Here is a 95,398-nt window from a genome sequence, read left to right as displayed (position 1 = left end):
CACCCCGCCCCACCCCACCCCACCCCGTCGATCATGGAGTTGTGGTGGGCAACTGCTGCGCCTATGCCCCTTTTGCGAGGCACCACAACTCCTTGATCGACGCGGGCGGGAGGGCGGGAGGGCGGGAGGGTGGGCGGCGGGGGCCGGGGCGGGAGGGCGGGCTGTTAGGGGGTGGGGGTTCGGGACTGGGCCAGGGCGGCGAAGGCGGTCAGGGACTCGGGGTTGGCCAGGGCGCCCTTGGCCGCTGCCTCGTCGACCGGGGTGCCCGTCAGGATCTTCTTGACCGGGACCTCCAGCTTCTTCGCCGACAGGGTGCGGGGCACCGCGCGTACCTGGTGGATCTCGTCGGGCACGTGCCGGGGAGACAGGGCGGTGCGCAGTTCACGGCTAATCTTCGCGCGCATCGGGTCGTCCAGCTCCAGGCCGTCGGCCAGCACCACAAAGAGCAGTAGCTCACCGGCGCCGCCCTCGTCGTCCTCCAGGTGGACGACGACCGAGTCGACCACCTCGTCCAGCCCCTCGACCACGGAGTAGAACTCGGCGGTGCCCAGCCGCACCCCACCTCGGTTGAGGGTGGCGTCGGAGCGGCCGGTGATCACGCAGCCGCCCCGCTCGTTGATGGTGATCCAGTCGCCGTGCCGCCAGACGCCCGGGTAGACGTCGAAGTACGCCTCGAAGTAGCGGGTGCCGTCCGGGTCGTTCCAGAAACCCACGGGCATGCTCGGCATCGGCTCGGTGATGACCAGCTCGCCCAGCTCGCCGATGACCGGTGTGCCGTCGGCGGAGCGGGCCTCCACCTTGGCGCCCAGCGCCCGGCAGGCGATCTCACCGGCGTACACCGGCAGCAGCGGCACCCCGCCGACGAACCCGGTGCACACGTCGGTGCCGCCGGACAGCGACTGGAGCTGCACCTGCCCGCCGACGGTGTCGTACACCCATCCGAAGCCCTCGGCGGGCAGCGGCGCACCGGTGGAACCCACCCCGCGCAGCGCGGACAGGTCGGCGATCTCGCGGGGCACCAGGCCGGCCTTGCGGCAGGCCAGCAGGAACGGCGCGGAGGTGCCGAAATAGGTGGTGCCGGTCTCGGCCGCCAGCCGCCACAACCCACCCAGGTCCGGTTCAGCCGGCCGGCCAGGTTCCGCCCGGACCGCCGGGTTGCCGTCGAAGAGCACGATTGTCGCGCCCACGGCCGGGCCGGAGACCAGGAAGTTCCACATCATCCAGCCGGTGGTGGTGAACCAGAAGAACCGGTCGGCCGGGCCCAGGTCGTGGTGCAGGGCGAGCATCTTCAGGTGCTCCAGCAGGATGCCCCCGTGGCCGTGCACGATCGGCTTGGGCAGCCCGGTGGTGCCGGAGGAGTAGAGCACGTACAGCGGGTGGTCGAACGGCACCGGCGTGAACGTCGACGGCTCGTCGGTGGGCGCGGCCAGCTCGGCCCAGCTCAGCGCGCCCTCGGGCACGGGGCCGGCCGGATCGAGGTAGCCGATGCTGACGGTGTGCCGCAGCGACGGCAGGGCGGCCCGGATCGCGGCGACCTCGGCGCGCCGGTCCACCGGCTTGTCGCCGTACCGGTAGCCGTCCACGGCGACCAGGACTGTCGGCTCGATCTGCTGCCAGCGGTCGGTAACGCTGCGGGTGCCGAACTCCGGCGCGCAGGACGAGAAGATCGCCCCCAGACTGGCGGTGGCCAGCAGGAGGACGTACGTCTCGGCGATGTTCGGGGCGTACGCCGCCACCCGGTCACCGGCGGTGACACCGAGCCGGCGCAGCCCGGCCGACACCCGGCGGACCTGCTCGCGCAACTCCCCGGCGGTCAGCGTGACCGGCGCGCGGGTCTGCCCGTGCGCGATCACCACCGGGTCGTCGTCGGCGCGCCCCGGCATCCGCAGCACGTTCTGCGCGTAGTTGAGCGTGGCACCGGGGAACCAGCGCGCCCCGGGCATCCCCCGCTCGGCGAGGGTGGCGGTCGGCGGGGTGTGCGCGATCACCTCGAAGTGGTCCCAGATCGAGCGCCAGAACCCGTCCAGGTCGGTGACCGACCAGCGCCACAGCGCGTCGTAGTCGGCGAAGTCCAGCCCGCGGTGCTCCCGCAGCCAGCGCAGGTAGTCGCCGATGCGGGACCGCTCGCGTACGTCCGCCGGCGGCGCCCACAGCATGTCACCCACTGCTCCACCCTCCCCCGGCCCGGCACGACACTGTGCGTGGCCGTGGCGCCATCTTGCCCTACCTCGAAGCGCCATTCTGCGCACCGGGGTACGGCAACCGATGCGTGCCCGCCCCACACTCCAGCCCGGTACCTCGTGTGGGTCAGCCGGCGCGGTGGGCCTGGATGGCGCGGCGGCGGGCGAGGCGGTGCGCGCGACGGATCTCGGCCTCCTTGTACCGGCGCTCGTCCTCCGCCGTCTCCGGCAGCACCGGGCGGACCACCCGCGGGGCCCCGCCGACGTCCACACCGACGAAGACCAGGTACGCGGTGGCCACCCGGACCGGCGCGTCCTCGGCCGAGTCCCAGCGCTCGGCGACCACCCGCACGCCCACCTCCATCGAGGTCTGGCCGGTCCAGTTCACCTGCGCGTGCGCGTGCACCAGGTCGCCGACCCGGACCGCCTCGGAGAAGACGATCTCGTCGATCGCCGCGGTCACGGCCGTCCCGCCGCTGTGCCGGGCAGCCGCGGCCCCTGCCACGTCGTCGACGAACTTCATCAGAACCCCGCCGTGCACGGTGCCGTAGAGGTTCACGTCCACGGCAGTCATGATCTTGCTCAGCGTGACGCGCGAGTACGACGTCGGCTTGCCGATCGGTGGGGCGGAGAGGTGCTCAGTCATGTCGAAAACGGTACGGTGCGCGGATGCGACATCTCTGGAGCTTCCTCGCCGGGCTGGTGGTGGCGCCCATCACCTGGGTGCTCGTCACACTGGGGCAGGACGGGTCGAGCCGGACGGTCGACCGCTGGGTGGAGACCGGCACGTTCAACACCGCCAACCTGATCGAGCCAGCCGTGTACCTCGGTGTCGGCGGCGTCCTGCTGGGCCTGCTCGGCACGCTGCGCTTCTCGCCGCTCGGCCCACTGGTGGCCGGGTTGCTGCTGGTCAGCCCGTACGTCGGGATGTTCGTGGCGCCCTTCACGGTCCGGGACGCGATCCCGCACGGGTGGAAGGTGGCCGGCGATCCGTTGCCGTTGCGGCTGCCCGTGGAGAACGGCACGCTCTTCCTGATCGGCCTGCTGCTGCTGATGGCGACCTTCAGCGTGCAGCGGTGGCGGCAGTGGCCGCGCCCGGCCACCGAGTCGGCCGTGCCGCCGGCCCCGGCACCGGAGACCACCCCCCGCAACGACGACTTCACGTTGACCGACTGGCCGTCCCCCGCGCCCGCGGAACGCGACACCGCGCCGCTCACTCTGGGTTACCCGGCCGACTCGACACCGACCGAGCCGTTGCCGCGCCGGGTGGGTGGCGAGTCACCCTGGTCCGCCCCACCGCGCGGCCAACCGCGCCCGGAGGACAACACCACGGAGATCCGCTGATCGTCGGGCGGGCCGGGCAACCGGCCCGCCCGCCTGGTTAGTGCAGGGCGACCGCCAGGTCGGGGTCGACCGTGCCGAGGCCGGCGCGGGGCACGACCAGGAGCATGACCGTCAGCGCGGCGGCCATGCCACCGGCGATGACGACAGCCATCGGTACGCTCCCGGCGCCGAACAGGCCCGCCAGGGGTGCCGAGAGTGCGCCGACACCGAACTGCACCGCGCCGAGCAGCGCCGCGGCGGTGCCCGCGGCCTCGCTGTGTCGGCTCATGGCCAGCGCCGGCGCGTTGGGCAGGGCCAGGCCGGCCGCGGCCAGGACCAGCCACAGTGCCGCGAGCAGGGTGCCTAGGCCACCGAAGCCGGTCGCCGCGAACAGGACGAGCAACAGCCCCGCCGCCGTGCCGGCGAGCAGGGCGCTGACCAGGATCTGCTGCGGGCTGTAGCGGCGCAGCAACCGGACGTTGAACTGGGTGGCCCCGATCAGCCCGACGGCGCCCGCGCCGAAGGCCAGGCCGAACTGCTGCTCGTCGAGGCCGTACTCCCGCTGGAGCACGAACGACGACCCGGAGACGTACGCGAACAGGGCCGCCATCGCCAGCCCGGCGACAAGCACCAGACCGACGAACGCCCGGTCGTTGAGCAGCCCCCGGTAGTCGCGCAGGGTGGCACCGACTCCCCCGTGCCGCCGACGCGTCACCGGGAGGGTCTCCGGGAGCCGGAGCGCGGCCACGACGATCAGCAACGCGCCAAGCACCGCCAGCGCCGCGAAGACACCCCGCCAGTCGGTCCAGCCCAGCAGGCCGCTGCCCAGGGTCGGCGCGAGGATGGGCGCCAGGCCCATGACGAGCATCAGCCGGGAGAAGATCCGGGCGAAGGAGGCACCGCTGAACAGGTCGCGGACGACGGCGGTCGCGACCACGGTGGCGGCCGCCACGCCCAGCCCCTGCAGGACGCGCAGCGCACCGAGCACGGCGATGCTGGGCGCGAAGACGCACAGCACGGAAGCCACGATGTGCGCGGCCAGCCCGGCGAGCAGCGGCAGACGCCGCCCGACCACGTCGGAGAGCGGCCCGATCAGCAACTGACCGAGCGCGAGGCCGGCAAGCGTGCCGGTCAGCGTCAACTGCACCGCGGTCTCGGTGGTCTGCAGCCCTGCCGTGATGGCGGGCAGCGCGGGCAGGTACATGTCGATGGTCAACGGCCCGATGGCGATCAACGCACCCAGCACGAGGACGAGTTGCGCCCGCTGCCGGTTGGTCATCAGGTCACCGGGCAGCATGTCCTCGGTCGTGCCCGGGTTGTCCGCGCGGGTGCCGGCTCCGGTCTTGTCCACCAACTGCCTCATCATCTCGATCTCTCTGCGGAAGCTTGTGCGTCGTCACGGGGCGGCGAGACTGTGACGAGGCAGGGGTCGTGGTGGGGGTGGCCGGACGAGTCGATCACCCGGTGGTGATCCTGTCGCTCGCCAACGTCCAGAAGCCGTACGACGTTCCCGCTGTGGGGGGAGTCACGCCCCGCTGGTCCGCCCCGGACCCGGACCAAGCTGTGACCGGGGTCACAGTCGCACCAGAACCGGGAGGGAGGTCCGCGTCGTCTTGCCTGTCGTGAGACGAAGTCTGGACGGCCTCGACGAGGCCGAGTTGCTCCGCCGCGTCGGCCGTGGCGACCGGCGTGCCTTCGACGCCCTGTACCGGCGTACCGCCCCGTGGTTGACCGCGCGGCTGCGTCGGCGTTGCGCCGACGAGGACGTGGTGGCCGAGGTGTTGCAGGAGACGTACCTGGCGGTGTGGCGGTCGGCCGGCAGCCAGGCGCGGTCCGCGACCTCCGGCAGCGCGGTGGGCTGGTTGTGGACGATCGCCGCCCACCGGCTGATCGACGCGTTCCGCCACCGGGCCCGCAGGGAACGGATCCCGTCGGTGCAGACCTACGACACCGTGGCTCCGGCGGCCGAGGAAGAGGCGCTGGCCGGCGGGTTGGACGCCAACCTGGAGCGGGCCCTACAGGCCCTGCCTGCGGAGTTGCGTCAGGTGCTGCGCGCGATGGTCCTCGACGGACTGACCGTGCGGGAGACCTCGCTGCTGCTCGGCATGCCGGAAGGAACCGTGAAGACCCGCGCGCGGCGGGCCCGAATCGCGCTGCGGGAGGCGCTGTCATGACCACTCATCCCAACCCCACACTGATCTCCGCGTACGCCTCGGGCGGTCGCGGCGTCGACGACACGACCATCTGGGCGGTCGAGGCGCACCTGGAGTCCTGCGCCGCCTGCCGGGCGGTCCTCGCCGACGCGACCGACCCCGCCACCCGCGACCTGCTGGACCGGGTGGCCGACGGCATCGCCACCGGCATCGCCACCGGCCCCGCTCCGGTGCGCCGCCGGCGACTGCGGCGGGCCGGGGTCGCCGCCCGGATCCTGCCGTGGCTGGCCACCGCCGCCGGCCTGATGCTGGTCGCGGTGCTCTTCGAGACGACCTTCGACAACCTGCCGTCGCTGGTGCTGCTCGTCGCGCCGATGACACCGCTGCTGCCGGTGGCCGCGCTCTGGAGCCGGCGACTCGACCCCGCCTGGGAACTGACGGCCACCATGCCCCGGACCGGGTTGGCGCTGCTGCTGCGCCGCACCTTGGCGGTCCTCGTGGCAGTCATCCCGGTGCTGGCCGTGGCGGGCTGGGGCACCGGGCACTCCCCGAGTCTCTGGCTGCTGCCGGCCCTGGGTTTCACCGCCGGGGCCCTGGCGCTGGGCGGGCTGGTGGGGGTCGACCGCGCGGCCGCCGTACTGGCTCTCACCTGGTCCGCGGGTGTCGTGGCACCGAGTCTGGCCGGCGGGCGACTCCCGGCCGTCCTCGCGGACAGCAGCTCGCCCTGGTGGGCCGCGAGCACCGTGGCACTGGTGGCCGTGGTGCTCGTCCGGGCCCGACGACGTCCGTTCGGAGGGCTTTCCCGCACGTCGTGACAGCTGACGACACGAACCACGAACCGAATGGAGAAGTAATGATGCGTATGGTCAGCGTGGCGGAGACCACGCCGTCCACCTATCCGTGGGCGGTACAGACCGAGGGGTTGCAGGTCCGCGCCGGCCGGCACCTGGCGGTCAACGGGCTGGACCTGGCGTTGGGCACCGGCGTACACGGGTTGCTCGGCCCCAACGGCGCCGGCAAGACGACGTTGATGCGCGCACTCGCCACGGTGGTGAAGCCCGCCGGTGGCCGGCTGAGCCTGCTCGGCGAGGACATCACCGCCAAGGCCGACCTCCGTCGGGTACGCCGTGGCCTGGGCTACCTGCCGCAGCACTTCGGCTGCTACCCGCGCTTCACCGTCCGGGAGTTCGTCGAGTACATGGCCTGGCTCAAGGAGATGCCGAAGACGGTCATCCCGGGCGCGGTGCAACGGGCCGTCGAACGGGTCGGCCTCGCCGACCGCGCCGACGCCCGGATGAAGACGCTCTCCGGCGGGATGCTGCGCCGGGCGGGCATCGCCCAGGCGATCGTCAACGACCCGGAGGTGCTGCTGCTCGACGAGCCGACGGTCGGCCTGGACCCGGAGCAGCGCCTCGACTTCCGCGAGCTGTTGCGCGAGATCGGTCTGGACAGCTGCGTGCTCGTCTCCACCCACCTGGTCGAGGACGTCGCGGTGGCCTGCACCGACGTGGTGCTGGTCCACGAGGGTCGCCTGGTGTGGCAGGGCACCACCGGGCAGCTGGCCCAGCAGGGCGGCACCGGCGACGCGGGCGACAGCGCCACCGAACGCGGCTACTCGGCGCTGCTGCGCTCCCACCGAGAGCAGGTGCCGGCATGACCGGACGAATCCTGCGCATCGAGCTACGCCGGTCGGCGGCCCTGGGCGTCGCGCTGCTGTTGCTGGTGAGCGGCGTGTCGCTGCTGCTCACGTCCACCCAGTTCTTCGCCGGCCGGTGGATGCAACTGGCGGTCATCGCCCGGTCGATACTCGTGGCGCTGCTGCCGCTGGCGCTCGCCGGTGGGGCGTGGCTGGGTCGACGCGACGCCCGTCACCGGGTCGGCGAGTTGTTCACCAGCACCGCCCGACCCCGCTGGCACCGCACCACGGTGACCGCCAGCGCGCTCGCGATCACGGTGGTGGCCGCGTACACCCTTGTGTGTCTCGTCGCGGCCGGCTGGGTGGTGCCGACGGCGCACTACTTCCCGAGCGCCGCCATCGTCGTCGCCGCCGTCGGTGTTCCGGCACTGATCGCCGCCGGCTGGCTGGGCATGGCCGCCGGCCGGGCCGTACCCCGGGTGATCACCGCACCCGTCGTCGCGGTGGCCGGGTTCGCCCTGCTCGGGCTCCTCCCCGAGCTCATGTCGCAGCCCGCTCCCGACGCGCCGGTCTTCCTACCCGAACCCTCGGCGCTACTGCTCGTCCCGGTCATCAGCGGACTCGACGACTTCCAGACGATCGTGCCGCGGGTGAGCGCGCTCCAGACGCTGTGGCTGGTGGCGCTCGCCGCCACCGGGCTGCTGCTGTTGGGCACGGTCCGCCGCCGCGCCACGGCGCTGGCCGTACTCCCGGCGGTGCTCGGCGCCGCGGTGGCCGTGCCGCTCCTGCCCGTCGGCGGTACCCGCGGGGCGGCGGTCGTCGACCCGGTCGCCATCGAGCTGGTCTGTGACAACGCCGGCCCGCAGGTCTGCGTGACGCGGGTGCACGCCGAGTTGCTGCCCGCCGTCGTCGGCCCGGCCCGGCAGGCTCTCGCCATGATGGCGGCCAAGCTGCCCAACGCGCCCGTGCGGGCGGTGCAGACCCAGCGGGTCACCTACTGGGCTCGGCTGGATCCGAGCACGGCACCGGCACCGCACTCCGCCGACACGGTCGTCTTCGACACCCCCACGATCGACCGCCTCGGGCACGCCGACTTGTCCGGCGACTACTTCCTGCCGGCCCTGCTCGAGGCCGCCTGGCAGCAGGAGTGCGCCGACCAGTCGGTTCAGGGCGACGAGTACCGGGCCCGGATCGTCGCCGCCGCCTGGCTGACCGGTCGACCACCGGCCCCACAGCCCGGCTGGGACCCCATCGAGATGGAGGGGCTGGTGAACGCGTACCAGGCGCTGGTGAGTCTCCCGGAGGCCGAGCAACGGCGTCGGATGGCAGCGGCACGCGAGGCGGCGCTGGCCTGCCAGGGCGACGGCCTCGCGGCGGTCCTGCCCGAGGACCAGCCGTGAGGTGGCTTCAGCTCTACCTCCGCTCCCGCCGGGTCCCCGTCGCGCTGACCACCGCGACCGCGCTCGCCGCGTTGGCGTGGGCCCTGTCGCTGGCCTACACCGACGCGACGACCATCAACGCCCGCACGGCCAGCCTCGTCATCATGCTGGCGGTGGTCGCGGCCGGCAGCACCCTCAGCGGTACCGACGACGCCCTCGACCGCACGGCGGCGGTCAACTGGCCGCTCCGACGTGCCGGGCACCTGCTGCTCGCCGCCGCCACGATCACCGCCCTGCTCACCCTCAGCACGGTCACCGACGCGCGCTACGAACCGTTCGCCCTGGTGTTGCGCAACATCACGGGGCTCCTCGGGCTCACCGCCCTCGGTGCCGCCCTGTTCGGTGCCGCCCTGTCGTGGATCTCCCCGCTGACCTGGACCCTCGTCGCGGTCCTGCCCCTCATGGACCCCAGCACGGACCTGCGGATGCAGGTCGCCGGCTGGCTGATCCAACCCGCCGGCACCACCGCCGCCACGGTCTGCGCCGCCACCCTGGCGGTGACCGGTCTGCTCGCGTACAGCCTGCGGGGTTGCCCTCTGCGACCTGCCAGTGAAACCGGACCCGACCGGTAGCCGACCCCGGTGATGCCGTCGACGTGCTCGCGCTGGTCGTCGAGGGGCGTACGAACTCCGCGGTCGCTGCCGCGCCTCACCTTGCCGAGAGGACCGTCGACAAGAACATCAGCAGCATCTTCACCAGCTCGGCCGCCCCCGTCCGATGACCCATCACCGGCGTGTCCTCGCCGTCCTGGCGCATCTCCACAACCCGCGTTTCGCACGCCCCCGTCGTTCAGCAACCGGTCGGCTGGTCGGCCTCGTCCTTCGCTGCGCTGCCGGCCGACCAACCGCCCCCGTATCGGTTGGTAGAAGAATCACGGACCGCCCATGCCGAATCCTTCCCGTATTCTTCCCAGCACCGAAACACGTCAGATCGACAGCCATGGGCATCGGGAAGGTCGTGGTGGAGCTTCGGGTCCTGGGCCCGGTCGAGGTGTGGAACCACGGCGTTTCGCTCCAGTTCGCTCGGCGTCAGCAACGGGTGCTCCTGGGGATCCTCGCGCTGGAGGCGAACCAACTGGTCACCGGCGACCGGCTGGTCGATCTACTGTGGGGTGAGCGACCGCCGAGGCGAGCACGGGCGGTGCTCCAGACCCGGTTGTCCGAGGTCCGCGCGATCCTCGACCTGGCCGAGCAACCCGACCCGGCCGTGCTGCTGGAAACCACAGGCGGTGGTTACCTCCTGCGGGTTCCACCCGAGCAGGTCGACGCCCAGCTGTTCAAGAACCTGGTCAGCGATCAGCGGACGCGGGGCTCCGACGACGAGGCACGGTCGATCCTCCGGTCGGCGTTGGCCCTCTGGCGCGGACCGATCCTCGGCGGGTGGCTGCCAGACGAGGGGCAGGCGGACCTGACCCGGGGCCTGGAGGCATTGCGCCTGACCGCGACCGAGGACCTCTTCGACGTCGAGCTACGGCTCGGCAACCACCGGGACATCGTCGACGAGGTCGTCGAGTTGGCCGGCCGGCATCCGACCCGGGAGCGGCTGGCCGGTCAGATGATGCGCGCCCTGACCCGGTCGGGGCGGGGCCCCGAGGCGCTGACGTCGTTCGACCGCTGGCGGCGGTGGTTGCGGGACGAACTGGGCACCGACCCGTCCGCCGAGCTACAGGCGATCCACCTCGCCGTGCTGCGGGGCACCGACGACCAGCCGGGCACCGACGGCAGCGGCACGGCGGTGGCCTCCACCCCGCCGCCGCACCCACCGGACGGGCAGCGCAGCGGCTCGCCAGCCGGGTTCCAACTCAGCACGCCGCGGCACCTGCCCGCCGACATCGCCGACTTCTCCGGACGGCAGCCGGAGCTGACCAGGATCGAGAAGATCCTGCTCCGTCCGGGCGCCGGCGCCCGGATCGCGGTGGTCTCCGGGCCGGCCGGCGTCGGCAAGACCGCGTTCTCCATCCACGTCGCGCACCGGCTGGCCAGCTCCTTTCCGGACGGACAGCTCTACGTCAACCTGCGCGGTGCGGACAGCGACCGGGGCCTGACCCCGTACGAGGTGCTGGGTCGGTTCCTTCGCGCCCTCGGCGTCGACGGGCTGCACCTACCCGCGACCCTGGACGAGCGGATGGACCTCTACCGGGACCTGCTCGCCGACCGGCGGCTGTTGGTCCTGTTGGACAACGCCGCCGCCGACGACCAACTGTCGGCCCTCATCCCCGGCGGCACGTCGTGCGGCGTCCTGGTCACCAGCCGCGCCCGGCTGGGTGCCATCCTCGGCGCCCAGACCGTGGCGCTCACCGTGATGGATGCGACGGATGCGGCGCTCCTGCTGTCCCGGATCGCCGGGCCCGACGCGGTGCTCGACGAGGCGTCCGCCACCGCCCTGCTCAGCCGCTGCGCGTACCTGCCGCTGGCGATCCGGATCGTCGGCGCGAAACTGGCCGCGAAACCACACTGGACCGTCGACCGGCTCGTGCAGATGCTCGACGACGAGCGCAGCCGACTGGACCGGCTCTCGCACGGTCACCTCGACGTCCGTGCCAGCCTCGCACTCAGCTACCAGGTGCTCAGCCCGGCGGCGCGGACGCTGCTGCGCCGACTCGGTGACATCGAGATCGCCGAGGTCAGCGACTGGCTCGCCGCGGCGCTGCTCGACACGACCGCCGATCGGGCCCAGGAGTTGCTGGAGCAGCTCATCGACGCCCAGCTGCTGGACTTCTCCGGCCACTATCCGGCCGGTCAGCCCCGCTACCGCCTGCACGACCTCGTACGCCTCTTCGGCAGGGAGCGGGCGTTGTCGGAAGCCAGTCCCGGTGAGCTGGGCGCGGCACGTGGTCGGGCCTTCGGTGCCGCGCTGAGCATCATCGAGCGGCTCCTCCACACCCTGTACGGCGGCCGCACCCTCACCATGCGGGGCGGGACCCCACGATGGGAGGTCGACGAGCTTCTCGTCGGATCGTCGGCGACCGACCTGCTCGGATGGTTCGACGTGGAACGCCCCACCATCGTGTCGCTCATCAAACGTGCGGCTCGGGACGGGCTTGGCGAGACGGCCTGGGATCTCGCCTGCACCGCGTCCCCGCTGTTCCCGATGCGCCGGCAGTACGACGACTGGCAGCACGTCCTCGATGTCGCCTGGGAGAGCGCACTGGCGGCGGACGACATCCGGGGACAGGCGGCGATCTCCTACCGACTGGGGATGTTGACAGTCGACCGCCAGGAATTCGACAGCGCCGACGACCACTTCCAGCGAGCCAGGCGAATCTTCGACAAGGTGGGTGACCTGCACGGGGTGGCGGTCGTGGATGCGTACCTCGCCATGGTGTCGCGTTTCCGGGGCCAGCCGGGCGCGGCGCTGGAACGGTACTCGTCGGCGCTGACCGGCCTGCGGGACACCGACGTCGGCGGTGCCGCCTTCGTCCTGCGCGGCATGGGGCAGGCCTACCTGGATCTCGGCGACCAGGAGGGCGCCAAGACGCACCTCGATGAATCAATCGCGTTGTACGACACGATCGGCGCCCCGCCGATGGGACGCGGGCAAGCGCTGTTCTGGCAGGGTATGCGCCTCTTGGCGGCGGGCCGGCACGAGCAGGCGGCGCCGCTGTTCGACCACGTCCTGACGATCACCGCCGTGCTGGGAGACCGGCACGGGCAGGCCCAGGCGCTGCGCGGACTCGGCATCTGCCAGCACCGGGCGGGCCGGATCCCGCAGGCGCGGGCGACGCTCGACGAGGCACTGCGGCTGGTCCGGCAGCCAACGCCCTCGATCGTGGAATCGTTCGTGCGGCGAACCGTTCGCGATCTCTTCGGCGGCGGTGATTGACCTGGCCGGCAGCAATGGACACCACGAATGCGGCATAGACGTTACGATCCTGCTGTCCATCGACACATCGGCATAGGAGACCAGTTTTGAGGAAGCGTATCGCTGCCGTGGTAGCTGCTTTCGCCATGGCTCTGACCGTCTCCGCTCCGCAGGCGGCCCCGACCTCGCCGGCATCACCGTCCGCCGCCAGCCTGGCGACGGGCTGCGACTGGTGCGCGCCGGAGAACTGAGCCGGCTCACGCACGACGACGGCCCTCGATGCGTCCGCGGGCTATTCCGAGTGCGTGCGGGTCACACCGGATGACCCGGTCGGCCGACGGTCGCCCCTCCGGTGCGAGGGGCGACCGTCGGCCGACCATTCCAGCGTCAGTTACCGAGATGCTTGACCAGAAACTCGCCCGCGTCCGCGAAGGCCTTGGCCTGATTCTCGCGGCGGAGCAAGCCGTGCCCCTCGTCCTCGAAGATCTCGTACCGCACATCCACGCCACGCGACCGCAGCCGCTCCACGATCTGATCGCTCTCCCGCTGGGGCACCCGGGGATCGTTGGCCCCCTGGATGACAAGCAACGGGGCCCGGATCTGGTCCGCGTGGGTCACCGGTGAGCGGGCCATCAGCCGGTCCGCATCCGCCTCCGGGTCGCCGATCACCGCCGCCACGAGTGACCGCCACGTCGGCGGCGACGCCTTCGCCAGAGTGACGAGGTTGCTCGGTCCGTACAGGTCCACGCCGGCCGCCCAGTTCACCTCGGGCAGCCGGCTCAGGCAGGACAGCACGGCGAACCCGCCGTACGAGGCGCCCATGACCCCGATCCGGGCGGGATCGACCCACTCCTGGGTGCGCAGGAAGGCGACCGCGTCGGCGAGGTCCGTCAGATCTCCGCCGCCCCAGTCCCGGTTCACCAGGTCGGAGTAGGCGCGGCCGTATCCGAGGGAGCCGCGGATGTTCGGGGCGAAGACGCCGATCCGGTGCGCGAGGAGGTACTGGTAGAAGCCGTCGTACATGTAGACCGGCAACTCCTGCCAGGCCGGACCACCGTGGACCGAGATCAGGACTCCGGCTGGCTCACGGTGCTCGGGACGGTAGAGGTAGCCGGGAATCCGGCGGCCGTCGCCTGCCGGATAGCGGACCAACGTCGGCTCGACGAAGGTGGCAGGGTCGGCCGCGACCGGCCGGGCGTCGCTGAGCCACCGGAGTTCTCCGGTCTTGAGGTCGATCAGGAGGATGTTCCACGGCTGGGTCGCGGTAGAGAACCGCAGCACGACGAAGCGCCCGTCCGCGGAGACGGTGAGGCCGGTCGCCGCCCCGGCGGGCAGGTCCGGCATCCGGAGGTCGGCACCGGTGCCGAGGTCACGGCCGCGCAGCTGGCAGAAGCCGTCGACGTTGACGTTCCACACCAGCACCCGCCCGTCACCGGAGAGGGCAACCTCCTGCACATCCCAGTCCGGGGTGTCCAGCCAGGTGAGGGCACCGGTGTCCGCGTCCATCACCGCCAGACCGGTGAACTCCCGGTCGGCGTTCGACAGGACCAGGAAACCGCTGCCGTCCGGCAGCCACGGGCCCAACCAGTACGTCGCCACACCGTCCGGCGACGTCAGCGAACGCGGCTCGGCGCCATCCAGGGACGCGACGTACACCAGGTGGTCGCTGTTGGTGGTCCTCCACTCGGCGACGGTGAGCCTGGTCCCGTCGGGAGACCAGTAGCCGGGGTACGTCCGCCCACCGCCGTCGTACACCCGGCGTACCTCGCCGGACGCCAGATCGAGGACCAGCACGTCCTGGTCGGCCGGCGTCCGATCGTTGCCGCAGTAGGCGACGAACCTGCCGTCCGGAGAGAACGGATCACCCTCGGCCGCGGCGAACTGCACGTCCGGTGTGTCGGTCAGCCGCACCGGGTCCCCACCCTCGGCGGCAATCCGGTGCAACTGCGTGTTCTCGTTCCCGTGGTCATCGGCCAGGAACAACAGCCACTCGCCGCTGGGGTGCCAGGCAACCCGACGGACTGTCGAGTCGGTGCTGGCGGTCAACCGACGCGTCCCGCCATCCGACAACGATTGCGTGACCAGGTTGAACTGGCCGTTCCGGTCGTCAACGTACGCGATCTGGGTGCCGTCGGGGGCGATGACCAGCGTCGGCAGGAATCTCAGGCCTGACTGAAAGTCGCGATATCCGGGCATGCAGAAGATCCTAGGCACTCGATGTCCCGCAGTGCTCGACCGATAGCCGGCGGCCGATCCCGGCCCTGAACGCGACGCGGATAGGATGCCGTCGATGAAGGTCCTCACCTGGATCCCGGCGACACCAGAGGATGCCGTGCCGCTGGCAGCTCTCTTCCGGCACGCCGAGGCGATCGCACCGGTCGGCCTGGACCAACACGCCGAGAACGTCCGCACGCGCCTGGCGGGACTCGGCCCGGACCTCGCTCGGCACACCCGTGTCGGCCTGGACGGCCAGGGGGCCGTCGCCGCGTACGCGGAAGTCGCGGACATGGGGGTGGCGGACGGCGTACTCCGGATCCGGCTGACGGGTGTGGCACACCCCGAGCTGGCGGGCGACGGCCGCGCGGAGCTACATCGGTGGCTCGTCGACCAGGCCGAGCAGTTGCGGCGGGCCGGAGGGCCGACCCAGGCGGCCGTTCTCGGCACCCGGTGCGCCGAGAACGACAGCACCGGCTTCCGGCTGCTGACCGAGAACGGCTTCACGCTGGTCCGGCACGAACGAGACCTCGTCCTGACGGTGCCGGAGCTGCCACCCACCGTGGGGCTGCCGCCCGGCCTGGCGCTGGAGCCCGTCGACGAGCGCTACCAGGAACTCGCGCGGCTGGCCCACAACGAGGCCTACGCCCAGAGCCCGGCGGCCGTCCGGCCGGACCAACGCACGTGGCCACAACACGCCATCGCACACCCGCAGTTCCTGCCCGACCTCTCCTGCCTGCTGCTCGCCGAGGAGGACCAGGACGAGAACCCGGTCGCGGCCTTCCTGTTCGCGTTGACCGACGACGACGCGGACGAACCGACAGCGATATTGCACTGCCTCGGCACCCGACCTTCCTGGCGCCGCCAGGGCCTGGCTACCGCGATGATATTGCGCGCCGTGCACCGGGCACGATCATCGGGCTTCCGCCGACTGCGACTCCAGGTGAGCGACACCAACCAACCGGCGCTGGCGCTGTACCGAAGGATCGGCTTCACCGAATCGGGACGCGGGTACGCGGTGCTGATGCGCCAGCTCGCCGGGCCGACAGCCGAGTGACGGCGTGGCGCCACTGCTCTTTGGGCGGTGTCGGCGTACGGGTTCCAGTACAGCGGCGGATACGCCCAAATGTGCGGAGGTCCGGGCACCCGATTGGAACTCGCCGGGCCTTCGGACCGCCGCCCCACTTGTGTCACCGAGCCTTCCGTGCGGAAGAATGCCCTCATGACCGAGGACCGGGAGTTCCCGTCGGGCTCCAAACTGGACACCACGGTTCCGCACTCGGCGCGGATCTGGAACTACTGGCTCGGCGGCAAGGACCACTTCGCGGTCGACCGGGCCGCCGGCGACGAGGTGATCGCACACATCCCGGATATCCCCATCGGGGCCAAGTCCGAGCGCGCGTTCCTCAAGCGCGTGGTCCGGTTCCTCGTCGAGGATGCCGGCATCCGTCAGTTCCTCGACGTCGGCACCGGCCTCCCCTCGGCGGACAACACCCACGAGGTCGCGCAGGCCCTCGACCCGCACTGCCGGGTGGTCTACATCGACAACGACCCCCTCGTCATGGCGCATGCGCGTGCGCTCCTGACCAGCGCGCCCGAAGGCAGCTGCGACTACGTCGAAGCCGATCTGCGGCAGCCGGACACGATACTCGCGTCCGCGCGACAGACGCTCGACTTCTCGCAGCCAATCGGGCTCATGCTCCTCGGCGTCGTCAACCACCTCATGGACGACGACGTGGCGTACGGCTCCGTCGCGCAGCTGGTGCGGGCACTGCCCACCGGCAGCCACCTGGTGCTCACCCACTCCACCGCGGAGATCCACGGCGAGCCGATGCTGCGCGTGATGCGGGAAACCACCGAGCGCGGCGGCACGCCGATCCGCGCCAGGACGAAGACGGAGCTCGAACGCTTCTTCGACGGATTGGATCTGCTGGAGCCCGGCGTCGTCACGTGCTCGCGCTGGCGTCCCCACCCCGAGTCCGACGAGCCGGAGGTCTACCTGTTCGGCGGCGTCGGCCGCATCGGCTGAGCTGAGCCTCCGCACGTCGCGATCCTCGCCCGGTCCGAGAACCGGACGCAGAGCAGGGAGGGCTACCCGTCCCAGCGCGTGCACTGCGCGGGCCGCCAATTCCCACCGGGTCGGATCAGTCCGGGTCGGGCATCAGACCCTGCTCACGGAGATCGTGGACCTGCCGGGCGGGCGGTGGATACGAATCGAGGTCCGAGGGGCGCGGCCCTTCCGGCCCGTCCGGTCCAACCCGGACGAAGGTCTCGACCCGGGTCACCCGGCACGGCACGCCCTGCACCTCGAAGTCGTCTGTGGACGGCGGCCGGTGCGCGGCCCGCGCACGCTCGTACGCCGCCATGACCTCCTCGATCGGGGCATTCTCGCCCGGGGCGAAGGAACCCACGGAGAAGGAACCCGCGTCCCGTGCCGCCTGCGGCGTCGGATAGGTAGCCGCCGTTCGGGGTCGCCAACCGCCGTCGACATACGCCCCGATGGTGTACTCGACCGGGAGGAGAACCACGTTGGGATGGGTGCTCACCGCGAGGCGGGAGTCGGCGCGGACATCCTCGCCGACGACGTCGGTCTGCAGGTAGCCCGAAATCATCTCCATCCGGACCAGCCCGTCGGTGAGCCCGGTACCCGCGGCCGGGTCGATGACGAACCCCTCCATCGGCGAGTTGCCCCGCTCCGCCTGGCCCGGCGGGTAGGGGTCCGGGTCGGTGGGCCGAGGCGGCTCCGGCCCGTCCGGGCCCATCCGGATGAACGGCTGGGCGCGGATGATCCGGTAGCGGCGGCCGTTGACGGTGAGCTCGTCGAGCGGCTCCCAGTCGAGCAGCTCGTACACCGCCTCGTACGCCGCTCTCTCGGTCGCGTGCTCGGCGGTCTCCGGCAGCGCGCTGTGCAGCTTCCGGAAGTGCGACGCAAGGCCGTCGCGGGCATGCTGGGGCTCATCGTCACCGAGCTGGAGCAGCCGCCACCGACCGTCGACCTGCTCGACGAAACCGAAGACCGGCAGACCCCACATCAGCGTCGGATAGGCAAATGATCGCTCCCGGGCGTCGTCCTCGGAGAGCTCCGACACCGGGTCGTCCCGCTGCTCGATCCTGACCAGCAGATGATCAGGCACCCGCTCATCGTGATACGTCATGTACGCATTGTGTCGCCCTGACCACAGAGGCGCAGACTCGCACCGCCGTAGAAGCCGACAGACACTGTTGCGATCCGCGCCCGGTCCGGCGACCGGGCGCAGCGGTTCCAGAACAGCTTGGATTTTCGTCTGGCCGATCTCGATCAGCCCTTTAGCAGCTCCCGCGCCATGACGATCCGCTGGACCTGGTTCGTACCCTCGTAGATCTGGGTGATCTTGGCGTCGCGCATCATCCGCTCGACGGGGTAGTCCCGCGTGTAGCCGTAGCCGCCCAGCAACTGCACCGCGTCCGTGGTGATCTCCATGGCGGCGTCGGAGGCGAAGCACTTGGCCGCCGCGCCGAAGTAGGTCAGGTCGGCGTCGCCGCGCTCGGACTTGCCGGCCGCCGCGTAGGTGAGTTGTCGGGCGGCCTCCAGCTTCATGCCCATGTCGGCGAGCATGAACTGGACGCCCTGGAACTCGGCGACCGCCTTGCCGAACTGTCGACGCTCGGCCACGTACCCCTTGGCGTAGTCGAGCGCGCCCTGCGCGATCCCGACGGCCTGCGCGGCGATGGTGACCCGGGTGTGGTCCAGGGTCTTCATGGCGGTGGCGAAGCCGGTGCCCTCCGCGCCGATCATCCGGTCGGCGGGGATCCGCACGTTGTCGAGGTAGACCTCGCGGGTGGGCGAGCCCTTGATGCCGAGCTTCTTCTCGGGTGCGCCGAAGCTCACACCGGGATCGGACTTCTCGACCACGAAGGCCGAGATACCCCGGGAGCGGGCGGTCGGGTCGGTGACGGCGAAGACGGTGTAGAACTCGGACACGCCCGCATTGGTGATCCACCGCTTCACGCCGTTGAGCACCCAGTGATCCCCGTCACGAACCGCGCGGGTCGTCATCGACGCGGCGTCGCTGCCCGCCTCGGGCTCGGAGAGGCAGTACGAGAACATCGCCGCACCGGAGGCGACAGGCGTCAGGTAGCGGCGCTTGATCTCCTCGGAACCGGACAACAACAGCGGCATCGTGCCGAGTTTGTTCACCGCGGGGATCAGCGAGGAGGACGCGCAGGCGCGGGCCACCTCCTCGATCACGATGGCGGTGGCCAGCGCGTCGGCGCCGGCACCGCCGTACTCCTCGGGGATGTGCGGGGCGTGGAAGTCGGCGGCCCGCAGCGCCTCGTAGGACGCCTTGGGGAACTCCCCGGTCTCGTCTGCCTCGGTGGCGTGCGGGGCGACCTTCGCCGTGCAGACGGCACGTGCGGCCTCCCGGATCGCCTGGTGCTCCTCGGGCAACTGGTAGACGTCGAACGACTCGCCTGCGGCCATGTTGGCCCCTCCCCTTCACCGCTATCATGCGCAGTCTCTGACGACTCCGGACCGCCGACCGCGCAGACTGAAGACTAGCGACTGCAGTTCAAGTGATGTTACCGGCGCGTAGGTATGGGCATGAGGGTGCACCCAGGCCGCTGGGCAATGATGGAGGACAACAGTGAGCCACCCCTCCGGTGCCCCGCCAGGCGCCGCAGCAGAATGCGACGCGACGACGCGCCGCCAGTGCGAGCGGAGAAGACAGGCGTGACGATCCCCTACCCCACCATCCAGCCGACCCCCGCCATCGCCGCGGTGACACCGCCCTCGGGCGCGCCTCGGCCGCGGGTGACGTTCCTGGGGACTGGTTACCTCGGTGCGACGTACGCCATCTGCTACGCCGAACTGGGCTACGACGTGCTCGGGTTCGACGTCGACGCCGACAAGATCGCGATGCTGAACGCCGGGCAGGTGCCGATCCACGAGCCCGGCCTGGACGAGCTGCTGCGGCGCAACCTCGCCGCCGGCCGCCTCCGCTTCAGCACCGACATCGCCGAGACCGCCGACTTCGGTGACGTGCACTTCATCTGCGTCGGCACCCCGCAGCGGGCCGACGGGATGGGCGCCGACCTGTCGTACGTCGAGGCGTCGGTCACCAGCCTCGCGCAGCACCTGACCCGCAAGGCGCTGATCGTCGGCAAGTCCACGGTGCCGGTCGGCACCGCCGAGTGGGTGGAGCAGCTGGTCGGCAAGCACACCCGCCTCGACCTGGGCGTCGAGGTGGCGTGGAGCCCCGAGTTCCTCCAGGAGGGCTTCGCCGTCGACGACGTCCTGCGCCCCAACCGGATCGTGGTCGGCGTCAAGAGCGAGTGGGCCAACGGCATGCTCTACGCCGCGCACAAGGGCGTGTTCGACCTGGCCGCCACCGAGGACCGCGAGGTGCCGCTGGTGGTCACCGACTTCGCCACCGCCGAGCTGGTCAAGGTCGCCGCGAACGCCTTCCTGGCCACCAAGATCTCGTTCATCAACGCGATGGCCGAGGTCTGCGAGGCCTCCGGCGGCGACGTCACCCAACTGGCCCGCGCGATCGGTTACGACCCACGGATCGGCAACCGGTTCCTCCAGTCCGGCCTCGGCTTCGGTGGCGCCTGTCTGCCCAAGGACATCCGGGCCTTCCAGGCCCGCGCCCAGGAGTTGGGTGCCGGCGAGGCGCTGCGCTTCCTGCACGAGGTCGACCTGATCAACCTGCGCCGTCGTACCCGGGTGTTGCAGCTCGCCGCGGATCTGCTCGGCCGCCGCTCCGGTCCGGCCGGTCCGGACTTCTCCGGCACCCGGATCGCCGTGCTCGGTGCGACCTTCAAGCCCAACACCGACGACGTCCGCGACGCTCCGGCGCTCGCCGTCGCCGCACTGCTGCACAAGGCCGGCGCCGAGGTGCACGTGTACGACCCGCAGGGCACCGAGAACGCCCGCCGTGCGGTGCCGGAGTTGACCTACGAGACCGGCATCAACGAGGCGGTCACCGGCGCCGACCTGGTGTGCGTCCTCACCGAGTGGGCCGACTTCCGCAACGCCGACCCGGTCGCGCTCGGTGAGTTGGTCAACGGCCGCAAGGTGGTCGACGGTCGAAACTGCCTCGACTCGGCGCTCTGGACCCAGGCCGGATGGGAGTACCGGGGCATGGGCCGCCCCTGATCGACAGGCGTTCGCCGGCCGGCCATCGAGCATCTCGGTGGCCGGCCGGTGTCGTTGTTTGCCCCGGACCCGCCGACAAGAGTCGAAATCCGCGCCAGCTTTGGGCATGCTGCGACAGTGGGAGTCCACAGTGCGGGTGGAGGGGTGTCGTGGCGACCTTTCAGTGCTCCTCGTGCGGTCGGGAGATCAAGCCGGCCGTCCAGTGCCCGCATTGCGGGGCTGACCAGCCGCAGTGGGTCGAGCACCTCGCGGATATCGAGCGTTCGATCGCGGAGATGAAGGCGCGCGACGCCGCCATCGCCCGCGAGCAGCGGCAGATCGCCGCGAAGATGCAGGCCGCGCTCTTCCAGCGGGACATCCTCGCGCACGCCGGGGAGGAACGACTCAAGCAGGCCACCCGGCCGCGCCGGGTGCTCCGCCGCCGCCCCGGCCGTCGGCCGCCGACGGCCACCACCGGGGCGCCGCCCCGGGTGCCCCGCCAGGGCACTCCGCCCGCGCCGGAGGACCCGCCGCCTCCGCCGCCGCGGGCGAGTTGGCTGGACGCGGACGATCCGGAGCATCCTCCGGAGGCCTCGTCACGCGAGGTACAGAACATCCCCCTCGGGTTGGGCGCGTTGCTGCTCGCGGTCTCCGCGGTGGTCTTCGCCGTGGTCGCCACCAGCTCGATGGACGCACTGGCCCGGCTCGGCATCCTGCTCCTGGCCACCGTGCTGATGCTGCTCGCCCCGCCGGCGCTGGCCCGCCGGGGGCTCACCTCCACCGCCGAGACCATCGCCGCGGTCGGCCTGCTGCTGGTGCCGCTTGCCGGCAACGCCCTCTGGGCCGTGGACCGGATCGGCGCCGGCGGCGCGTCCGGCACGGTCTTCGCCGGGGTGATCTTCGCGGTCACCGCCGCCGTCGCGTTCGGGTACGCCGGCTGGACGGGTCTGCGCGCGCCCCGCTTCGCCACCGTGCTCGCCGCGCAGCCGGTGCTGCCGCTGCTGGCGTACGACCGGATCACCGGCCCGGGCGGCTGGGCGCTGGTGCTGGCCCTGGTCGCCCTCGTCGACCTCTGGCTGGCCCGCTCCGGCGTTGCCCTGGAACGCCCCGTCCCGCAGGACCTGCCGCCCTCGGACACCACCACGTCGACACCCCGGCAGCGCGGCGCCGAGACCCGGCCGGAGGGCGACCCGGAGGAAGTCGCCGAGCTGATCGACGCCAGCGCGGGTTCCGCCGACACACGACCGTCCCGTCCGGTTCCCGGCCTGCGCGAGCTGACCTGGCTGCTGCACGCGGTGGCGGTCGCGGTCGCCCTGGCGTACGCGACCACCGCCCTCCTCCGGGCGCAGACCGTGCCGACCGCGACCGGCGCCGGGGTGGTGCTGCTGCTGGCCGCCATGGTCGGGCTGGCCGGCGCGCTGGTGCTGCGCCGACCGCCGCTGCCCGACGTCGCGGCGGGCATCGTCACCCTCGCCGTGATCGGCGCGCTCAGTCGGATCGCCTCGGTGGCCTACCCGGGTCGTGCGCTGCTGTTGATCGCGGCGGTCATCACGGTGACCGGGCTGGCCGTGCGTGCGGTGCCCGAGGCGGCCCGCCGCGGCCCGCAGATCGCCTCGGCGGTGGCGCTGACCGTCAGCGGGCTGGTGGTCGCCGGAGGCGCGCTACGCGCCGGGTTGGCACCGGTCCGGGCGGCACTGCCCGCCTGGGATGCCGACCTCGGCCGGTATCCGGCCGAGTTGGCGGCGGCCGTCGGGCCGACCTCCTGGCAGTTGGCCGGCGCGGCGTTCCTGCTCACCATCGCGGCGGTGCTGGCCCTGCCCACGGAGATCCGCAGCGAGTTCGCGGTCGCCGGCGCGGCGCTGACCGCGTTGGCCGTGCCGGCGTCGCTCGGCCTCGGCTGGGCGATGGCGCCCTGGCCGATGGTGGTCACCGCGATCGGCATCGGGGTCATCGGCCTCTCCGCCCGCACCGACCGGGCCGCGGCGGCGCACGCCATCGGGGCGGCCGTGGTGGGCCTGCTCGGCGCCGGCGCCAGCCTGTCCCGCCCCGCCCTCACCGCCGCGGTCCTGCTCACCCTGTTCGCGGCCGGCACGCTTGCCGCGCTGGCACCCCGGATCCGGATCGCCTCGGCCGCCTCCGACACGGTCACCGCCTGGGCCGCCGGAGGCGCGGCGTTCGCGCTGCCCGGTGCGGTGGCCGCGTTCGTGGCCGCCAGCATGCCGATCGACCCGACCCCCACCCCGGCCAGCCTCCGGGAGGTGACAGTCCCGGTCCTGGCGGCCAGTTTCCTGGCGGTCTGCGTGACCCTCGGCTACGCGGCCATCGTGCAGGTCTCCCAGCGCCGCATCCCCGCACCGCTGTCGGTCGGCACCGGGTTGGGCGCGTTGCTGGTCACCGCCGCCGCGTTCGGGGCGCCCGGTGCGACAGTCGCCGACGCCTGGGTGGGCGCGTTACTGCTGGTCGCGGCGGTGCTGCTCTTCCTGGCCCCGTCCATCGACGCCGGCCGTCGCGCCGACCTCACCCTCGACGGCTCGGACCTGGCCGCCGCGGCGGTCACCACCGCCCTGATCGCCACGCTGGTGCGGATCGGGGCGGTGTTCGCCCCGGGCGGGCAGTTGGCGGTGGCCGCCGCCCTGCTCCTGGTGGTCGCCGTGGGGGCACGCACCATGCCGGAGGAGTGGCGACGCGGGCCGATCCTCGGCCTCGCCGTCGGCGGTCTCCTCATCGGCGTCCTCGCCGGTTGGTCGGCGGCGCGCGGTGGGGTCGGCGTGCTGGCCACGCCCGGTCCGATCTGGCAGGGCGACCTGAGCGGCTGGCCGGCCTCGCCCGTGGGCGGCGCCACCTGGCAGGCACCCGTCGCGCTGGCGCTGTTGGCTCTCGCCGCCGGCATCCTGCTCCCCCCGCCCTGGCGGTGGGACGTGTCCGGCGGGGCCGTGGTGCTGGCCACGATCGGCGCGCCGGCCGCGTTCGATCTGGCCTGGTGGTCGCCGGTGCTGGTGGGCGGAATGGTCGCCACCGTCTACGGGATGGCCGCGGTGGCCACGGAGGAGGCGCGGGCCGGGCTGTCCCGGGCGACCGTGGCCGGGGTGGTCGCGCTGCACGCCGCCGGAGCCGGCCTGGTCCGGCCCTGGACCACGGCACTGGCCCTGGGCAGCATCGCGCTGATCGGCGTGGTGGTGGCGATGCTGGCACGTGTCCTGGCCGGCCCACAGGTGACCGACATCGACACCGAGGGGATGCCACCGCACCTGGTGCTGATCGGTGGCGCGGCGATCGGTGGCGCGTTGCTCGCCCTTCCCGGTGCGGTGGCGGCACTGGCCGCCGAATTCGACAACTCGACGCAGGTGGTGCTGACCGCCGCGCTGGCCGCGTCCAGCCTCGGCCTGGCCGCCGTGGCCGCGGTCCGCCGGCAGGTGCCGCAATATCTGCCCTGGGTCAGCGTCGCGGTGGTCGGCGGGGCCAGCATCAGCGCCCTCGCCGCCATCCCCACCGGCCTCCCCGCGGGTGTCTACGCGGCCGCCGCCGCCCTGCTGGGCGTGCTGGCCGAGCTGATCCGCGCGGCCACCGTGCCGCCCGCCGGCTCCGCCCAGCCGGTCCGGCGCTGGGCGGTACGCCTCGACGGCGCGCTACGGCGACTGCCGGACGACCCGGAGCGACGCCGTTGGCGGGTCAACCCGGCGGCGGGTGCGCTGGCCGCGGCGGCCCTGCCGACCGCCCTGGCCCTCGTCTCGATCGCACCCGCGCTGTTCACCGCGCTTGTCGAGCCGCACCGCACCCTGACCCGGATCTGGCAGGGCCCACCGCCGGAGCTGCTCACCCCACCACCGGACGTGGTCAATCCGACCCACGTGCTGACGGCGCTGCTGCTCACCGCGACCGCGGCACTCGCCGCCACCGGCTTCAGCGGTGGTCGACGTTCCCGTGCCGTCCCGGTGGTGCTGCCCGGAGCCGCCGTCACGCTGCTGATCGCACCCATCGCGCTGGGCTGGGCCTGGCCCGCCAGCACCGTTGCCGCGCTCTCCGTCTTCACCATCGCGATGCTCGGCCTCGCGCTGACCCCACCGCCGCCGCTCGTCGAGCGGGCCCGCTCGCTGCGGCTGGCCCGGGTGCTGGTGTTCGTCATGGGTCTGGCCGGTGGCAGCGCCGGGCTCGCCGGCAGCCTGGCCGACCGGCACATGACCCTGTTCACCCTCGGCAGCGGTGTCGGCGTCGGCATGGTGGCGGCTCTGTTCGGCACCACCCAACGGGCGCGCATCCTCGGCTGGCTCTTCGCCTCACTCATGGCGCAGCTCTTCGTCCTCACCGTCGGCCTGGTCGCCGGGCTGGCCGCGGTCTGGTCCGCGTTCGGAGTGCTCGCCGTGGGGGCGGTCCTCCAGGTGCTCGCCGCGACCCTGCCTCGGCTGCGCCGCCCCGAGGCGCAGCGGGAAGCCTCCACCGTGGAATGGACCGGGTACGCTGCGGCGCTCATCGCGTTGGCGCTCGCCTTCGACTCGCCCCGACACATCGCCGCCCTGCTGGCCGCCTGGGGTGCGGTCCTCGGCGTGGCGGCGACCCGGCCCGGTCGCCGGCCGGTGGAACGCCGGATCCTGTTCTGGGCGGTGGTGGTCTGCGAGATCACCGCGTGGTGGATCCTGATGCGGGTCGCCGAGGTGGCGCTGCCCGAGGCGTATACGCTGCCGTTCGCCGCGCTGGCCCTCCTCGTTGGCGTCCTGGAGCTGCGGCACCGACCGGACCTGAGCAGTTGGGTGGCGTACGGGCCGGCACTGGTAGCCACCTTCGTGCCGACGTTGGCCATCGTGCTGGCCACCGAGTCCAGCACGCTGCGGCAGATGCTCCTGCTGCTCGGCGCGGTCGCAGTGTTGATCTTCGGCTCGTCCAGCCGTCAGCAGGCACCGGTGATCGTGGGTGCGTCGGTCACCGCGATCACCGCGATCCACGCCCTGTTCAGCCTCGGCCCGTGGCTGGTGCTCATTCCGGTGGGCATCCTGCTCCTCGTGCTCGGCGCGAGCAACGAACGCCGCCGCCGCGCCCAGGAACGCCTACAAACCGCCCTACGCGGCATGAGATAAACCGGAGGGTCACGGCAGTCTGCGTGAGTGGGCGCGGCGAGTGGTCCGGGTTCCGGGACCAACCGCCCTCGTGTGTCGATCATGGAGTTGTGGTGGGTGACAAAAGCCCCGTAGCGCCTTCTTGCCGGCACCACAACTCCATGATCGACGCGGCTGCGGCCTGACCGGGAGGGGTTAGGGGAGTGTTGCTTGGAGGGCGGCTTCCTTTTTTGCTACCAGCTTTTCCAGGTCCTGTTGGTAGGTGGCCATCCGGGCGCGCAGGGTTTCGTCGTTCGCGCCGAGGATGCGTACGGCCAGCAGACCCGCGTTGCGGGCGTTGCCGATCGACACGGTGGCGACCGGGATCCCGGCCGGCATCTGCACGATGGACAGCAGCGAGTCCATGCCGTCCAGGTGCTTCAGCGGCACCGGCACACCGATCACCGGCAGCGGCGTCACCGAGGCGACCATGCCCGGCAGGGCGGCGGCACCGCCAGCCCCGGCGATGATCACCTTCAGGCCCCGGTCGGCGGCGTCCCGGCCGTACTCGATCATCGCGACCGGGGTCCGATGCGCCGAGATCACCCGCACCTCGTACGCCACGCCGAAGTCGTCCAGCACCTCGGCGGCGGCCCGCATGGTCGGCCAGTCCGAGTCGCTGCCCATGATCAGCCCGACCGTGGTCACCGGGGTCTCCTTCTCGCCCGAGGACGTCACTCGTGCCCCTCGCGCAGCCAGCGGGCGGCCCGTGCGGCCCGTGCCCGTACGTCGTCCAGGTCGTCGCCGAGCACCGTGACGTGCCCGATCTTGCGGCCGGGTCGCACCTGCTTGCCGTACAGGTGCACCTTGGCACCCGGTTCGGCGGCGAAGAGGTGGTGCAACCGCTCGTCGATCGACATCCCACCCGGCTCGCCGCCCAGCACGTTCGCCATCACCACCACCGGCGCGGTCAACGCGGTGTCGCCCATCGGGTAGTCCAACACCGCCCGCAGATGCTGCTCGAACTGCGAGGTCCGGGCACCCTCGATGGTCCAGTGCCCGGAGTTGTGCGGGCGCATCGCCAGCTCGTTGACCACGATCGCGGGCCGACCGGCCTCGTCACGCACCTCGAAGAGCTCCACGGCCAGCAGACCGATCACACCGAGCGCGGTGGCCAGGTCGATGGCGAGTTGCTGGGCGGCGACCGCCAGCTCCTCGTCCAGGTCGGGTGCCGGGGCCAGCACCTCCACGTTGATGCCGTCCCGCTGCACCGTCTCGACCACCGGGTACGCGGCCACCTGGCCGAACGGCGAGCGGGCCACCTGCACGGCCAACTCCCGCCGCAGCGGCACCCGCTCCTCGACGATCAGCCGGGTGCCGCCGGCGAGCAGCGTGGCTGCCAGCTCGGCGGCCTGGTCGGCGTCGTCGACCATCCAGACGCCCCGACCGTCGTAGCCACCCCGAGCGGCCTTGAGCACCACCGGCCAGCCGACCCGCGCACCGAAGCCGACCAGGTCGGCGGGCTCGCCGACCGGGCGCCACGCCGGGTTGGGCGCACCCAACTCGGTCAGGCGTTCCCGCATGACCTGCTTGTCCTGGGCGTGCAGGAGCGCGTCCGCCGGCGGATAGAGGGTCACCCCTTCCGCCGCCAGCGTGCGGATGTGCTCGGAGGGCACGTGCTCGTGGTCGAAGGTGACCACATCGCAGCCCTTGGCGAAGGTGCGTAGGGCGGCCAGGTCGGTGTGGTCGCCGTACTGGACGTCGGCGGCGACCAGCGCCGCGCCGTCTTCGGGGGCGGTCGCGAGCACACGCAGTGACTGGCCGAGGGCGATCGCGGCCTGGTGGGTCATCCGGGCCAACTGGCCACCACCCACCATGCCGACAACAGGCAGACCGGTACGGGAATCCATAGCGCGGCCAGCCTATCCGGGCCCTCGGCACGTCCACCCGGTGGGCCGGCGACCCGCCCCGGAAGCGCCGCGGCGGCCACCCGGCGTGCGACGTGGGCAACTACTGTGCGCTCAGCCCAGCTCGGCGACCAGCTCCTCCACCGAGGTGACCGGCCGCTGGCAGACGAAACCCCGGCAGACGTACGCGGCGGACCGCCCGTCGACAAGCGGCCGGTCGGCGAGCAGCGGCACACCGGGCTGGTCCGGACGCCCGGCGACGACCACCGCCCCGGGCGGGGCGTGCCGGTGAGCGGCGGCCACCAGGGGGTCGCCGGCCGGGTCGTCGGTCGCCACGGCGATCTCGTACGGCCCGGAGAGCAGCGCCTCGCCGACCATGGCCGCGTACCCGGCGAACCGGGGGTGCTGCCCGACGATTGGCGCGACCGTGGCGAGCGCCGCCTCGGCGGCCTCCCGGTAACGCGTCTCCCCGGTCAGCGCCGCGTACGCCACCAGCCCGGCGATCAGGGCCGACCGGCCGGACGGGGTGGCATTGTCGGTCGGGTCGGCCGGGCGGGCGACCAGCCGCTCCGCGTCGTCGGCGGTGTCGTAGAAGGCACCACCGGGCGCGGCGAAGTGTGCCAGGGCGGCGTCCAGCAGCTCACCGGCCAGCGTGAGCCAACGGCCCTCGCCGGTGAGCTGGTGCAGCGCGCAGAAGGCCTCGGCCACACAGCCGTAGTCCTCCAGAACACCGGCCGGATCGCCGACCTTGCCGTTGCGGGAGACCCGGCGCAGCCGGCCGTCCACCAGGTGTACGGCGGCCAGGTGCTCGGCGGCGTCACGCAGCGCGCCGTCGGCGACGATGGTGACGCCCTCCATCAGGTTGGCGTCCTCGTCCTGCGGGGAGGCGGACAACGCGGCGACCTGGAGGAACTCGACGATCGCGGTGATCGCCAACCCGTTCCAGGCGGCCACCACCTTGTCGTCGCGCGCCGGCTGCGGGCGGGTGTCCCGGGCACTGAGTAGCCGCCCGACCACCTGCTGCCAGCGGGCCCGGGTCTCGGGCGCGGCGTCGTCGACGTCCCGGGCGAGCCTGAGCACGCTCATGCCGTGTTCAAAGGTGCCCTCCTCGGTGACGGCGAAGAGGTCGGTGGCCCAGCGGCCGTCGTCCTCGCCCAACGCCTCGACGAGCTGCGCGGGAGTCCACGCGTAGGTAAGCCCCTCGACGCCCTCGGTGTCGGCGTCCAGCGCGGACGCGAAACCCTCCCCCGGCCGGTGCAGCTCGTCGGCGAGGAAGCGGGCGGTGTCGCGGGCCACCCGACGGGCCAACGGGTCACCGGTGAGCCGCCACACCTGGGTGTAGACCCGCAGCAGCAGCGCGTTGTCGTAGAGCATCTTCTCGAAGTGCGGAACCGTCCAGTGCGCGTCCACCGAGTAGCGGGCGAACCCACCGGCGAGCTGGTCGTAGATGCCGCCTCGGGCCATCGCCTCGGCGGTGTGTCGGGTGATCTCCAGGCTGCGCGGGTCACCGGTGCGCTGGTGGCGACGCAGCAGGAAGAGCATGTTCATGTGCGGTGGAAACTTCGGGGCGCCACCGAAGCCGCCGTTCGTCGCGTCGTACTCACCGGCCAGCCTGCCCGCCGCGGCGTCGAGCAGCGGCGCGTCCAGCGGGGCGGTGGGGCCACCCACGGCCTGCGCGCCACCGATCGCCTCGACCACCGCGGCCCCCTGGCCCAGCACCGCCTCGCGCTGCTCCCGCCAGGCGGTGGTGACCGACTGGAGCAACTGGACGAAGTTGGGCCGCGGGAAATAGGTGCCGCAGAAGAACGGTGTGCCGTCCGGGGTGGCGAAGACGGTCATCGGCCAGCCACCCTGGCCGGTCATCGCCTGGGTCGCAGTCATGTAGACGGCGTCCACGTCCGGGCGTTCCTCCCGGTCCACCTTGATCGACACGAAGTTGTCGTTCATCAGGGCGCCGACCTGCTCGTTCTCGAACGACTCGTGCGCCATGACGTGACACCAGTGGCAGGCGGCATAACCCACCGAGATGAGCACCGGCACGTCGCGCCGTTTCGCCTCGGCGAACGCCTCGTCCGACCAGGGCCACCAGTCGACCGGGTTGTCGGCGTGCTGGAGGAGGTAGGGGGAAGTGCTGCCAGAGAGCCGGTTCACGACTCCCAGCCTCTCACGCCAAGGCTTCACACCGCCGGCTGGCTTCCTCCTCGGTCCCGGTAGCCGGTCGGCGCGGCGAGGGCAGTCTAATCTCTAAATCGTCGTGTACGCTAGCGGAGTTGTGACGATCGGAAGACTTGAGGACCGTTATGGCCATACGCACCATCGAAGTCGATGACGAAGTGTTCGCCTTCCTGCAGCAGCACTGCGAGCCACTGGTCGACACGCCGAACGACGTGCTGCGCCGGCTGCTTCTCAGCGGAGGCTCGGAGGAGCCACAGGAGAAAACCGTACCGACCAGAAAGCGTTTGCTGCGTCGACCTGGAGCCCTGTTGCCGTTGATCAACGCCGGCCTTCTCGCTCCAGGAGACGTTCTACGGCACAAGCAGCCGAGACGGGGCATGGTTCACGAGGTAACCGTCACGCCGCGAGGCTGGCTCAAGCTTGCAGACGGAAGGTCGTTCTCAACTCCGTCACGAGCGCTTGCGGAGCAGACCGGCACAACGATCAACGGCTGGACCTACGTCCACGTGCCGAGCGGCAAGCAGCTTTATGTACTTCGACACCAAGTTGAGCGCAGCTGACCTTGCGCTCCCAATCGTCAGTCTCTACGATTGGGAGCGTTAGCCCGGCAGTCTCCCACAGAGAACGGCCGTGGGGCCCATCTGATCGGACTCAGCGCATTACAAAACCCCGGCGGCATGCCCTCACGGGCAGAGGCGGACCGGGGTCTTCGGACTGAATCGTAGCGCACGTTGACGAGGAGCGGGAGACGGGCATGCAGGTGGCAGAGCTGATGGTGCTCGAACAGCGCCTCTCACCTGAGCGCCTTGATCCGTACAAGGTGGCATGCGGCGGCGATCTGCGGGCAGCACTCGCGCTATATCAGTGGAACGTGGAGGTCACCACAGCGCTCTCGGCAACCTTGGGCCACGTCGAGGTGCTGTTGCGAAACGCCCTACACCGCGAACTCGAAGCATGGTCTGCCCGAACCTTCGGCGAGCCCCGCTGGTACCTCAACCCCCGATCTTCGGCGCTACCGAACGGTTTCCTGTTCACCGAGGCCCTCCATGACATCGCCAAGGCGAGGCTTCGTGCCGTACGTGACAGGCGGCCCGAAACGTCTGGACGCGTCGTCGCAGAACTCAACCTTGGTTTTTGGCGGTTCCTTCTCGCTCGTCGGTACGACCGTGGGCTGTGGCATCCCTGCCTTCACAAGGCTTTTTCTCGTCAGCGGCGTGTAGTCGTCTTCGAAGCGGTCGGCTCGCTACACGAGGCACGAAACCGGATGGCCCACCACGAACCGATGTTCAATCGGCCGCTCGTCAGTCTGTATCAAACTTCGTTGCGGGTCGCAGACTGGATTTGTCCCACGAGTCGACGCTGGGTCGAGCAGGGTAGCCGGGTCACCACCGTTCTCACGGCCCGGCCCGCCGTTGGCGGTAACCCATGACGACCGACGCGGCGTCACGGACCCGACGACCATAACCACCCCCGGCGGACCGCTCCGGGCGGTCGCCCGGTCCGGCCGGACCCGTCAGGAGGCGCCGTCGGCGCGCAGCCGGAACACGTTCGACTCCGCCGAGTCCCGTAGCGACCCCAGCACCGCACTGATCTTGTCCGCCGGCATCGGCTTGAAGAAGTGGTAGCCCTGCGCGGAGGTGCAACCCAGCTCGGCCAGGGCCATCCGCTGCTCGGCGGTCTCCACCCCTTCGGCGACCACCCGCAGCCCCAACTCGTGGGCGAGGCCCACTGTCGTCCGGACGATCGCGGCGGCCTCCGGTGAGTCGGCCATCCGGATCACGAAGGAGCGGTCCACCTTCAGCTCGTCGACCGCGATGCGGGTGAGGAAGGTCAGCGACGAGAATCCGGTGCCGAAGTCGTCGACCGCGAGCTGCACGCCCATCGACCGGAGCGTGGCCAGCACCTCGTCGATGACCTCCAGCTCGCTCATCACCACCGTCTCGGTGATCTCCAGGACGAGCCGGTGCGGTGGCACCTGATGGCGGCGCAGCGCCTCGGCGATCTCCGCCGGCAGGCGGGGGTCGAGCAGGCTGCGCGCCGACAGGTTGACCGAGATCGGGACGTCGAGGCCCTCCCGGGCCCAGCCGGCGGCCACACCGAGGGCCTTGTCCAGCACGTAGCGGGTGAAGGTGCCGAGCTGCTCGCTGTTTTCCACCGGCCGGATGAAGTCGGCCGGGCTCAGCCACCCGCGCCGGGGATGCTGCCAGCGGATCAGCGCCTCCACCCCGGTGGGCGCGCCGGTGGCCAGGTCGACAGCCGGTTGCAACGCCAACACCAGTTGGTCGTCGACCTTCAGCGCCTCGCGTAGTTCCGCCAGCAGGGCAAGCTGATCCGTGCTGGCGGCGTCGCGGGTGCCGTCGTACGCGGCGACGTTGCCGCCGCCCTCCTTGGCCTGGTACATCGCGATGTCGGCCCGGCGCAGCAGCTCGGTCAGGTCGGCGGTGCCGGCATCGGCCACCACCACCCCCACGGAGACCTCGATCGACATTCGGACGCCGGCCACCTCGGTCGGCGCGGCCAGTCGCTCGGCGATCTCGCGGGCCTGACGCAGTGCGTACGCCATCGGGGCGGCCCGGTCGCCGAGCACCGGCACCGCGGTGAGCAGCAGCGCGAACTCGTCGCCGCCAAGGCGGCCGAGCAGATCGCCGGGGCGGGCCAGCACGTTGAGCCGGTTCGCGGTCAGCCGCAGCAGTTGGTCACCCGCGGCGTGACCGAGGGTGTCGTTGACCTCTTTGAACTGGTTGATGTCCAACAGCAGCAGTGCCACCGGATGATCGTGCGCGAGCTGCCGCAGCGACTGATCGCCCTTGCCGAGCATCGCCGCCCGGTTCGCCAGCCCGGTGAGCGGGTCGTGCACCGCCTCGTACGACGAACGGGCGGTGACCAGTCGCAGCTCTCGGTGCGTCGCGGCGTCGTGCAGGGCGGCGGCGAGCGCGTCGCCGAACGCGGCCACCGCGTCGCGTTCCCGGGCGTTGGGTGGGGCAGAGCGGGGGAACCGGACCCGCAGCCGACCGACCGGCGCGGCACCGACGGACAGCGCCCGGCTCAGCTCGTGCTCGTCCGGCTCGGGCCGGTCCGGTGGGCCCGTCTCCCGGTCGACGAACTGGCCGGTGGCGTCTCCCCGGTACCGGTGCCACCGGCCTTCGGTACGAGCCACCTCGACGTCCACCAGCTCGGCGTTGAACAGCGTCAGCGCCCCGGTGACCGCCGCACTGGCCACGCCCCGCTCGTCGAGCTGGTTGAGGGCCGCCGTGGCCTCGGCGAAGGCTCGCCAGGTGCGACGCTCCTGATCGGAGCGCAGCCGGTAGCGGTAGGTCTGCTGCAGCAACCACAGCAGCGGCGGGAGCAACAGCAACCAGCGCGCGTCGAGCTCCAACAGGGCTACGACCACCAGACCGACCGCGACGTTGCCGACGAACATCAGCAGCTTGCCGCGCAGCGCGGCGAGCAGCGGCGGCCCGATCGGCAGCCCGTGCCGCAGGCCCAGCGTCACCCCGCCCAGCCAGGCGGTCACCAGGAGGTAGGTCACCGACCCGGCGATCACGGCCAACGCCAGCATCGGGGTGGGCGGGGCGAGTAACGGCCGCCCCAGCGCGGTGGCCACGGAGACGGCAAGTGCCGACGCGGCGGCCAGCGACGCGGCGATCCGGACGATCTCCAGGGCCGGACGGCGGTCGGTGTGCAGGGAGAGCACCGTCCAGGCCAGGCCGGTGCCGAGCAGCGTGGCGGACGGCAACCAGCCGGCCGGTGTCAGGTAGAGGCAGACGATCAACGCCGCCTCGCCCCAGGTGATGCTGACCATGCCCGCGGCCGACCGGAACCGCAGCCGAGCGAGCTGGGCGAGAGCGAGGACGGCGACCGCGATGCCGAATCGGGCCGGCCCACCGAGGAGGTCGTCGGCCGGCAGCCGGGCGGGAAGCGTCAACCCGACCGCGGAGGCGACCAGGGCGGTCACGGTGACGGCGGCGGTGAGCACGAGCAGGCGGCCTGGGGTGCCCCGCACCCCGAGCCGGTCGAACGGAGCGCCGGCCGGACCGGAGGTCATCGACCTCCCCCGTCAGCCGACCGACCCGCGATACGGCGGGCGGCCGGTGCTGTGCTGGTCATCGGCGCCCCCTTCCGCACACGGCTCGGAGACTTTTGGTCCCCCGGCGGAAGGCTAAGCCAAACCGGGTGGTCGCAACAGGGGGCGACCACCCGGTTCGGCGTGATTCACGTGCGGGCTACCCGTTCCGGTGCTGCTGGTGCCCATTGGGACCAGGGGCGGAGGAATCACGCCCTCCGGTCCCGTCTGTCGGATCGACGACTGCGGCATCGACCCTGGTCGAGTCGACCGGCCCGGTCTGCTGCGGAAACCGGTCCGGTAGGCGGCGCAGCCGAGAATTCATGTTGCGGATCAGCAGGATGGTCGCGGCGGCCAGCAGCAGGATGAGGAAAAGGCCCATCGGCCCGGCCAGACCACCCGTGCGGGTGTCTCCGAAGTTGTTCTCCGCGAGCACCTGGGCAGCGGTCAGCATGGCGTTCCTCCGATGTGCGGTTGGTTACCAGGGTAGCTCCGCCCGGAATCAGCGTGCGTGCGCCGTCTCCCGCACCCCCGCGAAGAGATCAGACTCGGGCAGCGGACTGTCGACCACCGAGCGGGCGAGCTGGAAATCCTCGGTTGGCCAGGCGTGACGCTGCAACTCCATCGGAACGTGGAACCAGAAGCCGTCCGGGTCGACCTGGGTGGCGTGGGCGCGCAGCGCGTCGTCGCGGACCGGGAAGAACTCGGAGCACTCCACCCGGGTGGTGATCCGGGGGCCCTTGTCCGGACGGTCCTCCCAGCGCTGGAGCCACTCCTCGTAGGGCGACTCCTTGCCCGCGGCCAGCATGCCCTCGTGCAGCGCCATGATCTTGGCCTTGGAGAAGCCGATGTCGTAGTAGAGCTTCAGCGGCTGCCAGGGCGCGCCCAGCTCCGGGTAGCGCTCCGGGTCACCGGCGGCCTCGAACGCGGCCACGCTCACCTTGTGGCACATGATGTGGTCCGGGTGCGGGTAGCCGCCCTCCTCGTCGTACGTGGTCACCACGTGCGGACGGAACTCGCGCATCAGCCGCACCAGTGGGCCGGCGGCCACCTCGACGTCCTGCAGGGCGAAACAGCCCTCCGGCAGCGGCGGCAGCGGGTCACCCTCGGGCAGCCCGGAGTCGACGAAGCCGAGCCAGGCCTGCTCGACACCGAGGATCGCCCGGGCGGCGTCCATCTCGGCGCGGCGGATCTCGCCAATGTTGGCCCAGACGTCGGGGCGGTCGAGCTTGGGGTTGAGCACGCTGCCGCGCTCCCCGCCGGTGCACGTCACGACCAGGACATCCACGCCCTCGGCGACATATTTGGCCATGGTCGCCGCACCCTTGCTCGACTCGTCGTCCGGGTGCGCGTGCACGGCCATGAGTCGCAGCTGCTCTGCCAACTTTGGCACTCCTCGTCTGTGCCGGACGGTGGACCCGACCGGGCTCGACCGGCTGACCTGCCGGGATCGTTGCTCTGCTCACCGCACCCTGTCGCCGGCCAGCACCGCAGGTCGCGACCTGCCATTCCTGCCTCTGGACCGGGTGGGAGGATGGACTCTGTCATTCTTGCCGACGCCGCCGACAACAACGCCAGGAGATACCCGCCGGTGACCGAGACGCACGCCACAATTTCAGCCGGCGCTCCGGTTTTCCCGGCCGGACGCTACGGCCGTCGCCGGGCGCCCGGCGGAGAACGCCGTCGTAGCCTGCTGGCCGCGTTGGTGCTGCTGGCGCTCGTGGGAACGCTTACCGTGATCTCGGTGCGGCTCTACCGCCAGTACGGCGACCCGGTCTACGACGCCCAGGTGATCACCTACACCAACATCACGGACACGCAGGTGGTGGTCGACTTTCGGGTGACAGTTCCGGCGGGCGGATCGGCGCTCTGCGTGCTGCGCGCCCGCGACCGCGCGGGTGTCGAGGTGGCCCGTGACCAGATCACCGTGACCGCGCAGCCCGGCAACCGGCACGTGACGACCCGACACCGCCTCACCACCACCGCGCGGCCGTTCATCGGCGAGGTTCTGCGCTGTCGACCCCCAGCCTGAGCTGCCCAAACAGCCTTCGCCACCGGGCTCGGAGGGCGCCTACCCGCGGTGTCGGATCCGGACACCCGCGGTGATGGCCGACACGCTGTGTCGTACCGCACTGGTAACTTGGTAGTTCACCTGTCAGCCAGCCACGCACAACTGAGGAGAACGCCTGTGTCCACTGGCAACGAGGCGCCCGCCACCTGGCTGTCCCAGGACGCGCACGACCGTCTCCAGGCCGAGCTCGACGAGCACATCGCCAACCGCCCGGTGATCGCTGCCGAGATCAACGCTCGGCGTGAAGAGGGCGACCTGCGGGAGAACGGCGGCTACCACGCTGCCCGCGAGGAGCAGGGCAAGGCCGAGGGTCGCATCCGCTACCTGCAGGAGCTGCTGCGCACCGCGAAGGTCGGCGGAGCGCCGGCAGCGGACGCGGTGTCACCCGGCATGGTCGTGACGATCTACTTCGACGACGACGCCGACGACACCGAGACCTTCCTGCTCGGCTCGCGGGAGATCGCGGCCACCACCGACCTGACCGTCTACAGCCCCGAGTCCGCGCTCGGCAAGGCGATCCTGGGCGGCCGGCCGGGGCAGACCTGCACCTACACGGCCCCCAGCGGCGCCGACATCAAGGTGACAGTGGTCAGCTTCGAGCCGTTCTCCGGCTGACGTCGCCGGCTGCACCGCAAACCCAGACGCACCGCCCCGAGGCGTGGCACCCACCGGTGTCACGCCTCGGCGGCGAAGACCACCTGGTAGCCGCTGGCCCGCAACGCGCTGATCAGCGTGTCCGAGTGCTCCACGCCCCGGGTCTCCACCGACAACGCCACCTCGACCTCGCCGAGGCTGAGATGCGGGTTGGCCCGCTGGTGCTCCACGTCCACCACGTTGGCCCGGTGCTCGGCGATCTGGCTGAGCAGCGACGCGAGTTGTCCCGGCCGGTCCGAGCAGCGCACGGTCACCCGAAGGTAGCGACCCGCGGCGGCCAGACCGTGCTCGATCACCCGGAGCATCAGCAGCGGGTCGATGTTGCCGCCGGAGAGCACCGCGACCACCGGCGTCTCCACCTCGACCACGCCGGCCAGCAGCGCGGCGACGCCGACCGAGCCGGCCGGCTCGACCACCTGCTTACCGCGCTCCAACAGCATCAGCAGAGCCCGGGAGATGTCCTCCTCGGAGACCGTGACGATCTCGTCGACGAGCTTGCGCACGTGGTTGAAGGTGATCTCGCCGGGCCGGCCGACCGCGATGCCGTCGGCGATGGTGAAGAAGGCGGGCAGCCGGACCGGCTCCCCGGCCATCAGCGAGGGAGGGAACGCCGCCGCGCCGGCCGCCTGGACGCCAATGATCCGGACGTCCGGCCGCAACGCCTTCACGGCGACGGCCATGCCCGAGATGAGACCGCCGCCACCGACCCCGGTGATGATCGTCTTGACGTCCGGGCACTGTTCGAGGATCTCCAGCGCCACGGTGCCCTGGCCGGCGATCACGTCCGGGTGGTCGAACGGGTGGATCAGCACCGCACCGGTGCGCTCGGCGTACGTGTGCGCGGCGACAAGTGACTCGTCGACGGTGTTGCCGGCCAACTCCACCTGCGCGCCGTACCCCTTGGTGGCGGCCACCTTCGGCAGCGGCGCGTTGACCGGCATGAAGACTGTGGCGTGCGTGCCGACCAGGCCCGCGGCGAGGGCCACGCCCTGCGCGTGGTTGCCCGCGCTCGCCGCGACCACGCCGCGCGCCCGCTCCGCCGCCGACAACCGGGAGATCCGCACGTACGCGCCGCGCACCTTGTACGAGCCGGCGCGCTGCACGTTCTCGCACTTGAGCCAGGTCGGCCCGCCCAGTGCCGCGCTGAGCGGACGGGAGGGCTCCAGCGGGGTGGTCCGGATGACACCGGCGAGCAACTCCCGTGCAGCCCGCACATCGTCAAGACCGACCAGTTCCGTCATGCCCCGATCGTGCCACCCGCCTCCGGAGCCCTCTGCGGCGACACCGCTTCCGGCAAAGCCCCGCACCGGTTGATCCACTCGACAGCACCGAAACCGCGGTATCAACCTCGTGTGGACAGCGCGGTTTCCGCGATCCCGTGTCGATCATGCCCCGGGCGGGGCCCCCGGACCGACGGGCGGGGCCCCCGGACGGACGGGCGGAACCGCCGGACCCACGGGCGGAGCCGCCGGCCAGGTCTGAACCGCCGGCCAGCCGGGGGCGGTCGGCCACGCGGGCTGTGCGCGGGCGATGCGGGCCTCCTGTGCGGCGGAGATCCGCTGGATCAGCAGGTAGAACGTCACTGCGGCGAGCACACAGGCGACCGCCGGCACCGCGTTGTGAAGGAGTGAGTCCCGGTAGTAGTCGACGTACGCCTGGTAGTCCCCAGCGGTGGCGGGGTCCACCGGCAGGTCGTCGTAGGCTCGGCTGTCGAGGCGACTGGCCAACCGTTCGCCGACGAGGAACACCAGCCAGGAGCTCCACCAGACGACCACCAGGGGCGGGGTGACCCGCCGCCAGAGGCTGTCCCGCGCCACGTTGCCCACCACGCGGGCCGGCACCACGAAGTTCGCGAACGGCACCAGCCAACCGGCGATCGCCCACCCGGCGCCGAGCGTCGGCAGCGCACCCGGGAACGCGTCGGTGTTCTTCCGCGCCCGCCACGTCCAGATGATCACCAGCACGGCGGCGGTGAGGTACGCCGCCACCATGGGCAGCACCACCAGCAACTCGATGACCACCGCACCGAGCAGCAGATCCGGATCGGCGTCGGCATGGGCCCGCCGGGCCATCGCCAACCCGAGCAGCGGGGAGAGTGCCACCAGGAGGTACAGCACGGCTGTCGCGCCGACCGCGATGCGGGCGGCCAGCCCGATGCCGCGTACGGAGTAGGTCGGCAGCCCCGGGGTGACGGCGGGTTGGCCGAGCGGCGTGTGGCAACGCTGACACTCGTGGTGCGCGGAGGACGTGGTGTCCCCGCAGGTCTGGCAACGCATGGGGTCTCCCGGTCAGCGCGACGATGCGCGCACACCGTAGACGATCATGCGACCGCCGGCGACCCCGTTCCGACCCGGGGGTAACCAGGGGCGTGGCGTGCCCACGGGGCGGCCATCTCGAACTGGCCGGCCACACCGAGCAGCAGCAGCTCCGAGCCGGGCGGACCGACGATCTGCACGGCGACCGGCAGGCCGTCCGGGCGGCGGCCGACCGGCACCACGATCGCCGGCAGGCCGGCGATGTTCCACGGTGCGCCGTACGGGGCGTACCGAATGCTGGCTGTCATGTTCGCCCGCCAGGACCGCTCCGACCAGCGTGCCGCCTCCGGGGGCGCGGTCGCCAGCGCCGGGGTGAGCAGCAGGTCGACCGAGTGGTCGGTGAAGAAGTCGACCGACCGCTGCCGCCACGCGGCCCGGTCCGCCTCCCGCACGTAGCCGCGACGCTGCGCCCACTCGCCCAACGCGACGTGCCGCCGGGTACGCCGTTGCAGGCCACGGCGGTCCAACCCGGCGGCCCGCACGTCGGCGGCGGCGGCGGCGAGCCAGGTGGCGATGCCCTGTAGACCCAGCGCGGTGGGATAGACCGGATCGGCGGGCACCGTGTCGTGCCCGGCGGCGGCGAGCAGCCGACCGGCGGCGGCGACCGCGTCCCGGTTGGGCGCGTCCGGTGCGACACCCCGCACCGGGGAACGCAGCGAGACACCCACCCGCAGCCGCTGCGGCGGGACCAGCTTCTCGGGACGCCGACCGGCGAGCACCGAGAAACCCACCGCGGCGTCGGCGACCGTGCTGGTCAGCACGCCATGCTCGGTCAGGCCGAACCAGTCGTCCGCGCCGAGCTGGCAGGGCACCACGCCCCGGCCGGGCTTGAGCCCGACCAGCCCGCAACAGGCGGCCGGGGTCCGGATCGAGCCGAGACCGTCGTTGGCGTGCGCGATCGGCACCAGCCCGGCGGCCACCGCGGCGGCCGCGCCGCCGGAGGAACCGCCGGGGGTACGCGTGCTGTCCCACGGATTGCGGGTCACCGCGTTGTCGTCGTCGGTGACCGCCCACAGCCCCAGCTCTGGCATCCGGGTCACACCGAGGATCACCGCGCCGGCGCCGCGGAGCCGGCGGACCACCTCGTGGTCGGCCTCCGCGACGTCGCTGCGTGCCGCCGCCGACCCGTTCCAGGTGGGCAGACCGGCGACCGGAGTGTTCTCCTTGACCGCCACCGGCACCCCGGCCAGTGGCAGGTTGGCCAGGTCCTCCTGCTCGTCGACCTTCTCCGCCTCGGTGATCGCCTCGCCGCCGCGTACGGCGCGGAACGCCGCCAGCTCACCGTCGGCACGGGAGATGTACTCCAGGTGGTCGGCGACGACCTGCGTGGCCGACACGTCACCTCGGCGTACGCCCCGGGCGATCTGCTTGGCGGTCGCTCCGACCCAGGTCGCCATGATGTCCTGCACGGCCATCCTTCCCAGCGGTCAGCCCAGCGCCTGCTCCAGATCGGCGAGTAGGTCGTCGACCGTCTCGATGCCGACAGACAGTCGCACGAGATCGCCGGGAACTTCAAGCGGCGAGCCGGCAGCACTTGCGTGTGTCATCCGACCCGGGTGCTCGATCAGGGATTCCACACCGCCCAGCGACTCGGCGAGCACGAAGAGCTTGGTGCGGTTACAGATGTCCACCGCGTGCTCCTCCCCACCGGCGGCGCGGAACGAGATCATGCCCCCGAACCGGCGCATCTGCTTGGCGGCCACCTCGTGACCGGGGTGCGACGGCAGCCCGGGGTAGAGCACCTGGGCCACCTCGGCGTGCCCGTCGAGGTACGCGGCGAGCCGCTCGGCGTTGTCGCAGTGCCGGTCCATGCGTACCCCGAGGGTCTTGATGCCGCGCAGGGTGAGCCAGGCGTCGAAGGGGCCGTTGATCGCGCCCATCGCGTTCTGGTGGTAGCGCAACTCCTCGCCGAGCGCGGCGTCCGCGACGACCAGCGCACCGCCGACCACGTCGGAGTGCCCACCGATGTACTTGGTGGTGGAATGCACCACCACGTCCGCGCCGAACGCGATCGGCTGTTGCAGGTACGGCGAGGCGAAGGTGTTGTCCACCACCAGCAGTGCGCCCGCGTCGTGTGCCACGGCGGCCAGGGCGGCGATGTCGGCGATGCCGAGCAGCGGGTTGGTCGGCGTCTCCAGCCAGACGATCTTCGTGCGGCCGGGCTGCACGGCGGCCCGGATCGCGGCCGCGTCGGAGACCTTGGCCGGGGTGAACTCCAGGCCCCAGCGCTGGGCGACCCGGGCGAAGAGCCGGTACGTGCCGCCGTACGCGTCGTCCGGGATCACCACGTGGTCACCCGGCTGGCACACGGCCCGCAGCAGGGCGTCCTCCGCCGCCAGGCCGCTGGCGAAGGCGAGCCCCACCGACCCGCCCTCCAGCGCCGCCAGGCACTCCTGGAGGGCGTCCCGGGTCGGGTTGCCGGAGCGGCTGTACTCGTAGCCGAGCCGGGGCGCGCCGACGGCGTCCTGGGCGTACGTGCTGGTCTGGTAGATCGGTGGGATCACCGCGCCGGTCCGCGCCTCGGGGTCCTGACCGGCGTGGATGGCGAGCGTCTCGAAGCCGTGGTTCATGCTGGTGAGGCTAGTGCCCGCCGGAGATGGCCGGAACGGAACCCGCGCTCCCCGGCGGGGCCGGACCGTCCGGCCCGGCCCCGCGCTGGCCGACCAGGGTCGGCGGGCCGGTCAGCCGGCCGGAACGGGCAGGACGTGCAGGGTGACCGGGTGGTCCCCGGTCCAGTCGTAGGAGACCGCGTAGACCCGGGCTCCGTTCGGTGCCCAGGCCAGCGCACCCGGGCTGAGGTCGTCGTTCAGCTCGAAGTGGGCCAACTCGGTGCCGTCGGCCCGGAAGAGGAAGACGTCCGGGTCGTAGGCGGCGTCCGCACCACCGGCGATCTTGGTGCCGTCGCGGGACACCTCGACCGCATTCGGGTACGCACCGGTGGGATAGGTCACCGACGGGGTGCTGATGTCGGCGAACGGGAACGCCTGCACCACGTACGGGGCACCGGACGCGGTGAAGACGGTGGTGCCGGTGGGGTCGAGCGCGACATCGCGCAGGTTGCTGCCGACCGCCATGAACTCGTTCTCCCTGGGCGCGCTCAGTGTGCCCCCGGTGCCGATGGTGTACGCGTACACCGACGCGGGGCTCAGCCCGGGCTGCCCGGCCAGCAGCACCGAACGGTTCTGGCTGGCGGCGGTCAGCAGCGGTGCGTCGTAGAAGTCCTGACCGGTGGCCACCCCGGTGGTCACCACTGCCGGTTGCCGGCCCAGGTCGATCCGGCCGATGTTGCCGCCCCACTGGTCACAGCCGTAACCGAACCACAGGTACCGCCCGGTCAACGCGAGCGACGACGGGCACTCCCCCGCGCCGGTGTCGTACCGGGCCGACTCGGTCAGCGACCCGGTGTTGAAGGCGGCGATGGCGTTGGCGCTGGGCAGCGCCACGTAGAGCGTCTGCCGGTCGGCGCTGAGCAGCAGGTCGCTGGGGCCGGGCAGCCCGGACAGGGTGCCGACCACCGTGCCTGTCGCGCTGGTCACCACGACCTCGGTCGAGGAGTAGCCGCCACTGACGAAGACCCGGTCACCGGCCGACACCACGTCGGCAACGCCCGGCAGCGACAGCGGGGTGGCCGTCTGCGCGGGAGCCGCCTGCGCGGGGGTCGAGATCGTGGCGGTCAGCAGCCCGACGGTCAGGGCGGCCAGCGCCAGGGTCGGACCTCTTCTGATCTGCAAAGGTGCGTCCTTTCGGAGTGTCGACGACCCGAACCCACGACGGCCCGGGGTCCTGAGGCCGCAGCAAGGAACAGATCGTCGCCGTGAGGGCGCCGTCCAGGCGACAGCCCGCCTCGGCCGACCGGCCGGGCGCCGCTGTCGCGACAGCACGTTGCCCCCGTGTGCTTATCCAGACCGGTCAATGACTATCACAGTCGATGCCGGCGTGGGGGGCACCGTGATCCGTCGGACCGTCGGCATAGCCTGAGCCGATGAGCGGTTGCGTGTTCTGCGGGATCGTGGCGGGTGAGGTGCCGGCGTTCCGGGTCGCCGACACCCCGGACGGGGTGGCGTTCCTGGACACCCGGCCGGTGTTCAAGGGGCACGTGCTGGTGGTGCCGCGAGTCCACCTGGTGACCCTTGCCGAGTTGCCGGCGGACCTGCTGCCCGGCTACTTCGCGCTGGTCCGGCGACTGGCGGTGGCCGTGGAGACCGGTCTCGGGGCCGGTGGGACGTTCGTGGCGATGAACAACAAGGTGTCCCAGTCAGTGCCCCACCTGCACACACACCTCGTTCCGCGGACGAAGGGCGACGGGTTGCGCGGCTTCTTCTGGCCACGCACCCGGTACGCCGACGACACCGAGGCCCAGGCGTACGCAGACCGGATCGCGGCGGCGCTCCCCGGTGGGGCCTGACTCACTGTCACGCGGGTAAGGAAGCTAGACCCTCCGGTGTTACACGCTGGGAGAGGTACGAGAGGAGATCCCCACCGTGTTTTTGCGTCGCATGAACGCCGAGATGGTTTCGCCCGACCAGGCCCTGCCTGGCCGCTCGATCGCCATGCCGGTCGCCGATCGCCACGAGGTGCTGGGCACCCCGCTGAAGGGCCCGTTCCCGGAGGGCCTGCAGGTCGCGGTCTTCGGCATGGGCTGTTTCTGGGGGGCCGAGCGGCTGTTCTGGACGCTGCCCGGCGTCTACACCACCTCCGCCGGCTACGCGGGCGGCAGCACCAAGAACCCGACGTACGAGGAGACGTGTTCCGGCCGCACCGGGCACGCCGAGGTCGTCCAGGTGGTGTACGACCCCAGCAAGATCACCTATGAGGATCTGTTGAAGGTCTTCTGGGAGAACCACGACCCGACCCAGGGCATGCGCCAGGGCAACGACGTGGGCACCCAGTACCGGTCGGCGATCTACACGACCACCGACGAGCAGCGGGCCACCGCCGAGTCGTCCCGGGACGCCTTCCAGCCGATCGTCACGCGGGCCGGCAAGGGTGAGATCACCACCGAGATCGCCCCGCTCGGCGATTATTTCTTCGCCGAGGACTACCACCAGCAGTACCTCGCCCCGACGAAGAACCCGAACGGCTACTGCAACCACGGCCCGAACGGGCTGAGCTGCCCGGTCGGCGTGGCCCGTACCGCCGGCTGACCACCACCTCCCGCACACACGTAATGCCCGGTCGCCGACAAGGCGGCCGGGCATTCCCGTTTGGCCCTGTGATCGAAATCCGTTGCAGACCCCGCCGGAGACTCGATAACGTGGCCGTACACGTGAAAGGAGGTGGTCCAGACTTGTATAGCAATCGGACTCGTGAGGTGGCTGTCAGCTAGCCGCTGTCCTCGACAGTGAACGGTCCGCCGCAAGGCGGGCACCAGCACCATCGTCGAGACCGTGTGGCAGCGGTGCGGCGAATCCACGACAGCCACCCGACCCCCGGGGTGCCGGCCAAGTCCAGCCGGCCCGCGCACCAGCGCGGAGCGCCCCGGGGGTCGCTCCATATCCGGGGGAGCGGCGATGTCCATGCGCGAGCTGGTGATCCTCGGAACGGCCAGCCAGGCGCCGACCCGTCAGCGCAACCACAACGGGTACGTGCTGCGCTGGGACGACGAGGTGATCCTCTTCGACCCGGGCGAGGGCACCCAACGCCAGTTCCTCTACACCACGGTCACGGCCAGCGACCTGACCCGGATCTGTGTCACCCACTTCCACGGCGACCACTGCCTCGGCCTGCCCGGCACCATCCAGCGCCTCTCCCTGGACCGGGTTCCGCACCCGGTCGCCGTGCACTTCCCGGCCGGCGGCGCCGAATACTTCGCCCGGCTCCGGCACGCGACCTCCTTCTACGAGACCGCCGAGCTTCAGGTCACCCCGATCGAGGAGGACGGGCAGCGGATCGCCCTGCGCTGCGGCACGCTGGAGGCACGCCGGCTGCGGCACCCCATCGAGACGTACGGCTATCGGCTTGTCGAGCCGGACGGCCACCGGATGCTGCCGGAGCGGCTGTCCGCGTACGGCATCAGTGGCCCGGCCGTCGGCGAGCTGATCCGCGTCGGGCACCTCGACCTCGACGGGCGCCGCGTCGCCCGCGACGAGGTGAGCGTGCCCCGACCGGGGCAGCGGTTCGCGTTCGTGATGGACACCGGCCTGTGCGACGGGGTCTACGCCCTCGCCGAGCACGCCGACCTGCTGGTCATCGAGTCGACGTTCCTGGAGTCGGAGGCCGCGCTCGCCGCCGAGGTCGGCCACCTGACCGCGGCCCAGGCCGCGCGGGTGGCCACCGAGTCCGGGGTACGCCGACTCGTGCTCACCCACTTCTCCCAGCGCTACCCCGACCCGCGCCGGTTCCACGACGAGGCACGCGCACACTTCGACGGTGATCTGATCATCGCCGAGGACCTGACCACGGTGCAGCTCCCACCGCGCCGGGTAGCCTCGGCCGGATGACCGTCACGCTCCGCCCCGCGACCGCTGCCGACATGATGGCGGTGGGGGCCCTGCACCAGCGCTCCCGGGTCGCCGCCTACTCCGCCTTCCTGCCCGCGGACGCGTTGGCCGACCCGACACCGGAGGCGATGGGGCGGTACTGGGCGGAGCGGTGGCAGTGGGAGCGGGACACCCACCGGATGATTGTGGCCGAGCGGGCCGGGGCGCTGGCCGGGTTCAGCCACCTGGGCCCGGACGACGAGGACGACCCGGCCACCGGGCTGCTCAACGCGATCCACCTGGACCCGGCCGAGCAGGGCCGCGGCACCGGCCGTGCGCTGATGGTCGACGCCCTGGACGCCATGCGGGCCCGGGGCTGGCGTCGCGCCGTGCTCTGGGTGCTTCGGGACAACGCCCACGCCCGCGAGTTCTACCGCCGGGGCGGCTGGACCCCCACGGGAGACGAACGGGACGAGGCGATCGGGTCAGCACAAACCCGACAGCTCCGCTACGCCCGCCCCCTCTGACCTGCCCTGCCTCGCCTCGCCCTTGACCCGGTCGATCAAGGACTTGTGGTGGGCGCTTTGGGCACGGGTGCCTGCTTTGCGCACCACCACAACTCCATGATCGACACCGGTGGGGGGCGGGCGGGGCGGAGGGCGGGCGGGGCGGGGTGGGCGGGGGCTAGTGGGCTCCTAGGTGGGCTAGGAGGTCTTGGCGGGTTAGGACGCCCTTGGGCTTGCCGTCGACCAGGACCAGGGCGGCATCGGACTTCTCCAGCATGCCGACCGCCTCGCTCACCGGCTGACCACCGCCGATCATCGGCAGCGGGGCGCCCATGTGCCGCTCGATCGTGTCGTGCAGGTGGGCCTGGCCGGTGAACAGCGCGTCGAGCAGGTCCCGCTCCGCGATCGAGCCGGCCACCTCACCGGTCACCACCGGCGGCTCGGCCTTGAGCACCGGCAACTGCGAGACGCCGTACTCGCGCATGTAGTCGATCGCGTCGCGGACGGTCTCGGTCGGGTGCACGTGCACCAGCTCGGGCAGGCCGCCCGGCTTGCTGGCCAGCGCGTCGGCCACGGTCGGCTCGGCCCCGGAGTTGTCCAGGAAGCCGTACCGGGCCATCCAGGAGTCGTTGAAGATCTTGGAAAGGTAGCCCCGGCCGCCGTCGGGCAGCAGCACCACCACCACGTCGTCCGGGTTAGCCCGGCGGGCGACCTCCAGCGCGGCGACCACCGCCATCCCGCAGGAGCCGCCGACCAGCAGCCCCTCCTCGCGGGCCAGCCGGCGGGTCATCTCGAAGGACGCCTTGTCGGAGACCTCGACGATCTCGTCGGCGACATCCCTGTCGTACGTCTCCGGCCAGAAGTCCTCGCCGACGCCCTCCACCAGGTACGGACGGCCGGTGCCGCCGGAGTAGACCGAGCCCTCCGGATCGGCGCCGATGATGCGCACCCGACCCTCGGAGGCCTCCTTGAGGTACCGCCCGATGCCGGAGATGGTGCCGCCGGTGCCGACGCCCGTCACGAAGTGGGTGAGGCCGCCCTCGGTCTGCTTCCACAGCTCCGGCCCGGTGGTCTCGTAGTGCGAGCGCGGGTTGGCCGGGTTGCTGTACTGGTTGGGCTTCCAGGCGCCGGGGATCTCCCGGGTCAGCCGGTCGGAGACGTTGTAGTACGAGCGCGGGTCCTCCGGGGCGACGGCGGTCGGGCAGACCACCACCTCGGCGCCGTACGCCCGGAGCACATCCTGCTTGTCCTGGCTGACCTTGTCGGGGCAGACGAAGACACACTTGTAGCCCTTGAGCTGGGCCACCAGGGCCAGCCCGACGCCGGTGTTGCCGCTGGTCGGCTCGACGATGGTCCCGCCGGGCTTGAGCAGGCCGGCGGCCTCGGCGTCCTCCACCATCCGCAACGCGATCCGGTCCTTGACCGAGCCGCCCGGGTTGACGTACTCCACCTTGGCCAGCACGGTGGCCTGGATGCCCTCGGTGACGTTACGCAGTCGCACCAGCGGGGTGTTGCCGATCATGTCGACGACGTTGTCGTAGTACTGCACGGTGTGCCCTTCGTTGCGGCGCCGGCAACGGCGGCCGGGCAGACGTTTCCTCGTCGCCCAGCGTACGTGTCGTCAGGGCACCAGCCCCCCGGGGATGACCGAGCTGCGCACCGCCTCCCACTCCAGGAACCTGTCGGTCTCGGCGAGCACACTGCCCGCCAACCACGTGATCATGACCGCGTCGTCGGCCAGCCCGAAGATCGCCAGCGGAATCTCCGGGAGCAGGTCGATGGGCGAGACGATGTACGCCGTCGCCGCCGTCATCAGGGCCAACCGGAGGCCGCCGTCGTACTCGCCCCTGGTGGTGGCCCGGATCATCCGGGGCAGGGCGGCCAGCCGGGTGCCCAGCGACGGCCCCCCGCGTGCCCCGGCCATCAGTGCCCGCGCCAGGGCCGTGAACGCCGCGCTGCGCTTCAGTGTCTTACCCATCGTCGCGCTCCTCTCCGCCGGATCAGCGTGGCGGGTCGGCGCAAATCGGCCGGCCTCTGCCGCAGAGATACCCCGCCGCGTCGGTTTCCAGGCACCCGGGTGCCGTCACGACGACAGCGGCGTGTCGGGGCGGCGCGATAATGTCGCGGTATGGGGGTGGCTGATTCCGTCGTACCCGGTGAGCGCTGGCGGCAGACCCGGCGCTTCGCCCGCCTGGCCGCGATCGGGACGGGCGCCACGGCGGCTGCCGCGGTGGCGACCGGTGGGGTGCTGCTCGGTCAGGCCCGCCAGGCCCGGCGCACCATCCCGATGGCCGAGGCACCGCCACCGCGTTGCGACGGGATTTACGGCGCGAAGTTCCCCGGCCCGGCACTCACCATGGTCGTCCTCGGTGACTCGTCGGCCGCCGGCTACGGGGTGCACCGCCGTCGGGAGACGCCCGGCGCGCTGCTCGCCACCGGCCTGTCCCGTCGACTGCACCGGCCGGTGCAACTGCACCGCTTCGCGGTGGTCGGTGCCATCTCCTCGGCGCTGCGCCACCAGGTCGAGGCGGCGCTGGAGTGCCGACCCGACATCGCGGTGATCCTCATCGGCGGCAACGACATCACCAACCGGACCCCGCGCGGGCTGGCGGTGCGTTATCTCGTCGAGGCGGTGCGCACGCTGCGCGCCGCCGGGTGCGAGGTGGTCGTCGGCACCTGCCCCGACCTGGGTGCGATCCGCCCGATCCAGCCTCCGCTGCGGTGGTTGGCGCACCGGTGGAGCCGCCAACTCGCGGCTGCCCAAACGGTCGCGGTGGTCGAGGCGGGCGGTTGGACGGTCTCCCTGGGTGATCTCCTCGGCCCCCGGTTCGTGGCGGAGCCGACCCGGATGTTCGCCTGGGATCGCTTCCATCCCTCCGCCGAGGGGTACGCGATGGCCGCCGCCGCACTCCTGCCGACGATGCTGTCCGCACTCGGCGCAGGGCAGGAACGACGGGCCACGCCGACGTGGGCAGAGGGCGTACGGTCGCTGCCGGAGGCCGCGCAGGAGGCGGCCCGGCACGCCGGCACCGAGGTCAGCGGCACCCAGTTCCGGGGCCGTGACCGGGGGCCGGCCGGCCGGTGGGCGCAGTTGCGCCGCCGGGCGTTCTTCGGTGTCGGCGCGGTGCCGCAGCACGGGTCCGCCCCGGACACCTCGACAGTGGAGGGACTGGCATGAACGAGCGCAGCGAGCGGGGCGTGATCACCGGCCTCGCCGGCCGGCTGGGTCGGGCGGCGGCGTTCTCGCTGCTCGCCGGCACCGTCGGTGGGGCCGCCGTCCTGGCCGGTGAGGCGTTCGCCGCCCGGCACCGGCGCTACGCCCAACCGGAGCTGGGGTTGGCCCTGCGGGCCACGGTCGGCCGGGCGGGTGCCCCGCCGCTGCGGCTGGTGCTGCTCGGCGACTCGTCCGCGCTGGGGGTGGGTGTCGACCGTCTCGAGGACACCATCGGTGGGCAGTTGGCCCACCTGCTCGCCGAGGGTCCGACCGGCCGGCGCGTGCACCTGTCCAGCGTCGGCGTCTCCGGTTCCCGCTCGACCGACCTGGCCACCCAGGTGGCTCGGGCTCTGCTCGGTGACCGGCCCGACGTGGCGCTCATCCTGATCGGCGCGAACGACGCCACCGGGCTGCGCCGACCCGCGGACGCCTCGGCCTATCTCGCCGCGGCGGTGCACCGGCTGCGTGAGGCGCGGGTCGAGGTCGTGGTGGGCACCTGCCCCGACCTCGGCGCGGTGCGTGCCATCGCACCCCCGCTGCGCCAGGTGGTCGGCTGGTCGGGGCGTCGGATGGCCCGCGCGCAGACCGCGGCCGTGCTGGACGCCGGCGGCTCGGTGGTCGACCTCGCCACCGAGACCGGGCCGGTGTTCCGGGCCGACGCGGGGACGCTCTGCCACGACGGTTTCCACCCCTCGGCCGACGGCTACCGGGTGTGGGCGCACGCGTTGCTGCCCGCCATCGTCGCCGCGGCGGCGGCCACGACCCGACGCTAGAACGCCCCGGTCAGGGTGACATTTCCCGCCGGGTGGGCTTCTTCCGCGCGATGTTACTGGCGGGTTAACGTTGGCTCATGCCGATTGAGTCGTCCCGCGACGCCGTCATCGTCGCCACCGCCCGCTCCCCCATCGGCCGGGCGCACAAGGGGTCCCTGCGCGACGTCCGCTCCGACGACCTCGCCGCGACAATCGTCCAGGCGGCCCTGGACAAGATCCCCCAGCTCGACCCGACCACGATCGACGACCTCTACCTCGGGTGCGGCCTGCCCGGGGGCGAGCAGGGCTTCAACATGGCCCGGGTGGTGTCCACCCTGCTCGGTCTGGACACTGTGCCCGGTGCCACGCTGACCCGCTACTGCGCGTCGTCGTTGCAGACCACCCGGATGGCGATGCACGCGATCCGGGCCGGCGAGGGTGACGTGTTCGTCTCCGCCGGCGTGGAGATCGTTTCCCGTTACGCCCGGGGCAGCTCCGACGGGTTGCCGCCCGAGGCGCAGGCCCTCGTCGGTGGCGGCTGGGAAAACCCGCGCTTCGGCGCGGCCGCCGAGCGCTCGAAGCGCCGCGCCCAGGGCGGCGCCGAGGTCTGGGCCGACCCGCGTGCGGCAGGTGACCTGCCGGACATCTACCTGACCATGGGGCAGACCGCGGAAAACCTGGCCCAGGTGTACGACGTGACCCGCGCCGACATGGACGAGTTCGGCGTACGCAGCCAGAACCTCGCCGAGAAGGCCATCGCCGACGGCTTCTGGGCCCGGGAGATCACCCCGGTCACCACGCCCGATGGCACCGTGGTGAGCACCGACGACGGGCCCCGCGCCGGTGTCACGCTCGACGCGGTCTCCGGCCTGAAGCCGGTGTTCCGCCCGGATGGTCGGATCACCGCGGGCAACTGCTGCCCGCTCAACGACGGCGCGGCCGCCGTGGTGGTGATGAGCGCCCAGCGGGCCGAGGAGTTGAGGCTGACCCCCCTCGCCCGGATCGTCTCGACAGGCGTGACCGCACTGTCGCCGGAGATCATGGGCCTCGGGCCGGTCGAGGCGTCCCGGCAGGCGCTGCGCCGCGCCGGCATGACCATCGACGACGTCGACCTCGTCGAGATCAACGAGGCGTTCGCCGCGCAGGTCATCCCGTCCTACCGGCAGTTGGGCATCCCCGAGGACAAGGTGAACGTGATGGGCGGCGCGATCGCGGTCGGCCACCCGTTCGGCATGACCGGCGCCCGGATCACCGGCACCCTGCTCAACGCCCTGGAGTGGCACGACAAGACCATCGGCCTGGAGACCATGTGCGTGGGCGGCGGCCAGGGCATGGCCATGGTGCTCGAACGGCTCAACTGAGCTGACGCCGGGCCCGCCCCGCGGCTCGCGGGGTGGGCCTCAGAGCACGCCGCGGGTCGCCGTCACCTCGGCGGCGGCCCGCGCCAGCACCTCGTCGTCGGCCCCGGCGGCCACCAGGTCGGCCGCCACCACCCGAAGCTGATCGGGCAGGGCCAGGTCGTTGTCGAGCCGGGGCACCACCCGGCGTGGCTGCCCCTCGGCGTCGGCGGCCAGGTTGGCGACCTCCTGCACCAGACGGTGCACCAGGTCGGCGCGGGGCACGTTGCCGGTGGTCGCGACCGCCGCCCACCGTGGCTGCTGCCAGTGCCCGACCTGACCGACCAGCAACCGCACGGCCTGGTCCAACTCTGCTGCGCTCATCGGCACCGAGTCTACGGCCGACCGACGCGCCGCCCGAGATCGACTCGACTTCCTGAAAACCGTGGCATCACCGCGACCCGGACACCCCGACTTCATGAAAACCGAGTCGATCATGCGGCCAGGCCAGGCCAGGCCGGGGCAGAGCAGGCCAGGCCGGGGCAGGGCCGGGGCAGGGCAGGCCAGGCCGGGGCAGGGCCGGGGCAGGCCGGGGCAGGCCGGGGCAGGCCGGGCTGGGGCAGGCCGGGCCGGGGCCGGGGCCGGCGGGCCGGTCAGCGGCGTAGGTAGCTGAGCAGCCGGAGCAGCTGCCAGTACAGGAAGACCAGCCCGGTGAGCAGGCCGAACGCGCTCAGCCACGCGTACCGGCGGGGTCGACCGTCGCGCACCGAGCGCTCGACGAGGTCGAAGTCCAGGATGAAGCTGAACGCCCCGGCGATGATGGCCACCACCGAGAAGGCGTACGGGAGCCAGCCCACCTGCCCACTGACGCTGTAGACCTCCAGACCCGGCCGGCCGGAGATCAGGTACGACACCAGGTTGACCACGCTGAGCACGGCGATCCCGAGCAACGTCCCGATCACCAGGCGGGCCAGCCGGGGCGTCGCCCGGATCACCCGGGCCCGGTAGAGCGCCGCCATGCCGAGGAAGACGCCGAACGTTCCGGCCACCGCCTGCACCACGATGCCCGGGTAGACCTGCTCGAAGGTGCGGCTCGCCACCCCCAGCAGCAGGCCCTGGAGCACGGCGTAGCCGACGATCGGCACCGGGTTGGTGATGCCTCGCAACGAGATGACCAGGACCAACGCGATCGAGGCGAGCGCGCTGCCGGCCAGCGCGGCGCCAAGCCAGGCCGCGTCGGGGATCACCGCCCAGGACACCGCCGCGGCCACGCCGGTGACCAACAGCAGTCCGACGGTACGGGTCACCACGTCGTCGACGGTCATGGGCTCGACGTCGCGGGCACCGAGCACCCGGGCCTCCACCCGGCCGGTTTCGTCCAGCCGGTTGAGCACCGGGTTGTTGCTGCGCACCGCCGCCTCCTTCGCCCGCGTACCCCCAGCAGTCACTCTGCCCCGGACGGACCGGCGGCGGCGGGGAAACGGCGCCGACGACGGCGCCCGCCCCCACCGAAGCGGGAGCGGGCGCCGGTCGGCGGTGCGGACGAGGTCAGTCGTCGCCCTGGAAGTAGCTCAGCAGGCGCAGGATCTCGATGTAGAGCCAGACCAGGCTGACCAGGATGCCGAACGCGGCAGTCCAGGAGTAGCGCTGCGGCAGGCCCATCCGGACGCCGTCCTCGATCTCCTTGAAGCTGAGCACGAAGCTCAGCGAGGCCACCACGATGCAGACCAGGCTGAAGCCGATGGCCAGCGGGCTGCCGTCGCGCAGGCCCGTGTTGACGCCGAACAGCGCCAGCACCAGGTTGATCAGCATGACCGCGAAGAGGCCGACCATCACCGCGATCATGCCCTTGACGAACGCCGGGGTGGCCCGGATGACCTTCGCCCGGTAGAGCATCGCCATCAGGAAGAAGATGCCGAAGCTGGCGGCGGCGGCCTGGAGCACGATGCCGTCGTACGCCGTCTCGAACGCCTTGCTGACCATGCCGACGAAGACGCCCTCGACCACCGCGTACGCGATGACGAGCGCCGGGTTGGCCATCCGGGAGAACGAGATGATCAGGCCGAGGACGAGGCCGACCACTGCCGCGCCGATCCAGGCGGTACCGACCAGCGCGTCGGGCACGAGCACCCAGGCTGCCGCGGCGGTGATGCCGAGGATGCCGAGGAGAGCGACGGTCTTGACGACGACGTCGTCGACAGTCATCGGCGCCACGGTGGGCGGCGCGGCCGGGTAACCGGCCTGGGACGGGTACTGCTGGGGAATGCCGGGCTGTCCGTACGGCCCGGCCGGGGCGTACCCGGCGGAGCGCTCCCGCTCGGCCGCCTGGCCGAGCCGGGCGAGCACCGGGTTCGAGGTCTTCACTGTCTGGCCTCCCTCAGGGGGTCGTTAGCACGTGAACGTGCCCTTCAAGAGTAAACGGCACAGCCAAGTACTGGTGATCGCGAACGAGAATGGGTTGAGCTGGTTGGGTGCCCGGGGCGGGGGTCGAACCCGCACGCCTTGCGGCAGCCGCTTTTAAGGCGGCCGTGTCTGCCTTTCCACCACCCGGGCGGGTGGCACCGGCGCGCCGACACGCACGGTGCAGTGTCACCGTAGCGGGTTGGCGGCGACCCGACGTACCCAGCAGGGCTTGCCACATTAGGGTCGAGGCCGTGAGCAGCGCAGCCCCCACGGCCCCCGACGCCACCCCTGAGCAGGCCCTCCGCCTCGCTGGTCGGGTCGACCGTCGGCCCCTGGTCGCCCGGCTGCTGGCCGCCGTCAACCGGCACCGTGCGGATCTGCTCGTCGCCCTGGTCTGGGTGGTGCTCGCCGGCTGGCTCACCCACGGGCTGTGGCCCGATCCGGCCGGCCGCACCCTGGCACTCAACCCGGAGGACCAGACCCTCTACGAGTGGTTCCTGGCGGTCGACGCCCGCGCGTTGCTCGGCGATTTCCACCTGCTCACCGACCGACTCAACGCGCCCGACGGGGTCAACCTGATGGCCAACACCACGGTGATCGCGCTCGGCGTCGCCGTCGCGCCGGTCACCCTGCTGCTGGGCGCACCGGTCAGCTTCGCGCTGCTCGCCGCCGCCAACCTCGCCGGCACCGCTCTCGCCTGGTACCTGCTGTTCCACCGGACGCTGCGCGTCCGCCGGCTCGCTGCCGCGCTCGGCGGCGGGTTGTGCGGGTTCGGCCCCGGCATGGTCTCGCAGACCAACAGCCACCTGCACATGACTGCCCAGTGGTTGGTGCCGGTGATCGTTTGGCTGGTGGTCCGCCTGCTGCGGGCAGCCGATCCGGGTCCCCCGGCACCCGACGGAACCAATCGGGCGCAGCCCGTCGGGCCGGATCGCCGGCGGATGCTCACCTCGGCGGTGGGGCTGGCCGGCGCGGTCAGCGCGCAGGTCTTCATCGGCGAGGAGGTGCTCTTCCTCGCCGCGCTCACGCTGCTGCTGATGGCGATCGGGTACGCCGCGGCGGACCGGGAGCTGGCTCGGCGCACGCTACCCGGCTTCGCCGGTGGGCTGGCGGTCGCCGCCGGGCTCGCCCTGCTGGTGCTCGTCTATCCGCTGTGGTTCCAGTTCGCCGGGCCGCGGGGTGTTGCCGACGGACTGTTCCGGCCCGCGAACTTCTCCGCCGACCTGAGCAGCTGGTGGGCGGTCTCCCCGCTGTCGGTGGCCGGCAGCGTCGAGTCCGCCCGGCTGACCACCGGTCCGGCCGAGTACAACACCTTCCTCGGCTGGCCCCTCCTGCTGGCCGCCGTGGCCTGCGCGGTCTGGGTCGGGCGACGCCGGCTGGTCTTCGCCTGCGTGGTGGCGGGCCTGGTGATGGGTACGCTCTCGCTCGGCCCCGAGGTGGTGCTCGGCGGCACCCGGACGGCGCTTCCCGGCCCGTACGCCCTGATCGGCGGGTTACCGGTGGTGGACGGCGCGTTGCCGATGCGGTTCGCGCTGGCGGTGCTGCCGATCGTCGCGACGCTGCTGGTGCTGGCGGTCGACCGGGCTCTGCGCGGCACCGGTCGGGCGCGGCGGCTGGTGCCACTGGCCGTCGGCGCGGCGCTGCTGCCGATCTTCCCGACACCCCTGCCGACGATCGAACGGCCCGCCGTGCCGGAGTTCGTCACCGGCGGGCACTGGCGGCAGTGCGTACGCCCCGGCGGGGTGTTGGTTCCGGTGCCGCTGCCCACGCCCAGGGAACCCGGGCCGATGCGCTGGTCGACCGCCGCCAACGCCGCCTTCGGTCTGCCCGAGGGGTTCTTCATCGGCCCGTACGGGCGGGGTGGCACCGCGGCGATGGGCACGTTCAAGCAGCCCACCTCGGCTCTGCTGGCGGACGTGGCCCGGCGCGGTGACCAGCCGGCCATCGGCGACGAGCAACGCCGCCAGGCCGCCCGGGACGCGGACTTCTGGGGCGCCTCCTGCGTGGCGCTCGCCGACGACGCCCCGCACGTCGAGAGCCTGCGAAACACCCTGGAGCAGCTCTACGGCCCCGCGACCCGGGTGGCCGACGTGTGGATCTGGCGCGTGTAGCCCCCAACCCAAAACCCCGCCGATCTGCACTTCGGCGGGGGCAGTGGGCGGGGTCAGGGGGGTCAGACGCGGGGGGCGCCGACCGGCTGGGACGCCTCGACGAACTCCTCGCGCGGGTCGTGCAGCTGCCCCAGGGCGACCACCTCACGCTTGAGGAAGAACGCCAGCGACCAGTCCACCACGACCCGGACCTTGCGGTTGAACGACGGGATCCGGCTCATGTGGTACGTCCGGTGCATGACCCAGGCCGGCCATCCGGTCATCTTGATCCCGTACACCTGGGCGACGCCCTTGTGCAGGCCGAGGCTCGCGACGCTGCCCACGTGCTTGTGCTTGTAGTTGACCGGCTCGCGGCCACGGATCACGGCCACGATGTTGTCGGCCATCTTGGCGGCCTGACGCACCGCGTGCTGCGCGCTCGGCGAGCAGAAGTTACCCGGCTCCTTGGTGAGGTCCGGCACAGCGGCGCAGTCGCCGGCGCTCCACGCGCCCTCGACCAACCGGTCGCCGTCGACCACCTGGAGAGTGGGCAGGCAGGTGATCCGCCGACGGTCGTCGCGGGGGAAGTCCGTCGCGTCCAGCATCGGCGACGGCTTCACGCCGGCCGTCCAGACGATCGTGTCGGACCGGAAGCTGTCCCCGTCGGAGAGCTTGACCAGCCCGTCGACGCAGGACTCGAGCCGGGTGTCCAGCCGGATGTCCATGTTGCGCTTCAGCAGCTGCTGGACGGTGTACGCGCCCATGTCCCGGTCGACCTCGGGCAGCACCCGCTGGGTCGCCTCGACCAGCACCCAGCGCACCTCGTCCTGCTTCAGCTCCGGGTAGTAGCGCAGGGCGTCGCGAGCCATGTCCTCCATCTCGGCGAGCGCCTCGATGCCGGCGTACCCACCGCCGACGAAGGTGAAGGTCAGCGCGGAACGGCGGACGTCCGGATCCGGCGTGGCGGCCGCCACGTCGAGCCGGTCCAGTACGTGGTTGCGCAGGTAGATCGCCTCGCCGATGGTCTTGAACCCGATGCCCTGCTCGTGCAGGCCGGGAATCGGCAGGGTGCGGGAGACCGACCCCGGGGCGACGACCACGTGGTCGTACGGGATCTCCCGGGCCGGGCCGCTGATCGGCTGGACGGTGGCCACCTTGCGGTCGTGCTCGATCCGCGTGACCGTGCCGGCCACCATCTTGCACCGCTTCAACTCGCGGCGCAGCGGCACCACGGAGTGCCGTGGGGAGATGTTGCCCGCCGCGGCCTCCGGCAGGAACGGCTGATAGGTCATGTGTGGCTGGGGGTCCACCACCATGACCTCAGCCTCACGGGAGCTGAGCTTCTTCGACAGGCGCAGCGCCGCGTAGAGACCGACGTGCCCGGCACCAACCACAAGGATCCGCTTCGGATTCACGTTGTCTATCATTCCCCGGCCGGCTCGGGTAATCCCGCTCGCGCCCCCCATCTGTGACGGAGCACAACCCATGTGACCTGCGTAACCCTCCTGTCGCAGTGGTCACCGGCGCCGCAGGAGCCAGCCCAGTAGCCCTGCGGTCCCCACCGCCACCACCAGCCCCAGCAGTGTCACCCACTGGTAGCCGCTGTCCCCACCCATGCCAGCGGCCTGCAACAAGAGCACCCCCAGCACCGCGCTGCCCAGCAGGACGGCAGCCGCCCGCAGCAACCACCGGGTGATCAACTCGGGGTCCACCACCGCGTCGTAGGGCAGCAGTGCGGCGAGCGCGCAGAGGGTGTGCCCCAGGTAGAGCAGGGCGGCGACGGCGAGCAGTCGCCAGAGGGCGACCGGGCGGCCGTACCCGTCGGTGGCCAGCAGCCAGCCGCCGACGGTGACCAGGGCCGTGAAGGTCGCCCAGATCCGGCGCGGACCGAAGGCGGGCAACAGTGCGGCGACCGCCAGGAAGAGGAGCGGCCGACCGGACAGCACCTCGGCGGGAAAGGCCAGGGCGAACCCGGCAAACACGATGACGAAGATCCCGGCCCGAACCAGCAGCGGGGCGACGCTGACGCGGGCCACGGCGTTCTTGGCGGCCCGAGCCCGCCCGGTCACCACGTCGATCATCTGCCACCAACCCTCGGAGCGGTCGCCAACCGGGCCACGTCCCGCAACACCAGGTCCAGGCTGCCGGCACCGGCCCAACGCACCACCGGTACGCCGTGCTCCCGGAGCTGCCCGATCATGACGTCACGATCCAGGCGCCACAGCCGGTACGCCACCTCGGCCCAGCCCCGGTCCTTCGGCGACGGCAGATCGGTCGGCAGGGTGTCGACGGCCACCACGAACCGCCCGGCGCGGGCCAGCCGGGCGAGCATCTGCGCCGACCGTTCGTCCAGTAGTGGAGTCAGCACCACCACCAACGCGTCCGAGGAGAGCAGTTGCGGACCGAAGACCTGGTCGTACGGCTCGTGCGAGGACGGGTGGACCCGGACGTCGAGCAGCCACTCCAGGACGGTCAGGTACTGCCGACGCCCGGCGGCCGGACGCAGCCGGCGAGCTGCCGGCCCGTACTCCAGCAGCGACACCCGGTCGCCGCGGTGCAGGTAGTGCTCGGCGATCGCGGCAGTGGCCCGGACTGTGGTGTCCAGCACCGAGGCGGCGCCACTCACCCCGCCGGAGCGGCCGGCCTCGGCGAGCACGTCGAGCAACACCACCACCTCGGCGTCGCGGTCGGAGAGCGTGGCGGCCACGTGCAACTGCCGGGCCCGCAACGACACCCGCCAGTCGATGCGACGCAGCCGGTCCCCGGGGCCGAAGCGCCGTACGCCGGCCAACTCGCCGCCCTCGCCGGGCCGGCGGGAGTGGTGCGCCCCGACCAGGCCGGCGGCGCGGGGCATCGCCTCGACCGCCTCGAACGGCTCGGTACGCGGGTAGACCCGCACCCGGACCGGCTCGGTGATCACCGCCCGGGAGACCAGCAGGCCGCCCGCCGTGGCGACCCGGGCACCGGCCGGACCCACCGGATGCCGGCCCCAGCGCAGGGCGTTGCCGGCCAGTTCGAGGTCCACCACGGCGCCGGTGGGCACCGACGTCACGAACGGCCGGTCGGCCACGGAACGGCGCGTGTTGGCCGGAACCGTCGCACCGGTCGCCGCAGTGGTGCTCGGCGGCGCATCCTCGACGGCATCGTTGCGGGCGAAGCCGGCCCGGACGATGCGCAGCCACGGCGACACGCGGGAACGCACCACCACCAGGTCGTAGTCGACCGTGTCCGGGTTGCCGACGCTCACCGCCGCCGTCACGTCGCCGCCCTCGACGAGCGGCCCGCCCTCACCCTGGGTGACCCACACCTGCGGCAGCGCGGTGGGCCGCCGACGCAGCGCGTACGCGGTGCCCAGCGCCAACGGGGCGGCCAGCACGATCAGGTCGACCCGGCCCAGCAGCACGCCCGCCACCAGCAGCAGGCCGGCGAGCAGCACCGCCCGACCGAGCGCCCGGGTGGGTGCCCAGCCGGCAGCCGGTTCCGGCTCGGTGGCCATCGGCACGGTCGGTCCGGTCATCAGTGCCGAGGCCCGCCCGCGGCGTAGCTGGGCAGCGCGCCACTCGCCGGGGCGGGAGTGGACTCCAGCACCTCACCGACCACGAACGCCGGGTCGACCCGGCGCAACCACATCTCCGGGCGCAGGGTGATCCGGTGGGCCAGCGCGGGAGCCGCCACCTCCTTGACGTCCTCCGGCACCACGTAGTCCCGTCCGCCGAACACCGCGCGGACCCGGGCCAGCAGCAGGAGCGCCAGCGAGCCGCGAGGCGAGGCACCGACCAGCACCGACGGGTGCTCACGGGTGGCCGCGGTGAGGGACACGATGTAGCGACCGATGGAGTCCTCCACCACCACGTCCTCCAGGGCGGCCTGCATGGCCCGCAGCGTGGCCGCATCGACCACCGCCTTGATGTCCGCCTCCTCGCGGCGACGGCTCATCCGGCGGCGGAGCACCTCCCACTCCTCCTCGTGCTGCGGATAACCGAAGGAGACCCGCAGCAGGAAACGGTCCAGCTGCGCCTCGGGCAGCGGGTACGTGCCCTCGTACTCGATGGGGTTGGCGGTGGCCAGCACGTGGAACGGTTCGTCCAGCTTGTAGGTCACGCCCTCCACCGAGACCTGCTTCTCCTGCATCGCCTCCAGCAGCGCGGACTGGGTCTTCGGCGGCGTCCGGTTGATCTCGTCGGCGAGCAGCAGGTTGGTGAAGACCGGCCCGGCCCGGAAGGTGAAGTCGCCGTTGCGCTGGTCGTAGAGGAACGAGCCGGTGACGTCGGCGGGGAGCAGGTCGGGGGTGAACTGCAACCGGCGGAAGTCCAGGCCCAACGCCTGGGCGAACGAGCGTGCGGTGAGCGTCTTGCCCAGCCCCGGCAGATCTTCGAGCAACACGTGACCGCCCGCCAGGATGCCGGCGAGGACCAGCTCCAACGCGTCCCGTTTGCCGACCACGACGGTGCCGACCGCGTCCAGGACCGCCCGAGCCAGGTGACCAACCTCGGCGGGGGCAATGCTCCGGTCCACGTCGTTCATCAGATTTTCTCCAGTTCGGCGACGATCACCGCGAGGTCGCGCGGCGACGGGGTGCGGTGAGGCGGGGTCTCCAGGAACGTCCACAGCCGGTCACCCAGCAGGACACGGGCGCGGGCCGGATCCGACTCGCGGGTGACGCCGTGCTTCAGGCGCATCCGCTCGTCGGCCAGTTCGCCGATCCGGGGCAGGACCACCCCGGTGAAACGTTCGGGTCGGGTCATGGACCAGTCCAGGGGCCATTCCCAGCGGTTGATCGCGGTGCGCAACGCGTCCCGGGCGCCCCAGTTGTAGCTGCCGTCGTCGTCACCCGTCCCGGCCCGGCCACCCGCCGGTGGCGGAGGTGGCGGCGCGAGCAGGGCGGTGACCCTGCGGATCGCCAGCACGGCGAGCACCCCGGCGATGAGCACCGGCAGCGAGACCTGGAGGCCGACCGCGCGCAGGCCGACGAGCAGCACCGCGACCACCGCGGCGGCCCACGCGATCGCGCGCACCACCGGCCCGGTCCGGGAACGGGGCTCCTGCGGGCCTCTGGGCGCGGCCTCCTCCTCGAACGCGAGCAGGTCGTCGATGCTGGTGCTGCTGCTCATGGGGTCACCACCGTGAGCTCTCCGCGCAGCCGGCGAAGTGCGGCGCGGGCCTGGTCGCGGGTGCGTTCGTCGACCGGTCGGGTCGCGTAGCGGGCCTCCCGGTAGACGTGCGCGAACTCGGCCAGCACGTCGGCGCTGACGATCGCCGGAACACCGGCCGCCGGGTCGCCGCGCAGCAGCCGGCTGACCAGGTCGGTGGGGGTGTCCCCGGCGAGCCGTGGCACACCGGCCGCGGCGGCGGCCTCCTCCAGGCGCACCCAGCAGGCGATCACCGCCACCCGGGGATCGGTGTCCCGGTCGTCGAGTTCCACCAGGCCCGCGTCGAGGGCGGCGGCCACCTCGCGGGCGGTGCCCTCGGCGGTACGCCGGGCCCGCTGCGCCGGCAGGGACCGGGTGGTGCGGCGCAGTGCGCCCCGGATCAGCACCCAGGTCAGGTAACCGAGGGCGGCGAGGATGGCCAGCCCGAGCAGGACCATCGCCACCTTGGCGATCCACTCCGGTATGTGTGCCTGGGTGGCCTCACCGGCATCACGCGGCTCGACCCGAATGGACGGTGACGGCTCGGCGGTCGGGTACTCGGGCACCCACGGAACGTTGTCCGCGGCCGGCGGGATCCGGCTGGCCCCGATCGACGAGTGGGCGGACGCCAACGCGGCACCAGCGAGCAGTGCGGCGATCGCGGCGACCGGCCACCACCGGCGAAGCAGGCCGAGTGCCGGGCGCAACACCCCCGGCTCGGCAGCCGCGAACGGCGTGGGGGGCTGTGTCCGGTCTGTCATCGCCACCGCCCCACGCGTGTCTCAGTCCACCCCGGCCAGCTGCTTAGCCTGGTCGAAGACGTCGTCCAGCATCCCTGGTGTCAGCCGCCCGGTGAAGGTGTTCTGCTGGCTGACGTGGTAGCAGCCCAGCAAGTCCGGAGCGTCCGTGCCGGACCAGTGTGCCCCATGACCGAACGCCGGTCGCGGGCTGGGCGGGCGCTGCCCGTACACCTGGCGAAGCACCGGCCACCACGCGGCCCAGGCGAACGCGCCAAGCGCGACGACGACACGCAGCGTGGGCCGGATGAGGGTGACCTCGCGGTGCAGCCAGGGTGCGCAGGTGTCCCGTTCCGGCGGGGTCGGTTTGTTGTCCGGCGGCGCACACCGCACGGCCGAGAAGATCCGCAGGTCCCGCAGGGTGAGCCCGTCGTCGGCGGCGACACTTGTCGGCTGGTTGGCCAGCCCGGCCCGGTGCAACGCGGCGAACAACACGTCACCGGACCGGTCACCGGTGAAGATCCGGCCCGTGCGGTTGCCGCCGTGCGCGGCGGGCGCCAGCCCGAGAATGGCGATCCGCGCGTCGCCGGTGCCGAAGCCCGGCACCGGTCGACCCCAGTACTCCTGGTCGCGGAAGGCGGCCCGGCGGGTGCGGGCCACCTCCTCCCGCCACTGGACCAACCGGGGGCAGGCGAAACAGTCGCTCACCGCCGCGTCCAGGTCGGCCAGGTCGGTCGCCCGCGCCGCGCGGGCGACCACCTGCTCGGGGGTACGCGACTCAGCCAAGCTTGGCCCGGAAGAGTTCCAGGGTGCGGGCCCAGGCGCTGGACGCGGCGCGCTGGTCGAACGCCTCCGGACGGTCGTCGTTGAAGAAGGCGTGCGAGGTGCCCGGATAGTCGTAGAGGTGGCAGTCGCCGCCGGCCTCCTCGATGGCCCGGCGGGCGGTCTGCACGCCCTCGGTGGCCGAGGTGCCGTCCTCTTCGGAGCAGTGGATGACCGCGGCCTTGCCGGCGTAGTCGGCCCAGTCGGGGCGCATCGACTCCCACGGCAGCACGGGATAGAAGCCGACGGTGGCGACGATCCGCTCGGAGATGGTGGCCGACCAGAGGGCGAGGCTGCCACCGGCGCAGAAGCCCACGGCGCCGACCTTGCCGGTGACCTCCGGCCGCCCGGCGAGATAGTCGGCCGCGCCGGCGATGTCCTTCGCCGCCTCGTCCATCCGCATCGCCATCAGCAACCGCTGCGCCTCGTCCGGCTCGCTTGTCGTCTCACCGTGGTAGAAGTCCGGGGCGAGGGCGACGAACCCGGCGTCGGCGAACCGCTCCGCGACCGACCGGATGTGCGGAACCAGGCCCCACCACTCCTGGATGACGATGACGGCGGGGCTGGCCATGCCACTGGCGGGTATCGCGAGATACCCCTCGCTCGTACCCCCGTTGCTGCGGTAGGTCACCATTTCGCCCATGGGCCGTCCTCCTAGCGGTCAGTCATCGTTGGCTGGTCGCCCAGTGGTCCTAGTGCCGGTAGCCTGCCATGCCGCGCCGCCCCCCGGGAAGACGCCGGAACAGTGGCATTCACCTCCCGTTCGCCCGCCGATGACCGCGGGTACGCCGACGGCGGCGGGTAGGCTCCCGCCGCCGTCAATGCTGATCTACCGCCGCGGTCAGGCCTTCTTGGTCAGGCAGAGCACGTAGCCCGTCTTGCCGGGCTTGATGCTGGAGTAGATGTACCCCTCTTCGCCCGGCTTGAAGAACTGCTCGCAGGCGGTGGGGGCCTTGGCCTGGGCCTCGGTCTGGTCGTCGACCCGACCGACCACGTTGTACGCCGCCTCGGTGGAGGTGCACTCGACGATCCTGGCGTTGGTGACCTTCTCCTGCTTGGTGCCGGTGACCTCGGGCAGCTTGGCGATGCAGTCACCGGCCTTGGCGTCCGCCGTCTCGTCCCTGTTGACCAGGTTGCCGATCGCCGAGACGACGCCGAACTTCAGGCCGGCGACGACGAGTACCGCGAGGATCGCGCCCACGATGCCGAGGGCCTTCACCGCACCGAACTTCTTCGCCTCCGGCTCAGCAGCCTCCGGCTCGCCCGACTCCGACCCGGTCGACTCCGCCTCGGCCGCACGCGGCTCGGCCGACTTCGGCTCGGCCGCTTGCGACTCGGGTGACTCCGGCTCGGCCGACTTCGGCTCGGCCGACGCCGACGCCGACTTCGACTCCTCCGACTCCGACCCGGCCGCACGCGGCTCGGTCGACTTCGACTCCAGCTTCGGCTCCGACTTCGGCTCGGTCGACTCCGGCTCGGTCGGACCCGACTCGGTCAGCTCCGACCCGGTCAGCTCCGACCCGGTCGACTTCGGCTCGGCGGGACGCGACACCCCCGCCTGCGGCTCGGCCGGCTGGGGCGTCTCGACGGCCGGCTCAGCTGGTGCACCATCGGAGGCGGGGGGCGTTGCGACCTGCTCTGGCACGGGGGTTCCTTCCGAGGGGTGGATGAGCAGACGACACCGTAACGATCATTGATTTCCGGTGTCGTCCCGCCCGCCTCGTCCGTTCAGTTATTTCCCACAGTCGCCCGCATGATCCAGTTCACACCGTCACTCAGCTCGTCGGGGTGGGGCTCGGCGTGCCGGCCGGTGTCGCGGTCGGGTCCGCCGAGGGCTCGTCGGTCGCCGTACCGCCTGCCGTCGGCGTGCTGGTCGGCGTGCGAGTCGGGTCCGCCGTCGGGGTGGTGGTCGGATCCGCCGGCGGCGAGCTGAACGCGGGCGGCGCCAGGTTGGGGTTGGACCCGGCCGGACCGCGAGGGCCGAAGGGCGCCCGGCCCACGCAGTACGGGTACGGCCGCAGCAGCGGGGCTCCGTAATCGTTGACCGGACCCTCACAGTCCGGGTAGCCGAGGCGGATCGGATTGCCGTCCTGGTCGAAGAGCCGGGCGTTCTCCACCAGCCGGCCCTCACCGTCGTAGACGAAGACGTCCCGGACCCGGCTGTACTGGCTGTCGACCGAGGTCTGGTCGTAGTAGTAGTCGTTGCCGTGCCGATTCTCGGCGTCGACAAGCCCGACGAGCGCGAAGACCACCAGCACCGCGCTGCCCACCTGCACGACCGATCGTGGCCAGCGGGTCAGCCGGGCGGAGCGGCGACCGAGCCAGATCGAGGCGAGGACGAAGCCGACCAGCATGAACAGGCCAGCCAGCAGCTCGCCACCGAAGCGGGGCAGCAGACCAATGCCGCCGCCGCTGCTGACCACGCTGACCAGCATCGCCGCCAGGTAGCCGCGCAGCACCCACCAGCCGGGGCGCAGCAGGCGGAGGAAGTCGCTGGCGTGCGCGTACCCCAGGGGTGGACCGAGCCGGGTGTCGATCGCGCTCAGCCGGCCGCGGGCCCGGACCAGCGCGGCGGCGACCCGCTGGTCGAGGTTGCGCCCACCGCCGCCCGGTGCGGCACCGGCCGCGGCGCGCAGCTCGGCCGCGTACGTCTCGGGCTCGCCCAGCCGCTCGACGAGGGTGCCCTCGGCCTCGGCGGCGACCTCGGTGAGGTGGTCAGCAAGATCCTCGGTCAGCTCGTCGCGTTGCGTGGGCGGCAGGTCGGCAAGGGCGGCCCGGACCCGCGCCACGTAGTCGGTGATCTCCTGCTCCGTGACGGTCATGCCGCCAACCCCCGATCGTCGAGCAGAGTGTCCATTGTGGTGGCGAACGAGCGCCAGAGCTTGCCGGAGCGGGTCAACTGGTCACGCCCCGCGGCGTTGAGTGAGTAGTACTTGCGGTGCGGCCCGGATTCGCTCGGCACCACGTAGGTGGTGAGCAGGCCGGCGGCGAAGAGGCGGCGCAGCGTCCCGTAGACCGAGGCGTCTCCGACCTCTTCCAGGCCGGCCTCACGCAACCGGCGCAGGATGTCGTAACCGTAACCGTCCTCCTCCCGGAGCACGGCCAGGACGGCCATGTCGAGCACGCCCTTCAGCAACTGTGTGGTGTCCACGCAATGCACACTACTGTGCATTGCGAAGTACCGTCAATGATCTCGCCCCGACACGCGGGGCGCGAGCGGGCGTGATCGACTCGGCTTTCAGGAAACCGGGGCGTCCCGGCGACCCGGACACCGCGACTTCAACGAGGACGAGTTGATCAGGTGGCTGGCTGGAGACTCCAGGCGATGCCGTCGAGGATGTCGTGCTCGGAGGCGACCACCGACGGCATCCCGGCCCGCTCCATGATCACGCGGAGCACGAGGGCGCCCGCGCCGATCACGTCGGCCCGGCCCGGGTGCATCACCGGAATCGCCAACCGCTGCGCACGGGTCTGGCCCAGCAGATCCGCGGTCACCCGGGCCACCGCCTCGTACGACACCCGGGCGTGGTGGATGCGCTCCGGGTCGTACTCCCGCAGGCCCTGGGCGATGGCGACCACGGTGGTGACCGACCCGGCGAGGCCGACCAGGGTGGCCGCCTCGCGGCCGGGCACCACGGCGAGCGCCCGGTCCACCGCCGCCGCGATGTCGGCCTGCGCCGCCGCGACCTGCTCGGACGTCGGCGGGTCGCCGGGCAGGTGCCGCTCGGTCATCCGGACACAACCGATGTCCACGGAGATCGCCGCGCGCACGCCGTCGGCCCGGTCACCGACCACGAACTCGGTCGAGCCGCCACCGATGTCGACGACCAGGAACGGCTCCTTCGCGTCGGCCGGCAGGCCGCGCACCGCGCCGGTGAACGACAGCCGGGCCTCCTCGTCGCCGGTGACGACCTCGGGCGCGACGCCGAGGGTGCTCCGCACCATCTCGGTGAAGTCGTCGGCGTTGGCGGCGTCCCGGGAGGCCGAGGTGGCACACATGCGAACCCGCTGTGCGCCCAGCTTCTCGATGTCCGCCGCGTACGACGACAGCGCCACTCGGGTCCGTTCGATCGCCTCCGGCGCCAACCGGCCGGTGCGGTCCACACCCTGGCCGAGCCGGACGATCTCCATCCGCCGGGTCAGGTCGACAAGCGGCGCCGGCGACCCGGTGGACTCCTCGGGCAGGTCGGCGACGAGCAGTCGGATCGAGTTGGTCCCGCAGTCGATGGCCGCCACACGCGTCGTCACGGCAGCAACCTTACGGCAGGACGGGCGGGCGCCCCGCCGCTTGCCGGATGGCCGAGCCGCCGGACGAGCCGCTCGACAACTCCGCGCCGAGCGCGGTCAGGTGGTGCCGAACCGCCCCGCCCTCGCGTTCGCTGGCCACCAGCCCGGCAGAGCGCAGCGCGGTGGCGTGTTCCGAGGCCGAGGAGAGGCTGATCCCGACGGCGCGCGACAGCACGGTGGTGGTCATCCCGCCCTCGTTCGCCAGCCGGCGCAGCACCAGCGCCCGGGTGGCGCCGAGCAGCCGACCGAGGGAATCGCCCTCGGTGGTGGCCCCGAGCGTGGGCAGCACCGTCGGATAGACGAGCAGGATCGGGTGACCGGGCTGCACCAGCACCCGGGGGCGGGGTCCGGCCAGCGGGGAGGGCAGCAGGATCAGCCCGTGGCCGGTGCCGGGCAGCTCCCCACTCCACCACGTCCGCACCTCCAGCACCGGCTCCCGCCACCGGATCGCCGGGTGCAACCCCGCGAGGAGGCCGTCCAGGCCATGCTGCGCCAGCCGTTGGCTGGCACAGGTCACCTGCTGGCGGTACGCGGACGTCAGATCCGGCCAGAGCGGTGCCAGGACCGCCTCGAACCAGGTGCGGACGGCCCCGCCGAACAGGTCCAACACCTCCGGATCGGCAGCCGCGAACCGCCGCCGCAGCGGGGAAGTGGCCACCTGCGCGTACGCCTCGATGGTCTCGACGCGGATCCGCTCCGCGGGGGTGGCCCGAATCGCGTCCAGGCCGGCCTCGACCGACTCCAGGCCGGACAGTGGGGTGACGAAGTCCGGCAGCCGCCCCCGGGCGGGCAGCAGGTGCCGCAGCGTCGCGGTGGCAGCCTGCGCGTCGCCCGTGCCCTCCACCGCCGCCGCCCGCTCGGCCAACGTCGGTGCCATCGCCGCGACCGTCGGGTCCCGCAGCCACTGGCCAGCCAGCAGTGCGGTGCCGACCGGGTGCAGCCGGTCGGCGAACCGCACCCGGCAGAGGTCGGCCGGCCCGAGGTGGAGACGAAGCATGAGGGACAGCCTGCCTCCCTTCGCCCAGGGCCGAAAGGGTTGATCGGTGAGCGGGCCGCCTCCAGAGTGGACCGCAGGTCTACGGGGGGTGGCCGAAGTGCGGCGAGTGATGGCGGTGTTAACGGGGCTCTGCCTCATTGTCATGGTTGCGGCTTGCGGTGAGCGGGGGCGGCCCGCGCCGGCCCCGCCCTCCGCGTCCAGCGAACCCCTGACCGCAGGCGACCACGACCTCACCCTGAGCCACAACGGCCAGGACCGCACCTACCTGCTGCACGCACCATCCGGGTACGACCCGAGCCGGTCGCCCGCGCTGGTCATCGCGCTGCACTTCTATCCCGGCAGCGCCACCGGCATCCAGGAGCTGGCCGGCCTGGACGCGAAGGCCGACAAGGACAACGTGCTGGTGGCCTACCCCGACGGGGTGAGCGGCGGCTTCAACGCGCTGGTCTGCTGCGGCAGCGCGGACGACGTCGGCTTCCTCACCGCCCTCACCGACCACCTGGTGCGGACCTGGCACGCGGACCCGAACCGGGTCTTCCTCACCGGCATCTCGAACGGCGGCGACATGAGCTTCCGGGCGGCGGTGGAGAGCACCGGCACGTTCGCCGCGATCGGGGTGGTCAGCGGTGGGTACAGCGGAAAACTGACCACGGCCGAGAGTTACGTGCCGAAGAGCCCGGTCTCCGTGATCACCTTCATCGGCGGCCAGGACCAGTACGCCTCGACGTTCCAGACCGGCATCAAGACCTGGCAGCAGCGGCTCTCCTGCCGGCCGAGCCCGAAGGCGTCCGGGGTGCCGGGCGTGACGCACACGGTGGCGAGCTGCGCGAACGGCAGCGAGGTCAGCGTCTACACCCTGCCCGAGATGGGCCACAGTTGGCCGGGGGCGACGATCGGGTCGCTCGCCGCCTCCTCCGCGGGGCTGTCGGCCACCGACCTGATGTGGGAGTTCTTCGCCGCGCACCCCCGCAAGGCCTGACCTACAGGCGCAGCAGCATCCGGGTGTTGCCCAGCGTGTTCGGCTTGACCCGCTCCAGGTCCAGGAACTCCGCGACACCCTCGTCGTACGAGCGCAGCAGCTGCTCGTACACCGGTTGCGGCACCGGTGCGCCGTCGATCTCCTGGAAACCGAACGCGCCGAAGAACTGCGTCTCGAAGGTGAGCACGAAGATCCGGGCCACCCCCAACTCCCGGGCCGCGTCGATCAACTCGCCGACCAGTCGGTGCCCGATGCGCCGGCCCCGACAGACCGGATCCACCGCGACCGTGCGGATCTCGGCCAGGTCCTCCCACATGACGTGCAGCGCGCCGCAGCCCACCACCGTGCCGTCGGAGGGGTGGACCGCCACCCGGAACTCCTGCACCTGCTCGTAGAGGGTGACCGTCGCCTTGCTCAGCAGCCGCCGGTCGTTGGTGTAGGTGTCGACGAGCCGCCGGATGCCCCGCACGTCCCCGGTGCGGGCCCGCCGCACCACGATCTGACTCTCGGGTGCCGAGGACCCGGCCGGCGCGCTCATTCGCCCGCCGGGACGTCCACGCACGGACCGGCCGCCCACCAGGGCTCGACCAGCTCCAACGTCTCGTCACCGAACGGGTTGACGCCGGGGCCGGCACCCAGCGCGTGCCCCAGGTGCACGTGCAGGCACTTCACCCGGCCCGGCATCCCGCCGGCCGAGATACCGGCGATCTCCGACACCTCGCCGATGGCCTCGCGGCGGGCGAGGTAGTCCTCGTGCGCGGCACGGTAGTGGGCGGCCAACTCGGGATCCGTCGTCAGCCGGTCCGCCATCTCCTTCATCAGCCCCGCCGACTCCAGCCGGCTGCACGCCGCCGTGGCCCGGGGACAGGTCAGGTAGTAGAGCGTCGGGAATGGCGTGCCGTCGGAGAGACGGGGAGTCGTCTCCACCACGTCCGGGAGCCCGCACGGGCACCGGTGGGCCACCGCCCGGGTGCCCCGGGGCGTGCGGCCGAGCTGCGCGGCCACCGCGGCCAGGTCGGCCTCGGTGGCCGGCTCGCGCTGCGGCGGAGGTACGGAATCCGCCGCCGGCTTCGACGGTGGTACGACAGTCACGGTGCCCATCTCTCCTGGTGCGCTGGTCGGTGGATCACTTACCCGGTTGCTGGCTGTCCGCCGCCCGCACGCTCGACCAGAGCGTGTCATACCAGGTCACCGGCCCGGTCGGGGCGGCCGCTCCGGCCGACTTCCCGGCGTCCCGGGCGGCACCCTCCGCGTCGTGCAGCACCACCATCATCTTCTCGCCCGGGGAGCCCATGAAGAACCGCTCCCGGGCCTGCGTCTTGATGTACTCCTCGTCGTTCCAGTTGGCGGCCTCGGCGGCGAGCTTGGCGATCTCCGCCTCCTGCGCCTCCTGGGCCGCCTCCATCCGCTCGATGTCGGCCTGCTGGTCCAGGTAGACCCGGACCGGGTACGTGTAGGCCAGCGCGAGCGCGATCAGGACCGCGAAGAGCACGGTGGCCCGACCGGTGAAGCGACGGGGGTGGGGTGCGGCGAGCCGCTTGACGGAACCACCGGCGGCGGTACGCCGAGCGGCGGCCGGACGATTCGCGGAGCGCACGCCGTCGGCGCCCCGGGACGCGCCCGGAGCCCGACCAGCGGTGCCGCGCGGCTCGGCGCGTACGCCGGCCTCGCGGACCGATCCCCGCGTGGCCCGGCCACCACCCGGCCGGCCGGACTGACCCGGCCGGCGGGTGGGACGCTGACCACCCGGTGTGCGGCGCTGCTGCATCGTCACACCCCTCCCCCGAGGCTTCCCGTGCTCAGGCCGAACGGTAGCGCGGGAACGCGCCGGCGCCGGCGTAGCGCGCCGCGTCGGCCAGCTCCTCCTCGATCCGGAGCAACTGGTTGTACTTCGCGACGCGGTCCGAGCGGGCCGGAGCGCCGGTCTTGATCTGACCGCAGCCGGTGGCCACCGCCAGGTCGGCGATGGTGGTGTCCTCGGTCTCGCCGGAGCGGTGGCTCATCATGCACTTGAAACCGGCCCGGTGCGCCAGGTCCACCGCGTCCAGGGTCTCGGTCAGCGAACCGATCTGGTTGACCTTGACCAGGACCGCGTTCGCCGACTTCTCCGCGATGCCCCGGGCGATGCGCTGCGGGTTGGTCACGAACAGGTCGTCACCGACGATCTGCACCCGGTCGCCGATCGAGGCGGTCAGCGTCTGCCAACCACTCCAGTCGTCCTCCGCCAGCGGGTCCTCGATCGACACGATCGGGTAGTCACCGGCCAGCTTGGTGTAGTAGTTGCTCATCTCCTCGGCGGACTTCGCGGCACCCTCGAACGTGTAGGTGCCGTTGTCGAAGAACTCCGTGGCCGCCACGTCGAGCGCGAACACGATGTCGGTGCCGAGCCGGTAACCGGCCTTCTCGACCGCCTCGGCGATCAGGTCCAGGGCTGCCGCGTTGGTCGGCAGGTTCGGCGCGAAGCCACCCTCGTCGCCGAGCCCGGTCGACAGGCCCTTCTTCTTCAGCACCGACTTCAGCGCGTGGTAGACCTCGGCGCCCGAGCGCAGCGCCTCCCGGAAGGTGGGCGCACCGATCGGCGCGACCATGAACTCCTGGATGTCGACGTTCGAGTCGGCGTGCGCGCCACCGTTGAGGATGTTCATCATCGGCACCGGCAGGAGGTGGGCGTTCGGGCCCCCCAGGTAACGGAAGAGGCTCAGCTCGGCGCTGCCGGCAGCGGCCTTCGCCACCGCCAGGGAGACCCCGAGGATGGCGTTCGCGCCCAGCTCCGACTTGCTGTCGGTGCCGTCGATGTCGAGCATCTTCTGGTCGATCAGCCGCTGCTCGCTGGCCTCGTACCCGATGATCTGGTCGACGATCTTGTCTTCGACGTTGGAGACCGCCTTCTCCACGCCCTTGCCCTGGTAGCGGTCGGCGTCACCGTCGCGCAGCTCGATCGCCTCGAAGGCGCCGGTGGAGGCGCCGGAGGGCACGGCGGCGCGGGCGACCGTGCCGTCGTCCAGGCCGACCTCGACCTCGACCGTGGGGTTGCCCCGCGAGTCGAGAATCTCCCGGGCGACGATTCCCTCGATGGTTGCCACTAAGTCGCTCCTCGTTGTTGTGATCCGGTCCGTGGGTGGGCCGCGACGGTGCGGCTGAGGCAGGTGTTGAACGCAGCGTATCGGGCCGCGCGAACGGGCACGGCGTCGCCCGCGCACCCGAGTCGCCCCGCGTTGACGGACATTCCCGGATTTCCGGGCGTCAACCGGCAACGGGTTTGCGCTGCGCGGACCAGATCCACCAGGCTGGTCGCCATGCCCGCCGCCTCGACCACTCTCCGCATGCTCGCCGTGTCGGTCATCGCGTCGCTCACGGTCACCGGCTGTCAGACATTCGAGGACGCCGGTGTCGCCATGGGTCGCTCGGAACTCGTCAACGACCTCGCCGCCCGGCTCGACCGGGCGCTGGAGTTGACCTACTCAGCCGACTACCAACTCCCGGGCGGCCAGCGCGCCGCCATCGTGCAGGCGCAGGACCCGGCCAGGTCCGCGTACACCTACCCGGGCGGGCGACTCACCGTCACCCCGGAGGCCATCACCAGGTGTACGACCACCGGCGCCCGCCCCGAGTGCACGGTGCTCGCCCCGCCCACCCCGGGCAGCAAACCCACGGTGACACTCTTCGGCGAGGCCAACCGCCAGGGCCTCGTCACCCCGCCGGTGGTGGTCGGGCTGCTGACCGCCGCCGCGCTCGACCCGCAGGCGGTCATCAGGCAGAGCGACACCACGGTCGCGGGGCACCACGCCGCCTGCGTCGAGGTGCAGAGCTCGTCCGGCGACTTCACCGCCTGCGTGACCACCGAGGGTGTGCTCGGCAGCTTCGTCGGGCCGGTCGACGGCAAGCCGATGGACCTGGCGCTGAGCCGTTACTCCGCGACCGTCGACACGGGCGCGTTCGACCCGCCCACCGGCGCCGGTGTCGTGGACCGTCGCCCCGCCGGCTCGTGACCGACCGGACGGCTGGGCCCACGCCAGGGCGCGGCGGTGCCACGTCCGCGGCACCGCACGACGGGCCGGCAGCCACCGCACCCTCATCCAGCGCACCGCACGACGGGCCGGCGGCCACCGCACCCGCCAGCGGACCCACGTCCAGCGCACCGCCCGGCGGGTTTCGGCCGGGGGCCGACCGGAGCCGGCCGCCGGCCCCCGGTGACCTGGCCCTGCCGGTGACCGGGACGAAGCTGCTGACCGGCACCGACGGCCGACCGCTGCGGGTGGTCGACCTGCCCGCCGACACCGACTGGGTGCCGCTGGGCACCCTCGACGGCACACCCGCGTGGGCCACCGACCTGTCCACCGCCGACGGTCTGCCCGGCCGGGCGCGCGGCTGGGCCTCGCTCGCCGCCGAGGTGCCAGAGCCACACGCCACGCTCGCCGGCCGGGCGTTGGCGGTGCTGACGTGGCGGCGTACCCACCGGTGGTGCGGTGCCTGCCGTGCCGAGCTGACCGACCTGCCCGGCGAGACCGCCCGACGATGCCCCGACTGCGACCTGTACGTGCCGATGCAGCTCTCCGCCGCGGTGCTGGTGGCGATCACCCGGCCGGGCCCGGTCGGTCACGCAGACGAGCTGCTGCTGGTCCGGCACGCGAACGGGCCGACCGGGCTGTGGGCACTGGTGGCTGGCTTCGTCGAGGCTGGCGAGACACTGGAGGCGGCGGTGCACCGGGAGGTTGGCGAGGAGGTCCGGCTGTCCGTGGACGACCTGGCCTACTTCGGCAGTCAGCCGTGGGCGATCTCCGGCCCCGGTGTGCTGCTCGCCGGGTTCACCGCCCGTGCCGCGGACCCGCACGCCGAACCAGTGGTCGACGGCGAGGAACTGACCCAGGCTCGGTGGTTCGGCCTGGACGCGCTGCCGGCGGAACTGCCGTCCGCGTACTCCATCTCGCGCTGGCTGATCGACGCGTCGGTGACCGCCCGGCGGCGCTGACCCGCGCGCTGCGCGGCGGGTCTAGATCGCCAGGAGGGTTCTCAGGTGGCGCGGGGGCGGGCAGTCGTGGGCGAGCATGGCGTCGTGCCAGTCGCGGACCGACACGCCGTCCGGGCGGGCGGCGGCGATCTCGGCGACCTCGCTGTAGCCGACGAAGTAGGTGGAGAGCTGGGTGGAGGTGAGCAACGAACGGCGCCACTTGCCGGCCGCCTCGCCCTCCTCCTGGAAGCCGCGCCCGGTCATCAACGCCATCGCCTCGGCCTCGGACAGGTCCTCGGCGTGCACCAGCTGGTCGAGCAGCGCGTTGATGGTCATCCGCAGTTGCATCTTGAGCTGCTGCAACCGCACCGGCAGGCCGCCGAAACCGAGCCCCACCATCAGCTCCTCCGCGTACACCGCCCAGCCCTCGATGAACGGGCCGGACTCGGCCAGTGCCCGGACCCGGGTGCCGCCGACGTAGCGGCGGGCGTGCGCGAGCTGGAGGAAGTGCCCCGGCATCGCCTCGTGCACGGTCAGATTCTTGATCATGTGGTCGTTGTACTCGCGGTAGAACGACTCGACCCGGTGCGCCGGCCAGTCCGACGGGGTGGGCGAGATGCAGTAGAAGGTGGGCACGTCCGCGGTCTCCAGCGGGCCGGGCGAGTCGCAGTAGGCCACCGCCACACCACGCGCGAACTCCGGCATCTCCTGGATCACGCACGTGTCGTCGACGAGCGTGACCAGGTCGTGGGCGCGGACGAAGTCGGTGGCGTCGTCCAGGGTCACGCCGGCCAGCTCGACGATGGTCGCGTCGTCCGGGTGCTCGGCGGCGAGCAGGTCCAGCGCCTGGCGTACCGCCGCGTCGTCGGCCCGACCGCCGACCAGCTCGACGGCCGCCTCGCGGATCTCGGCGGTGACCCGGTCCAGGTTGGCCCAGGCGCGGCGCTGGATCTCGGCGGCGCCCAGCTCGGTGTCCAGGGTGTGCCAGAGGCGGGCCTCCCAGCGACGTCGGCCCAGTCGCGGGTCACGGCCGGGGCCGGTGTCGGCGGCCAGGCCGGCCCGCAGCCAGGCGACGAACTCCTCAAGCGCGGCGATCGCCGCGGTCGCCGCCGGCTCGACCCGGTCAAGCTGGCTCGGCGCCTGGGCGAGCAGCGCCGGCAGCTCGTCGCGGATCAGCGCCGCCGTGCCGGTGAACTGCCCGACCGCCGTCTCCGCGTGGATCCGCGGCATGTCCCGCAGCGTCGCACGGGCGGTGGCGAGAGCGTCAGGTACGGCGGCGAGCCGGCCGGCCAGTTGGGTCAGCCGCACCTCCGCCGGGGCGTACGGGCGGGCGAGCAGCGGATGCAGCAGTGGGCCGGGGTTGTGGCGCAACGGATCCCACTCGTGCGACCGGATCTCGGTCAGCTCGAACAGCTCCCGATCCACGAATGAGGTGAGCAGCGCGTGGTCGACCTGCTCGTCGACGTCGAGCGAGTCCGGATCCAGTTCGGACAGCGCGTTGGCCGCGTCGGAGAGCATCGCCCGATCGGCCGTGAGCGCGTCGGCGGAGAGATCCGGCAGCCGGTCGTCGAACCGGTGATCCCCCGCCGAGGTGGCAACCCCCGGCCGCGACTCCAGCAGAGCCTCGACAACCCGCTCAGCCAATACCCCAAACGCTTCCACCGGCCCACCCTACCGACCGGGCCCGTTGACCTCGGTTGATCATGAAGTTATTGCCATCCACCTCGGCGTGTCGCGGCAATAACTCCATGATCAACGTGGGTCTGCGGGTGGGGCGGCGGGTGGGGGTGGGGGTGGGGCGGCGGGTGGGGGGTTGGGTTTGGGTTTGGGTTCGGTTTTGCGGATGGTTTCGGCATGGGCGAGGGTGGTGCGGCGGAGGGCTGCTTCGGGGTCGATTCCTGCCTCGCGGGCCGCCGCGACCGCGGCCAGCAGGCTGGCGCCGAGTCTCGCTTCGGCGGCCACCTCGGCGTCGGCCACCGGGAGTGGGACCTCGATGCCTCGGCGACCGGCGCGGTCCAGGATCTGCGCGGCCAGGGCCAGCGCGGGCTGGCTCAGGGCCACACCGTCCAGCGCCGAACTCCGCGCTTTCTCCGCGCGCTTGATCCGCTCCCAGTTCTCGGTGATCTCCTCCAGGGTGCCCGCCTCCGCCCCGGCGAAGACGTGCGGGTTACGCCGGATCATCTTGTCGACCAGGCCACCCGCCACGTCGTCGATGCTCCACCGCTCGTCCTCGGGCAACTCCTCGGCGAGCCGCGCGTGCAGGACCACCTGCAACAGGACGTCGCCCAACTCCTCGCGCAGCGCGTCGGTGTCGTCGGCGCTGATCGCGTCGTACGCCTCGTAGCTCTCCTCCAGCAGATAACCCGCGAGGCTGCGGTGCGTCTGGGCCCTCTTCCACGGGTCACCGCCCGGCGAGGCCAGCCGGTCCAACACGGCCACCGCGTCGAGCAGCCGGGCGCCCGGCGGGTCCCACGAGCCGTACATCAGCTCCATCTCGGCCAGCCCCGGCTGCCGGGCCAGCCGCAGACCCAACTCCCGGGCCAGCGCCTCGTCGCCCGCCGGGCCGGCCAGCCACACCACCGTGCCGTGCGTCGCCACCGCATCCAGCAGCGGCTGCGTCGCCGGACCGTCCACAACTGTCACCTCGGCGCCCGCCTGGCGCACGGCGGTGGTCATCTCGCTCTCCGCACCCGTCAACACCGGGTGCTGGCGTACGACGTCCCAGGCCGCGGAGGTCAGCAGGCCGGCCGGGAGCCGGGGTGAGGTGACCAGCAGGACGATCCGTGCCGTCATGCTCAGCTGGCCGTGCCCTCGGTGCCCGGGCCGGCGTCGGGGCCAGCGCCTGGGCCGGCGTCCGGGTCAGCGGTAGACCGCACGGGCTCCGGGGTGGAGATGTCGGTGACCGGGCCGTCCTCGTTGATGAACGGCAGCGAATAGAAGATCAGCGACTGACCGTTACTCACCACCGACGGCACCCCGACCGCCCGGTAGCGCGGGTTGATCGACACGTCGACCAGATCGGCCTCCGCCTCCAGAGCGGCACTGAGGGCGGTGGCGCTGCGCACGAAGCCACCGTCGCCGAACGCCTTGCGGACATCGGCCACCGACATGCCGCCGTCGATCGCCCCGGCCTTCGCGAGGGCGTTGTAGACGGCCATCAGCGAGTCGTCGCTCAGCTCGGCCGGCGGGAGCTGCTGGTTGAGCACCTGAAGCATGTCGATCCACTCGCCCCAGAGCGTGGCGTACTCGGTGGTGGCCGGCACCCGCAGGTTCTGTTCGAGCTGCTGCGGGGTGATCTCGTCGGGCACCTGCACGTTCTTCGCCGCCACGACCCGCTTGCCCAGATCCAGGCTGACCAGCAGGTCGACCACGTCCTGGCGAGTGATCTTCGAGCGCAACTGCTCCGGCGACGGCGTCGCACCCGCCTGGACCGCCTGCTGCCGGACCGTCTCGCCGTACTTCGCCTGCACGTCGGCGTAGATCGCGTCGACCCGATCCAGTGAATAGGTGGTGTCACCGACATACGCGGCGACGTCCGGCGCGGACCTGCCGCAGGCAGCGAGGGAAAGGACACCCAGGGCCGCGACGCTGGCGGCGGCGATCACACGGCGAGCACGCATGCCCGTCACTCTCTCATGCCCACGTCCGTGCGGTGACGGCCCCCACCGCACACCGACCTCCGCCGCACCCGCCGCACGCTGGCTCCCGCCCCCGCTGGCTCCCGCCGCACGTTGACTCCCGCCCCCGCTGGCTCCGGCTCCCGCCGCACGCTGGCTCCCGCCTCAGCCCGCCGCGACGGCGAGCGGGGCGGGAGCACCCAGCACATCGGAGAGCAACTGCGCGCACCACTGGAGCAGCGCCTGATCACGCAACGGCTCGCCACCGACCCGACGGGTGCTCGGGCGGGGCACGCTGACCTGGTCGGTGGCCTGCTTGTAGACGGCGTCCGGGTGGTAGCGCTTGAGCCGCATCTGCTTGGAATCCGGCAACGGCAGCGGGCCGAACCGCACGTGCTTGCCCTGCATGGACACGTCGGTCAGGCCGTACCGGCGGGCCAGCAGGCGGAACCGCGCCACCTCCACCAGGTTCTGCACGGGTGCCGGCGGCTCGCCGTACCGGTCGGTCATCTCGGCGATCACCTCGGTCAGCCGCTCCTCGTCGCGCGCCTCGGCCAACTTGCGGTACATCTCCAGGCGCAGCCGCTCCACGCTCACGTAGTCGTGCGGCAGGTGCGCGTCGATCGGCAGATCGATCTTGACGTCGGGCTCGTCCTCCGACCGCTCACCCTTGAACGCGGAGACCGCCTCGCCGACCATCCGCACGTACAGGTCGAAGCCGACACCCTCGATGTGCCCGGACTGCTCGCCGCCGAGCAGGTTGCCGGCGCCCCGGATCTCCAGGTCCTTCATCGCCACGTACATGCCGGCGCCCAGCTCGGTGTGCTGGGCGATGGTCGCCAGCCGCTCGTGGGCGTGCTCGGTGAGCGGCTTCTCCGGCGGGTAGAGGAAGTACGCGTACGCCCGCTCGCGGCCCCGGCCGACCCGGCCACGGATCTGGTGCAACTGGGCCAGGCCGAGCAGGTCGGCACGCTCCACGATCAGCGTGTTGGCGTTCGGGATGTCGATGCCCGACTCGACGATCGTGGTGCAGACCAGGACGTCGAACTCCTTCTCCCAGAAGCCGACCATGACCTTCTCCAGGGCGTCCTCACCCATCTGGCCGTGCGCCACCGCGACCCGCGCCTCCGGCACCAACTCCCGCAGTCGCCGCGCCGCCCGGTCGATCGACTCGACCCGGTTGTGCAGGTAGAAGACCTGCCCGTCGCGCAGCAACTCGCGGTGGATGGACGCGGCCACCTGCCGGTCGTCCTGCGCGCCGACGAAGGTGAGCACCGGGTGCCGCTCCTCCGGCGGGGTGGCGATCGTGGACATCTCCCGGATGCCGGTGATCGCCATCTCCAGGGTCCGTGGGATCGGGGTGGCCGACATGCTCAGCACGTCGACAGACGCGCGCAGCGTCTTCAGGTGCTCCTTGTGCTCGACACCGAAACGCTGCTCCTCGTCGACGATCACCAGCCCGAGCTGCTTGAACCTGGTGGCCGTCTGCAACAGCCGATGGGTGCCGATCACGATGTCGACGGTGCCGTCGGCGACCATCTCCAGCGTCCGCTCGGTCTCCTTCGGGGTCTGGAACCGCGACAGCTGCCGGATCTGCACCGGGAACTGGCTCATCCGCTCGGCGAACGTGTTGTAGTGCTGCTGCACCAGCAACGTCGTCGGCACCAGCACCGCCACCTGCTTGCCGTCCTGCACGGCCTTGAACGCCGCCCGTACCGCGATCTCGGTCTTGCCGTAGCCGACGTCGCCGCAGATCAGCCGGTCCATCGGCACGGTCTGCTCCATGTCCCGCTTGACCTCGTCGATCGCGGCGAGCTGGTCCGGTGTCTCCTGCCAGGGGAAGGCGTCCTCCAGCTCGCGCTGCCACGGGGTGTCCGGGCCGAACGAGTGGCCCTTGGACGCCTTGCGCGCGGCGTACAGCTGGATGAGCTGCGCGGCGATCTCCCGGACCGCCTTGCGGGCCCGTGCCTTGGACTTCTGCCAGTCCGAGCCGCCCATCTTGTGCAGGGTCGGCTGCTCGCCGCCCACGTAGCGGGAGAGCTGGTCGAGCTGGTCGGTCGGCACGAACAGGCGGTCGCCGGGCTGGCCCCGCTTGCTGGCCGCGTACTCGATGACCAGGTATTCGCGGCTGGCGCCGTTGACGGTGCGCTGCACCAGCTCGACGTAGCGGCCGATGCCGTGCTGCTCGTGCACCACATGGTCGCCGGCCTTGAGCTCCAGCGGGTCGATGGTGTTGCGTCGCCGGCTCGGCATCTTGCGCATGTCCCGGGTCGAGGTGCCCCGACCACCTGTCACGTCGTTGCCGGTGAGCAGCACGAAGCGGGACGCCTCGTCGACGAACCCACTGCTCAGCGCGCCACAGGTCACCACCAGCTCACCCGGGACGGGCGCGGTCGGCACCTCCTCGGTCAACCGCGCGCCCAGGCCGGCGTCGCGCAGCACCTCCACCGCCCGCTGGGCCGGGCCGTGCCCCTCGAAGACCAGCGCGATCGACCAGCCCTCGCCGGCCCAGCGCTTGAGGTCGTCGACCACCCGCGCGGTCTCACCGTGGTAGAGCGGGGCCGGCTGGGCGGACAGGGTCACCGCGATGGCGTCGTCCGGGGTGACGGTGGCCTGCTCCGGCGCGTCCTCCCAGGGCTGCCGCGCCTCGGCGGTCTCCCCCTCCACCAGACCGAACGGGGACAGCGTCCACCACGGCTGGCCGAGCTTGCCGGCGGCGGCGCGCACCTCGCCGAGGGTGCGGAAGGCGGCGGCGCCGACGTCCACCGGGGCCTGGCCGCCGACCGCGGCGGCAGCCCAACTGGCCTGCAAAAACTCCTCCGAGGTACGCACCAGATCGTGCGCCCTCGTGCGGATCCGCTCCGGATCGCACAGCAGCACGTGGGTGCCGGCCGGCATGGCGTCGAGCAGCAGCTCCAGCGAGTCGGGGCCGACCAGCACCGGCGCCAGCGACTCCATGCCCTCGACCGGGATGCCCTCGGCCAGCTTGTCCAGGATCTCGGCCAGCTCGGGGTGCTGCTCGGCGAGCGCGGCGGCCCGGTCCCGGACCGCCGGGGTGAGCAGCAGCTCACGGCAGGGCGGTGCCCAGAGCAGCGGAACCTGCTCGATGGTCCGCTGGTCGGCGACGGCGAAGGTGCGGATCTCCTCCACCTCGTCGCCCCAGAACTCGACCCGGGACGGGTGCTCGTCGGTGGGCGGGAAGACGTCCAGGATGCCGCCGCGCACCGCGAACTCGCCGCGCTTGGTGACCAGGTCGACCCGGGCGTACGCCATGTCGACCAGTCGGTGGGCGACCTCCTCCAGGTCCGCCTCCTCGCCTGCGGCGAGCTGCACCGGCTCCAGGTCACCGAGCCCCTTGAGCTGCGGTTGGAGCAGCGAACGGACCGGCGCCACGACCACCCGCAGCGGCCCGGTGCCGCCGTGCGCGTCGGTCGCCTCCGGGTGTGCCAGCCGGCGCAGCACAGCCAGCCGCCGACCCACCGTGTCCGAGCGTGGGGAGAGCCGCTCGTGCGGCAGCGTCTCCCAGGATGGGAAGACCACCACCTGCTCCGCGGGCAGCAACCCACCCAACGCGGCGGCCAGGTCGTCGGCCTCGCGGGTGGTGGCGGTCACGGCGAGCACCGGCCGCCCGGCACCCTCGTTGTCCGCGGCGACAGCCGCGACGGCGAACGGGCGCAGCGCGGCGGGAGCAGTGATGTCGAGGCCGTCGACCTGGGCGGCACCGGAGCGCGCCAGGTCACGCGCGCGGGTCAGCCCCGGGTCGGCCAGGGCGGCGGAGAACAGACCGGTGAGCAAGGGAAACCTTCCAGGGGAGTCGACGCACACGACGGCGGCCCCGCGTCCAGCCGGACGAGGGGTGCACGACGACAAGCCTATCTCCGCGCACCGACACACAGCCCTTTCCGCCGAGGTCCGCGTCGCGTCGCGCTCGACACCCCACCCGTGAACCCGTTCGCCCAGGCATGCGCCACGCTCCCGGACCCCGATACACGCGCCCACGCCGCGGGGACCCCGGCCCGCGCCAGGCCCCGATGCCCCCGCGCCCGCAGCCCCCGCACCTCACGCCCAGCCCTCGCGCACCTGACACCTGCCCCAAGATCCGCGCACGTGGCCGCCCGGGGAGGGGCCGCTCGCACTGCCGCCCTCGTTCGCGCCTCAAGATCGTGCGGTGCGAACCCCACCAGCCGAAGCGTGGATCTTGACCGGTGGGTGGTCCCTGTGGTCGGGTTTTGTGATGGGGCAGTGGCGGGCACAGTTCGACGCGCAGGTGAGCTTCGCCAACGGCGGCGGGCTGCGTACCGAGGAGTTTCGGCTGGACATTCCGGGTCCGGAGATCAGCGACGACGACCTGGCGGTGTTGTTCGTCCGGCACCTCGGGCTGCTGATGGTCGCCGAGGTCCGGATCAGCGCGAAGACGATCATCGAAGAGCCGCACAAGGGTGGTCGGGGCGTCGCCGTCGAGGAGGCCGGCTCCGATCGTCGACTTGTCGAGTTGAGCCACGTGATCAGCGACGGGATGAGCACCCTGCCAGGTTGGCCGGCACCGCGGATCAGTGACTGGTTGACCTTCGCGGCGTCCCGGGCGAACTACGCGCCGGGCACCGAGTTCCACGTGGCCCGGATCGACATGATCGCCAACACCGGCACGTACCTGGACACCCCCGCCCACCGCTGGGCCGGCGGCGACGACCTGGCCGGGGTGTCCCTGAGCCGCCTCGCCGACCTGCCCGGTGTGGTCGTTCGCGTGCCGGCCGGCACCCGGGCCGTGGACCGGCTGATGTTGGCGCCGTACGAGGTGGCGGGGTGCGCGGTGTTGCTGCACACGGGGTGGGACGTGCACTTCGGCGCCGAGCGGTACGGCGCGCCGGAGGCGCCCTACCTGACCGGGGACGCCGCCCAGGCGCTGGCTGACGCCGGCGCCGCCCTGGTCGGCATCGACTCGATCAACATCGACGACATGAGTCCAGCGGCCGGCGGCGTACGCCCCGCGCACAGCACCCTGCTCGCCGCCGGCATCCCGGTCGTGGAGCACCTGACCGGCCTGGACGCGCTGCCGCCGAGCGGATTCCGGTTCACAGCGGCCCCACCGAGGGTGGCCGGCATGGGCACCTTCCCGGTCCGCGCCTTCGCCCTCGTAACCCTCTGAACTCCGCCCCCACCCCCGCGATCTCGCACTTCCTGTCCCGACACAGCTGGCATAGCCAAGAATCCCCGCCACCCTGTTCGGGTGGCGGGGATTCGGCTGCTAGGCGTGGTGCGGTCACACCTCAGGCTGCGGAGGGGTCGTCTCTCGCCAGCCATCGGAAGACGGCTGTCCAGGTGGTTGTGGAGGTTGCCGGGGTGTCCGGGCCCATCCACTCAACCATGCGGACACAGGCCGATCGAACTCACCGCCCCTGTGCCGGCGGAGCCGGCTTGGTGTCCGTCTCGGACGGCACGACGAGGGGCTCGACCGTGATCACGTCCCTGTCCTCGCGGCCGGACTCGTCCGACTTCTCCGCGTTCTGGCGATGGTGCATCCAACCCGCGGTTGCGAAGCAGGCGGCCAGGGCCAACAGAACGGCCGCCAGTGCGAACAGCGGCTGGCCAAGGACGGTGAGCAACACGGACGCCACGAGGACGGCCGTGATGATGGTCCCGGGCCCCGGCGGCAAGAGCTGCCACCGGGGCATGAGAGGACCAGGACTGCGGAAAGCCACCGTTGGCTCCCCTCTCTCTTCCTGATGTGGTGCGCTGGTCTTGGACTCCACGCGACAGCAGCCTTTCCCGGCCTCCGACGGTTTGCGGTCCGTCGACTGGAAGCAGGAAAGAACAGGCGGCATACGGGTGGTCTCACGGAAGTACTGCTGGAGAGTAAACCGTATGCCGCGACAGTGACAGGAGCGTGACCCCTTGCATCCTGTCCAATTTGAAAGCTTTTGAAGGACTGCGGGTGACGGGCATCACATTAGGAAGCTCCGACGGTCGACCCTCGTCGAACCGTGACCATCACGTTGAGTCGTTCGTTGGTCACTGAGGGATGCGAACCGTGTCATCCGTCAAATGAAAGAAATACAAGGCGCACTCTGGCCTTGTGTTCCAAATCACAGCCCGGCAAAGATGAGTGTCTTTAATTTTTGTCTAACTATGTCGCTTTCCGCGCCTACCGGTGAGTACCGATGACCGCAAGCGGGGTTGCCAACCCTGCGCATTGTCGGCAAGGTGGGGCCCAGCCGAGCCAAAGAACTTAGCGCTACCCCGTTCTCGCCTGACCGTTGGTCTTGGACATACTCACGGGACAGGCGTTACCCCCCGTTTTGCGGCAGGGGGTAGGTAAGGGCGACGCCCCAGAGGTTCACTACTTCAGCGGGCGTCGCCCTTACATTTTGTGCGGCATGGGAGCGCTTCCACCTTCAAAAGACAAGCTCGCGGCACGCGTCGGCAGAGCCTAATTGTCGAATGCGGATTGGTGGGCGGCAATCCAGAATCGCCTCCGCCGGAAAGCGGAAATGCTCTTTTCCACCGCTGGTTACCTTTGGTTCTGGCGGAAGAGCGGGATCTGGTGCCGCAGTGTCCGCGTGCGCGCCGGTTATCGCCCGCCAGAAGCCGCAACGCACTGCGGACGTCAGCGGAGACCGACCGATCCCGCACCCTGTACGCGGGGTTATCGGGTCGTCACAAAATCTCCCGATGGGGAAAGGCTCGCCCTGCGGCGAGGCGGAACGCGGCATGAGTGCTGGTCCCCCCGGGAGCATCGCCGAAGCGGCGGGTCAGGAGCCGGCCTGGAGGTGGCGCAGCACCGCGATGACCCGGCGGTGGTCGCTCTCGGACGGGGGCAGGCCGAGCTTGCCGAAGATGCTGGTGATGTGTTTCTCCACCGCCCCCACACTGAGGAACAGCGCCGCGGCGACCGCCACGTTCGACCGCCCCTGGGCCATCAGGGCCAGGACGGTCCGTTCCCGCTCGGAGAGGCTGGCCAACTCCTCGCCACCGCGGGCCGCACCGAGCAGTTGCGTCACCACCTCCGGGTCGAGCACTGTCGCCCCGGCGGCGACCCGGGTGAGCGCGTCGACGAACTCGCCGACCTCGGCGACCCGGTCCTTGAGCAGGTAACCGACTCCCCCGGCACCGCCGGCGAGCAACTGTGCCGCGTACCGGGTCTCCACGTACTGGGAGAAGAGCAGCACCGGCGTGCCGGGATGGGCCGCGCGGACGGCGAGCGCCGCCCGCAGCCCCTCGTCGGTGTACGTGGGCGGCATCCGGATGTCGATCACCGCGATGTCCGGCCGGTGCTCGTCGACGGCGGCCCGTAGCGCCTCCGGATCGGCCACGGCGGCGAGCACCCGGTGCCCCCGGTCGCTGAGCAGGTAGGTGAGCCCGTCGCGCAGGATCCCGGAGTCCTCGGCGAGGACCACTCGCAGCCCGGTCACGGCCGTACCGGGAGGTCCACGGTGACAAGCGTCGGCCCGCCGGGTGGGCTGTCTATCCGCATCGTGCCGTCCACGGTACGGGTTCGGTCGCGCAGGCCGGCCAGCCCGCCGCCGGGCAGGGCGCGGGCCGTCGACCCGATCCGGGCTCCGCCGTCGCCGTCGTCGGAGACCCGCACCCGCAGCAGGCCGCCCTCCTGGCGTACGTCGACTGTCGCCCGCCGGGCGGTGGAGTGTTTGGCGACGTTGGTGAGCAACTCGGCGACGCAGTAGTAGACGATCGTCTCCACCGCCGGCGACGGCCGCTCACGCAACGCGACCCGCAACGCGACGGGTACGGCGCCCCGGGCCGCCAGGGTGGCCAGCGCCGCCTCCAGCCCGTTGTCGAGCATCGGCGGGTGAATGCCCCGGGCCAGGTCCCGCAGGTCGGTGATCGCGGTCTTCGCGTCCCGGTGCGCGGTCTCCACGAGTGCCCTGGCTTCCGGCCCGGCCCCGTCGGCGAGCTTCTCCTTGACCATGCCCAACTTCATCGCCAGGGCGACAAGTTGCGCCTGGGTGCCGTCGTGCAGGTCGCGTTCGATGCGGCGCAGCAGCGCGGCGGCGTCGTCGACGGCCAGGGCGCGGGTCCGTTCGAGGGTGTCGACCCGGTCGTCGAGGCTGCTCGGGCCGAGTAGGCCGCGGATCAGCAGCTCGTCTGAGAACAGCACGCCGCGCAGCAGCCAGGGGCCGGCGAGAAGCATCCCGGCACCGATCCCGGCCAGCAGGAACGATCGGGGCCAGGTGTCGAAGAAGAAGTCCCCGAGTTGCAGGGCGGCGCGGTGCGGCCGGCCCGTGCTGTCGGTGTTGACCGGCTGGATGAACTTCCACCAGAGCGGATGGCTGAGCAGGAACACCGGGTAGCAGAGGAAGACCGCGACCACCGCCGCCGCGAGCACGGTCACCGGCAGCTTGACGATCAGATAGGCCATCGCCCGCCACCCCGTGGCGTCGCCCAGGCCGGTGCGGACGTACCCCACCGGGCCGGGCCGTCGGCGGACCGGGCGTGGCGCGTCGACCCGCAGCCCGAGCGCCGCGCGGGCGAGAGCGCGGTGCAGCCGGCCCCAACCGCGAGCGCCGAGGACGCCGGTGGACAGCAGCGGCAGGCCGAGCAGCGTCAGCGAGAGCATGCCGCCGACCACGACCGTGAGAGCGGCGTACGCGAAGCCGACGACCGCCAGCGGCAGGCCGACCAGCACGTACCCGACCTGATGGCGGAGTTGCCGCAGACGCGTCATCTGATCCTCCCGACCTGCCGGACGACACCACGGCGGGCGAGACCGTGCCGGTCAACACAACGCCGGACGCCAACGCGCCGGCTGATCCCGCGCCGACGCTTACCGGAGTGTCCGCTCAGCATGCCGGGGCACGAGCCGCCCGCCCAGCCGGCCAACCCGTCGTGGTCTGTCGGGTTAACCCCACCCGACCGGCGGGAGATCCGCATTCACCCGCGCTCCGCACTTCGACAGGGTCGACGGGGACAGACGTCGTCACGTCGATGGGAGCAAGATCATGATGCGTCAGCTGTGGGCCGTGGTGGTGTCGGTCGGCTCGTTGGTCGCCACACTCGCCGTCGCGCCCCTGCCGGCTCGTGCCGGCCAACCAGGGGCGGAACGCCGGGCGATGGTCGCCGCGCTCGACCAACTGGTCGCGGACGGCTTTCCCGCCGCGGTGGCGTACGGCCGGGTGGATGGCCGACGGTGGCAGGTGGCGGCGGGGATGGCCGACCGGGCCACCGGGGCGCGGGCCCGGCCGGACGACCGGTTCCGGATCGCCAGCAACACCAAGGCGTTCGTGTCGACAGTGCTGCTGCAACTGGTGGGCGAGGGTCGGTTGACCCTCGACGATCCGATCGAGCGGTGGCTGCCCGGGGTCGTCCGGGGTAACGGCAACGACGGTTCGACGATCACCGTCCGGCAGTTGCTCAACCACACGAGCGGCATCTGGGACCCGACCGGCGAACGGAGTTTCTGGGCGCCGTACCTCGACGACCACGACTGGGACCGGGTCATCGCACCCCGCACGGTGATCGCCCTGGCGGTGGCTCACCGACCGGACTTCGCCCCGGGCACCTCGTGGGGCTACTCGAACACGAACTACCTGCTGGCCGGTCTGATCATCGAGGCGGTCACCGGCCGGGACGCGGCGTCCGAGGTGCGGCGGCGGATCATCGGACCGCTGGGTCTGCGGCACACCTCGTTCCCGGTCACCGACCCGGAGATCCACGGTCGGCACCTGCACGGCTACGACCTGGCCGGGCGAGATGTGACCACGTTCAGCCCGTCCTACGACTGGACCGCCGGGGCGATGATCTCGACGGCGGCGGATTTGGCGCGGTTCCACCGGGCGCTGTTCGGCGGGCGACTGCTCGCGCCGGCACAGCAGCGCGCGTTGGAGACGCTGGTGCCCACCGACGACGGGCCGGACGGGTACGGGCTGGGCGTGCAACGGATGACGGTGCCCTGTGCCGCGGGCCCGACGTCGGTGTGGACGACCGACGGTGGCGGGCCGGGCTTCACCAGCATCGCGGCGACCAGCCTGGACAACTCCCGGCAGCTTGTCCTCGCCGGCAACGTCTACGACATCGACGCCGACGTTCGGGGCCTGCCGCCGGTGCCGGCGAGCGCGGGCGCCCTGGCCGCGCTGCGGTCGGTCCTCTGCGCGACCGACTGACACCTGCGGATTCCGGTGCACGCACCTCCCCACCGGGTGCGTGCACCGCACAGGTCCCGTCAGTAACGCACCGAGATCCGGCGGTCGACGGCGTCGACAAGGATCTCGCCGCCGTACGGGATGATCAACTGCGGGTCGGTGTGACCGAGGTCGACGTCGAAGACCACCACCGCCTCCGGGTTGTACGGCGTGAGGCCGCGGATGATCGCCTCCCGCTGGGCCGCGCCCCACGCCGAGCGCTCCGGCACCGACAGCGGTTTGTCGAAGTCCCACGCCTTCGGACGACCGACGACGATCGCCGCGAAGGCGGTCAGCAGGCCCCGCTCCCCCATGTTGCGCACGATCCGGAACACCTCCTGCGCGCTGGGCATCTCCTGCGAGGTCTCGACAACCAGCACGGCCCCGGCCAACTCGTCGCGGGTCGGCACCCGGTCGGTGGCCATCAGCCAGTGCAGGATCTCCAGGCAGCCACCCCAGGTGCGCCCCCGCACCACCCGTTCCGGTCCCTGCCAACGCCAGCCCTCGCCGGGCAGCATCTCCGGCTCGTACGCCAGCGTCTCGGGCTCGGTCCACGGGTTCGGCCGGTCACCCCACGCGGGCGCGGGCGTCAGCGCGTACCAGTCGGTGGTGAACAGCGCGGCGCGCAGCGAGTCGAAGGTCAGCGGGTGCGGCGCGCCCGGGCGGCCGAGGTGCACAAGCACCGATCCGCCGTGGTAGGCGACGATGCCCAGCCGGTAGAGGTGGTTGAGCATGTTGGTGTTGTCGGAGTAGCCGAAGTAGGGCTTCGGGTTGGCCCGCAACACGTCGTCGTCGAGGTACGGGGTGACGGTGATCAGGTCGTTTCCGCCGACCGTGGCGAGCACGGCGGTGACGCTCGGGTCGGCGAAGGCGGCGGTCAGGTCGCGGGCCCGGTCGCGCGGGTCCGCCCCCGTGACCCGGGTGGTCGGATACTCCACCGGCTCCAGTCCCAACTCCTCGCGCAGCCGGCGCAGCCCCAACTCGTACGCGTGGGGGAAAATCGCCGGCAGGCCGGCGGACGGTGAGACGACCGCGACCCGGTCGCCCGGACGCGGCTTGGGCGGGTAGCGCAGCGACACCATGATCAGACGCTAATCGGCCAGCCAAGCGGTTTTCGCCCGGCAGCTGGCAAACCGCCGCTGGTCAGCGCGAGCCTGGTTCGGTGCCGCCGGACCGTCACCGCCAGACCCGGTCGCCCCGCCCGGCCACTGGCCAGCCTCCGGCGGCTCCGGATCAGCCCGAAACGGTGGCTGAGATCACGCCCGAAAACACCGCCCCAGGGGCAGTGGATCACCCGGGGGTCTCCAGACATACGGTGGGCGCGGATACCATCCAGTGAGTCGGACAGCGCTGTCCTTCGCATCCACGTGAGGGAGCGCACCGTGACTGACCAGCACGACCACGACGGCCCCGACGCCGCGCTGCGTGCCGACATCCGCCGACTGGGCACCCTGCTCGGTCAGACCCTGGCCCGCCAGGAGGGTCGCCCCCTGCTCGACCTCGTCGAGGAGATCCGCGCCCAGGTCCGCACCGACGCCCCGGCGGCCGCCCAGCGCCTCGGCGGGCTCGACGTGACCACCGGCACCAAGCTGGCCCGCGCCTTCTCCACCTACTTCCACCTGGCCAACATCACCGAGCAGGTGCACCGCGCCCGGGACCTGCGCCGCCGTCGCGCGGTGCAGGGCGGCTGGTTGGACCAGGCGGCCAAGATGATCGCCGAGCGTGGGGTGCCGGCCGAGGAGATCGCCAACGCGGCACGTCGGCTGGCGGTCCGCCCGGTCTTCACCGCCCACCCGACCGAGGCGGCCCGCCGCTCGATCCTGTCCAAGCTGCGCGCGATCGCCGACGAGTTGGACACCGAGACCGCCAACGCGATCCTCTACGGCGCCAGCGACGAGGGCCCGGCCAACCGCCGCCTGGCCGAGTTGCTGGACCTGATGTGGCAGACCGACGAGCTGCGCCTCGACCGACCGGACCCGACCGACGAGGCCCGCAACGCCATCTACTACCTGCGCGACCTCTACGCCGAGGCCGCCCCGCAGGTGCTCGACGATCTGGCCGACACGCTGCGCACCCTCGGCGTGGAGACCTCGCCGACGGCCCGGCCGCTGAGCTTCGGCACCTGGATCGGCGGCGACCGCGACGGCAACCCGTTCGTCACCCCGGCGGTCACCCGCGAGGTGCTGACCATCCAGTACGAGCACGGCATCGCGGCCACCGAGAAGGCGATGGACCACCTGATCAACGAGGTGTCGGTCTCCCGCCGACTGCGCGGGGTGTCGCTGGACCTCTCCGCCAGCCTCGCCGCCGACCTGGACGCCCTGCCCGAGGTGGCGACGCGGTTCCGGCGGGTCAACGCCGAGGAGCCGTACCGGCTCAAGGCGCGCTGCGTGAAGGCGAAGCTCGCCAACACCCGGCAACGCCTGCGCCAGGGCACCGCGCACGTGCCGGGCCGGGACTACCGGGGCTCCGCCGAGCTGATCGCCGACCTGGACCTGCTGCGCGCCTCGCTGGCCCGCAACTCCGGGCAGCTCACCGCCGTCGGCCGGTTGGCCTCGACCATCCGTACCGTCTCCGCGTTCGGCCTGCACCTGGCCACCATGGACGTACGGGAGCACGCCGAGGCGCACCACGCGGTGCTCGCCCAGCTCTACGAGGCCGTCGGCGAGGTCTCCGACTATCCGGCGCTGACCCGACTGGAACGCACCAAGCTGCTCGCCGACGAGCTGACCGGGCGGCGACCGCTGTCCACCCTCGACACCCCGCTCTCCGAGCCCGCCCGCAAGACGTTCGACGTGTTCAGCACCATCCGGGAGGCCCAGGACCGGTTCGGCACCGAGGTCATCGAGTCGTACATCATCTCGATGACCATGGGTGTCGACGACGTGCTGGCCGCGGTGGTGCTGGCCCGCGAGGCCGGCCTGGTGGACGTGCACAGCGGGCGCGCCCGGGTCGGGTTCGTGCCGCTGCTGGAGACCCCGGCCGAGCTCAACGCCGGCGGCGAACTCCTCGACGACCTGCTGTCGCTGCCCGCGTACCGGGCGCTGGTGCGGGCCCGGGGCGACGTGCAGGAAGTCATGCTCGGCTACTCCGACTCCAACAAGGAAGCCGGGATCACCACCAGCCAGTGGTCGATCCACCGCGCGCAGCGTGCGCTGCGCGACGTGGCCGCCCGGCACGGGGTGCACCTGCGGCTGTTCCACGGCCGGGGCGGCACGGTCGGTCGCGGCGGCGGGCCGACGCACGAGGCGATCCTGGCTCAGCCGTACGGCACGCTGGACGGCGCGATCAAGGTGACCGAGCAGGGTGAGGTGATCTCCGACAAGTACACCCTGCCGTCCCTGGCCCGGGAAAATCTGGAGCTCACCCTCGCCGCAGTGCTCCAGGCGACCCTGCTGCACACCGCGCCACGGCAGCCGGCCGAGATGCTGGAACGCTGGGACGCGACGATGGACAAGGTCTCCGAGTCGGCGTTCCGGCGCTACCGGTCGCTCGTCGAGGACCCGGACCTGCCGGCGTACTTCTGGGCGTCCACCCCCACCGAGCTGCTCGGCGCGCTGAACATCGGCTCCCGGCCGGCGAAGCGCCCGAACACCGGCGCGGGGCTGTCCGGTCTGCGGGCCATTCCGTGGGTGTTCGGCTGGACGCAGACCCGGCAGATCGTGCCGGGCTGGTTCGGCGTCGGCTCCGGACTGGCCGCCGCCCGCGAGGCCGGTCTGGCGGACGTGCTCGCCGAGATGCACCGCAACTGGCACTTCTTCCGCACGTTCCTGTCGAACGTCGAGATGATGGTGACCAAGACCGACCTGAGCATCGCCCGCCGGTACGTCGAGACCCTGGTCCCGAAGAAGCTGCACCCGATCTTCGAACAGATCGAGCAGGAGTACGAGCTGACCAAGCGGGAGGTGCTGGCGGTGACCGCCTCACCCGCCCTGCTGGAAAACTCGCCGGTGCTCCAGCGCACCCTCGCCGTCCGGGACACCTACCTGGAGCCGCTGCACCACCTCCAGGTGGCGCTGCTGCGGCAGTACCGGGAGTCCGGTGCCGCCGGGCGGGCGATCGCCACCGCCCCGGGCGGCCGACGCGCACCGAGCGACGGCACCGCCCTGGAACGCGCGCTGCTCACCACGGTCAACGGCATCGCCGCCGGCATGCGCAACACCGGCTGATCAACAGGTACGAGAACGGGCCCCGGTCGCTGCGACCGGGGCCCGTTTCCGTAGGTGTGCACGACTGTCAGAAGTCGCCGCCGCCGAAGTCCCCACCACCGAAGTCGCCGCCACCGAAGTCCCCACCACCGAAGCCGCCACCACCGAAGTCCCCACCGGCGTAGTCACCGCCGACGTCGCCGCCCTGGTCACCGCCGGCGAAGTCGCCGCCCTGGTCACCGCCGAAGTCCTGGTCGGCGCTGCCCTGGTCGACGCCGTCGCCGAAGCCCTCCTGGTAGCCGGCGTCGTAGCCGTACCCGGGGTCGGCGAAGGCGGGCGAGAACAGCGCGTCGGCGATCAGGATGCCGCCGAGCACACCGGCGCCGGCACCCAGCGCGGTCTTCCACCACGGCGTCGAATACCACCCGGCCGGCACCGGCCGACCCTGGTAACGCCCACCGGGGTAGTAGTAGGGCGTTTCCCGGCCGGGTTGCGGGCCGGCCCGGAAGGTCTGCCCCTGCACGTCGACCTCGCGCTCCTTGGTGAGCTGCCCCACGCCCCGCGCGGCGGCCAGCGTCGGCACCTCCGGACCCGGATCGATGCCCAGCGCGGTACGCGCCGCCCGGATGTACGCCAGCCCCTCCAGCGCGGTCTCCCGCGCCAACCCGAACTGGTGCGGCGTACGCGCCTGCTCCAACTGCGAGCCGGCCGCGTTGTACCGCTCACCGGCATCGGCCAGCGCCTGGCGTACCGCTGGTTCGTCGCCCTGCAGGTTCATCAACTGGCCGCCGAGGCGCTCGTACCACCGCTGCGCCTCCGCGCGGGCGTCGCCGAGCGCGGTGCGCTGCCGGGCGTTGGCCTGGGCGCGGACGAGCGCCGCGGCGCCCAGCCCGCCGACCAGCACGACCGCGAGGCACAACACAAGTTCCATGTCATCGAACGTACCCCCGCCTGTCGCGTCGTATCCGTCTGGCAAGCTCCGGTGATGGACGTCTCGACCCTGCTCCTGGTGATCGTGTGCCTCGGTGCCGGCGGGGCGGTGGGCTGGCTCGCGGCCCGGTCCCGCTCGGCGGCCGACATCGCCCGCCTCGATGCCACCCTGGCCGCCACCCGGGAGGGCGAGGGCCGGCTGGAGCAGTCGATGCGGGCGCTGAGCTACGAGGCCACCGCGCAGTCCCAGGAGGCGGTGGCCCGGGCGGTCGCGCCGCTGCACGACACCCTGCGCCGCTACGAGCTGCGGGTGGCCGAGCTGGAACACGACCGGGTCGACGCGTACGCCGAGCTGCGCGAGCAGGTCCGTTCGATGACCGCCGTCTCCGGTGAGCTGCGCACCGAGACCAAGCAACTGGTGGCGGCGTTGCGCGCGCCGCAGGTGCGGGGCCGCTGGGGCGAGCACCAGCTACGCCGGATCGTCGAGGCGGCCGGCATGTTGGAGCACTGCGACTTCTCCGAGCAGGTCACCGCCGCCACCGACCAGCAGGTCGTCCGACCGGATCTGGTGGTCCGGCTGCACGGCGGCCGATCGGTCGTGGTGGACGCCAAGGCACCGTTCGAGGCGTACCTGACGGCCATGGAGGCCCGCGACGAGCGCGGCCGGGACACCCACCTCGACGCGCACGCCCGGCACCTGCGAGGGCACGTCGACGCGCTGGCCGCCAAGTCCTACTGGTCGGCGTTCGACAACTCACCCGAGTTCGTGGTGCTGTTCATTCCGGCCGACACGTTCCTCGACGTCGCACTCCAACGTGACCCGACGCTGCTGGAGCACGCGTTCACCCGCAACGTGGTGCTGGCCACGCCGGCCACGCTCGTCGCCCTGCTCCGGACCGTCGCGTACTCCTGGCGGCAGGAGGCGCTGGCCCGCAACGCGCTCGCGGTGCACACCCTCGCGCGGGAGCTGTACGGTCGGCTCTCCACGCTTGGCGACCACGTGGGCAAGCTCGGGTCGTCGCTGGCCGGGGCGGTGACCGCGTACAACCGGGCGGTCGGGTCGTTGGAGGCCCGGGTGCTGGTCAGCGCCCGCAAGCTCGCCGAGTTGGGCGTCTCGGACGACGAGTTGGCCACGCCCGCGCAGGTCGAGTTGACGCCCCGGCAGCCGCAGGCACCCGAGCTGGCCGATCCGGCCGACGACGAGGTCACGACCCGCTAGCGCCTGGCGCGGCTGTTCAGGACCGGTTGGCGTTCGACACGACGAACGGGGTGCCCTGCTGGCAGGTGGTCATCATGCCGGGCTCGGCCCGGCCGCTGACCTCCACCCGCGCACCCGGGGTCAGCACGTCCCGCGGCCCCCCGAGGAGCAGGTAGCCGTCGAGCAGGACGCAACCGGGCTCCACCCCGCCCTGAACCACCCCGGACAGGGTGGTGGCCCGGACTCCCGGGGGCGTGCTCGGGCCGCCCGGCTTCGGGCGTGACGGCATCCCGGTCGGTGCGGGGTCGACGACCGATGGCGTGCCGGTCGGCGCGGGGTCGACGTTCGACGGCGTGCCGGTCGGGTCGGGCGTGGGCTGGCTGGTCACCGTGCCGGTCGGCGTCGGCGGGGGGTTGCCGCCTCCGGCGTCCTGGCTGCCGCAGGCACTCAGCGCCACACAGACGGTCAGCGCGGAGACGACGAGCCGAAAGGTCCTCATGCCGAATCTGACGTACGCCGGGCCGGGTTCGTTCCCGTGTTCAGCCGCGCGCCGCCGCGGCCTTCATGTCCCGCTTCAGCTCCTGCGGAAGTGAGAACGTGAGCCGCTCGTTGGCGGTGGTGATCTCCTCGACGTCGGCGAAGCCCCGCGCGGCGAGGTAGGCCAGCACCTCCTGGACCAGGTCGTCCGGGACGCTCGCGCCGGAGGTCAGGCCGACCGTGTTGGCCCCCTCCAGCCAGGCGTCGTCGATCTCGTGGGCGAAGTCGACCAGGTGGCCGGCGCGGGCGCCCGCGTCCAGGGCGACCTCGACCAGGCGGACCGAGTTGGAGGAGTTCGTCGAGCCGACCACGATCACCACGTCGCAGTCGGCGGCGATCTCCTTGACCACGTGCTGCCGGTTGGACGTGGCGTAGCAGATGTCGTCGCTGGGCGGGGACTGCAGCAGCGGCAGCCGCTGCTTGAGCCGGGCCACCGTCTCCAGCGTCTCGTCGACCGAGAGTGTGGTCTGGGAGAGCCAGACGACCTTCTCCGGATCGCGGACGGTGATCTTGTCGGCGCCGTCCGGGCCGTCGACAAGTTGGATGTGCGCGGGGGCCTCGCCGGCGGTGCCGATGACCTCCTCGTGCCCCTCGTGACCGATGAGCAGGATGTCGTAGTCCTCGGCGGCGAACCGCTTCGCCTCGTGGTGCACCTTGGTGACCAGCGGGCAGGTCGCGTCGATCGCCTTCAGCGAGCGCGCCTTGGCCTGCTCGTAGACCTCGGGAGCGACGCCGTGCGCGGAGAAGATGACGGTGGACCCCTCCGGCACCTCCTCGTTCTCCTCCACGAAGATCGCGCCCTGCGCCTCCAGGGTCTGCACGACGTGCTTGTTGTGCACGATCTGCTTGCGCACGTAGATCGGGGCACCGTAGAGCTTCAGTGCCTCCTCGACGGTCTGCACCGCGCGGTCGACGCCGGCGCAGTAGCCGCGGGGCTTCGCCAGGAGCACGCGCTTGCCGGTCCGGGGAGTCGCCTGAGCCTCAGTCACCCCCCCATCGTACGTGCCGGCCCCCTCCAGGCCTGTTGATCATGAGGTTATTGCTGCGACACGCCGCTTGGGGTCAAGGGGTGAGTGCAATCGTTAGGTAGCGATGAGGTGGTCCAGGCGTTCGGCTGGGGTTGCCCAGTCGAGCGTCTG

At 71.9% G+C, this 95,398-nt stretch carries 80 protein-coding genes and 1 tRNA gene; 30 read left to right on the top strand and 51 right to left on the bottom strand.

From position 1 onward, the window contains the following. Positions 1 to 164: 164 nt before the first annotated feature. Complete coding sequence (locus AB0B14_RS30745) at positions 165 to 2,165, bottom strand: acetoacetate--CoA ligase (protein WP_357525605.1); 2,001 nt, start codon at positions 2,163 to 2,165, stop codon at positions 165 to 167. A 142-nt stretch (positions 2,166 to 2,307) separates the two neighbouring features. After that, positions 2,308 to 2,826, bottom strand: coding sequence for a hotdog domain-containing protein (locus AB0B14_RS30740; protein WP_272615560.1), 519 nt, complete (start codon positions 2,824 to 2,826; stop codon positions 2,308 to 2,310). A gap of 23 nt (positions 2,827 to 2,849) precedes the next feature. Here AB0B14_RS30740 and AB0B14_RS30735 point away from each other — a divergent pair, with 23 nt between their 5' ends. Then, complete coding sequence (locus AB0B14_RS30735) at positions 2,850 to 3,524, top strand: hypothetical protein (protein WP_357079080.1); 675 nt, start codon at positions 2,850 to 2,852, stop codon at positions 3,522 to 3,524. Positions 3,525 to 3,561: 37 nt separating this feature from the next. On the opposite strand, the gene AB0B14_RS30730 is transcribed toward AB0B14_RS30735, so the two are convergent. Further along, a complete protein-coding gene (locus AB0B14_RS30730) occupies positions 3,562 to 4,782 on the bottom strand; it encodes a multidrug effflux MFS transporter (RefSeq protein ID WP_357079099.1) in 1,221 nt (406 codons plus the stop codon). A 343-nt stretch (positions 4,783 to 5,125) separates the two neighbouring features. Here AB0B14_RS30730 and AB0B14_RS30725 point away from each other — a divergent pair, with 343 nt between their 5' ends. The 6 genes from AB0B14_RS30725 to AB0B14_RS30700 all read left to right on the top strand — a co-directional run bounded on the left by AB0B14_RS30725 (position 5,126) and on the right by AB0B14_RS30700 (position 12,553). Next, positions 5,126 to 5,677, top strand: a complete 552-nt coding sequence (locus AB0B14_RS30725) for an RNA polymerase sigma factor (protein ID WP_357525603.1) — start codon at positions 5,126 to 5,128, stop codon at positions 5,675 to 5,677. Beyond that, positions 5,674 to 6,471, top strand: coding sequence for a zf-HC2 domain-containing protein (locus tag AB0B14_RS30720; RefSeq protein WP_357525601.1), 798 nt, complete (start codon positions 5,674 to 5,676; stop codon positions 6,469 to 6,471). The genes AB0B14_RS30725 and AB0B14_RS30720 overlap by 4 nt, the downstream gene beginning before the upstream one ends. Positions 6,472 to 6,512: 41 nt before the next feature. Beyond that, positions 6,513 to 7,313, top strand: coding sequence for an ABC transporter ATP-binding protein (locus AB0B14_RS30715; protein ID WP_357525611.1), 801 nt, complete (start codon positions 6,513 to 6,515; stop codon positions 7,311 to 7,313). After that, positions 7,310 to 8,692 (top strand): hypothetical protein, encoded by a 1,383-nt coding sequence (locus tag AB0B14_RS30710; protein ID WP_357525599.1) that lies wholly within the window; start codon positions 7,310 to 7,312, stop codon positions 8,690 to 8,692. Before AB0B14_RS30715 ends, AB0B14_RS30710 begins: the two co-directional genes overlap by 4 nt. Further along, entirely contained in the window at positions 8,689 to 9,303 is a 615-nt protein-coding gene (locus AB0B14_RS30705; protein ID WP_357525597.1) for a hypothetical protein, read from the top strand. Before AB0B14_RS30710 ends, AB0B14_RS30705 begins: the two co-directional genes overlap by 4 nt. A gap of 367 nt (positions 9,304 to 9,670) precedes the next feature. Next, complete coding sequence (locus AB0B14_RS30700) at positions 9,671 to 12,553, top strand: BTAD domain-containing putative transcriptional regulator (protein ID WP_357525595.1); 2,883 nt, start codon at positions 9,671 to 9,673, stop codon at positions 12,551 to 12,553. A 366-nt stretch (positions 12,554 to 12,919) separates the two neighbouring features. Here AB0B14_RS30700 and AB0B14_RS30695 read toward each other — a convergent pair whose 3' ends face one another. Beyond that, the gene (locus tag AB0B14_RS30695) at positions 12,920 to 14,728 is read right to left on the bottom strand and encodes a S9 family peptidase (protein WP_357079059.1); all 1,809 of its coding nucleotides are present in this window, start codon (positions 14,726 to 14,728) and stop codon (positions 12,920 to 12,922) included. Positions 14,729 to 14,822: 94 nt separating this feature from the next. On the opposite strand from AB0B14_RS30695, the gene AB0B14_RS30690 reads away from it, so the two are divergent. Together AB0B14_RS30690 and AB0B14_RS30685 are read left to right on the top strand one after the other, a co-directional pair. Then, positions 14,823 to 15,803, top strand: a complete 981-nt coding sequence (locus AB0B14_RS30690; RefSeq protein WP_357525593.1) for a GNAT family N-acetyltransferase — start codon at positions 14,823 to 14,825, stop codon at positions 15,801 to 15,803. A gap of 165 nt (positions 15,804 to 15,968) precedes the next feature. Continuing rightward, complete coding sequence (locus AB0B14_RS30685; RefSeq protein ID WP_357525591.1) at positions 15,969 to 16,775, top strand: SAM-dependent methyltransferase; 807 nt, start codon at positions 15,969 to 15,971, stop codon at positions 16,773 to 16,775. A 115-nt stretch (positions 16,776 to 16,890) separates the two neighbouring features. On the opposite strand, the gene AB0B14_RS30680 is transcribed toward AB0B14_RS30685, so the two are convergent. Both AB0B14_RS30680 and AB0B14_RS30675 read right to left on the bottom strand, forming a co-directional pair. Beyond that, positions 16,891 to 17,901 (bottom strand): DUF5954 family protein, encoded by a 1,011-nt coding sequence (locus AB0B14_RS30680; protein WP_357525589.1) that lies wholly within the window; start codon positions 17,899 to 17,901, stop codon positions 16,891 to 16,893. 143 nt (positions 17,902 to 18,044) lie between these two features. Next, complete coding sequence (locus tag AB0B14_RS30675) at positions 18,045 to 19,208, bottom strand: acyl-CoA dehydrogenase family protein (protein WP_357079025.1); 1,164 nt, start codon at positions 19,206 to 19,208, stop codon at positions 18,045 to 18,047. Positions 19,209 to 19,457: 249 nt separating this feature from the next. Here AB0B14_RS30675 and AB0B14_RS30670 point away from each other — a divergent pair, with 249 nt between their 5' ends. Both AB0B14_RS30670 and AB0B14_RS30665 read left to right on the top strand, forming a co-directional pair. After that, complete coding sequence (locus tag AB0B14_RS30670) at positions 19,458 to 20,885, top strand: UDP-glucose/GDP-mannose dehydrogenase family protein (RefSeq protein ID WP_357079022.1); 1,428 nt, start codon at positions 19,458 to 19,460, stop codon at positions 20,883 to 20,885. A 149-nt stretch (positions 20,886 to 21,034) separates the two neighbouring features. Beyond that, complete coding sequence (locus AB0B14_RS30665; protein WP_357525587.1) at positions 21,035 to 25,933, top strand: permease; 4,899 nt, start codon at positions 21,035 to 21,037, stop codon at positions 25,931 to 25,933. A 174-nt stretch (positions 25,934 to 26,107) separates the two neighbouring features. On the opposite strand, the gene purE is transcribed toward AB0B14_RS30665, so the two are convergent. The 3 genes from purE to AB0B14_RS30650 form a co-directional block, all read right to left on the bottom strand. After that, positions 26,108 to 26,599 (bottom strand): 5-(carboxyamino)imidazole ribonucleotide mutase, encoded by a 492-nt coding sequence (purE, locus tag AB0B14_RS30660; protein ID WP_357525585.1) that lies wholly within the window; start codon positions 26,597 to 26,599, stop codon positions 26,108 to 26,110. A 26-nt stretch (positions 26,600 to 26,625) separates the two neighbouring features. Next, a complete protein-coding gene (locus tag AB0B14_RS30655) occupies positions 26,626 to 27,801 on the bottom strand; it encodes a 5-(carboxyamino)imidazole ribonucleotide synthase (protein WP_357079016.1) in 1,176 nt (391 codons plus the stop codon). A 111-nt stretch (positions 27,802 to 27,912) separates the two neighbouring features. Beyond that, on the bottom strand, positions 27,913 to 29,949 hold the full coding sequence (locus AB0B14_RS30650) for a thioredoxin domain-containing protein (RefSeq protein WP_357525583.1): 2,037 nt from the start codon (positions 29,947 to 29,949) through the stop codon (positions 27,913 to 27,915). A gap of 149 nt (positions 29,950 to 30,098) precedes the next feature. Between AB0B14_RS30650 and AB0B14_RS30645 the strand changes: the two genes are divergently transcribed. Both AB0B14_RS30645 and AB0B14_RS30640 read left to right on the top strand, forming a co-directional pair. Beyond that, positions 30,099 to 30,533 (top strand): hypothetical protein, encoded by a 435-nt coding sequence (locus AB0B14_RS30645; protein WP_357525581.1) that lies wholly within the window; start codon positions 30,099 to 30,101, stop codon positions 30,531 to 30,533. A 194-nt stretch (positions 30,534 to 30,727) separates the two neighbouring features. Then, positions 30,728 to 31,402, top strand: coding sequence for a hypothetical protein (locus AB0B14_RS30640; RefSeq protein WP_357525580.1), 675 nt, complete (start codon positions 30,728 to 30,730; stop codon positions 31,400 to 31,402). A gap of 84 nt (positions 31,403 to 31,486) precedes the next feature. Here AB0B14_RS30640 and AB0B14_RS30635 read toward each other — a convergent pair whose 3' ends face one another. The 3 genes from AB0B14_RS30635 to mca form a co-directional block, all read right to left on the bottom strand. Further along, entirely contained in the window at positions 31,487 to 34,018 is a 2,532-nt protein-coding gene (locus AB0B14_RS30635) for a bifunctional diguanylate cyclase/phosphodiesterase (RefSeq protein WP_357079009.1), read from the bottom strand. A 178-nt stretch (positions 34,019 to 34,196) separates the two neighbouring features. After that, the gene (locus tag AB0B14_RS30630) at positions 34,197 to 34,490 is read right to left on the bottom strand and encodes a hypothetical protein (RefSeq protein ID WP_357079005.1); all 294 of its coding nucleotides are present in this window, start codon (positions 34,488 to 34,490) and stop codon (positions 34,197 to 34,199) included. Positions 34,491 to 34,538: 48 nt separating this feature from the next. After that, entirely contained in the window at positions 34,539 to 35,420 is an 882-nt protein-coding gene (gene mca / locus AB0B14_RS30625) for a mycothiol conjugate amidase Mca (protein WP_357079001.1), read from the bottom strand. Between the two features lie 207 nt (positions 35,421 to 35,627). Between mca and AB0B14_RS30620 the strand changes: the two genes are divergently transcribed. Next, positions 35,628 to 36,068 (top strand): DUF4307 domain-containing protein, encoded by a 441-nt coding sequence (locus tag AB0B14_RS30620; protein ID WP_357079093.1) that lies wholly within the window; start codon positions 35,628 to 35,630, stop codon positions 36,066 to 36,068. A gap of 156 nt (positions 36,069 to 36,224) precedes the next feature. After that, positions 36,225 to 36,722 (top strand): transcription elongation factor GreA, encoded by a 498-nt coding sequence (gene greA, locus AB0B14_RS30615; RefSeq protein WP_357078998.1) that lies wholly within the window; start codon positions 36,225 to 36,227, stop codon positions 36,720 to 36,722. Positions 36,723 to 36,781: 59 nt separating this feature from the next. Here the strand turns inward: greA and ilvA are convergent, their stop codons facing one another. The 5 genes from ilvA to AB0B14_RS30590 all read right to left on the bottom strand — a co-directional run bounded on the left by ilvA (position 36,782) and on the right by AB0B14_RS30590 (position 42,807). Further along, positions 36,782 to 38,002, bottom strand: a complete 1,221-nt coding sequence (ilvA, locus tag AB0B14_RS30610) for a threonine ammonia-lyase (RefSeq protein ID WP_357525578.1) — start codon at positions 38,000 to 38,002, stop codon at positions 36,782 to 36,784. A 144-nt stretch (positions 38,003 to 38,146) separates the two neighbouring features. After that, complete coding sequence (locus tag AB0B14_RS30605; RefSeq protein ID WP_357525576.1) at positions 38,147 to 39,037, bottom strand: DUF4328 domain-containing protein; 891 nt, start codon at positions 39,035 to 39,037, stop codon at positions 38,147 to 38,149. Between the two features lie 44 nt (positions 39,038 to 39,081). After that, positions 39,082 to 40,491 (bottom strand): amidase, encoded by a 1,410-nt coding sequence (locus tag AB0B14_RS30600; RefSeq protein WP_357078988.1) that lies wholly within the window; start codon positions 40,489 to 40,491, stop codon positions 39,082 to 39,084. A gap of 12 nt (positions 40,492 to 40,503) precedes the next feature. Further along, positions 40,504 to 41,646, bottom strand: a complete 1,143-nt coding sequence (locus AB0B14_RS30595; protein WP_357078985.1) for a cystathionine gamma-synthase — start codon at positions 41,644 to 41,646, stop codon at positions 40,504 to 40,506. A gap of 111 nt (positions 41,647 to 41,757) precedes the next feature. Beyond that, positions 41,758 to 42,807, bottom strand: coding sequence for a hypothetical protein (locus AB0B14_RS30590; RefSeq protein ID WP_357525574.1), 1,050 nt, complete (start codon positions 42,805 to 42,807; stop codon positions 41,758 to 41,760). A 251-nt stretch (positions 42,808 to 43,058) separates the two neighbouring features. Here AB0B14_RS30590 and AB0B14_RS30585 point away from each other — a divergent pair, with 251 nt between their 5' ends. The 4 genes from AB0B14_RS30585 to AB0B14_RS30570 all read left to right on the top strand — a co-directional run bounded on the left by AB0B14_RS30585 (position 43,059) and on the right by AB0B14_RS30570 (position 46,022). Continuing rightward, positions 43,059 to 43,481 (top strand): HIT family protein, encoded by a 423-nt coding sequence (locus AB0B14_RS30585; protein ID WP_357525572.1) that lies wholly within the window; start codon positions 43,059 to 43,061, stop codon positions 43,479 to 43,481. A 76-nt stretch (positions 43,482 to 43,557) separates the two neighbouring features. Beyond that, positions 43,558 to 44,220: a peptide-methionine (S)-S-oxide reductase MsrA gene (gene msrA / locus AB0B14_RS30580; RefSeq protein ID WP_357078973.1), complete on the top strand. Its 663-nt coding sequence runs from the start codon at positions 43,558 to 43,560 to the stop codon at positions 44,218 to 44,220. A gap of 366 nt (positions 44,221 to 44,586) precedes the next feature. Beyond that, complete coding sequence (locus AB0B14_RS30575; protein ID WP_357525570.1) at positions 44,587 to 45,516, top strand: ribonuclease Z; 930 nt, start codon at positions 44,587 to 44,589, stop codon at positions 45,514 to 45,516. Beyond that, the gene (locus tag AB0B14_RS30570) at positions 45,513 to 46,022 is read left to right on the top strand and encodes a GNAT family N-acetyltransferase (protein ID WP_357078967.1); all 510 of its coding nucleotides are present in this window, start codon (positions 45,513 to 45,515) and stop codon (positions 46,020 to 46,022) included. Before AB0B14_RS30575 ends, AB0B14_RS30570 begins: the two co-directional genes overlap by 4 nt. A gap of 157 nt (positions 46,023 to 46,179) precedes the next feature. Here AB0B14_RS30570 and AB0B14_RS30565 read toward each other — a convergent pair whose 3' ends face one another. Together AB0B14_RS30565 and AB0B14_RS30560 are read right to left on the bottom strand one after the other, a co-directional pair. Next, positions 46,180 to 47,550: a cystathionine beta-synthase gene (locus tag AB0B14_RS30565; protein ID WP_357078964.1), complete on the bottom strand. Its 1,371-nt coding sequence runs from the start codon at positions 47,548 to 47,550 to the stop codon at positions 46,180 to 46,182. 72 nt (positions 47,551 to 47,622) lie between these two features. Next, positions 47,623 to 47,979: a YkvA family protein gene (locus AB0B14_RS30560; protein ID WP_357525568.1), complete on the bottom strand. Its 357-nt coding sequence runs from the start codon at positions 47,977 to 47,979 to the stop codon at positions 47,623 to 47,625. 150 nt (positions 47,980 to 48,129) lie between these two features. On the opposite strand from AB0B14_RS30560, the gene AB0B14_RS30555 reads away from it, so the two are divergent. The 3 genes from AB0B14_RS30555 to AB0B14_RS30545 all read left to right on the top strand — a co-directional run bounded on the left by AB0B14_RS30555 (position 48,130) and on the right by AB0B14_RS30545 (position 51,328). After that, positions 48,130 to 49,179, top strand: a complete 1,050-nt coding sequence (locus tag AB0B14_RS30555; RefSeq protein ID WP_357078958.1) for an SGNH/GDSL hydrolase family protein — start codon at positions 48,130 to 48,132, stop codon at positions 49,177 to 49,179. Next, on the top strand, positions 49,176 to 49,988 hold the full coding sequence (locus AB0B14_RS30550) for an SGNH/GDSL hydrolase family protein (RefSeq protein WP_357078955.1): 813 nt from the start codon (positions 49,176 to 49,178) through the stop codon (positions 49,986 to 49,988). The genes AB0B14_RS30555 and AB0B14_RS30550 overlap by 4 nt, the downstream gene beginning before the upstream one ends. A 77-nt stretch (positions 49,989 to 50,065) precedes the next feature. Continuing rightward, complete coding sequence (locus AB0B14_RS30545) at positions 50,066 to 51,328, top strand: acetyl-CoA C-acetyltransferase (protein WP_357525566.1); 1,263 nt, start codon at positions 50,066 to 50,068, stop codon at positions 51,326 to 51,328. A gap of 39 nt (positions 51,329 to 51,367) precedes the next feature. Here AB0B14_RS30545 and AB0B14_RS30540 read toward each other — a convergent pair whose 3' ends face one another. The 4 genes from AB0B14_RS30540 to AB0B14_RS30525 form a co-directional block, all read right to left on the bottom strand. Continuing rightward, positions 51,368 to 51,688, bottom strand: coding sequence for a hypothetical protein (locus AB0B14_RS30540; protein WP_357078948.1), 321 nt, complete (start codon positions 51,686 to 51,688; stop codon positions 51,368 to 51,370). 269 nt (positions 51,689 to 51,957) lie between these two features. Continuing rightward, complete coding sequence (locus tag AB0B14_RS30535) at positions 51,958 to 52,716, bottom strand: Bax inhibitor-1/YccA family protein (protein ID WP_357078945.1); 759 nt, start codon at positions 52,714 to 52,716, stop codon at positions 51,958 to 51,960. Between the two features lie 136 nt (positions 52,717 to 52,852). Continuing rightward, positions 52,853 to 53,668 carry a Bax inhibitor-1/YccA family protein gene (locus AB0B14_RS30530; RefSeq protein ID WP_357078942.1) on the bottom strand — a complete coding sequence of 272 codons (816 nt, stop codon included), beginning with the start codon at positions 53,666 to 53,668 and terminating at the stop codon, positions 52,853 to 52,855. A gap of 108 nt (positions 53,669 to 53,776) precedes the next feature. Continuing rightward, a tRNA-Leu gene (locus tag AB0B14_RS30525) sits at positions 53,777 to 53,857 on the bottom strand. 101 nt (positions 53,858 to 53,958) lie between these two features. Between AB0B14_RS30525 and AB0B14_RS30520 the strand changes: the two genes are divergently transcribed. Further along, positions 53,959 to 55,818 carry a hypothetical protein gene (locus tag AB0B14_RS30520; protein ID WP_357078939.1) on the top strand — a complete coding sequence of 620 codons (1,860 nt, stop codon included), beginning with the start codon at positions 53,959 to 53,961 and terminating at the stop codon, positions 55,816 to 55,818. A gap of 62 nt (positions 55,819 to 55,880) precedes the next feature. Here the strand turns inward: AB0B14_RS30520 and AB0B14_RS30515 are convergent, their stop codons facing one another. The 13 genes from AB0B14_RS30515 to AB0B14_RS30455 form a co-directional block, all read right to left on the bottom strand. Next, complete coding sequence (locus tag AB0B14_RS30515; RefSeq protein ID WP_357078936.1) at positions 55,881 to 57,212, bottom strand: NAD(P)/FAD-dependent oxidoreductase; 1,332 nt, start codon at positions 57,210 to 57,212, stop codon at positions 55,881 to 55,883. Between the two features lie 102 nt (positions 57,213 to 57,314). Next, positions 57,315 to 57,878, bottom strand: coding sequence for a hypothetical protein (locus AB0B14_RS30510; RefSeq protein ID WP_357078933.1), 564 nt, complete (start codon positions 57,876 to 57,878; stop codon positions 57,315 to 57,317). Beyond that, positions 57,875 to 59,314: a DUF58 domain-containing protein gene (locus AB0B14_RS30505; RefSeq protein WP_357525564.1), complete on the bottom strand. Its 1,440-nt coding sequence runs from the start codon at positions 59,312 to 59,314 to the stop codon at positions 57,875 to 57,877. Before AB0B14_RS30505 ends, AB0B14_RS30510 begins: the two co-directional genes overlap by 4 nt. Continuing rightward, the gene (locus AB0B14_RS30500; RefSeq protein WP_357078927.1) at positions 59,314 to 60,321 is read right to left on the bottom strand and encodes a MoxR family ATPase; all 1,008 of its coding nucleotides are present in this window, start codon (positions 60,319 to 60,321) and stop codon (positions 59,314 to 59,316) included. Before AB0B14_RS30500 ends, AB0B14_RS30505 begins: the two co-directional genes overlap by 1 nt. Then, the gene (locus tag AB0B14_RS30495; RefSeq protein ID WP_357525562.1) at positions 60,321 to 60,908 is read right to left on the bottom strand and encodes a hypothetical protein; all 588 of its coding nucleotides are present in this window, start codon (positions 60,906 to 60,908) and stop codon (positions 60,321 to 60,323) included. The genes AB0B14_RS30500 and AB0B14_RS30495 overlap by 1 nt, the downstream gene beginning before the upstream one ends. Beyond that, positions 60,905 to 61,687: a DUF4129 domain-containing protein gene (locus AB0B14_RS30490; protein WP_357525559.1), complete on the bottom strand. Its 783-nt coding sequence runs from the start codon at positions 61,685 to 61,687 to the stop codon at positions 60,905 to 60,907. Before AB0B14_RS30490 ends, AB0B14_RS30495 begins: the two co-directional genes overlap by 4 nt. A 21-nt stretch (positions 61,688 to 61,708) precedes the next feature. Further along, positions 61,709 to 62,422, bottom strand: a complete 714-nt coding sequence (locus AB0B14_RS30485; protein WP_357525609.1) for a uracil-DNA glycosylase — start codon at positions 62,420 to 62,422, stop codon at positions 61,709 to 61,711. Positions 62,423 to 62,441: 19 nt separating this feature from the next. Further along, positions 62,442 to 63,128: a dienelactone hydrolase family protein gene (locus tag AB0B14_RS30480; RefSeq protein ID WP_357078919.1), complete on the bottom strand. Its 687-nt coding sequence runs from the start codon at positions 63,126 to 63,128 to the stop codon at positions 62,442 to 62,444. A 198-nt stretch (positions 63,129 to 63,326) separates the two neighbouring features. Further along, the gene (locus tag AB0B14_RS30475; protein ID WP_357525557.1) at positions 63,327 to 64,130 is read right to left on the bottom strand and encodes a hypothetical protein; all 804 of its coding nucleotides are present in this window, start codon (positions 64,128 to 64,130) and stop codon (positions 63,327 to 63,329) included. A 130-nt stretch (positions 64,131 to 64,260) separates the two neighbouring features. Next, positions 64,261 to 65,307, bottom strand: coding sequence for a hypothetical protein (locus tag AB0B14_RS30470; protein WP_357078913.1), 1,047 nt, complete (start codon positions 65,305 to 65,307; stop codon positions 64,261 to 64,263). Beyond that, positions 65,304 to 65,636: a PadR family transcriptional regulator gene (locus AB0B14_RS30465; RefSeq protein ID WP_357078910.1), complete on the bottom strand. Its 333-nt coding sequence runs from the start codon at positions 65,634 to 65,636 to the stop codon at positions 65,304 to 65,306. The genes AB0B14_RS30470 and AB0B14_RS30465 overlap by 4 nt, the downstream gene beginning before the upstream one ends. 146 nt (positions 65,637 to 65,782) lie before the next feature. Continuing rightward, the gene (locus AB0B14_RS30460; RefSeq protein WP_357079087.1) at positions 65,783 to 66,721 is read right to left on the bottom strand and encodes a Ppx/GppA phosphatase family protein; all 939 of its coding nucleotides are present in this window, start codon (positions 66,719 to 66,721) and stop codon (positions 65,783 to 65,785) included. Positions 66,722 to 66,743: 22 nt separating this feature from the next. Then, entirely contained in the window at positions 66,744 to 67,769 is a 1,026-nt protein-coding gene (locus tag AB0B14_RS30455; RefSeq protein ID WP_357525555.1) for a helix-turn-helix transcriptional regulator, read from the bottom strand. 142 nt (positions 67,770 to 67,911) lie between these two features. On the opposite strand from AB0B14_RS30455, the gene AB0B14_RS30450 reads away from it, so the two are divergent. Further along, on the top strand, positions 67,912 to 68,748 hold the full coding sequence (locus AB0B14_RS30450; protein ID WP_357525553.1) for a PHB depolymerase family esterase: 837 nt from the start codon (positions 67,912 to 67,914) through the stop codon (positions 68,746 to 68,748). A 1-nt stretch (position 68,749) separates the two neighbouring features. On the opposite strand, the gene AB0B14_RS30445 is transcribed toward AB0B14_RS30450, so the two are convergent. Genes AB0B14_RS30445 through eno form a run of 4 tightly spaced genes read right to left on the bottom strand, consistent with a single transcriptional unit; the run spans position 68,750 to position 71,831 of the window. Beyond that, entirely contained in the window at positions 68,750 to 69,286 is a 537-nt protein-coding gene (locus AB0B14_RS30445) for an amino-acid N-acetyltransferase (RefSeq protein WP_357078899.1), read from the bottom strand. After that, positions 69,283 to 69,840, bottom strand: coding sequence for a DUF501 domain-containing protein (locus AB0B14_RS30440; protein WP_357078896.1), 558 nt, complete (start codon positions 69,838 to 69,840; stop codon positions 69,283 to 69,285). Before AB0B14_RS30440 ends, AB0B14_RS30445 begins: the two co-directional genes overlap by 4 nt. Before the next feature lie 34 nt (positions 69,841 to 69,874). Beyond that, the gene (locus AB0B14_RS30435; RefSeq protein ID WP_357078893.1) at positions 69,875 to 70,516 is read right to left on the bottom strand and encodes a septum formation initiator family protein; all 642 of its coding nucleotides are present in this window, start codon (positions 70,514 to 70,516) and stop codon (positions 69,875 to 69,877) included. A gap of 31 nt (positions 70,517 to 70,547) precedes the next feature. Further along, complete coding sequence (eno, locus tag AB0B14_RS30430; RefSeq protein ID WP_184181511.1) at positions 70,548 to 71,831, bottom strand: phosphopyruvate hydratase; 1,284 nt, start codon at positions 71,829 to 71,831, stop codon at positions 70,548 to 70,550. A 213-nt stretch (positions 71,832 to 72,044) separates the two neighbouring features. Between eno and AB0B14_RS30425 the strand changes: the two genes are divergently transcribed. Together AB0B14_RS30425 and nudC are read left to right on the top strand one after the other, a co-directional pair. Then, positions 72,045 to 72,737, top strand: a complete 693-nt coding sequence (locus AB0B14_RS30425) for a hypothetical protein (protein ID WP_357078888.1) — start codon at positions 72,045 to 72,047, stop codon at positions 72,735 to 72,737. After that, positions 72,734 to 73,717, top strand: a complete 984-nt coding sequence (gene nudC / locus AB0B14_RS30420) for an NAD(+) diphosphatase (RefSeq protein ID WP_357525551.1) — start codon at positions 72,734 to 72,736, stop codon at positions 73,715 to 73,717. Before AB0B14_RS30425 ends, nudC begins: the two co-directional genes overlap by 4 nt. Before the next feature lie 21 nt (positions 73,718 to 73,738). Here nudC and AB0B14_RS30415 read toward each other — a convergent pair whose 3' ends face one another. From AB0B14_RS30415 to mfd, 4 genes are all read right to left on the bottom strand, one after another. After that, complete coding sequence (locus AB0B14_RS30415) at positions 73,739 to 75,358, bottom strand: DUF885 domain-containing protein (RefSeq protein ID WP_357525549.1); 1,620 nt, start codon at positions 75,356 to 75,358, stop codon at positions 73,739 to 73,741. A 90-nt stretch (positions 75,359 to 75,448) separates the two neighbouring features. After that, positions 75,449 to 76,489 (bottom strand): nucleoside triphosphate pyrophosphohydrolase, encoded by a 1,041-nt coding sequence (locus tag AB0B14_RS30410; RefSeq protein ID WP_357525547.1) that lies wholly within the window; start codon positions 76,487 to 76,489, stop codon positions 75,449 to 75,451. 2 nt (positions 76,490 to 76,491) lie between these two features. After that, complete coding sequence (locus AB0B14_RS30405) at positions 76,492 to 77,316, bottom strand: hypothetical protein (protein ID WP_357525545.1); 825 nt, start codon at positions 77,314 to 77,316, stop codon at positions 76,492 to 76,494. Positions 77,317 to 77,478: 162 nt separating this feature from the next. Further along, positions 77,479 to 81,108, bottom strand: coding sequence for a transcription-repair coupling factor (gene mfd / locus AB0B14_RS30400; RefSeq protein WP_357076583.1), 3,630 nt, complete (start codon positions 81,106 to 81,108; stop codon positions 77,479 to 77,481). 439 nt (positions 81,109 to 81,547) lie between these two features. On the opposite strand from mfd, the gene AB0B14_RS30395 reads away from it, so the two are divergent. Further along, the gene (locus AB0B14_RS30395) at positions 81,548 to 82,459 is read left to right on the top strand and encodes a cyclase family protein (RefSeq protein ID WP_357525542.1); all 912 of its coding nucleotides are present in this window, start codon (positions 81,548 to 81,550) and stop codon (positions 82,457 to 82,459) included. Positions 82,460 to 82,700: 241 nt separating this feature from the next. On the opposite strand, the gene AB0B14_RS30390 is transcribed toward AB0B14_RS30395, so the two are convergent. The 3 genes from AB0B14_RS30390 to AB0B14_RS30380 form a co-directional block, all read right to left on the bottom strand. Further along, complete coding sequence (locus tag AB0B14_RS30390) at positions 82,701 to 82,919, bottom strand: hypothetical protein (RefSeq protein ID WP_357076576.1); 219 nt, start codon at positions 82,917 to 82,919, stop codon at positions 82,701 to 82,703. Between the two features lie 1,143 nt (positions 82,920 to 84,062). Continuing rightward, a complete protein-coding gene (locus tag AB0B14_RS30385) occupies positions 84,063 to 84,713 on the bottom strand; it encodes a response regulator transcription factor (protein ID WP_357525607.1) in 651 nt (216 codons plus the stop codon). Between the two features lie 5 nt (positions 84,714 to 84,718). After that, positions 84,719 to 85,993: a sensor domain-containing protein gene (locus AB0B14_RS30380; RefSeq protein ID WP_357076574.1), complete on the bottom strand. Its 1,275-nt coding sequence runs from the start codon at positions 85,991 to 85,993 to the stop codon at positions 84,719 to 84,721. Positions 85,994 to 86,267: 274 nt separating this feature from the next. On the opposite strand from AB0B14_RS30380, the gene AB0B14_RS30375 reads away from it, so the two are divergent. Beyond that, positions 86,268 to 87,428, top strand: a complete 1,161-nt coding sequence (locus AB0B14_RS30375; RefSeq protein WP_357525540.1) for a serine hydrolase domain-containing protein — start codon at positions 86,268 to 86,270, stop codon at positions 87,426 to 87,428. A 59-nt stretch (positions 87,429 to 87,487) separates the two neighbouring features. Here AB0B14_RS30375 and AB0B14_RS30370 read toward each other — a convergent pair whose 3' ends face one another. Then, entirely contained in the window at positions 87,488 to 88,528 is a 1,041-nt protein-coding gene (locus AB0B14_RS30370) for a S66 peptidase family protein (RefSeq protein ID WP_357525538.1), read from the bottom strand. A 300-nt stretch (positions 88,529 to 88,828) separates the two neighbouring features. Between AB0B14_RS30370 and ppc the strand changes: the two genes are divergently transcribed. Continuing rightward, positions 88,829 to 91,615 (top strand): phosphoenolpyruvate carboxylase, encoded by a 2,787-nt coding sequence (gene ppc, locus AB0B14_RS30365; RefSeq protein ID WP_357076562.1) that lies wholly within the window; start codon positions 88,829 to 88,831, stop codon positions 91,613 to 91,615. A 67-nt stretch (positions 91,616 to 91,682) separates the two neighbouring features. On the opposite strand, the gene AB0B14_RS30360 is transcribed toward ppc, so the two are convergent. Further along, on the bottom strand, positions 91,683 to 92,525 hold the full coding sequence (locus AB0B14_RS30360) for a hypothetical protein (RefSeq protein ID WP_357076559.1): 843 nt from the start codon (positions 92,523 to 92,525) through the stop codon (positions 91,683 to 91,685). A gap of 54 nt (positions 92,526 to 92,579) precedes the next feature. Here AB0B14_RS30360 and AB0B14_RS30355 point away from each other — a divergent pair, with 54 nt between their 5' ends. Next, positions 92,580 to 93,743 (top strand): DNA recombination protein RmuC, encoded by a 1,164-nt coding sequence (locus AB0B14_RS30355; RefSeq protein WP_357076556.1) that lies wholly within the window; start codon positions 92,580 to 92,582, stop codon positions 93,741 to 93,743. A gap of 16 nt (positions 93,744 to 93,759) precedes the next feature. On the opposite strand, the gene AB0B14_RS30350 is transcribed toward AB0B14_RS30355, so the two are convergent. Together AB0B14_RS30350 and AB0B14_RS30345 are read right to left on the bottom strand one after the other, a co-directional pair. Next, positions 93,760 to 94,221 (bottom strand): hypothetical protein, encoded by a 462-nt coding sequence (locus AB0B14_RS30350; protein ID WP_357076552.1) that lies wholly within the window; start codon positions 94,219 to 94,221, stop codon positions 93,760 to 93,762. 40 nt (positions 94,222 to 94,261) lie between these two features. Then, positions 94,262 to 95,248 carry a 4-hydroxy-3-methylbut-2-enyl diphosphate reductase gene (locus AB0B14_RS30345; RefSeq protein ID WP_357076549.1) on the bottom strand — a complete coding sequence of 329 codons (987 nt, stop codon included), beginning with the start codon at positions 95,246 to 95,248 and terminating at the stop codon, positions 94,262 to 94,264. Positions 95,249 to 95,398 lie beyond the last annotated feature (150 nt).

This window comes from Micromonospora sp. NPDC049171 (genome assembly GCF_040648275.1).
Classification (GTDB): domain Bacteria; phylum Actinomycetota; class Actinomycetes; order Mycobacteriales; family Micromonosporaceae; genus Micromonospora.
The sequence above is the reverse complement of the archived record's forward strand: the minus strand, read 5'-3'. Positions and strand labels throughout refer to the sequence as shown.

Coding starts and splice junctions, on each gene's coding strand:
- AB0B14_RS30740 (WP_272615560.1), bottom strand. CDS start 2,826: ATGACTGAGCACCTCTCCGCCCCACCGATCGGCAAGCCGACGTCGTAC.
- AB0B14_RS30735 (WP_357079080.1), top strand. CDS start 2,850: ATGCGACATCTCTGGAGCTTCCTCGCCGGGCTGGTGGTGGCGCCCATC.
- AB0B14_RS30730 (WP_357079099.1), bottom strand. CDS start 4,782: ATGACCAACCGGCAGCGGGCGCAACTCGTCCTCGTGCTGGGTGCGTTG.
- AB0B14_RS30720 (WP_357525601.1), top strand. CDS start 5,674: ATGACCACTCATCCCAACCCCACACTGATCTCCGCGTACGCCTCGGGC.
- AB0B14_RS30715 (WP_357525611.1), top strand. CDS start 6,513: ATGCGTATGGTCAGCGTGGCGGAGACCACGCCGTCCACCTATCCGTGG.
- AB0B14_RS30710 (WP_357525599.1), top strand. CDS start 7,310: ATGACCGGACGAATCCTGCGCATCGAGCTACGCCGGTCGGCGGCCCTG.
- AB0B14_RS30700 (WP_357525595.1), top strand. CDS start 9,671: ATGGGCATCGGGAAGGTCGTGGTGGAGCTTCGGGTCCTGGGCCCGGTC.
- AB0B14_RS30695 (WP_357079059.1), bottom strand. CDS start 14,728: ATGCCCGGATATCGCGACTTTCAGTCAGGCCTGAGATTCCTGCCGACG.
- AB0B14_RS30690 (WP_357525593.1), top strand. CDS start 14,823: ATGAAGGTCCTCACCTGGATCCCGGCGACACCAGAGGATGCCGTGCCG.
- AB0B14_RS30685 (WP_357525591.1), top strand. CDS start 15,969: ATGACCGAGGACCGGGAGTTCCCGTCGGGCTCCAAACTGGACACCACG.
- AB0B14_RS30680 (WP_357525589.1), bottom strand. CDS start 17,901: ATGACGTATCACGATGAGCGGGTGCCTGATCATCTGCTGGTCAGGATC.
- AB0B14_RS30675 (WP_357079025.1), bottom strand. CDS start 19,208: ATGGCCGCAGGCGAGTCGTTCGACGTCTACCAGTTGCCCGAGGAGCAC.
- AB0B14_RS30655 (WP_357079016.1), bottom strand. CDS start 27,801: ATGGATTCCCGTACCGGTCTGCCTGTTGTCGGCATGGTGGGTGGTGGC.
- AB0B14_RS30645 (WP_357525581.1), top strand. CDS start 30,099: ATGGCCATACGCACCATCGAAGTCGATGACGAAGTGTTCGCCTTCCTG.
- AB0B14_RS30640 (WP_357525580.1), top strand. CDS start 30,728: ATGCAGGTGGCAGAGCTGATGGTGCTCGAACAGCGCCTCTCACCTGAG.
- AB0B14_RS30635 (WP_357079009.1), bottom strand. CDS start 34,018: ATGACCTCCGGTCCGGCCGGCGCTCCGTTCGACCGGCTCGGGGTGCGG.
- AB0B14_RS30630 (WP_357079005.1), bottom strand. CDS start 34,490: ATGCTGACCGCTGCCCAGGTGCTCGCGGAGAACAACTTCGGAGACACC.
- ilvA (WP_357525578.1), bottom strand. CDS start 38,002: ATGACGGAACTGGTCGGTCTTGACGATGTGCGGGCTGCACGGGAGTTG.
- AB0B14_RS30605 (WP_357525576.1), bottom strand. CDS start 39,037: ATGCGTTGCCAGACCTGCGGGGACACCACGTCCTCCGCGCACCACGAG.
- AB0B14_RS30600 (WP_357078988.1), bottom strand. CDS start 40,491: ATGGCCGTGCAGGACATCATGGCGACCTGGGTCGGAGCGACCGCCAAG.
- AB0B14_RS30595 (WP_357078985.1), bottom strand. CDS start 41,646: ATGAACCACGGCTTCGAGACGCTCGCCATCCACGCCGGTCAGGACCCC.
- AB0B14_RS30585 (WP_357525572.1), top strand. CDS start 43,059: ATGAGCGGTTGCGTGTTCTGCGGGATCGTGGCGGGTGAGGTGCCGGCG.
- AB0B14_RS30575 (WP_357525570.1), top strand. CDS start 44,587: ATGTCCATGCGCGAGCTGGTGATCCTCGGAACGGCCAGCCAGGCGCCG.
- AB0B14_RS30570 (WP_357078967.1), top strand. CDS start 45,513: ATGACCGTCACGCTCCGCCCCGCGACCGCTGCCGACATGATGGCGGTG.
- AB0B14_RS30560 (WP_357525568.1), bottom strand. CDS start 47,979: ATGGGTAAGACACTGAAGCGCAGCGCGGCGTTCACGGCCCTGGCGCGG.
- AB0B14_RS30555 (WP_357078958.1), top strand. CDS start 48,130: ATGGGGGTGGCTGATTCCGTCGTACCCGGTGAGCGCTGGCGGCAGACC.
- AB0B14_RS30550 (WP_357078955.1), top strand. CDS start 49,176: ATGAACGAGCGCAGCGAGCGGGGCGTGATCACCGGCCTCGCCGGCCGG.
- AB0B14_RS30545 (WP_357525566.1), top strand. CDS start 50,066: ATGCCGATTGAGTCGTCCCGCGACGCCGTCATCGTCGCCACCGCCCGC.
- AB0B14_RS30540 (WP_357078948.1), bottom strand. CDS start 51,688: ATGAGCGCAGCAGAGTTGGACCAGGCCGTGCGGTTGCTGGTCGGTCAG.
- AB0B14_RS30510 (WP_357078933.1), bottom strand. CDS start 57,878: ATGATCGACGTGGTGACCGGGCGGGCTCGGGCCGCCAAGAACGCCGTG.
- AB0B14_RS30505 (WP_357525564.1), bottom strand. CDS start 59,314: ATGACCGGACCGACCGTGCCGATGGCCACCGAGCCGGAACCGGCTGCC.
- AB0B14_RS30500 (WP_357078927.1), bottom strand. CDS start 60,321: ATGAACGACGTGGACCGGAGCATTGCCCCCGCCGAGGTTGGTCACCTG.
- AB0B14_RS30495 (WP_357525562.1), bottom strand. CDS start 60,908: ATGAGCAGCAGCACCAGCATCGACGACCTGCTCGCGTTCGAGGAGGAG.
- AB0B14_RS30490 (WP_357525559.1), bottom strand. CDS start 61,687: ATGACAGACCGGACACAGCCCCCCACGCCGTTCGCGGCTGCCGAGCCG.
- AB0B14_RS30480 (WP_357078919.1), bottom strand. CDS start 63,128: ATGGGCGAAATGGTGACCTACCGCAGCAACGGGGGTACGAGCGAGGGG.
- AB0B14_RS30470 (WP_357078913.1), bottom strand. CDS start 65,307: ATGACCGTCACGGAGCAGGAGATCACCGACTACGTGGCGCGGGTCCGG.
- AB0B14_RS30455 (WP_357525555.1), bottom strand. CDS start 67,769: ATGCTTCGTCTCCACCTCGGGCCGGCCGACCTCTGCCGGGTGCGGTTC.
- AB0B14_RS30450 (WP_357525553.1), top strand. CDS start 67,912: ATGGTTGCGGCTTGCGGTGAGCGGGGGCGGCCCGCGCCGGCCCCGCCC.
- AB0B14_RS30445 (WP_357078899.1), bottom strand. CDS start 69,286: ATGAGCGCGCCGGCCGGGTCCTCGGCACCCGAGAGTCAGATCGTGGTG.
- AB0B14_RS30435 (WP_357078893.1), bottom strand. CDS start 70,516: ATGCAGCAGCGCCGCACACCGGGTGGTCAGCGTCCCACCCGCCGGCCG.
- AB0B14_RS30425 (WP_357078888.1), top strand. CDS start 72,045: ATGCCCGCCGCCTCGACCACTCTCCGCATGCTCGCCGTGTCGGTCATC.
- AB0B14_RS30410 (WP_357525547.1), bottom strand. CDS start 76,489: ATGACGGCACGGATCGTCCTGCTGGTCACCTCACCCCGGCTCCCGGCC.
- AB0B14_RS30405 (WP_357525545.1), bottom strand. CDS start 77,316: ATGCGTGCTCGCCGTGTGATCGCCGCCGCCAGCGTCGCGGCCCTGGGT.
- AB0B14_RS30395 (WP_357525542.1), top strand. CDS start 81,548: ATGGGGCAGTGGCGGGCACAGTTCGACGCGCAGGTGAGCTTCGCCAAC.
- AB0B14_RS30380 (WP_357076574.1), bottom strand. CDS start 85,993: ATGACGCGTCTGCGGCAACTCCGCCATCAGGTCGGGTACGTGCTGGTC.
- AB0B14_RS30375 (WP_357525540.1), top strand. CDS start 86,268: ATGATGCGTCAGCTGTGGGCCGTGGTGGTGTCGGTCGGCTCGTTGGTC.
- AB0B14_RS30370 (WP_357525538.1), bottom strand. CDS start 88,528: ATGGTGTCGCTGCGCTACCCGCCCAAGCCGCGTCCGGGCGACCGGGTC.
- AB0B14_RS30360 (WP_357076559.1), bottom strand. CDS start 92,525: ATGGAACTTGTGTTGTGCCTCGCGGTCGTGCTGGTCGGCGGGCTGGGC.
- AB0B14_RS30355 (WP_357076556.1), top strand. CDS start 92,580: ATGGACGTCTCGACCCTGCTCCTGGTGATCGTGTGCCTCGGTGCCGGC.
- AB0B14_RS30350 (WP_357076552.1), bottom strand. CDS start 94,221: ATGAGGACCTTTCGGCTCGTCGTCTCCGCGCTGACCGTCTGTGTGGCG.